Source organism: Selenomonadales bacterium 4137-cl (assembly GCA_032334055.1).
GTDB classification, from domain to species: Bacteria; Bacillota; Negativicutes; order Sporomusales; family UBA7701; genus Anaeroselena; species Anaeroselena agilis.
The window spans coordinates 2,326,902-2,440,533 of the sequence record JAUOZS010000001.1; the positions used below are offsets into that span (position 1 = coordinate 2,326,902).

The 113,632-nt window shown below is 61.6% G+C and carries 105 protein-coding genes, 1 other RNA gene and 1 riboswitch (1 of these 107 running past the window's edge); of the genes, 35 read left to right on the forward strand and 71 right to left on the reverse strand.

Annotated features, from left to right (window positions below):
* Together Q4T40_12315 and Q4T40_12320 are read right to left on the reverse strand one after the other, a co-directional pair.
* Nucleotides 1-713, reverse strand: the 5' portion of a protein-coding gene (locus tag Q4T40_12315; protein ID MDT8902031.1) for a methyl-accepting chemotaxis protein. Its footprint begins 1,012 nt before the window's first position; only the first 713 of its 1,725 coding nucleotides appear in the window; its start codon is at nucleotides 711-713; the stop codon falls past the left edge of the window.
* Nucleotides 714-1,160: 447 nt separating this feature from the next.
* Nucleotides 1,161-2,075 (reverse strand): LysR family transcriptional regulator, encoded by a 915-nt coding sequence (locus tag Q4T40_12320; GenBank protein MDT8902032.1) that lies wholly within the window; start codon nucleotides 2,073-2,075, stop codon nucleotides 1,161-1,163.
* A 198-nt stretch (nucleotides 2,076-2,273) separates the two neighbouring features.
* Here Q4T40_12320 and megL point away from each other — a divergent pair, with 198 nt between their 5' ends.
* Complete coding sequence (megL, locus tag Q4T40_12325; protein MDT8902033.1) at nucleotides 2,274-3,467, forward strand: methionine gamma-lyase; 1,194 nt, start codon at nucleotides 2,274-2,276, stop codon at nucleotides 3,465-3,467.
* Between the two features lie 496 nt (nucleotides 3,468-3,963).
* Here megL and Q4T40_12330 read toward each other — a convergent pair whose 3' ends face one another.
* A complete protein-coding gene (locus Q4T40_12330; protein MDT8902034.1) occupies nucleotides 3,964-4,263 on the reverse strand; it encodes a zinc-ribbon domain containing protein in 300 nt (99 codons plus the stop codon).
* A gap of 314 nt (nucleotides 4,264-4,577) precedes the next feature.
* Between Q4T40_12330 and Q4T40_12335 the strand changes: the two genes are divergently transcribed.
* The 5 genes from Q4T40_12335 (at nucleotide 4,578) to Q4T40_12355 (ending at nucleotide 7,793) form a co-directional block, all read left to right on the forward strand.
* The gene (locus Q4T40_12335; GenBank protein MDT8902035.1) at nucleotides 4,578-4,742 is read left to right on the forward strand and encodes a hypothetical protein; all 165 of its coding nucleotides are present in this window, start codon (nucleotides 4,578-4,580) and stop codon (nucleotides 4,740-4,742) included.
* Between the two features lie 408 nt (nucleotides 4,743-5,150).
* Nucleotides 5,151-5,357, forward strand: a complete 207-nt coding sequence (rpoZ, locus tag Q4T40_12340) for a DNA-directed RNA polymerase subunit omega (GenBank protein MDT8902036.1) — start codon at nucleotides 5,151-5,153, stop codon at nucleotides 5,355-5,357.
* 95 nt (nucleotides 5,358-5,452) lie between these two features.
* Complete coding sequence (locus tag Q4T40_12345; GenBank protein ID MDT8902037.1) at nucleotides 5,453-5,620, forward strand: hypothetical protein; 168 nt, start codon at nucleotides 5,453-5,455, stop codon at nucleotides 5,618-5,620.
* 288 nt (nucleotides 5,621-5,908) lie between these two features.
* Nucleotides 5,909-7,084: an FIST N-terminal domain-containing protein gene (locus Q4T40_12350; GenBank protein MDT8902038.1), complete on the forward strand. Its 1,176-nt coding sequence runs from the start codon at nucleotides 5,909-5,911 to the stop codon at nucleotides 7,082-7,084.
* A 97-nt stretch (nucleotides 7,085-7,181) separates the two neighbouring features.
* Nucleotides 7,182-7,793, forward strand: a complete 612-nt coding sequence (locus Q4T40_12355) for a GGDEF domain-containing protein (GenBank protein MDT8902039.1) — start codon at nucleotides 7,182-7,184, stop codon at nucleotides 7,791-7,793.
* 118 nt (nucleotides 7,794-7,911) lie between these two features.
* Here the strand turns inward: Q4T40_12355 and Q4T40_12360 are convergent, their stop codons facing one another.
* From Q4T40_12360 to Q4T40_12375, 4 genes are all read right to left on the reverse strand, one after another.
* Complete coding sequence (locus tag Q4T40_12360) at nucleotides 7,912-8,088, reverse strand: hypothetical protein (protein ID MDT8902040.1); 177 nt, start codon at nucleotides 8,086-8,088, stop codon at nucleotides 7,912-7,914.
* 163 nt (nucleotides 8,089-8,251) lie between these two features.
* Entirely contained in the window at nucleotides 8,252-9,469 is a 1,218-nt protein-coding gene (locus tag Q4T40_12365) for a PatB family C-S lyase (protein MDT8902041.1), read from the reverse strand.
* 35 nt (nucleotides 9,470-9,504) lie between these two features.
* Nucleotides 9,505-10,677, reverse strand: coding sequence for a benzoate/H(+) symporter BenE family transporter (locus tag Q4T40_12370; GenBank protein ID MDT8902042.1), 1,173 nt, complete (start codon nucleotides 10,675-10,677; stop codon nucleotides 9,505-9,507).
* A 210-nt stretch (nucleotides 10,678-10,887) separates the two neighbouring features.
* A complete protein-coding gene (locus tag Q4T40_12375; GenBank protein ID MDT8902043.1) occupies nucleotides 10,888-11,304 on the reverse strand; it encodes a hypothetical protein in 417 nt (138 codons plus the stop codon).
* A 152-nt stretch (nucleotides 11,305-11,456) separates the two neighbouring features.
* Between Q4T40_12375 and Q4T40_12380 the strand changes: the two genes are divergently transcribed.
* A complete protein-coding gene (locus Q4T40_12380; GenBank protein ID MDT8902044.1) occupies nucleotides 11,457-12,359 on the forward strand; it encodes a LysR family transcriptional regulator in 903 nt (300 codons plus the stop codon).
* 96 nt (nucleotides 12,360-12,455) lie between these two features.
* Here the strand turns inward: Q4T40_12380 and Q4T40_12385 are convergent, their stop codons facing one another.
* The 8 genes from Q4T40_12385 to Q4T40_12420 all read right to left on the reverse strand — a co-directional run bounded on the left by Q4T40_12385 (nucleotide 12,456) and on the right by Q4T40_12420 (nucleotide 21,518).
* The gene (locus tag Q4T40_12385) at nucleotides 12,456-13,601 is read right to left on the reverse strand and encodes a trypsin-like peptidase domain-containing protein (GenBank protein MDT8902045.1); all 1,146 of its coding nucleotides are present in this window, start codon (nucleotides 13,599-13,601) and stop codon (nucleotides 12,456-12,458) included.
* A gap of 187 nt (nucleotides 13,602-13,788) precedes the next feature.
* A complete protein-coding gene (locus tag Q4T40_12390; protein MDT8902046.1) occupies nucleotides 13,789-13,953 on the reverse strand; it encodes a hypothetical protein in 165 nt (54 codons plus the stop codon).
* 9 nt (nucleotides 13,954-13,962) lie between these two features.
* The gene (locus tag Q4T40_12395) at nucleotides 13,963-15,228 is read right to left on the reverse strand and encodes a Ger(x)C family spore germination protein (GenBank protein MDT8902047.1); all 1,266 of its coding nucleotides are present in this window, start codon (nucleotides 15,226-15,228) and stop codon (nucleotides 13,963-13,965) included.
* The gene (locus Q4T40_12400; GenBank protein MDT8902048.1) at nucleotides 15,218-16,318 is read right to left on the reverse strand and encodes a GerAB/ArcD/ProY family transporter; all 1,101 of its coding nucleotides are present in this window, start codon (nucleotides 16,316-16,318) and stop codon (nucleotides 15,218-15,220) included. The genes Q4T40_12395 and Q4T40_12400 overlap by 11 nt, the downstream gene beginning before the upstream one ends.
* Nucleotides 16,305-18,137, reverse strand: coding sequence for a spore germination protein (locus Q4T40_12405; GenBank protein MDT8902049.1), 1,833 nt, complete (start codon nucleotides 18,135-18,137; stop codon nucleotides 16,305-16,307). The genes Q4T40_12400 and Q4T40_12405 overlap by 14 nt, the downstream gene beginning before the upstream one ends.
* Before the next feature lie 174 nt (nucleotides 18,138-18,311).
* Nucleotides 18,312-20,291: a methyl-accepting chemotaxis protein gene (locus Q4T40_12410; GenBank protein MDT8902050.1), complete on the reverse strand. Its 1,980-nt coding sequence runs from the start codon at nucleotides 20,289-20,291 to the stop codon at nucleotides 18,312-18,314.
* A 202-nt stretch (nucleotides 20,292-20,493) separates the two neighbouring features.
* Entirely contained in the window at nucleotides 20,494-20,946 is a 453-nt protein-coding gene (locus tag Q4T40_12415) for an STAS domain-containing protein (protein ID MDT8902051.1), read from the reverse strand.
* Nucleotides 20,937-21,518 carry a hypothetical protein gene (locus Q4T40_12420; GenBank protein ID MDT8902052.1) on the reverse strand — a complete coding sequence of 194 codons (582 nt, stop codon included), beginning with the start codon at nucleotides 21,516-21,518 and terminating at the stop codon, nucleotides 20,937-20,939. Before Q4T40_12420 ends, Q4T40_12415 begins: the two co-directional genes overlap by 10 nt.
* Before the next feature lie 228 nt (nucleotides 21,519-21,746).
* Between Q4T40_12420 and Q4T40_12425 the strand changes: the two genes are divergently transcribed.
* The gene (locus Q4T40_12425; GenBank protein MDT8902053.1) at nucleotides 21,747-22,754 is read left to right on the forward strand and encodes a DUF3231 family protein; all 1,008 of its coding nucleotides are present in this window, start codon (nucleotides 21,747-21,749) and stop codon (nucleotides 22,752-22,754) included.
* Nucleotides 22,755-22,837: 83 nt separating this feature from the next.
* Here the strand turns inward: Q4T40_12425 and Q4T40_12430 are convergent, their stop codons facing one another.
* Nucleotides 22,838-23,047, reverse strand: a complete 210-nt coding sequence (locus Q4T40_12430) for a hypothetical protein (protein MDT8902054.1) — start codon at nucleotides 23,045-23,047, stop codon at nucleotides 22,838-22,840.
* Between the two features lie 177 nt (nucleotides 23,048-23,224).
* On the opposite strand from Q4T40_12430, the gene Q4T40_12435 reads away from it, so the two are divergent.
* The 3 genes from Q4T40_12435 (at nucleotide 23,225) to Q4T40_12445 (ending at nucleotide 26,509) form a co-directional block, all read left to right on the forward strand.
* Entirely contained in the window at nucleotides 23,225-24,520 is a 1,296-nt protein-coding gene (locus Q4T40_12435) for an ATP-binding protein (GenBank protein MDT8902055.1), read from the forward strand.
* A 159-nt stretch (nucleotides 24,521-24,679) separates the two neighbouring features.
* Nucleotides 24,680-25,120 carry a hypothetical protein gene (locus tag Q4T40_12440; GenBank protein ID MDT8902056.1) on the forward strand — a complete coding sequence of 147 codons (441 nt, stop codon included), beginning with the start codon at nucleotides 24,680-24,682 and terminating at the stop codon, nucleotides 25,118-25,120.
* Between the two features lie 198 nt (nucleotides 25,121-25,318).
* Nucleotides 25,319-26,509: a hypothetical protein gene (locus tag Q4T40_12445; GenBank protein MDT8902057.1), complete on the forward strand. Its 1,191-nt coding sequence runs from the start codon at nucleotides 25,319-25,321 to the stop codon at nucleotides 26,507-26,509.
* Between the two features lie 60 nt (nucleotides 26,510-26,569).
* Here the strand turns inward: Q4T40_12445 and ssrS are convergent.
* The 13 genes from ssrS to Q4T40_12510 form a co-directional block, all read right to left on the reverse strand.
* Nucleotides 26,570-26,741, reverse strand: a non-coding RNA gene (ssrS, locus tag Q4T40_12450) — 6S RNA.
* Between the two features lie 116 nt (nucleotides 26,742-26,857).
* Complete coding sequence (locus tag Q4T40_12455; GenBank protein MDT8902058.1) at nucleotides 26,858-27,580, reverse strand: class I SAM-dependent methyltransferase; 723 nt, start codon at nucleotides 27,578-27,580, stop codon at nucleotides 26,858-26,860.
* An 80-nt stretch (nucleotides 27,581-27,660) separates the two neighbouring features.
* Nucleotides 27,661-28,920 carry a TRAP transporter large permease gene (locus Q4T40_12460; GenBank protein ID MDT8902059.1) on the reverse strand — a complete coding sequence of 420 codons (1,260 nt, stop codon included), beginning with the start codon at nucleotides 28,918-28,920 and terminating at the stop codon, nucleotides 27,661-27,663.
* On the reverse strand, nucleotides 28,917-29,420 hold the full coding sequence (locus Q4T40_12465; GenBank protein MDT8902060.1) for a TRAP transporter small permease: 504 nt from the start codon (nucleotides 29,418-29,420) through the stop codon (nucleotides 28,917-28,919). Before Q4T40_12465 ends, Q4T40_12460 begins: the two co-directional genes overlap by 4 nt.
* A gap of 9 nt (nucleotides 29,421-29,429) precedes the next feature.
* A complete protein-coding gene (locus Q4T40_12470; GenBank protein MDT8902061.1) occupies nucleotides 29,430-30,437 on the reverse strand; it encodes a TRAP transporter substrate-binding protein in 1,008 nt (335 codons plus the stop codon).
* Nucleotides 30,438-30,459: 22 nt separating this feature from the next.
* Nucleotides 30,460-32,124 carry a dihydroxy-acid dehydratase gene (gene ilvD, locus Q4T40_12475; protein ID MDT8902062.1) on the reverse strand — a complete coding sequence of 555 codons (1,665 nt, stop codon included), beginning with the start codon at nucleotides 32,122-32,124 and terminating at the stop codon, nucleotides 30,460-30,462.
* A gap of 146 nt (nucleotides 32,125-32,270) precedes the next feature.
* A complete protein-coding gene (locus Q4T40_12480; GenBank protein MDT8902063.1) occupies nucleotides 32,271-32,996 on the reverse strand; it encodes a response regulator in 726 nt (241 codons plus the stop codon).
* Between the two features lies 1 nt (nucleotide 32,997).
* A complete protein-coding gene (locus Q4T40_12485; GenBank protein MDT8902064.1) occupies nucleotides 32,998-34,569 on the reverse strand; it encodes a histidine kinase in 1,572 nt (523 codons plus the stop codon).
* A gap of 130 nt (nucleotides 34,570-34,699) precedes the next feature.
* Nucleotides 34,700-36,001 (reverse strand): TRAP transporter large permease subunit, encoded by a 1,302-nt coding sequence (locus tag Q4T40_12490; protein ID MDT8902065.1) that lies wholly within the window; start codon nucleotides 35,999-36,001, stop codon nucleotides 34,700-34,702.
* Nucleotides 36,002-36,044: 43 nt separating this feature from the next.
* Nucleotides 36,045-36,572 carry a TRAP transporter small permease gene (locus Q4T40_12495; protein ID MDT8902066.1) on the reverse strand — a complete coding sequence of 176 codons (528 nt, stop codon included), beginning with the start codon at nucleotides 36,570-36,572 and terminating at the stop codon, nucleotides 36,045-36,047.
* A gap of 64 nt (nucleotides 36,573-36,636) precedes the next feature.
* On the reverse strand, nucleotides 36,637-37,680 hold the full coding sequence (locus tag Q4T40_12500; GenBank protein ID MDT8902067.1) for a TRAP transporter substrate-binding protein: 1,044 nt from the start codon (nucleotides 37,678-37,680) through the stop codon (nucleotides 36,637-36,639).
* A gap of 245 nt (nucleotides 37,681-37,925) precedes the next feature.
* The gene (locus Q4T40_12505; GenBank protein MDT8902068.1) at nucleotides 37,926-38,663 is read right to left on the reverse strand and encodes an MBL fold metallo-hydrolase; all 738 of its coding nucleotides are present in this window, start codon (nucleotides 38,661-38,663) and stop codon (nucleotides 37,926-37,928) included.
* Between the two features lie 89 nt (nucleotides 38,664-38,752).
* Complete coding sequence (locus Q4T40_12510; GenBank protein ID MDT8902069.1) at nucleotides 38,753-39,613, reverse strand: DUF1848 family protein; 861 nt, start codon at nucleotides 39,611-39,613, stop codon at nucleotides 38,753-38,755.
* Nucleotides 39,614-39,795: 182 nt separating this feature from the next.
* Between Q4T40_12510 and Q4T40_12515 the strand changes: the two genes are divergently transcribed.
* The 3 genes from Q4T40_12515 to Q4T40_12525 all read left to right on the forward strand — a co-directional run bounded on the left by Q4T40_12515 (nucleotide 39,796) and on the right by Q4T40_12525 (nucleotide 43,330).
* A complete protein-coding gene (locus Q4T40_12515) occupies nucleotides 39,796-40,452 on the forward strand; it encodes a response regulator transcription factor (GenBank protein ID MDT8902070.1) in 657 nt (218 codons plus the stop codon).
* A 162-nt stretch (nucleotides 40,453-40,614) separates the two neighbouring features.
* The gene (locus Q4T40_12520; GenBank protein MDT8902071.1) at nucleotides 40,615-42,000 is read left to right on the forward strand and encodes an FAD-linked oxidase C-terminal domain-containing protein; all 1,386 of its coding nucleotides are present in this window, start codon (nucleotides 40,615-40,617) and stop codon (nucleotides 41,998-42,000) included.
* A gap of 1 nt (nucleotide 42,001) precedes the next feature.
* Entirely contained in the window at nucleotides 42,002-43,330 is a 1,329-nt protein-coding gene (locus Q4T40_12525; GenBank protein ID MDT8902072.1) for a (Fe-S)-binding protein, read from the forward strand.
* 307 nt (nucleotides 43,331-43,637) lie between these two features.
* Here the strand turns inward: Q4T40_12525 and Q4T40_12530 are convergent, their stop codons facing one another.
* Complete coding sequence (locus Q4T40_12530; GenBank protein ID MDT8902073.1) at nucleotides 43,638-44,726, reverse strand: sugar diacid recognition domain-containing protein; 1,089 nt, start codon at nucleotides 44,724-44,726, stop codon at nucleotides 43,638-43,640.
* Between the two features lie 122 nt (nucleotides 44,727-44,848).
* Nucleotides 44,849-44,980 (reverse strand): hypothetical protein, encoded by a 132-nt coding sequence (locus Q4T40_12535; GenBank protein ID MDT8902074.1) that lies wholly within the window; start codon nucleotides 44,978-44,980, stop codon nucleotides 44,849-44,851.
* Between the two features lie 92 nt (nucleotides 44,981-45,072).
* Between Q4T40_12535 and Q4T40_12540 the strand changes: the two genes are divergently transcribed.
* The gene (locus Q4T40_12540) at nucleotides 45,073-46,011 is read left to right on the forward strand and encodes a metal-dependent hydrolase (GenBank protein MDT8902075.1); all 939 of its coding nucleotides are present in this window, start codon (nucleotides 45,073-45,075) and stop codon (nucleotides 46,009-46,011) included.
* 128 nt (nucleotides 46,012-46,139) lie between these two features.
* Nucleotides 46,140-46,802, forward strand: a complete 663-nt coding sequence (locus tag Q4T40_12545; GenBank protein ID MDT8902076.1) for a 4Fe-4S binding protein — start codon at nucleotides 46,140-46,142, stop codon at nucleotides 46,800-46,802.
* A gap of 25 nt (nucleotides 46,803-46,827) precedes the next feature.
* Here Q4T40_12545 and cooS read toward each other — a convergent pair whose 3' ends face one another.
* Nucleotides 46,828-48,966 (reverse strand): anaerobic carbon-monoxide dehydrogenase catalytic subunit, encoded by a 2,139-nt coding sequence (gene cooS / locus Q4T40_12550; GenBank protein ID MDT8902077.1) that lies wholly within the window; start codon nucleotides 48,964-48,966, stop codon nucleotides 46,828-46,830.
* 150 nt (nucleotides 48,967-49,116) lie between these two features.
* Here cooS and Q4T40_12555 point away from each other — a divergent pair, with 150 nt between their 5' ends.
* The gene (locus Q4T40_12555; protein MDT8902078.1) at nucleotides 49,117-49,983 is read left to right on the forward strand and encodes a hypothetical protein; all 867 of its coding nucleotides are present in this window, start codon (nucleotides 49,117-49,119) and stop codon (nucleotides 49,981-49,983) included.
* A gap of 73 nt (nucleotides 49,984-50,056) precedes the next feature.
* On the opposite strand, the gene Q4T40_12560 is transcribed toward Q4T40_12555, so the two are convergent.
* A complete protein-coding gene (locus tag Q4T40_12560; GenBank protein ID MDT8902079.1) occupies nucleotides 50,057-50,728 on the reverse strand; it encodes a TerC family protein in 672 nt (223 codons plus the stop codon).
* Between the two features lie 255 nt (nucleotides 50,729-50,983).
* Here Q4T40_12560 and wrbA point away from each other — a divergent pair, with 255 nt between their 5' ends.
* On the forward strand, nucleotides 50,984-51,595 hold the full coding sequence (gene wrbA / locus Q4T40_12565; protein MDT8902080.1) for an NAD(P)H:quinone oxidoreductase: 612 nt from the start codon (nucleotides 50,984-50,986) through the stop codon (nucleotides 51,593-51,595).
* A 43-nt stretch (nucleotides 51,596-51,638) separates the two neighbouring features.
* Here wrbA and Q4T40_12570 read toward each other — a convergent pair whose 3' ends face one another.
* Together Q4T40_12570 and Q4T40_12575 are read right to left on the reverse strand one after the other, a co-directional pair.
* Nucleotides 51,639-54,035 (reverse strand): heavy metal translocating P-type ATPase, encoded by a 2,397-nt coding sequence (locus tag Q4T40_12570; GenBank protein MDT8902081.1) that lies wholly within the window; start codon nucleotides 54,033-54,035, stop codon nucleotides 51,639-51,641.
* A 5-nt stretch (nucleotides 54,036-54,040) separates the two neighbouring features.
* Nucleotides 54,041-54,310, reverse strand: coding sequence for a metal-sensitive transcriptional regulator (locus Q4T40_12575; protein ID MDT8902082.1), 270 nt, complete (start codon nucleotides 54,308-54,310; stop codon nucleotides 54,041-54,043).
* A 213-nt stretch (nucleotides 54,311-54,523) separates the two neighbouring features.
* On the opposite strand from Q4T40_12575, the gene Q4T40_12580 reads away from it, so the two are divergent.
* Nucleotides 54,524-56,527 carry a PAS domain S-box protein gene (locus Q4T40_12580; GenBank protein ID MDT8902083.1) on the forward strand — a complete coding sequence of 668 codons (2,004 nt, stop codon included), beginning with the start codon at nucleotides 54,524-54,526 and terminating at the stop codon, nucleotides 56,525-56,527.
* Nucleotides 56,528-56,562: 35 nt separating this feature from the next.
* Here Q4T40_12580 and Q4T40_12585 read toward each other — a convergent pair whose 3' ends face one another.
* From Q4T40_12585 to Q4T40_12605, 5 genes are all read right to left on the reverse strand, one after another.
* Entirely contained in the window at nucleotides 56,563-56,706 is a 144-nt protein-coding gene (locus Q4T40_12585) for a hypothetical protein (protein ID MDT8902084.1), read from the reverse strand.
* Between the two features lie 66 nt (nucleotides 56,707-56,772).
* The gene (locus Q4T40_12590) at nucleotides 56,773-58,251 is read right to left on the reverse strand and encodes a sigma-54 dependent transcriptional regulator (protein MDT8902085.1); all 1,479 of its coding nucleotides are present in this window, start codon (nucleotides 58,249-58,251) and stop codon (nucleotides 56,773-56,775) included.
* Complete coding sequence (locus tag Q4T40_12595; protein MDT8902086.1) at nucleotides 58,248-61,277, reverse strand: PAS domain S-box protein; 3,030 nt, start codon at nucleotides 61,275-61,277, stop codon at nucleotides 58,248-58,250. Before Q4T40_12595 ends, Q4T40_12590 begins: the two co-directional genes overlap by 4 nt.
* Nucleotides 61,278-61,405: 128 nt before the next feature.
* Nucleotides 61,406-62,398 carry an MBL fold metallo-hydrolase gene (locus Q4T40_12600; GenBank protein ID MDT8902087.1) on the reverse strand — a complete coding sequence of 331 codons (993 nt, stop codon included), beginning with the start codon at nucleotides 62,396-62,398 and terminating at the stop codon, nucleotides 61,406-61,408.
* Nucleotides 62,399-62,480: 82 nt separating this feature from the next.
* Nucleotides 62,481-62,915: a hypothetical protein gene (locus tag Q4T40_12605; GenBank protein ID MDT8902088.1), complete on the reverse strand. Its 435-nt coding sequence runs from the start codon at nucleotides 62,913-62,915 to the stop codon at nucleotides 62,481-62,483.
* A gap of 478 nt (nucleotides 62,916-63,393) precedes the next feature.
* Between Q4T40_12605 and Q4T40_12610 the strand changes: the two genes are divergently transcribed.
* The gene (locus Q4T40_12610; GenBank protein MDT8902089.1) at nucleotides 63,394-63,633 is read left to right on the forward strand and encodes a hypothetical protein; all 240 of its coding nucleotides are present in this window, start codon (nucleotides 63,394-63,396) and stop codon (nucleotides 63,631-63,633) included.
* A 37-nt stretch (nucleotides 63,634-63,670) separates the two neighbouring features.
* On the opposite strand, the gene Q4T40_12615 is transcribed toward Q4T40_12610, so the two are convergent.
* On the reverse strand, nucleotides 63,671-64,438 hold the full coding sequence (locus tag Q4T40_12615; protein MDT8902090.1) for an epoxyqueuosine reductase: 768 nt from the start codon (nucleotides 64,436-64,438) through the stop codon (nucleotides 63,671-63,673).
* 225 nt (nucleotides 64,439-64,663) lie between these two features.
* On the opposite strand from Q4T40_12615, the gene Q4T40_12620 reads away from it, so the two are divergent.
* The 5 genes from Q4T40_12620 to Q4T40_12640 all read left to right on the forward strand — a co-directional run bounded on the left by Q4T40_12620 (nucleotide 64,664) and on the right by Q4T40_12640 (nucleotide 67,625).
* Nucleotides 64,664-65,566, forward strand: coding sequence for a tetratricopeptide repeat protein (locus tag Q4T40_12620; protein MDT8902091.1), 903 nt, complete (start codon nucleotides 64,664-64,666; stop codon nucleotides 65,564-65,566).
* 61 nt (nucleotides 65,567-65,627) lie between these two features.
* A complete protein-coding gene (locus Q4T40_12625) occupies nucleotides 65,628-66,170 on the forward strand; it encodes a hypothetical protein (protein ID MDT8902092.1) in 543 nt (180 codons plus the stop codon).
* Nucleotides 66,171-66,217: 47 nt separating this feature from the next.
* Complete coding sequence (locus tag Q4T40_12630) at nucleotides 66,218-66,652, forward strand: hypothetical protein (protein ID MDT8902093.1); 435 nt, start codon at nucleotides 66,218-66,220, stop codon at nucleotides 66,650-66,652.
* A 174-nt stretch (nucleotides 66,653-66,826) separates the two neighbouring features.
* A complete protein-coding gene (locus Q4T40_12635; GenBank protein MDT8902094.1) occupies nucleotides 66,827-67,012 on the forward strand; it encodes a hypothetical protein in 186 nt (61 codons plus the stop codon).
* A gap of 160 nt (nucleotides 67,013-67,172) precedes the next feature.
* The gene (locus Q4T40_12640; protein ID MDT8902095.1) at nucleotides 67,173-67,625 is read left to right on the forward strand and encodes a hypothetical protein; all 453 of its coding nucleotides are present in this window, start codon (nucleotides 67,173-67,175) and stop codon (nucleotides 67,623-67,625) included.
* Between the two features lie 67 nt (nucleotides 67,626-67,692).
* On the opposite strand, the gene Q4T40_12645 is transcribed toward Q4T40_12640, so the two are convergent.
* The 15 genes from Q4T40_12645 to Q4T40_12715 all read right to left on the reverse strand — a co-directional run bounded on the left by Q4T40_12645 (nucleotide 67,693) and on the right by Q4T40_12715 (nucleotide 85,931).
* Nucleotides 67,693-68,274 (reverse strand): hypothetical protein, encoded by a 582-nt coding sequence (locus Q4T40_12645; GenBank protein ID MDT8902096.1) that lies wholly within the window; start codon nucleotides 68,272-68,274, stop codon nucleotides 67,693-67,695.
* A gap of 24 nt (nucleotides 68,275-68,298) precedes the next feature.
* Entirely contained in the window at nucleotides 68,299-70,860 is a 2,562-nt protein-coding gene (locus Q4T40_12650; protein ID MDT8902097.1) for a diguanylate cyclase, read from the reverse strand.
* A gap of 189 nt (nucleotides 70,861-71,049) precedes the next feature.
* Nucleotides 71,050-71,217: a hypothetical protein gene (locus Q4T40_12655; protein ID MDT8902098.1), complete on the reverse strand. Its 168-nt coding sequence runs from the start codon at nucleotides 71,215-71,217 to the stop codon at nucleotides 71,050-71,052.
* Nucleotides 71,218-71,343: 126 nt separating this feature from the next.
* Nucleotides 71,344-72,729, reverse strand: a complete 1,386-nt coding sequence (locus Q4T40_12660; GenBank protein MDT8902099.1) for an MATE family efflux transporter — start codon at nucleotides 72,727-72,729, stop codon at nucleotides 71,344-71,346.
* Between the two features lie 141 nt (nucleotides 72,730-72,870).
* The gene (gene thiW / locus Q4T40_12665; protein ID MDT8902100.1) at nucleotides 72,871-73,371 is read right to left on the reverse strand and encodes an energy coupling factor transporter S component ThiW; all 501 of its coding nucleotides are present in this window, start codon (nucleotides 73,369-73,371) and stop codon (nucleotides 72,871-72,873) included.
* A gap of 2 nt (nucleotides 73,372-73,373) precedes the next feature.
* Nucleotides 73,374-74,195, reverse strand: a complete 822-nt coding sequence (gene thiM / locus Q4T40_12670) for a hydroxyethylthiazole kinase (GenBank protein MDT8902101.1) — start codon at nucleotides 74,193-74,195, stop codon at nucleotides 73,374-73,376.
* 95 nt (nucleotides 74,196-74,290) lie between these two features.
* Nucleotides 74,291-74,400, reverse strand: a riboswitch (TPP riboswitch).
* Between the two features lie 117 nt (nucleotides 74,401-74,517).
* Nucleotides 74,518-75,210 carry an amino acid racemase gene (locus Q4T40_12675; GenBank protein MDT8902102.1) on the reverse strand — a complete coding sequence of 231 codons (693 nt, stop codon included), beginning with the start codon at nucleotides 75,208-75,210 and terminating at the stop codon, nucleotides 74,518-74,520.
* Between the two features lie 121 nt (nucleotides 75,211-75,331).
* Nucleotides 75,332-75,988 (reverse strand): hypothetical protein, encoded by a 657-nt coding sequence (locus tag Q4T40_12680; protein ID MDT8902103.1) that lies wholly within the window; start codon nucleotides 75,986-75,988, stop codon nucleotides 75,332-75,334.
* Nucleotides 75,985-76,941 (reverse strand): DUF1858 domain-containing protein, encoded by a 957-nt coding sequence (locus Q4T40_12685; GenBank protein MDT8902104.1) that lies wholly within the window; start codon nucleotides 76,939-76,941, stop codon nucleotides 75,985-75,987. Before Q4T40_12685 ends, Q4T40_12680 begins: the two co-directional genes overlap by 4 nt.
* Nucleotides 76,942-77,142: 201 nt before the next feature.
* Nucleotides 77,143-77,997 (reverse strand): IS3 family transposase, encoded by an 855-nt coding sequence (locus tag Q4T40_12690; GenBank protein ID MDT8902105.1) that lies wholly within the window; start codon nucleotides 77,995-77,997, stop codon nucleotides 77,143-77,145.
* A 399-nt stretch (nucleotides 77,998-78,396) separates the two neighbouring features.
* On the reverse strand, nucleotides 78,397-79,056 hold the full coding sequence (locus tag Q4T40_12695; protein ID MDT8902106.1) for a molecular chaperone TorD family protein: 660 nt from the start codon (nucleotides 79,054-79,056) through the stop codon (nucleotides 78,397-78,399).
* Nucleotides 79,057-79,062: 6 nt separating this feature from the next.
* Nucleotides 79,063-80,274 carry a polysulfide reductase NrfD gene (gene nrfD, locus Q4T40_12700; GenBank protein ID MDT8902107.1) on the reverse strand — a complete coding sequence of 404 codons (1,212 nt, stop codon included), beginning with the start codon at nucleotides 80,272-80,274 and terminating at the stop codon, nucleotides 79,063-79,065.
* 14 nt (nucleotides 80,275-80,288) lie between these two features.
* Entirely contained in the window at nucleotides 80,289-80,900 is a 612-nt protein-coding gene (locus Q4T40_12705) for a 4Fe-4S dicluster domain-containing protein (protein MDT8902108.1), read from the reverse strand.
* Between the two features lie 3 nt (nucleotides 80,901-80,903).
* Nucleotides 80,904-83,252 (reverse strand): molybdopterin-dependent oxidoreductase, encoded by a 2,349-nt coding sequence (locus Q4T40_12710; GenBank protein ID MDT8902109.1) that lies wholly within the window; start codon nucleotides 83,250-83,252, stop codon nucleotides 80,904-80,906.
* A 192-nt stretch (nucleotides 83,253-83,444) separates the two neighbouring features.
* The gene (locus Q4T40_12715) at nucleotides 83,445-85,931 is read right to left on the reverse strand and encodes a LuxR C-terminal-related transcriptional regulator (GenBank protein ID MDT8902110.1); all 2,487 of its coding nucleotides are present in this window, start codon (nucleotides 85,929-85,931) and stop codon (nucleotides 83,445-83,447) included.
* 437 nt (nucleotides 85,932-86,368) lie between these two features.
* Here Q4T40_12715 and Q4T40_12720 point away from each other — a divergent pair, with 437 nt between their 5' ends.
* From Q4T40_12720 to Q4T40_12750, 7 genes are all read left to right on the forward strand, one after another.
* The gene (locus Q4T40_12720) at nucleotides 86,369-86,806 is read left to right on the forward strand and encodes a flagellar hook capping FlgD N-terminal domain-containing protein (GenBank protein ID MDT8902111.1); all 438 of its coding nucleotides are present in this window, start codon (nucleotides 86,369-86,371) and stop codon (nucleotides 86,804-86,806) included.
* A 94-nt stretch (nucleotides 86,807-86,900) separates the two neighbouring features.
* Nucleotides 86,901-88,493 carry a flagellar hook-basal body complex protein gene (locus Q4T40_12725; GenBank protein MDT8902112.1) on the forward strand — a complete coding sequence of 531 codons (1,593 nt, stop codon included), beginning with the start codon at nucleotides 86,901-86,903 and terminating at the stop codon, nucleotides 88,491-88,493.
* Nucleotides 88,494-88,539: 46 nt separating this feature from the next.
* Entirely contained in the window at nucleotides 88,540-89,994 is a 1,455-nt protein-coding gene (gene flgK / locus Q4T40_12730; protein ID MDT8902113.1) for a flagellar hook-associated protein FlgK, read from the forward strand.
* Between the two features lie 11 nt (nucleotides 89,995-90,005).
* Nucleotides 90,006-91,556, forward strand: a complete 1,551-nt coding sequence (flgK, locus tag Q4T40_12735; protein MDT8902114.1) for a flagellar hook-associated protein FlgK — start codon at nucleotides 90,006-90,008, stop codon at nucleotides 91,554-91,556.
* Nucleotides 91,557-91,573: 17 nt separating this feature from the next.
* Nucleotides 91,574-92,887 carry a flagellar hook-associated protein FlgL gene (gene flgL / locus Q4T40_12740; GenBank protein MDT8902115.1) on the forward strand — a complete coding sequence of 438 codons (1,314 nt, stop codon included), beginning with the start codon at nucleotides 91,574-91,576 and terminating at the stop codon, nucleotides 92,885-92,887.
* Between the two features lie 32 nt (nucleotides 92,888-92,919).
* Complete coding sequence (fliD, locus tag Q4T40_12745) at nucleotides 92,920-94,842, forward strand: flagellar filament capping protein FliD (GenBank protein MDT8902116.1); 1,923 nt, start codon at nucleotides 92,920-92,922, stop codon at nucleotides 94,840-94,842.
* A gap of 5 nt (nucleotides 94,843-94,847) precedes the next feature.
* A complete protein-coding gene (locus Q4T40_12750; GenBank protein ID MDT8902117.1) occupies nucleotides 94,848-95,258 on the forward strand; it encodes a hypothetical protein in 411 nt (136 codons plus the stop codon).
* A 55-nt stretch (nucleotides 95,259-95,313) separates the two neighbouring features.
* On the opposite strand, the gene Q4T40_12755 is transcribed toward Q4T40_12750, so the two are convergent.
* The 5 genes from Q4T40_12755 to pstC form a co-directional block, all read right to left on the reverse strand.
* Entirely contained in the window at nucleotides 95,314-96,543 is a 1,230-nt protein-coding gene (locus tag Q4T40_12755) for a flagellin (GenBank protein ID MDT8902118.1), read from the reverse strand.
* A 224-nt stretch (nucleotides 96,544-96,767) separates the two neighbouring features.
* Complete coding sequence (locus Q4T40_12760; GenBank protein ID MDT8902119.1) at nucleotides 96,768-97,454, reverse strand: response regulator transcription factor; 687 nt, start codon at nucleotides 97,452-97,454, stop codon at nucleotides 96,768-96,770.
* 407 nt (nucleotides 97,455-97,861) lie between these two features.
* Nucleotides 97,862-99,124: an Nramp family divalent metal transporter gene (locus Q4T40_12765; protein MDT8902120.1), complete on the reverse strand. Its 1,263-nt coding sequence runs from the start codon at nucleotides 99,122-99,124 to the stop codon at nucleotides 97,862-97,864.
* A gap of 176 nt (nucleotides 99,125-99,300) precedes the next feature.
* Nucleotides 99,301-100,161, reverse strand: coding sequence for a phosphate ABC transporter permease PstA (pstA, locus tag Q4T40_12770; GenBank protein MDT8902121.1), 861 nt, complete (start codon nucleotides 100,159-100,161; stop codon nucleotides 99,301-99,303).
* A gap of 55 nt (nucleotides 100,162-100,216) precedes the next feature.
* Nucleotides 100,217-101,110: a phosphate ABC transporter permease subunit PstC gene (gene pstC, locus Q4T40_12775; GenBank protein MDT8902122.1), complete on the reverse strand. Its 894-nt coding sequence runs from the start codon at nucleotides 101,108-101,110 to the stop codon at nucleotides 100,217-100,219.
* A 250-nt stretch (nucleotides 101,111-101,360) separates the two neighbouring features.
* Here pstC and Q4T40_12780 point away from each other — a divergent pair, with 250 nt between their 5' ends.
* Entirely contained in the window at nucleotides 101,361-101,699 is a 339-nt protein-coding gene (locus tag Q4T40_12780) for a YtrH family sporulation protein (protein MDT8902123.1), read from the forward strand.
* A complete protein-coding gene (locus Q4T40_12785; GenBank protein ID MDT8902124.1) occupies nucleotides 101,687-102,157 on the forward strand; it encodes a hypothetical protein in 471 nt (156 codons plus the stop codon). The genes Q4T40_12780 and Q4T40_12785 overlap by 13 nt, the downstream gene beginning before the upstream one ends.
* Nucleotides 102,158-102,287: 130 nt before the next feature.
* On the opposite strand, the gene Q4T40_12790 is transcribed toward Q4T40_12785, so the two are convergent.
* Nucleotides 102,288-103,145: a phosphate ABC transporter substrate-binding protein gene (locus tag Q4T40_12790; protein MDT8902125.1), complete on the reverse strand. Its 858-nt coding sequence runs from the start codon at nucleotides 103,143-103,145 to the stop codon at nucleotides 102,288-102,290.
* 185 nt (nucleotides 103,146-103,330) lie between these two features.
* On the opposite strand from Q4T40_12790, the gene Q4T40_12795 reads away from it, so the two are divergent.
* Nucleotides 103,331-105,112 (forward strand): ATP-binding protein, encoded by a 1,782-nt coding sequence (locus Q4T40_12795; GenBank protein ID MDT8902126.1) that lies wholly within the window; start codon nucleotides 103,331-103,333, stop codon nucleotides 105,110-105,112.
* 91 nt (nucleotides 105,113-105,203) lie between these two features.
* Here Q4T40_12795 and Q4T40_12800 read toward each other — a convergent pair whose 3' ends face one another.
* From Q4T40_12800 to Q4T40_12840, 9 genes are all read right to left on the reverse strand, one after another.
* Nucleotides 105,204-106,058 (reverse strand): IS3 family transposase, encoded by an 855-nt coding sequence (locus Q4T40_12800; protein MDT8902127.1) that lies wholly within the window; start codon nucleotides 106,056-106,058, stop codon nucleotides 105,204-105,206.
* A 398-nt stretch (nucleotides 106,059-106,456) separates the two neighbouring features.
* Complete coding sequence (gene phoU, locus Q4T40_12805) at nucleotides 106,457-107,107, reverse strand: phosphate signaling complex protein PhoU (GenBank protein MDT8902128.1); 651 nt, start codon at nucleotides 107,105-107,107, stop codon at nucleotides 106,457-106,459.
* Nucleotides 107,108-107,123: 16 nt separating this feature from the next.
* Nucleotides 107,124-107,879 (reverse strand): phosphate ABC transporter ATP-binding protein PstB, encoded by a 756-nt coding sequence (gene pstB, locus Q4T40_12810; protein ID MDT8902129.1) that lies wholly within the window; start codon nucleotides 107,877-107,879, stop codon nucleotides 107,124-107,126.
* A gap of 184 nt (nucleotides 107,880-108,063) precedes the next feature.
* Complete coding sequence (locus Q4T40_12815) at nucleotides 108,064-108,900, reverse strand: Mrp/NBP35 family ATP-binding protein (protein ID MDT8902130.1); 837 nt, start codon at nucleotides 108,898-108,900, stop codon at nucleotides 108,064-108,066.
* Between the two features lie 191 nt (nucleotides 108,901-109,091).
* Nucleotides 109,092-109,523, reverse strand: a complete 432-nt coding sequence (locus Q4T40_12820; GenBank protein ID MDT8902131.1) for a DUF134 domain-containing protein — start codon at nucleotides 109,521-109,523, stop codon at nucleotides 109,092-109,094.
* Nucleotides 109,524-109,701: 178 nt separating this feature from the next.
* A complete protein-coding gene (locus tag Q4T40_12825) occupies nucleotides 109,702-110,994 on the reverse strand; it encodes an L-serine ammonia-lyase, iron-sulfur-dependent, subunit alpha (protein MDT8902132.1) in 1,293 nt (430 codons plus the stop codon).
* A gap of 215 nt (nucleotides 110,995-111,209) precedes the next feature.
* Nucleotides 111,210-111,656, reverse strand: coding sequence for a CGGC domain-containing protein (locus tag Q4T40_12830; protein ID MDT8902133.1), 447 nt, complete (start codon nucleotides 111,654-111,656; stop codon nucleotides 111,210-111,212).
* Between the two features lie 185 nt (nucleotides 111,657-111,841).
* The gene (gene nifV / locus Q4T40_12835; protein ID MDT8902134.1) at nucleotides 111,842-112,978 is read right to left on the reverse strand and encodes a homocitrate synthase; all 1,137 of its coding nucleotides are present in this window, start codon (nucleotides 112,976-112,978) and stop codon (nucleotides 111,842-111,844) included.
* Entirely contained in the window at nucleotides 112,938-113,615 is a 678-nt protein-coding gene (locus Q4T40_12840) for a Fe-only nitrogenase accessory AnfO family protein (GenBank protein MDT8902135.1), read from the reverse strand. The genes nifV and Q4T40_12840 overlap by 41 nt, the downstream gene beginning before the upstream one ends.
* Between the last annotated feature and the right edge of the window lie 17 nt (nucleotides 113,616-113,632).

The window sequence follows — 113,632 nt, forward strand, 5'->3', positions numbered from 1 at the left end:
AGATCGCCCTCGGCATAATATCCGGCTGCTACGCTGATCGATACCAACGATTTTTTTATGTAGCGCGGGATTGTCCCGGTCATTACCCCGGCAACGAGCAAAGAAAGGATGCCGATGATCAGGGAAATCATCAGAACATGCTGGACTTTTTGCTGGATGGTCGCCAAGCGGTTTTGGACGATGTTCGTGTTTTCCTCGACCAGGCTGTGACAGCCTTTCATGATTCCCTGGGCGAAGGGCACGTACTTTTTGCCAATTGCCACCGACTGGGCCTGCAGGGCTTTGGCCCGCTCCAGGTTGCCCGCCTTTTGCTCTCGCATCTGTTCGCGCACAAGCGGGACAAACTCGGCCGACGTACCTTTTATGTATTCGCTTGTGTCACTGATTAATTTCTCCACTACGGAGCGTTCATTCGCGTTTGTCAGCTCCAGGATCTGTTTTTCCATTTCCAGGGCGGATTGAAGTTTTTTGCTGAAGTTTTCGAGCATCTGCTCGTTGCCGTAAGCAACAAACCCCCGCGCCTCACCGATCGCGCCGGTATATTCGTTTTCGATCTTCAGACAGAGGGTCAGTCTTGTCGTTGCTTTCTGGAGGTCGCCGACCTGATCTTTTATGCCGCCGGCTGAGTAGTAGAAAAAGGCGCCCAGAATAACAACCATCAACATCATTGCAACAAAACCCAGAGTGATTTTTGTTCCCACTTTTAGCTGCATTATTTTCCTCCTATGCGCTTCCGCTATTTTGTCGCTGCAAGTTGTCGCGTCGAGATAACATTAGGCGCAGGCGACTTGCAAAAATTGTTGCTATTAGATAAATTCTGTCGATTTATGTATAAACCTCTTAATTTATAAGAAATAACGGTCACGAGTCGGACAATGAGACCCTCTTTGTATCATGCCCGCTTACCTAGTCCGCGGATTTTCGGCTATTTCGAATTTGCAGGGTAGAGACGAACCAAAAACCGAACCCCTTTCCGTTTGGCCTTTAGTTAACCAGCGCCGCCGGCGGTTGGGGTGCGCCACGTGAAGCGAGGCGGCGGCCGCTACTTGGCGAAGGAGCCGGTAACGACGGCCGGCGCGAGCCATGGACGGCGAGCGAGCCGCAGAAAGACAGCGAGGCTGCCAGGATGTTTCCTGGCAGCCTTTTCGCGACGAGAAATTTTAATCGGGTATATTTCTCCTGACGCTGTCGATGAACTCGTGGAGATCATCGTTCAAAACCGTTGACGCATGGGTTATATATCCCAGTTTGACATAGCCCTCGTAATGGGCGATCGGGCGGCTTATGATTTCCTGGTCTTGATACCCGTGGGGAAGAATGCCGCTGCCGATGGAAAACGCGTCGGTGTGAGTCAGCAGGTTGATGATTGTGGCGCGGTCCTCGATGTAAATGCTTTTCTGGGTCGGGGCGAAGCCGCGAAGGATCACTTCCTCCGAATAGTCCAAGGCCGCAAACGCCTCGCGCTCGAAGGAAATGAACGGGTATTCCTGCATTTCGCGGATTTCGATCTGTTCTTTGTTCGCCATGGGGTGGTTTTTGTTAAAAAAGACGCATGGGGTGATGCGGGCGATTTCATGGAATTCCAGCTTTTTGCTGGACAAGACTTTCTTGATAAACCTTTCTGTCATGTCGGAAATGTAGATAATACCGATATCGCTTTTTTTATCGAACACGTCGCTGATGACGCGGTACATCCCCACTTCGCGGACGTGAAGCTCGTATTTTTCGGGCTTTTTACTGTAAAAAAACTCCACGAAGGATTTGATCACAAATGGGAAATGCTGCAGGGAAACGCTGAAGTGGAACGTCGGGCTGAACTTCTGGCTGGAGTACATCTCCAGTATCTTTTCTCTTTGCTCCAGCAGCGGCTTTACGTAGCCGATAAATTCCTTGCCGGCGTCGGTGAGCTCGACGCCCTTGCTGTTGCGGATAAATATCGTTATGCCTATTTCCGCCTCCAGTTCTTTCAGCAAATTGCTAAGATAAGGCTGGGCGACGAATAAATTTTTCGTGGCTTTGCTGATCGAACCACACCGCGCGATCTCCAGGACGTACTTGATCTGCTGGAACGTCATGCTCAATCCCCCCGATGCCAGGCATTCACTTTGATAATAGTCGATGGATGTCGGTTAGCCGCGAAAAAGGCTGTTTTTCGTATTTTTAATATATACGTATTTGTTATGGCCGGCAATAGCTTATTCGTATTTATTGATTATCGGCCGGCTGTGCTATATTTGGGGTGAATAGCCATTTTAAACGGGGGGATTCGATTTATGAAAGAAGCAAACCAGGGTTTTGGCACTATCGCGATTCACGCCGGGAACGCCAAGGACAAATCCTACGGGGCGCTTACCGCCCCAATTTGCCAATCGTCAACTTTCGTCTTCGACGACTGCGCCCAGGGGGGCCGGCGCTTTGCCGGCGCCGAGGGCGGCTTTATATACACCCGGCTGGGGAATCCCACGACAGCTATGCTGGAAACCAAGCTCGCCGCCCTAGAGGGCGCGGAGGCGGCCGCCGTGACTTCCTCGGGAATGGGCGCGATCTCCGCCGTTTTTTGGACAGTGTGCAGGGCGGGCGTGCACGTCATCGCGGATTCGACGCTCTATGGCTGCACGTACGCCCTGTTGTCGCACGGGCTGACGCGGTTCGGCGTGGAGGTCAGCTTCGTCGACACCGCCGATATTGCCCAGGTCAAAGCCGCCCTTCGGGATAACACCGTGGCGATCTATTTGGAAACGCCGGCCAATCCCACCCTCAAGATTACCGATATCCGCCAGGTTTGCGATGTCGCCCATAACTTCAACAAAAATATCCGGGTCATTTGCGACAACACTTTCGCGACGCCGTATCTGCAAACGCCTTTGGCCCTTGGCTGCGACATCGTCGTACACTCGGCGACCAAGTATATCAACGGGCACGGGGACGTCGTCGCCGGCGCCGCCCTGGGCGCGAACGATTTTATCAGCGAGCTTAAATTGTTTGGCATAAAGGATATGACCGGCTCTGTTATCAGTCCGCATGACGCGTATCTGGTTTTAAGAGGGCTTAAAACCTTGGAGATCCGCATGGACCGGCATTGCGCCAACGCAAAAATCATCGCCAGGTATCTGAGCGAGAACCCCAAAGTCACAAAGGTGTACTTCCCCGGTCTCGAAACCCATCCGGGCCACGCAATCGCCCAACGGCAAATGAAGGATTTCGGCGGGATGATTTCCTTTGAGGTGAAGGGGGGAAAAGAGGCGGGGATCAACCTGCTGGACAATTTGGACCTCTGCACGCTGGCGGTCAGCCTTGGCGACGCGGAAACCCTGATCGAGCACCCGGCGTCGATGACGCATTCGACATACACCGCCGCCGAGTTGAAAAAGGCCGGCGTGCCGGAGGGGCTGGTACGGATTTCCGTGGGGCTGGAAAATCCGCAGGACATTATCGCCGATCTGGAACGCGGATTTTCGAGGATATAAAAGCGTCATGATGGCTTACTTACAATAACAGCGCAGAAAGACAGCGAGGCTGCCAGGGTGATCCTGGCAGCCTTTTGTTAAACGGTATTTGCCTTTTTTCCGGTACCAAAGAGGGCGGTGAAACATAGTATACGGTGGGTTTTAGTGGTTATGTTTCTGGAAGGAGGGATTTCCAATGGGCCGAGGGTTAGGCAGTTTCGGCGGTTGCGGCAACAGCGGGGTTGTGGTCGTTATCATCATCATCATCCTGCTGTTGCTTTTCACGGGTGAAGGCGAAAACGGTCTGTTCTGAGTTTTGTCAGCTACCGACCGCATGTCAGCAAGAAGGTTGGTTTTCCGATGTCCAGTTTCCTGCGGAAGGGGTCTCAGTCGTCTGGCTGGGGCCCCTTGCCTCGTTACTGGGATCGATCAGCCTGCCGGCAAGGTGACCGCGGGGCGGCAGGAGTCAGGCGCGAAAAAAAACTCCCTCGCCCACTGGCAAGGGAGTTTTGCTCTCCTAGTATCGTCTGTTGTTTTGACTGTAGCAGTCGCGGCAGTAAACGGGACGGTCCTGGCTCGGGCGAAAGGGGACTTGGGTTTTTACGCCGCAGGTGGCGCAGGTGGCGTCGAACATTTCCCGCTGCTGGTAGTTGCCGCCACGGCCGCCGCTGTTCTGCTGTTTGCGGGCCGCCCGACACTCGGGGCAACGTCCCGGTTCGTTGGTGAACCCTTTCTCGGCGAAGAAGTCTTGCTCGGCTGCGGTGAAGACGAATTCGGCGCCGCAATCGCGGCAGGACAGTGTTTTGTCTTGGTTCATATGGATATGGCCTCCTCAATTGTTTTACCCAAATAGTTGATGGAGAATGCTCATTGGGCTTCCCTCTTGAGAAGGTCTAATGAAAATTCAACGGGCCTACTGTATGGGCTCTTATACTATATCCTTCATCGGGCAGGATGTCAAGGAAATTTTTAATATTATTAAGTTAATGGGTTGGGTATATTAATATGAAAAGATCGTTTGCCGGGATTGTTTTAATAGTGTAAAATATATATGAGGAATTTCCGAAAAAAATCAGGTTTTAACGACGGATTTGAATGCCTTACGGCTCATCCGCCGGGGAGGTGGTATCTATGAGTACAACGGGGAGCAGAGTGACGATATTTCTGATGTCCTGCGAGGATCTCGAAAGAATGTTGACAGCCAAATACGGCAAAAAGCTGATGGCTGTGAATCAGGCCCGCCTGGCCAGGCAGAATGAGCGACGGACGAAATGGCTGGGTAATGCTAAATATTGAAGTATGGCCTTCCGAAGACCGATCTATCGATGGCGAAAGGGTCGCCCAAGCCAGGCTGGAGACGGAAAGGGGTGCGGATTAGTCGGTGAAGACTCACGCGGAGATTGTTGCTGTGTTGCGGGCAAGGGAAGGTGCTTTAAAAGCCGAGTTTGGGATTACCGATATGGGTCTCGTTTCAACACAGGCTCACTATAATCCGGTTTCCAGTGTCTGCTTATTTGTGAGCGGGTTGGAGCCCGAGGGTTTTGGGCGGTTAGAATCCTACCTTACCACGGAGTTGGGCTTGGCCGTCAAGGTGATAGAGAAGGCTAAAGCCAACGGGAGCTTCCGGTATGTGTTTACCCGCCCTGACCGCAGGCGGTAAAATCCGGGATAACAAAAGCTGATTGTCGGCTTTAAGGAGGACATATGGTCAACCCGCCGCTGAATGCGTTACTGAAGAAGGTCGATTGCAAATATACCCTGGCGGTTTTTGCCGCTAAGCGGGCCCGCGAGATTACGGACGGAGACAGGGCACTTGTCGATAGCCATTCGAATAAGCCGGTTACAGTCGCGCTGGAGGAAGTAGCCCAGGACAAGGTTACGTATCAGCGGATCAAAACCGGTATTAAGTAGTCGATGCTTGTTGGGGCGCAGCCAGGGTAAAACTAAGAAAATGCGGGAAAGCTAGTATTACTTTGGCCGCGTATATTTGAGCTGGGAGGGGTATTATGAAAGATGCGAGTGAGACTATGAGAGATGTTGCCGGGAAAGACCCGGGGGCTGTGGGCGAACCCGGGGGCGCCAAAAAAAAGAAAACTATCGATGAGATGATCGCGGAATTTAACAGAGACAACCCGGCAAAGAATCCAAAAAGGGTATACCGGGGTGTTTTTTAATTTTCGGCAAGCGGCGCCGCGTAAAGACGCGAATGACGCATATTGATAAAGGAGCCGCGGTAAGACAAAAGGCTGCCAGGTTATTGCCTGGCAGCCTTTGCGCGCGGCGAACGGGGGGACGGTTTTCGGCAAGCGGGAGATGTCATATCATGAAATATGCTATCGTAATTTGAAGGAATTTTCGCACTTTTAGACAATATCTTAGTAGAAACATTGTTTTGTTCGAGTCTGTTGCAAACCCCCAGGGGAAACCGGCCTAAGACAAGTTTTTTGATAGGAGAGAAGAATATGCTAAAGGTTTTTGTCGGCCATAGTGAAGATGCTTTGGCAACTTATGCGGTCAATGAGGTTGTTGAACAAGTCAAATCTTCTCTCGCCGGGGCTCAGCCACGAGCCGGCATAGTTTTTTGCTCGGTTGATTTCGACCATGCCGAGATATTGTCCGTCATCAGGGAGAACTTCCCTGCCATGGCTTTGGCGGGGTGCACTACGGACGGAGAGCTTTCTTCCGGGATAGGATTCGCGGAAGATTCGCTTATCCTGATGGTTTTCGTTTCGGACAAGCTGGAAATATGCGCCGGCGTCGGACGCGATGCGGCCCGTCGTGGCGGGGCGGCGGGGCGGGAGGCGGCGGCGACGGCGAGGGCAGGCCTTTCCCGCTATGTGAAGGAGGAGCGGTTCGCCATAATTCTGACTGATCCGCTTAACGCCGGGGTATCGGACATAGATAAGGGCATTCAGGAAGTTTTCGGACGGACGTTTCCGATCATAGGGGGCGCGTCGGCTGCGCACTCCAAGAAAAGGAAGACCTTCCAGTTTTATAACGGCGAGGTTTTGACCGACAGCGTGGTTATGCTCCTATTTGCCGGGCCGGTCGCTTTTTCCTGCGGGATAATGGGCGGCCATTCGCCCATGGGGCCCAAGGAGCCGGTGACGAAGGCCGAAGATAACGTGTTGTACCGTATTGGCGACCAGCCGGCTGTTGATTACTTTCACAAGTATATCGGCAACTACGATCTTTTCATGAATTACTGTTTGGCAGTGTATGAGCAAGATCGCGACAGCTTTTACGTGCGGAGCGCTCCGTTTTCCGATGTTGACAGAGGCACTGTGACTCTCAACGGCCGGGTGTCCAAGGGTGCCATGGTCCAGATCGGTACGGCGGATAAAAATAGCGTGATCCGGTCCTGCAACGAGTCGATCCGCCGGGCGCTTGAAGCGTATCCCGGCGCTCGACCTGCCGCCGCTTTGTTCTTTTCCTGCGCCGGTCGCAAAATGATAATGGGTACGCAGATAGTCCAAGAGTTGCAGACGGTGCAACGGCATTTGCCTGATATCCCTTTCGCGGGGTTTTATTGTTACGGCGAATTCGGCCCTTTGGAAAAGGGCAGTCCATACTTGTTCCACGGTACTACTTTTGTTACTCTGCTCCTGGGGGCGGCCGAGGAAGATGACGAGGGATAATTCGCCGAACTGTCCGCCAACGGAAGAGAATATCGATTATTTACGGCGGGAAAACCGCATTCTCAAGAAAAAGCTCGCCCGGAGCGAGGCTAATCGGGTGCTGTTGGAGGAAGCACTGGTAAGCCATATAGAGGTTCTGAAAATCCGCAATGCCGAAATTGAGGAGTCCAGGGAGAGAATCCGCCAGTCGGAGGCTAAGTACAAGAACTTGGCTCTTTATGATTCGATAACCGGGTTGCCCAGCCGGATATTGTTTCAAGAGCGGCTAGCCCGCGCCCTCTTGCATGCAAAAAAGACCGAGGCTTCCGTTGCTCTACTGTTTATCGATATCGACCATTTCAAAGCGGTTAACGATCGGGGGGGCCATGAGTCCGGCGACGCGGTGTTGCGGGAGACCGGGAAACGTATTGTCGCTTGCCTTCGCGAGGAGGATACCGCGGCCCGCTTTGGCGGTGATGAATTTGTGGTGTTGCTGGAGGATTTGCACGATAGGCAGTCGGCAATGAAGACGGGCGAAAGAGTAATGGCCGCCATGGCGGTGCCTTTCGAGGTCAACGGCGAGGCTTTTGCGGTGAGTATCAGCATCGGCATTAGCCTGTATCCTTGCGACGGCGAGGATATTGATTCTCTTTTGAAAAGTGCGGATGCGGCGATGTATGGGGTCAAACGGAAGGGCCGTAACGGCTTGCAGTTTTATCAGGGCGGCTAGTCTAGGCCCGCCTGACGGCGGACCTTTTCTGCGTTCGGATACAACGAGCCACCGCAAGACAAAAGGCTGCCAGGTTATTGCCTGGCAGCCTTTTCGCGCGGCGAACGGGGGCGGGAGTTTACTTGTGCCCGGCAAAGCCCAGCAGGATGAGCTTGGTGCCGACTCCGCCGGTGACTACGTCGATGCGGGCGCTGGCGGCGCCGCGGACGGCATGATGTACGTAAACGGACGCGCCGTCGATGTTTTGTTGTTCGTATTCGCCGAGCTCGGACGGTTCGGGTATGCCCCATCGCACGGATGGGATGTCTCGCGACTGAGCCCCGCCTCAACTGTAGCAGATCTGGCTGTCCAGGCCGACGGTGACGTTGTTGCCGCGTTCGGCGATGATCTTCTGCGCTTTCGGCGTCAATCTCAGTTTCATGTTTCCCCTCCTCCCTCTCGCTAAGCGGTTTTGCAGGTCAGCAGGCCCCACCGGTGTGCTTGCGGATGGCCTCGCTCATCCGCCGCAGGCCTTTTTCGACGATGGCCCTGGGCATGGCCAGGTTGAGGCGCACGAAGCCTTGCGCGTTGCCGACGAACAGGCCGTCGCCCCCTTCCAGCAGAACCCCGGCCTGATTGGCGAAAAACATCGGCAGGTCGTCGACCGCCGGCAGGGAACGGTTTAGATCGACCCAGGCCAGGTAGGTGGCCTCCGGTATCCGGCTGACGGCGCCCGGTACGGTGGCGAAGTGGTCGGCGACCAGGCGGAAGTTGCCGTCGAGGTAGGCTTTCATCTGTTCCAGCCAGTCGCCGCCATGCTCGTAGGCGGCCTGGGTGGCCGCGAGCGAGAGCGGGTTGACGCAGCCGATGAGTTTGTCGTGGGCCGCCATTTGCCGGCGCACTTCGGGATCGCGGACGATGACGTTGGAGAACATCAGCCCGGCCATGTTGAAGGTTTTGCTGGCCGCCATGCAGGTGATGAGCCGGGGGTAATCGGGCATGACTTTGGCGGTGGGGATGTGTTTTTTGCCCTGGCGGATGACGTCGCAATGGATCTCGTCGGAGATGAGCCACAGGCCGTATTTCTCGGCGATGGCGCCGACCCGCTTTGTCTCCTCCTCCGTCCACATGCGGCCGGTGGGGTTGTGGGGGTTGCACCACAGCAGGAGCTTAACGCCGGGGTCCGCCGCTTTGCGCTCCAGATCGTCAAAATCGATGGTGAACCAGCCGTTGTCGTTTTTGAGCGGCGAGCAGACCAGTTCGCGGTTGTTGAAGGTGGCGGCGTGCTTGAAGTAGCCGTAGGCCGGGGTGGTGATGAGGAGCTTTTCGTCCGGGGCCACCAGATCGCCGACCAGCTCGTAGAGCGCCGGGATGATGCCGGGCGTGAACACCAGTTGTTCTTGGGGGAAGCTCCAGTCGTACAGCCGGCGGCACCAGCCGGAAAGCGCCCCGTAGTAGGCGGTTTCGAACACCCGGCTGTAGCCGAAGATGCGCCGGTCGACCCGGTCTTTGATGGCCTGGCAGACCTCGGGCGGGGTGGCGAACTCCATGTCGGCAACCCACATGCGCACGAAGTCGTCGTCTTCATAGGGAAACTTCATGTCCGGGCCGGCGCGGAAGATATACTCCCGGAACCCGTCGGTGTTCATGGCGTTGGTGTGGCGGCGGTCGATGATTTCGTCGAAGTCGTATTTCATCCTGCTTCTCCCCTATCCGGCCCGATTTTGGGCATTCAGGCTTTTTCGATATAGCGGGCGATCAGCGTGCCGGCAAGCAGCGACCATACCGGGGCGCTGATATTTAAGACGGTGATATTGGCCAGGGCGATGATGAAGGCAAAGGTGGCGCTGAGTTTCTGCGACGGCCGGGAAAAGCTGATCTGCAGGCTGTTTACAAAGACGCCGAGCAGCGCGAACCCGCCCAGGATGGCGATAAAGGGGCGGGGCAGGGCCTGAATCCAGGGGACAAGCCGCCACGCGAACAGCCCGAAAATGAGGATGACGGCACCGGAAATGACGGCCGCCATGTAGCGTTTTTCCCTGGGGCCCGCTTCTTCACCGGCGCAGACGGCGGTCATCATGCCGCCGATGTTGGCGGACTGGCCGCCGAAAAGGCCGGTGACGGCCGAAAAGAGACCGCTCAGGGCGACAATCCGGTCGACCGGCGGACGGTAGGCGTTTTGCTCCAAAGCGCCGAGCCCGACCGCGCAGTCGTTGCTGAGAATCAGCAGGGCCAGGGGGACGGCGACCGAGAGGAAGCCGGTCAGGCTGAACTGAGGGGCCTGAGGCTGCGGCCAGGCGAAGGCGGCCGCCGTTCCCGCGCTGCCGATCCCATGGGATACGAGCAGGAGGGCGCACCCGGCTACGATCGCCGCCAGCATGGGGGGAACGCGCCTGTGGTTTTTGCTGACATAGAAGAAGACCAGCAGGGCGCCGCCGCCGACCAGCGGGAGCTGGCTGGCGGAGACGATGAAGTTCAGCATGTAGTTGGTGATCATGCCGGCCAGCATGGCGGAGATGATTTCTTTGGGCACGTAAGCCAACAGTTTGGCGAAGGCGCCCAAAGCCCCAACCGCCAGTATTAATAAGCCCGATAAAAGGTAGGCGCCGATGAGCTCCGGGTAGGTGAACTGGCCGGTGACCGTGGCCAGAAAGGCGACGCCGGTGATCGAATGGGCCCCCACGATGGGGATGCGATAGCGCAGCGGCAGAATTATGCCGAGAATGCCGCCGCCGACGTAGATGGCAAAAAACCAGAGGACCGTTTGATATGTGGAGAAGTTCCCTTTCGCCGCCGCCTCTAAAATAATGGCCGGCGGGCCGGTGATCGCCAACAGCGAGGTGACTATTCCTGCGGCAATGTTTCGTTGATTAAGGTCGCGTAAAGGGTTGGCGGAAAGGCTCAGTTGTAATCCTCCTCTATGGCAAAAGCGCGTGCTGTCTTGCGCAGGAAGCTATACCGTAATTATATAAGGCATGTCGTTTTAGCACAAGCAACTATGAAATTTATGGGTTACGCAGGAATTTGCTATTTTCGGCGTGGCCTAACAATAAACAGCCATACTGCTAAAGCAGTATGGCTGTTTATTTTACTTGGGAAATAACGGGGAAGGCGCTCAGTCCTTGAGCGCCCCGAAAGCCTTTTCGCATTCGTCTTTTCCCAGGTAGAAGACGACTCCGTAGCTGTCTTTGATGTTGGCCATGCCGCTCGATTCGTAAACGTCGATGCCTGCCTGGGAGAGCTTTTCGTAGATTCCGGCCAGCGCCCCCGACTCGTCGTCGTCGCCTTTGACCAGCAGGGCGAAGCGCGGACCGTCGATAGCCAGTCCCGCTTCGTCCGCGCCGATTTTCATTTTCCGGCTGTCGTCGGGAAAAAGCGAGAACCGGGTGCGCCCGGCTTCGGCGGGGACCGCTTTGAAGGCTAGCAGGTTGACGCCCGCGCCGGCGAACGCGGCCAGCAGCTTGGTCCCTTCCCCGGCGCTGCCGTCGACCGTTATGTCGTAGTATTCGACTTTTTTAATATCCAGGGTCATTTTGGATTACGCCTCCCATTTTGTGCGCGTGCAGCCGGCGGTCGCAGAAAATACTTGCCTGGCTGCCGATTACATCCTATCATGGTGGTATAAGCTTTGTTAAGTCGATTGTTTGGATGGTAACGATCGGCTTAACCGATAGGTGCGGTGAAATGTATATCAAGAATCTGCAAACTTTTCTCGCGGTCGCCCGCCTGCTGAATTTCGGCGGCGCCGCCCAGACGCTCAATTATTCGCAGTCGACGGTGTCGGAGCATATTCACGTGCTTGAAGAGGAGCTCGGCGCACGGTTGTTCGAGCGGCTGGGCAAGAAGGTTTTTCTCACCGCCGAGGGGAGGAAGCTCCTGCCGCTTGCCGAGCGCACGGTGCGGGACGCGGAGGAGATAAGGGGGCTGTTCAGGGAGGACGGCGGAGTTTCCGGCTGTCTGAATATCGGCGCGGCCGAGTCGCTCTGCGTTTTTTGGCTGCCGCCGCTGTTGAAGGAATACCGGCTGCGCCATCCGCAGGTGCAGGTCAATATCAAGCTTGGCGGCTGCACGGAGCTGCCCCTGTGGCTGCAGCAGAATGTCGTCGATGTGGCGTTCGGCCTCAATGACGATGCCGGGCAGCAGCCTCTTCTGCGGCAGGTCGACCTGTTTCGCGGCGAGACGGCGTTCGTGGCGTCGCCGGAGCACGAGCTGGCAGCAAGAGGGGCGCTGTCCGCCGGGGATTTCGCCGGCCATACGCTGCTCCTGCCGGAAGGGGCCAGCGGGTATCCTACAGCCCTGAAAACGCTGCTGGCGGAAGCGGGGGTCAAGGCGGGCGCGGTGATGGAGTTCGGCAGCCTGGAGGCGATAAAGCTGTGCGTGAAAAGCGGGCTGGGGGTGTCGCTGCTTCCGGGAATAGCCGTCGCCGGGGATATCGGCCGCGGCGAGCTGGTGCAGCTGGCCTGGACGGGGGCCCCGATCGCTTTTCAGGCGCGGATGGTATTTCACCGCGAGAAGTGGCTGTCGCCCGCGCTGGCCGCGTTGGAAAAGGTGGTTTTGTCGTCTTTGTCCGCCGGGGGACTGTCCTGACCGCCGGAGGATGTCTGCCACGGGTCGCGGGTAAGAAAAGCAAGGCTGCCAAGATTTTTCTTGGCAGCCTTTTGGCGCTGCGGGGCGGTGATTATGTCATCTTTGGCCGATGGTGACAGGGAGAAAAACGGTTTTGCCGTCGCGGTAGACCAGCAGGACGACTTGTTCGCCGCTTGCCGATTTCATTACTTCCTGCTTTAATGCGTCAGGGTCGTTGACTTTTTGCTTGCCGTATTCGAGGATGATGTCGCCGCGCCGGAGCCCCGCCTTGTGGGCGGGCGAGTCTTCGACGACCGAGCTGACGAGGACTCCTGCGGGTTTTTCAAGCCCGAAGTAGCCGGCGAGTTCTTTGGTTACGGGCTGCATGTAGACTCCCAGCCACGGCCTGGACACTTTTTTCCCCTGGATAAGCTGGTCCAGCACCTGGGTGACGGTGGAGCTGGGGATCGCGAAACCGATGCCCTGGGCCTGGGCGTTGATGGCGGTGTTGATGCCGATCACTTCGCCCTGGAGGTTGATCAGCGGGCCGCCGCTGTTGCCGGGGTTGATCGAGGCGTCGGTTTGCAGGAGGTCGGTGAACTGGTTGCCGTTGATGTTGATCGGTCTGCCCTTGGCGCTGATGACGCCGACCGTGACGGTGTGGTCGAGTCCGTAGGGGTTGCCGATGGCTATGACCCAGCTGCCGGCCTCCAGTTTGTTGGAATCGCCGAATTTCAGGGTCGGGAGATTGTCGCCGGCGTCGATTTTAATCACCGCCAGGTCCAACTGTTCGTCGGAGCCGATCAGTTCGGCGGGATAGGGCTCTTTTCTGCTGGTGAGGTAGACGTCGATTTTGGTGGCGCCGCTGACGACGTGGTTGTTGGTGACGATGTAGCCGTCTGGGGAAACGATGAAGCCCGAGCCCAGGGCCTGGGCTATTTCCGGCCGGGCTTTAAACTGGTCGCCGAAGAATTCCCGGAAGAAGGGGTCGTTGAAAAACGGGTCGTCCTGCCGGCGCGTTTTGACCTCGGTTTCTATTTTTATAACAGCCGGTCCTGTCTGTTTGACGATGTTCTGGATGGTGCCGGGCCCGAGAAACGGATTCGGCGAGCCGGCCGGCGAGACCTGCGCGGCGGCGACGGGCGAGGATTTGGCGATGGAGACGGATAGATGGTATTTGTCGCCCAGAGCAAGGCCGGCAGTCAGGGCTATTGTTACGAATACCAAAGCAGCGCCCAGCAATGTTTTTCTTGTGAACTTCATAACATTTTACCTCCTGCCATAATTATTAGTTGATACTTTTTATTTTAGCAAAATTGCCACAGGCCCGCAAAATGACGAAGCGGGCCTGCTGCCGGAGTTAAGCCGCCGTAATCGCCGGGCCCGGCCTTATACGGGAAATAAGCGCACGAGAGAAGAATCGCCCGGGAGAGCCGGGGCGCGCCGCCGGTCAGGGAGCGGCGAACAGCCGATAGGCCGGCAGGGCTACGCACCCGAGGCTCAGGCCGAAAACGAACAGCGCCCCCGGTCTGTTGCCCTGCCTCAGCAGCCACAGCCCGTACGACAGGGCATGAACGCCCGTGCAGAGCGCCGCAAGCAGATAAAGATAATTCATTGACCCTCCTCAGTCCGCGCCTGCGCCCGGCTTGACGGGCGAGGTGCGCCACATCAGGCCGAACCTGCGCAGGCGGGTTTCCACCCGGACCTCGACGCTGGCCGTTTTGTACAGTTTCTCAAGGTTAAGGCCCTTCAGCTCCTGATAGTATCGCAGATGTCCGCGGACGTAGCGGCCGAAGCCGAAGACGTCGCTGCCCATGGCCTGCGTCCGGCGGATAAAATCCCAGATTTCCTCGGTGACCAGGGCGGAGACCTGCTTTTCGAGCAGTTCGCGGTATTCGTCCTGCTCGTAGTTGATCCCGCTGGGGTTGACGATGATTTCGCCTTCGAGGAAGAGGCTGATCTTGATCGCCTCCCGCCCGCCGGCCAGGGCGACGTCGATGCCGGGCGCGGCGCCGTTGCGGAGGGAGACCCGGATTATCTTCTCCGGCCGCAAGGGGTCGGCGAGGGAATAGATGTTGTTCCTGGCCTTGTTCTGCAGGGTGGCGAGGGTGCGGACCTCCCTGGTGCCGAGGACGCCCACCATCCGGTCGCCGGAGAAAACGGCGATGCCGGCGAATTCGGCCGGGTTAGCCCGGCCGGTCCTGGGTATGTCCCCCGCGAGGTAGGTGTCTGTTCTGCCTACGGAAGGCCGCTCGCCGACGGGCCTGTCCCGGCCGGTGAGGGGGTTGATGGCGACGTAGGTGGCGAAGGCGGACCGCCCGGGGTTCTTGAGGCCGAGATAGACGTCGTGGGCGTCGGTGCGCAGAAAATAGTTGTTGTCCTGGGCGCTCAGGGCGAAAGTCTCGAAGTATTTGGACAGCAGGTAGTCGATCCGAGGCGAACTGGCGGCGAGAAAGTCCGCCGCCCTTCCCTTGGCGACGTATATCTGGACGGTGCCGCGAAGCTCCCGGTAGCGGACAACGGGGTCGAGCACCGCGGCGATGCCTTTGCGGGCGAGCTCTTCGCTGACGACGATGGCTTTCAGGTGGGAGATGTTGGTGTAGCGGGAGATGCTGGAGGCGAGGAGGTTGCGGCTCTCGCCGGCGTTGGTCGCGATGTTGCCGTACAGCGCCCACGGGCCGGACGGCGCCGGCTGGCCGCCGCCCTGCGCCGACCCGACGGCGCGGGATACGGCGACGACATAGGTGAACCCGAGTTTGTCGCCGTCCGCCTGGTCGACGCCCATGGCGGTGATAAAGGCGATGTCCTCGGTCTCGCGGGCGCCGTAGCAGCCGGCGAGGAGCGGGCAAAGGAGCAATAGGGCGGCGAAGACCAGCGCTTTACGCCTCATTTCCGCCCCCCCTCCCGCCGCGCAGACGCCAGGCGGCCAGCAAGATCAAGGGCAAGCCGAAGGCGACGTAGGTCTGGATTGTGCCCTCCAGCATGAGGGTGAGATGGTTGGTGGTGGCGGCGTCGGGGATCAGCATGGCCAGCTCGACGGCGATGATGGCCAGCGGGAAGACGAGCGGCCGGACGGAGGGCAGGCCGAACAGCCGCGCGGACAGGTAGACGGCCAGAAAGAGGAAGAAGGCGATGATGGTCATGCCGTAAAAGGCCCAGATGAGGATAAAGAAGCTCTCGATCCGCTGGACGAAGCGGTTGAGGTACACGAGGCGCGTAAGCTCGAAGAACGGCAGGAGCTTCTCCGTCCCCACGGCCACGCTGAAAACCCCGGTGTAGACGAACAGGGTGACGGTGCGCACCGTGGTGCCGAGCGCGACGCCGATGACAGCCGCCTGTTTGAGCGTCCTGGTGTTTTGAAAGGACGGCGCGAGGATGGCGAGGATGAAGGTGCCGAGGAAGACGCCCGTGGTGCCGAAGCCGATTTTCACCACCGGCAGGCCGCTGCCCAGCCATGGCATGACGTTGTGGATGTCGAACCGCTCGTAAAGAGCGAGAAGGATGAGCGCGAAGCCGGCCATGCCGAACGTGAGGACGATTTTCGCCGCCCGCGCCAACGATTCGATGCCGATGCAAACGGCGATGGCGGCCATCAAGGCGAACCAGCCCATCGCGACGGCGATGTCGAGGTAGGGCAGGGCCGTGAGGAGGGTGTTTTCGGAGTACTGGCGCAGTTGGAGCACGCAGTTGCCGAAGAAGACGAGGATGAGCAACGCGGTCAGGAGATTGCCGGCGGCTTTGCCGAGGAGCCTGACCGCTACGTCGTACAGGTCACCGGGGACGCGGTCGAGGATGTAGATCAGGACGAATACCATCGCTAACGCGCTGGGGCCGGTGATCAGAGGCGTGAGCCAGCCGCCCGTCGCCGAGCGTTCGATGACGATCGACCAGATCGACAGGAAGAGCGGCGTGATGCCGGATATGAATACGAGCACGACTCCTTCGGCCACCCCCATCCGGCCCGGCCTATAGCCTGTCATCGGCATCGCCTCCTTCGGTCCATTCGCGACTTACGGGCGGCTGACGCCGCCGGTCGGCGACATTCAGCTTGTCGGGACGCCGCTCTTGGGCGAAGGGTGGCCCAAGAACGATGGTATCGCCGCCGGCCGCGGTTCGGGGAGCGACCGGCGCGAGCAGCGGCACGCCGAACGATTTGAGCGAGCATACCAGGACCAGGCCGGTGAAGACGAGCCCCGCGACCCCCAGCAGCCCCAGCACCGCCGCGGCCAGCAGGAAGGCGAAGCGCGCCAGCCGGATGACCATGCCGAGACGGTAGTCGGGGATGCCGAAGGAGGCGAGGGCGGTGATGGCGACGATGACGACGGTGACCGGGCTGATGAGGCCGGCGAACACGACCGCCTGGCCGAGGATGATGCCGCCGACGACGCCGATGGTCTCGCCGAGCAGCCCCGGTTTGCGGATGCTCGCTTCACGCGTGAATTCGAAGGAGATTTCCATTATCACCACTTCGACGATCGACGGAAAGGGTATTTTTTCGCGCGCCCCGGCGACGGTGAGGAGGAGTTCGGTGGGCATCGCCTCGGGGTGATAGTAAACGAGGGCGATATAGAGGGCGGGAAAGAGCACCCCGATGCCGACGGCAGCCAGGCGGAGCAGGCGCATGAGCGTGCCGGCCGGGGGTTTGAGGGCGAAGTCCTCCGGCGAGTGGATGAGGGTGAAAAGGCTGATCGGTACGATGAGTGCGAACGGGTCGCCGTCGACGAGGATGGCGACCCGGCCTTCGGCCAGGTGGGAGGAGACGCGGTCGGGCCTCTCGGTGGAAAGGGTCTGCGGCACGGGGATGCGGGGCTGGTCCTCGATGAACTGCTCGAGCGTGCCGGCGGTGATATAGTCGGTGCTTATGCCGCCTACCCGCCGCTTTACTTCGGCGACAAGGCGGGGGTTGGCCACCGACTGGAGGTACATCACCGCGCATTCGGTCTGGCTGCGGGTTCCGAGGACGAAGGTTTCGGTGACCAGGTCGCGGGACCGGAGCAGCAGTCTGACGAGGGCGACATTCATCTGCAGGGTGTCGGTGAAGGCGGACTGGTTGCCGCGGACGGTCTGCTCGATCTGGGGGCGGTTGACGGTCCGGTGTTCGAAGCCTTTGGTAAACAGGAGCGCGGCCCCGGCGGCCCCGTCGACGAACAGGGCGGTGTAGCCGCCGCTGACCCCCTTGACGACCGCCCGGAAGTCGGTGACCCGCAGGGCCTGATCGTTGGGCAGGTGACTGGTGAGCAATTGCGTGAAGACGTCGCCGCCCAGCTCCTTCACCTGGAAAAGCGGGGCCATGACTGTCGCGGTGATGTCCTTGGGGTCGACAAGCCCCCTGGTGAAGACCAGCATCGCCTGGCGAGGCGGATTGGCGGGCAGGGCGAATTCCCGGAGGATGATGTCTTCGTTGTCGGGGAGGCGGAAGAGCTCGCGGACGATGAGGGCGTTTTCCCCGAGGCTGGCGCTGACGGACCGCTCAAGCAGGTCGCCGCCGCTGTCGTAGGCGAGCAGGACGGGCGCAAGCTCCGCCTTCCTGGCTTCGAGGATTTTCACCTCTTCTTTCAACGCCCTGATCCCGGCGGGGTCCGGTTCCCGGCTCAAGGCCGCCTGCGCTTCGCGCATCCTGGTTTCGAGCTCGCGGGCGTAGCGGAGAAGGGCGGCGAGTTCGCCGGCGGATTCGGACAGGGCGGACGGCGCGGGCTTCCGGGGGGCGCTTTCGTCGAGGACAAAACGGTCCGGAGGCGACGGCCGGTACAGCAGCGCATTTTTCAGGGCAGAGATTAAGATCGTCAGAAGGTTTTTCACCCAGGTCACACCTTATGCCAGTATGTGGGTAGTATTCCTGTTTTATTCCCATCCATGCGGCGCGGGCCGCGACAGCCGCGCGCCGTGGCCGGAAAAGGGTCTTGCGGACGATCAAGGAGGCTCCGCCAGCAACGGCGAAGCCTCCTTAACTGCCCTACCCTATTCTGTTGCTTGCTATATTTTGAACTCGCCTACCGCCTGCGTCAGTTCCGCGGCCATTTTCGCCAGGGCCTGGCTTGAGGCGGCGATCTCCTCCATGGTTGCCGATTGCTCTTCGGTGGCGGCCGATACGTTTTGAGCCTGGTCGGCGGTAGCCTTGCTGATGACGTCGATCTCCCGCACCGAGGAAACGACCTGCCGGCTGCCGCCGGCCATCTGCTGGATGGCGGCCGATATTTCCCGCATCTGGGTCGACGCTTCGTCGACCGATTTGTAGATTACCTGGAAGGCACGGCCGGCGTCGTTGACGACTTCGGCCCCGATCCGCACTTCCCTGGTGCCTTCATCCATGGCGACAACGGCGCTGTCGGTGTCGCTCTGAATTTCGGCGATTAGTTCGGCAATCTGCTTGGCCGCTTCCTGGGACTGCTCGGCGAGTTTGCGGACTTCTTCGGCGACAACGGCGAAGCCGCGTCCCTGTTCGCCGGCCCTGGCGGCCTCGATCGCGGCGTTGAGGGCCAGCAGGTTGGTCTGGCCGGCGATGCCGGCAATGGTGTCGACGATCTGGCCGATTTCTTTCGACCGCTCGCCCAGTTTCGCGACAACCTGGGCCGACCGGGTTACTTTTTGCTCGATATTTTCCATCTGGGCGATGGCTCTTTCCACGGCCTGACTGCCGTCCTGGGCGGCGCCGGCCGATTGGGCCGAGGTGCCCGCGACCGCGTTGGCGTTGGACGCGATCTGCTGGATCCCGGCGGACATCTGCCCGACGACCGAGGCGGTATCGTCGACGGCCCGCATTTGCTTTTCCGCGCCGGCTGCAACGTCGGTGATGATTTGGGCCACCTGGTTGGCCGCCAGGGCCGACTGCTCGGCGCTGGCGGTGAGCTCCTGGCTGGAGGCGGCGACATGTTCGGTGCTGCTATGAATGCGCACAATCAGGTCGCGGAGGTTGTGCACCATTGCGTTGAAGCCGGTGGCAAGCTCGGCGATCTCGTCGCGGCCGTCGGCTTGCGCCTGGACGGTAAGGTCCCCGTTGGCGAGGAGGTTAACCTGATTGGCAAGGCTTTCGATCGGTTTTGTTATCCGTTTGACGACGATGAAGGTGACGACGATGACGATGACGACGGAGATGACCGCCACCAGGATGAGCAGCCACCGCAGGTGGGCAAGGGGCGAAAAGACGACGTCTTCCGGGACGGTGATCGCCAGTATCCAGCCTGTGGGCGGCACTTTCTGGAATACGGTCAGCATGGCCGCGCCGTTTTGGTTGTGGCGGACAAAGCCCTGGCCTTTGTCGATCATTTCCCGGTAATAGGCCGAGGCGTTCTTGAGGCTGTCGTCCTTGAAGATGTTTTTGTTCACCAGCGCAGCGTCGGGATGGGCCAGCATCAGCCCTTTGGCGTCGAACAGAAAGGCGTAGCCCGCGCCGTGCATGTTGATGGTCTTTATATTGTCGACGAGTGTCTGCAGCAGTATGTCGGCGGCGATTATGCCCCGCATCTGCCCGGTCGCGCTCTTGAACGGCATGCCGACGGAAACCGCCATTTTGTTGGTGACCTGGTCGAGGTAAGGGTCGGAAAATACCAGTTTGCCTTGAGAGGCGGCGGATTTATACCAGCTACGGGTGCGGGCGTCATACCCCGCCGGCGGTTTCCAGCCGCTCCCGTCCACCAGCTTCCCGTCGGTCGAGCCGAAATATACGTCGGACAGTTCTTTGTCGACTGTTTTGTAGCCGGCGAGCATGGGCTCGGTGATCCCGTTGTCGCCGAGTGAGCTTTGCAGCGTTCCTGCGGTCATTTCCAGCATCTTGGCCTTGCTTATGAGCCAGCCTTCAAGTTTGTTGGCATGGGAATTTACCGTTGCCAGCATTTCGGCGTTGATATCCGCGGTTATCTGGTCCTTGGCGAATATGAAACCGGCAACAGACGAAAGGAGAAGAATGAGTACCGCCATTGTTGAAAAAGTGATTGTCAGTTTTGCCTTCAAGCTCAAAATAATCGCCCCTTTGCTGAAGTGCTTCCCGGTGTTGCCACGGGTGGCCGCATACTACTCACTTTACCATAATATAAAGAATTAGACAAAGAAACTTCTACCAAAAGACATAAAACGCCATTCGCAGAGATTTTTCCGGCGAATAGAAAACCCCTTCCGGCCTTGTTCGGCTAGGAGGGGCTGTCGCCGGTCCGAGGGGGGGCTAGGCTTTCTCGTCCATGCGGACGGGGGCGGGCCGGGCGGCGTAGGCGCGGGTCACTTCGTCGGGCTGCCGGTCGATGAGGAGCTCTTGTTCGCTTTTGGGCCCGGCGCTATCCGGCGGGAGGGCGCGGAAAAAGCCGCGCGCCGCTTCGGCGGAGGGGAAGATGGCGAACAGGCCGGTGAAGCCGGTCATGTCGAAGATTTCGAGGATGCCGGGCTTGAGGGAGCATAGGACGAGGCTGCCGCCGGCTTTGGCCGTCCGCTTGAGGGCGGAGAGGAAGACCCGGAGGCCGAGGCTGGATATGTATTCGGTGGCGGCGAAGTCGCAGATTATGCCGGTGCGGCCGTCGTCGAGCAGGCCGTTGAGCAGGTTTTCCAGCGCCGGGGCGGTAGAGACGTCGATGCGGCTCGCCAGTTCGACGACGGGGATGCCGTCCAGGTCGGTTATCCGCATGCCGTTTCCCCTCCTTGGGCCGCGACCGGCGCGCCGGTGGCGGGGATGATGAGGACTTCGCTGTCGGCGAGCTTAGCTTCGAGGCCGGCTTTGATCCTTTCGATGCTTCGCTGGACCTGGCTCATTTTCAGTTCGCCGTCGAATTCGAGGAAGAGCTGAACCGATGTTTTGTCCGCGTCCCGCCGGAGACGGACGGCGTGGCAGTCGGCGTATTCGTCGAAGTGGGCCGACAGTTCGCGGAGGACCTCGACCCGCAGGGCTTCGTCGTGGTCGTAGTAGCGGTAGAGGCCGGTGAGCCCGACCGCGTCGAAGGCTGCGCGCACTTCCGGCCGCATGAGGCAGAAGGCCATCTGCCCCTGGGCGCGGTGGAGGTCCCTGAGGACCGCCAGGAGCATGTCCAGGGCGGCCTGGGGGACGGCCGCGGTTTGGGAAAAGTTGCAGAGGATGTTGCGTGTTCCCGCGGCGATGAGTCCGCGCAGGGCGGTTTCGAGGGCGGCGACGGCGACGCCGTCGAGGTTGGCCGGCACCATGACGACTCTGGTGGCGCCGAGCGCGTGTATCCCGATATCCAATACACCAGCCTCCCGGATGTGGATTTGCGGCGGCCGGAGCTTCGGCGAAGGGCCGGCCGCGACGGTATAAGATACCAATTCGACGCGACGCGGCGTTGTCCTGTCGGGCGGCGGACGCCGGCTTTGTTTGCCGCGGATGGCGGCCGCGCGGGCGGGCCGGCGGGAAAAAAGGATGCAAGCGAAGGCCGCCGGCGGGGAATGCTAAGGAAAAAGTACCGGGAGGGGCTTATGGAACGCGATGTGACGCCAAGGCTTACGTGCGCGGAGGTCGGCTTTTTGTGGGACCATTATATGGGCAATTCGCTCAACATCGGGATGCTGAAGGTTTTTCTCGCCAAGGTGGAGGACAGGGAGGCCGAGATGGTGCTCCGCTACGGTTATGAGGCGGCGCTGAAGATCGACGCGGCGATATTGGCCATCCTGACGAAGGCGGGTTATCCCCGCCCGCAGGGGTTCACGGACGCGGATGTGGACACGGCCGCGCCGCGCCTGTTCGAGGATACGGGCTGCCTGTACTACGTGAAGCGGATGGTAAAGCTGGCCTTGCCGGGGGCCGCCGAGGCGCTGGTGAACTCACAACGCCAGGATGTGAGGGCTTTTTTCTCGATGTCGGCGCGACTGGGCGAGGAGCTGGACAACCGGGCGACGCACGTGCTGCTGACGAAGGGGCTGTTGGTCCGCCCGCCGTATCTGCCTGTCCAAAAGGAGACGAAGACGGCGAGAGAGGAGTTCATGGGGAGCGTGCTGGGCGGAAACCGGCCGCTGCTGGCGATCGAGGCGGCCCACGTTTTCGGAAATATGATGAACAACCTGTTCGGCAACCACGTGGTGGCGGCCTTCAGCCAGGTGGCGCGGGCCAAGGAGCTGCGGGAGTATTTTTACCGCGGGATGGAGATCGCGAACAAACATATCAAGGTGTTTACCGATACGCTCCACGATTCGGGGCTGAAGGCGCCGTCGACGTGGGACGCGATGCCGACGCTGTCGAAGACGCCGCCGTTCTCGGACCGCCTGATGCTGACGCTGGTGACGGGCGTGACGGCGATGGGGCTGGGCCACTACGGGCTGGGGCTGGCGGCGAGCATGCGGCAGGACCTGGCGGCGATGTACGCGCGGCTGATGACGGAGGCGGGGATGTACCTGACGGACGGGACGGCGCTGCTGATCAAAAGCGGCTGGCTGGAGGAGCCGCCGGGGGCGCCGGACCAGGCGGCGCTGGCGCTGGCGGAGCGGTAGGGATAGGCGAAGCGGCCGGGGAAACCCGGCCGTTTTTTGTGTGGGGGATGTTAAGGTAAGCGGGGCGATGGCCTGCCCTATTTTCAGTCCACCCTGATGTCGTCGACTTTTTCGAAGAATTTGTCGACTTTGCCGGGCGGGCCGGAGATTTCGAAGTCGTTGAGCCATTTGCCCTTGCCGGCGAAGCGCGTTTCGACATGGGAGAGGCTGACGCCGGCCGCGTCGGCCAGCCGCCGGACTTTGTCGACCGGCATGCCGGTGGTCAGCGCCTTGGTGGTCGTGAGTTTGCGCATGAGGCACCCCCTGGGGATGAAATACCGTTCTTATTTTATCATACCGCGGCGGGACGAGTATACGCGGATGGTGCTGAAGCGGACGGATGCACCAGGCGAATTTTTTGGAATATTCTGGAGGAAATGGTGAATTTATGACGAAGGTTATAGATTATTATCGTGTTGGGAGATGTAGCCATGGATTGGAGCCGGCTGGTCGGCGACGAGGCGAGCTACCCGCTCGAACACAGGATACTAAACACGGTCCTGCTGATCGGCATCCTTATCTCGCTGGTCACCGTCGGGTCGAATTATCTGCTGGGGTTCAGGCTGCCGATGCTGCTGAGCGTGGTGGGCTGCGTCGTCCTGGGGGCGTCGTATTACCTGTCGGTGGCTAAACGGGCGTACCGGGCGGCGCTGTTGCCGGGGGTGGGCTTCGCCTTCGCCACTTTTCCCGCCCTGTGGATCGCCAACGACGGAATTTTCGGCTCGGTGCCGTTCTATATCATAGTCTTCGCGGCGATGATTTCGGTAAGCGTGCGAAACGTGCGGTGGATTTTCGCCCTGGTCGGCGGCATGGCGGCGGTAACGGTGGGCCTGATGGCGACGGAATACTATTTTCCGCAGGTTATCGCTACAAATCCGAACCGGGGCGAATTGTTCATGGATAATTTCATCGGCCTGATGGCGGCGGTCGTCGTCGTCACCACGCTGTATGTGGTCATCCTTAACTACTACCGCCGGGAGCACCGGCGGGCAACGGACTATCTGGTGAGGCTGGAAAGGCAGGAGATCGCGCTGGAGCTGGCCCGCCTGGACCGGCTGAACCTGATCGGAGAGATGGCGGCGAGCATCGGCCACGAGGTCCGCAACCCGCTGACGACGATCAAGGGTTATCTGCAGTTTTTCCGCAATAAGCAGGAGTATTCCCGCTACTGCGAGCATTTCGATCTGATGATCGGCGAGCTGAACCGGGCGAACGCGATCATCACGGAGTTTCTGAGCCTGGCGAAGAACAAGCGGGCGGCGCTGGCGCCCTGCAACCTCAATCAGGTTCTGGAGCGGATATTCCCCCTGATCCAGGCGGGCGCGCTGGCGGACGGCAAGGAGCTCGCGCTGAAGCTCGGAAAGTCGCAGCCGGTGGAGGCGGACGAGGGCGAGGTGAGGCAGCTGGTGCTGAACCTGGCCGGGAACGCCCTCGACGCGGTGGAGCGCGGCGGGAGGGTGACGGTCGGCACGTACCGGGACGGCCGGCAGACGGTGCTGTTCGTGAGCGACACCGGCGGGGGAATCCCCCCGGAGATTTACGCCAAGCTGGGGACGCCGTTCGTGACGAGCAAGGAGAAGGGCACGGGGCTGGGGATACCGATCTGTTTCCGGATCGCGGAGCGCCACGGGGCGATGATCGAGGTGGACACCGGCGCGACGGGGACGACGTTCCGGGTGAGGTTCCCGGCGACAGGGCCGCGGGAGACGGAACAGGCCGGGGCGTAGGGGCCGCAGGGAAAGACGATTCGGGTGCCGCCACACGCTTCGGGTTGGGAAAAAGAAAATTTTGCGGGACAAGGATATAATTGACTGGTCAGTCATTTTTTTGTCACACTTCCAGATTATACTGAGGCTAGGGTCAGATAATCGCGGGAGGGATGAAGGATGAACGGGCTGGTCAAAAAGGTGATAGTGTATTCGCTGGTGGGCTGCCTGCAGCTCGGGACGGGCGCGGCGGCGGTGGAGGCGGCGACGCGGCACGACGACGACCGCCAGCGGCATGAGCAGCGGGACGACAGGCGGTACCAGGAGCAGCGCGAGAAGGAGCGCCGCCACCAGGAGGAGCTGCGGCGGCAGCAGGAACAGCGCGAGCGGGAGCGGCGCCATCAGGAGGAGCTGCGGCGGCAGCAGGAGCAGCGCGAGAAGGAGCGCCGCCACCGTGAGGAGATGGCGCGGCACGAGCGGGAGATGCAGCGCCGGCAGCACGAGAACGAGCGCGAGTGGCGCGAGCGGCAGGCGCGGGAGAATGAGCGGCACGAGCAGGAAATGCGCAATATCGGGATAGCGGTGGTGCTGCTGGTGATCCTGGCGTCGCAGGGAGATTAGCGGACAGCCGCAGGCGAAAGGACTTCCCACGGAAGTCCTTTTTTGCGTTCTTCAAAGGTATGACGACCGGCGCGGATAGAGAGGCGCGGGCGGCGGGAAATATAGATGGTGAGGTTATAGAAATCCGGCAAGCCAGGGCAGAGGACGATGAAACCTTATCAGGCGCAGAAAATGAATCCCCGCAGGCCAAAAGGAGTCATGAATTCGCTGGCCACGAATTATTTCCACCTGCGCAACCCGTGGACGATAGCGTGGTGGTCGGCGTCGTATCCGGGCTTCGGGCATATCAGCATGGGCAATTACGTGAGCGGCTTTCTGCTGTTTTTCTGGGAGATGACGGTCAACACCAAGGCGAGGGTGAATCTGGCCATCCTGTACAGTTTCACGGGACGGTTCGAGCTGGCGAAGGAGGTCGTCGACAACCGCTGGCTGCTGATGTATGTGCTGGTGTTCATCTTCGCGGTGTGGGACAGCTACCGGCTGGCCATCCAGTTTAACCAGCTGTCGCTCCTGGCGGACAGGCACGGGCAGACGCTGCCGCCGGTGAGCATGTCGTTCATGGAGATAAATACCCTGGACCGGCGCGCGCCGTGGGTGGCGGTGGCGTGGACGGTCGTGGCGCCGGGACTGGGGCATATCTATACCCACCGGATACCGACAGGGTTTTTCCTGGTGATCTGGTGGATGGCGATCGCTTATCATTCGCACCTTTTCGAAGGGGTCCAGTATTCGGCGCTGGGGCTGTGGGAGCAGGCCAAGGCGGCGGTCAATCCGCAGTGGCTGATGTACCTGCCGTCGATCTACGGGTTCGCGGCCTATGACGCGTACGTGAACACGGTGGAGTACAACCGGCTGTTCGAAAAGGAGCAGGACTCGTTTTTCAAGGAGAAGTATCAGGACCCCGATTTCAGGATGCCGACGGAGGAGGCGGCGGATATGTATGTAACGGCGTCGTTCGAGCACTCGTTAGAGCTGGAGCTGGCGATCAGCGAACTGGAGCAGATGGGGATCGCGCCGGCCAGTATCTGCGCGGTCCCGATGAACGCGCCGCAAGGGAACGTGAGGATGTTCGACACCATCCACCGGGCGGACGGGCTGAGCATGTTCGATCTGCCAACGGTGCTGGGGACGATTTTGATGCTGTTCGGGACGATGTGGGGGTTCATGTGGACGTGGGGGCCGATCGTGTGGAGCCTGATCGGGCTGTTCGCGGGCGGGGCGCTGGGGTTCGCGGCGAAGTATCTGCTTTACAGGGTGTACGCCCGGAAGCCGCCGCCCGGCAAGCTTACGGAGGTGGTGCTGATCGTGGGCTGCCGGCGGGCGGAGGCGGAGACGGTGGAGCGGGTGCTGGCCGGCCATTGCGCGCTGAGCATCGGCCGTAAGGAGTAAACGGTGAAAGATAAAAAAAGAGACTCGCCGGTAATCGGCAAGTCTCTTTTTGGTTATTATTCAGCGCCCGCGATACCGTTCCCGGTATGTCCATACCCGCTTCTCGCAGGTGGGTGTCCTGGCCGTGTTTTTGCCATCCGCTCAGAGGCGGCCCGACAGCCGCACGGGCACCGGACTCCCTTTTATTCAATGTAGGTTGGACATATTCGGGTGGCGCGTATCCCAGGCATTTTCGCCAGGTGACGACATGAGTAATCTTAGCATAGCGGCCGCCGGGAGGCAAGGGCGGCTATCGGCCGCGGGACGCATCCGCCCCTCTCCCTCCCTGCCGCGTGCGGCCGGACGCTTTTATGCGCCGGGATGCGCGTGTTTTTCGCACAGGTAGGTGACGATGAAGGGCGGGGTGCGGTCGGCGCGGAGGAGGGCGAAGCCGGCTTTTTCGAGGAGGCCCTGCATTATCCAGTCGAGGGTGGGGTGCTCGTCGCGGAGGGTGGTCGCGGTGTCGCGGGCGACTTTTTCGCCGCCGGCGGCGGCGATGGCGTCGACGACGCCGGCGAAGTAGCGGTCGAAGTCGCCGGTGTCGGACGGAAGGACGGCGTCCTGGAGGAGGAGGCGGCCGCCGGGCCTGAGGAGGCGGTGGACCCTCGTAAGGGCGATGTGCTTCCAGAAGTCGGGCAGGTGGTGGAGGGCGAGCTGGGAGAGGACGGCGTCGAAGGAGGCGGCGGGGTAATCGCAGGTGAGGAAGCCGGCCTGGGCGAAGGCGATGTTGGCGATGCCGCGCTGCCGGGCTTTGGCGGCGGCGCAGGTCAGCATTTCGCCGGAGACGTCGACGGCGTGGACGGCGGCGCAGCGGGCGGCGAGGCCGAGGGCGGTTTCGCCGGTGCCGCAGCCGAGGTCGAGGAGGGTGTCGGCGGGGCCGAGGCCGAGGCTGTCGCCGATTTTGGCGACTTCGCCGGCAAAGTCGCGCATTTTCCGCATGTAGGCGTCGTAGGCTTCGACTTCGCCGGCGGAGGAGAAGTCGACGCCGGAGTGGCGCTGTTCGTCGTAGCGCCAGCGCGGGTCGGGAAGCATGGCGTTCACCTCTTTCCGGGTTATGAAGGGAAGGCTCCTGACGGTCTGAGCCGACAGGAGCCTCGGGAGGGGGTAATATGCTAGAGGATGATTTTGAAGAACAGCGGCAGGTAGACGACGGCCGCGTAGACGAGCAGCAGGGCGGTGAGGAAGGGGATGACCGAGCGGCTGATCTTTTCGATCGAGACGCCGGAAACGGTGCTGGCGACGTAGAGGTTGATGGCCACCGGCGGGGTGACCATGCCGATCGCCAGACCGAGGACGATCATGAGGCCGAAGTGGATGAGGTCGACGCCGAGCTGTGTTATGAGGGGCAGGAAGACCGGCGTGAGGAGGATGAGCGCCGAGGCGGTCTCCATGAAGAAGCCGGTGACGAAGATGACGCAGTTGACGAGGAGCAAAAGGACGAGTTTGTTGTCCGACAGGGCGAGGATGCTTTCGGCGATGAGCTTGGGGATCTGCCAGTTGGCGAAGATCCAGCTCAGGGCCGAGGATACGGCGATGATGAACATGATTACGGACATGGTGATCGCCGAGCGGGCGAAGATGCGGAAGATGTCCTTCCAGCCCATGTCGCGGTAGACGAAGACGGCGACGATGAGCGCCCAGTCGACGGCGATGACGGCGGCTTCGGAGGGGGTGAAGTAGCCGGAGAAGATGCCGCCGAGGATGATGATCGGCGTGAGCAGGCCCCAGATGGCGTCGGCGAAGGTTTTGCCGACGTTTTTGAGCGAGAAGGGGGAGCCTTTGGCGTAGTTCTTTTTGTAGGCTATGTAGAGGCCGACGGCGATAAGCGCGAGCCCCATGAGCACCCCGGGGACGAAGCCGTTGAGGAACAGCTTGGCGACCGACTGGTCGGCGATGACGCAGTAGAGGATCATCGGGACCGAGGGTGGGATGACGACGCCGATGCAGCCGCCGGCGGCGATGAGGGCCGCCGAGGAGGGGACGTCGTAGAGTTTTTTGCGCAGTTCGGGGATGAGCGGGGTGCCGACGGCGGCGGTGGTCGCCGCGCCCGAGCCGGAGATGGCGGCGAAGAACATCGACGCGAGGACGGCGACGACCCATAGCCCGCCTTTGAGGAAGCCGAGGATGGAGTCGGCGAACTGGACGAGTTTTTCCGATATCTTGCCCTGGGCGAGGAGGTCGCCGGCGAGGATGAAGAAGGGCACGGCGACGAGGGGGAAGGAGTCGGCGCCGGCGAACATCCGCTGCGGCAGGACGAGCATGGATACGTCCTGGGTGACGAGGATGACGACGGCGGTGAGGCCGATGGCGACGGCGATCGGCAGGCCGAGGAAGAGGAGCACGAAGAAGGTGCCGAACAGGATGCTTATCATGCCTCTCCCTCCCCGGTCGCGACCCGCCGCACCTGGCCGGCGATGCCGGCCAGGGCGTGGATCATCATGATCACCATGCTTATCGGGATGCTGTAGTAGATGTATTTCATCGGGATGCCCATGGCGGGGGATATCTGGAAGACCTGCAGGCTGATCATTTCGATGCCGTAGTTGGCGGCGGCCGCGAAAAAGACGAGCGACAGCAGGTAGGACAGGGTCACGAACAAGGCGCGGATTCTTTTGGGAAAGGCGTCGATCACGAAGGTGATGGCGATGTGGTTGCCGCGCTTGTAGGCCAGGGTGGCGGCGAAGAAGGTGCCCCACACCAGGAGGTAGCGGGACAGTTCCTCGCTCCAGGTCAGGGCGGCGAAGAACACCCGGCAGATGACCTGCAGCGTGGTGACGACGACCATGGCGCACATGATGAAGACGACGAGTCCCAGGGCGGCCCTGTCGGTGTATTCGCTGACGGCGTTTAGCAATGTTTCAAGTTTCGCCATCGCGGTCCCTTATTTCTTCGCTTTCTCGATGTCTTGCAGCAGGGAGCCGAATTTCTGGCCGTATTTGTCGTAGACGGGTTTGACGGCCGACTGGAAGGCCTTGCTGTCGGGCTCGATTATTTCCATGCCTTTTTCTTTGAGGGCTTTCAGCTGACCGGCCATCTGCTCGGCGTTCCATTTGCGCTCATGCTGGGCGGCTTCCTGGGCGGCTTTGACGATGATGGCCTGGGTGTCTTTGTCGAAGCCGGCGAAGATTTTCTTGCTCATGAGGAAGAGGGCCGGGGCGTAGGTGTGCTTGGTCATGGAGAGGTATTTCTGGGTTTCGTTGAGTTTGAAGGCGTAGATGACGTTGACGGGGTTTTCCTGGCCGTCGATGGTGCCCTGCTGCAGCGCGGTGAGGGCTTCGGTCCAGGCCATGGGAACGGCGTTGGCGCCGAGGGTTTTGAAGGTGTCGATGTAGACGGGGTTTTCCATGACCCTGATCTTGAGGCCCGCCATGTCGGCCGGCGATTTGACGGCTTTTTTGGAGTTGGTGAGGTTGCGGAAGCCGCGTTCGGCGTAGGCGAGGCCTTTGAGGTTGATGGCGTCAAGTTTGGCGAGGACTTTCTGGCCGACTGCGCCGTCGAGCACTTTGTAGGCTTCTTCAGGCGAGGCGAAGAGGAAGGGCATTTCGAAGACGGCGAGCTCGGGCAGGAAGTTGGCGACGGGGCCGTTGGTGATTACGCCCATGTGGACGGTGCCGAGCTGCATGCCTTCGATGAGGGTGCGCTCGTCGCCGAGGGAGGCGTTGGGATGGATTTCGACTTTGACCATGCCTTTGGTGCGCTGTTCGACGAGTTCTTTGAATTTGAGGGCGGCGATGTGGAAGCCGTCTTTTTCGTTTACGACGTGGGCGAGTTTGATGGTTTTCGGTTCGTTTTTGGCGGGGGCGGGCTTGGTGCCGCCGCCGCAGGCGGTTACCAGGAAGGTGACGGTGAGGAGCAGGGCGACGACGAGGATGAGTTTGTTTTTCGACATGGGGGGTTCCTCCTTTAAATTGTTATTGCTGGGGCGCCTTCAAGACGGCGCCGGTGCTGGCGGATGTGACCATGGCGGCGTATCTGGCCAGGTAGCCGCCGGTGACTTTGGGGGCGGGCTTTTTCCAGGCGGCTTTGCGTTTGGCGAGTTCGGCGTCGCTGATTTCGACGTTGAGGCTGCGGCCGGGGATGTCGAGTTTGATGACGTCGCCGTCGCGCACGAGGCCGATGGGGCCGCCGCTCATGGCTTCGGGGGAGATGTGGCCGACGCAGGCGCCGCGGGTGGCGCCGCTGAAGCGGCCGTCGGTGAGGAGGGCGACTTTGAGGCCCATGCCGGCGATGACGGCGGTGGGGTTGAGCATTTCTTTCATGCCTGGGCCGCCCTGGGGCCCTTCGTAGCGGATGACGACGACGTCGCCGTCTTTGATTTTTTTGCCGAGGATGGCGGCGATGGCGTCGTCTTCGGAGTCGAAGACGCGGGCAATGCCTTTGAAGACGAGCATGTCGTCGGCGACGGCGCTTTCTTTGACGACGGCGCCTTCGGGGGCGAGGTTGCCTTTGAGGATGGCGATGCCGCCGGTCTTGCGGTAGGGGTCGGCGACGGTGCGGATGACTTCGGGCCGGGCGATGGCGGCGTGTTTGATCCGGGTGGCGACGGTGCCGGCGACGGTGACGGCGTCGGTGTGGATGAGGCCGGTTTTGGCGAGTTCTTTCATGACGGCGTTGATGCCGCCGGCTTCGTTGAGGTCCTGGAGGTGGTGGCTGCCGCCGGGGCTGAGTTTGGTGATGTAGGGGGTTTTGGCGCTGATGGCGTCAAAGAGGCTGAGGGGCAGCTCGATGCCGGCGTCGTGGGCGATGGCGGGCAGGTGGAGGACGGTGTTGGAGGAGCCGCCGATGCCCATGTCTACGGCGATGGCGTTTTCGAAGGCTTTCTGGGTCAAGATGTCGCGGGGTTTGATGTCTTTGGCGATGAGGGTCATGACGGCTTCGCCGGCTTTTTTGGCAAGGGCGCGGCGGGCGCCGAAGTGGGCGGCGGGGATGGTGCCGTTGCCGGGCAGGCCCATGCCGAGGGCTTCGGTGAGGCAGTTCATGGTGTTGGCGGTGAAGAGGCCGGCGCAGGAGCCGCAGCCGGGGCAGGCGGCCCGTTCGAGGCTGTCGAGCTCGGCGGCGGTGATTTTGCCGGCTTCGAAGAGGCCGGCGGCTTCGAATGCCTGGCTGACGCTGATGTCTTTGCCCTGGTGGCGGCCGGCGAGCATGGGGCCGCCGCTGACGACGACGGCGGGGATGTTGACGCGGGCCGCGGCCATGAGCATGCCGGGGACGATTTTGTCGCAGTTGGTGATGAGGACGAGGCCGTCGAAGCTGTGGGCGACGGCCATGGCTTCGATGGAGTCGGCGATGAGTTCGCGGCTGGGGAGGGGGTATTTCATGCCGTCATGGCCCATGGCGATGCCGTCGCAGATGCCGATGGCGGGAAATTCGACGGGGGTGCCGCCGCCGGAGGCTACGCCGAGTTTGACGGCGTCGGCGATGTCGCGGAGGTGGAAGTGGCCGGGGATGATTTCGTTGAAGGCGTTGACGACGCCGACGAGGGGTTTTTTGAGGTCTTCGGGGGTGTATCCCATGGCGTTAAAGAGGGCGCGGTGGGCTGCGCGGGTTGAGCCTTTTTTGACGATGTCGCTGCGCATTTGATCCTCTCCCTTGTTTTGGTTTTGGTTCCATATTACCGGATATTGTCCGATAATTATTTCAATTATTTGTGGAAATTTTGAAAAATCGTGCGTTAATGGACAGGGATGCGGACCGGCGAAACTGTGTTTTTTTGCGCGGGGGTTTAGCGGCGGCCTGAATTTTTTCGGTACTGGAGCGGGGTCACGCCGTTTCTGTTTTTGAAGCAGGTGGTGAAGTAGGCGGCGTCTTTGAAGCCGACGCGGCCGGCGATTTCGGTGACGGACAGGTCGGTGGCGGCGAGCATTTCGCCGGCTTTGGCGAGGCGCTGGTCCTGAAGGTATTCGACGACGGAGCGCCCGGTGAGTTGTTTGAAGGTGCGGCTGAGGTGGAACTGGCTGAGGTAGACGGCTTGGGCGATGTCCCGGAGTTTGATGGGGGCGTCGAGGTTGGCGCGGATGTATTGTTCGACTTTGGCGACGAGGGGCGGCTTGCGGCCGGCGTCGTCGGGGGCGGCCGCGGCGGCCGCGGTTTTGACGATGAGGGCGGCGACTTCGGCGGGGCGGACGGGTTTGAGGAGGTAGTCGGCGACGCCGGCTCTGAGGGCGGTGCGGGCGTAGTCGAATTCGTTGTAGGCGGAGACGATGACGACGTTGGCGCGGGGGTTGTCGGCGAGGATGGCGGCGGCGGCTTTGAGGCCGTCGCAGCCGGGCATGCGGATGTCGAGGAAGACGAGGTCGGGGCGGTGCTCGCCGGCGAGGCGGACGGCTTCGAGGCCGTTGTCGGTTTCGAGGCAGGCGGCCACGGGGAGGCGTTCTTTGGCGACGACCATTTTAATGAAGGTGCGGACGGTGATTTCGTCGTCGGCGACGAGGATTGTGATGGCGCGCATTTCAGTTACCGCCTATCGCCGGGAAGGTGAGTTCGACGGTGGTGCCCCGGCTCTTTTCGCTGTGGATGGCGAACCGGTACTGGTCTTTGAAGTAGTACTGCAGCCGGTTTTTGACGCTGGCGAGGCCGATGCCGCCGCCTTTGCCGGCGGGGTCGGCCTGGGGATCGAAGCCGAGCCCGTTGTCGCGGACGCGGCAGTGGAGGCTGCGGCCGCGGCGGCGGACGGTGATGGTTATGGCGCCTTCGCCGTCGCTGAGTTCGAAGCCGTGGACGATGGCGTTTTCGACGAGGGGCTGGAGGAGCATGCAGGGGATGAGGGTTTCGTCGAGGCCGGGCTGGATGTCGAAGGCGACGCTGAGCCGGCTGCCGAAACGGGATTGCTGGATGTGGAGGTAGTTGTCGAGCATTTTGAGTTCTTCGCGCAGGGGGATGAGTTCTTCGGTTTTTCTGAGGGTGAAGCGGAGGAGGTCGGAGAGGCTCCAGACGAGGTTGGCGACTTTTTCGGCGCCGTCGATGTAGGCCATCTGGGCGATGGTGTTGAGGGTGTTGAAGAGGAAGTGGGGGTTTATCTGCGACTGGAGGAGTTTGAAGTCGGCTTCGCGCAGGGCTTGTTCGAGTTTGGCGGAGGCTATCTGTTCTTTGACAAGCGATAGGCGGCTGTTGTCGAGTTCTTTTTGCCGGAGGGCGGCGGCGGACATTTCGGTGATTAGGCTGGCGACGGCAAAGGTGGCTTCGGCGGCGGCGTAGAGGCGGCTTTTGGGCTCGATGCGGATGGCGGTGGAGCCTGCGAGGAGGTCGCAGGCGGGGATGGCGTAGCGGGCGGCTAAGGCGTCGATGGTGCGCTGGAGTTCGTCCTGGTCGGGTTTGTTGAGGTAGACCTGGCCGCAGCGGATGTAGCCGATGACGGTGGCGCCGTCGAAGATGGGGATGAGGATGCTGGCGACGTTGTTGCAGCATTGGAAGAAGTGCGGGCCGTGGGTGCGGCCGATGGCGCCGATGACCCGTTCGACGTAGGGGCGGCAGTGGCGCCCGCCGCTGGCTCCGTCGAGGAGGGCGCAGAAGCGGGGGTAGTTGTCGGCTTTGACGACGGTTTCGCCGGCGGTGTCGATGATGGTGAGGCTGAGGCCGATGGCTTCGGAGAGTTTGTTGAGGAGGCCGCGGATGACGTCGAGGTCGAGGAGGGCGCGGATGTCGGCTTCGCCGCCCGTCGGGCTGGCGGACGGGGGCTGGGCGAGGAGACGCTGGAATTTGGAGGGGGTGTAGACGATGATGAGTTTGAGTTCGTCGTCGGTGTCGTTGATGACTTTGTGGCGGGTGTAGGGGTGGATGTGCTTGATGTCGCCGGGCTGGAGGCGGTAGGTCTGGTCGTCGATTATCTGGGCGCCGGCGCCGGAGACGACGTAGATGACTTGTTCGTCGCCGGAGTGGAGGTGTTCGTCCTGGGTGGTGCGGGGGTAGAAGGTGATGAGGCCGACGCTCATTCTTTCGATGTCGAGGTTGCCGGGTTCGACGAACCAGAGGATGCTGCCCCATTCGAAGTATTGGCTTTTGCCGAGTTGGCTGATTTCGGGCATCGGGCTTGCCTCCCTCCTTCCGGCCCGGCGGGCCTGTCTGGCGCTTCGGGGCCGCGGCGATAAGCCGCCGGCCTAACGAAAAAGACCGGATGCGCGATCCGGTCTTGGCGTGGTTTGCGGATTGCGTCGGTTATTTTATCATGAGTTTCGGCATGTAGAGGACGATTTCGGGATAGATGGTGATGAGGGCGGTCATGGCGAGCATGATGAGGAAGGACGGCATGGCGTAGCGGGCGATCCGGAAGAGGCTGTCGCCGACGAGGCCGTTGATGACGAAGAGGTTGAAGCCTACGGGGGGGGTGATCTGGGAGAGTTCGATCATGATCACGAGGTAGATGCCGAACCAGACGGGGTCGAAGCCGGCGGCCTTGATAAGCGGGGCGGCGATGGGCAGGCTCATGACGATCATGGAGAAGCCGTCGAGGAGGCAGCCCATGATGAGGTACATGACGGATAGGATGGATATGAGGGTGTAGGGGGATACGCCGAGGGTGGCGATGTACTGGGTGATGGCGGCGGGAATGCCGAGGTAGCCGACGGCGACGGACAGGAAGGAGGCGCCGGCGACGATGAGCATGATCATGCAGCAGGTTTTGACCGAGCCCATGAGGGCGGAGGTGAAGATTTCCCGGTCCAGGCTGCGGGTGATGAAGGCGAAGAAGAGGGAGCCGAGGACACCTACGGCGGCGGCTTCGGTGGGGGTGGCCCAGCCAAGGTAGATGCTGCCGAGGACGAGGACGATGAGGAGGACGACGGGCAGCAGCAGGGGGATGGATTTGAGGCGGTCGTCCCAGGTGTAGGCGTTGTCGCCGCGGGGGGCGAGTTCGGGGTTGAGGAGGCAGCGGACGACGATGTAGCCGCTGAAGGCGGCGGCGAGGATTATGCCGGGAATGATGCCGGCGATGAAGAGTTTGCCGATGCTGACGTCGGCGACGATGCCGTAGACGAGCATGACCATGCTGGGGGGAATGAGAAAGCCGAGGGTGCCCGCGCCGGCAAGGGAGCCGAGGCAGAGCCCGCGGTCGTAGTTGCGTTTTTCAAGTTCGGGGAGGGTGATTCTGCCGACGGTGGCGGTGGTGGCGGCGGAGGAGCCGCTGACGGCGGCGAAGAGGGTGCAGGCGCAGATGTTTACGTGCAGCAGGCGCCCTGGCAGGAAGTCCATCCAGGGGGAAAGGCCTTTGAAGAGGTTTTCGGAGATTTTGCTTTTGAAGAGGAGTTCTCCCATGAAGATGAACAGCGGCAGGGCGATCATGGTGGAGCCGCTGGTGCCGTTCCAGACGATGTTGGCCATGACGGCCATGGGGTCGACGCTGGTGAAGAAGAAGAAGCCGATGGCGCCGATGATGAAGAGGGATATGCCGATCCAGACGGTGGTGCCGAGGAAAAAGGCCAGACAGACAAGTAGTATGAAGGATATTGTCAAAACGTCCATATGGGTTCGCCTCCCCTATTGTTAGATAAACGGCGCATCCGGGTCACCGGCCCAGGGTGCTGGACTCGGCTTCGCCGGTTTCGCCGGTGCGCAGTCTGATGAGCGACCGGCAGATTTCGGCGGCGAACTGCAGGGTGAGGATGGCGGAGCCCAGGGGCATGAAGAAGTGAGGATACGCCAGAGGGGTGGCGGATATCTGCATCGAGCGGGTGCCCGTTCTTATCGAGTCGAAAAAGAATTCGTAACAGTTGTAGGTGAGGATGGCGCAGAAGATGAAGCCGACGATGAAGGCGTAGAGGTCGACGAGGTTGCGCGCCCGGCCTTTGACGATTTCGTGGAGGAAGACCATGCGGATGTGGCTTTTGTCCCTGAGGGTGTAGGCGAGAGCGAGGAAGGTGAGGGCGGCCATGAGGTAGCCGGTGTATTCTTCGGTGATGTAGAGCGTTTTGGCGAACAGGGTGCGGATGACCATCTCGGCGCAGACGAGGAGGAGGGCGACGATGGTGAGGATGCCGGCGAGTACGCCGCCGTAGAGGGAGAGACGGTCACAGAAGCGGATGAATGACTCCATGGCGAACTCCTTTCCTTCAGGGGAAAGAACCGGCGGCCCGTAGCCGCCGGTTCTTCGCTGCCTTTTACTGACGACCGACTTTTTTGTTGAACTCTTCGACTATTTTCTTGGCTTCGGGGGGAGCGGTCTTTAGCCAGTCTTCGCGGATATTCTTGGTGACTTTGGACAGGTCGTTGAGGAATTCTTTGCTGGGTTTGACGGTGGTTATGCCGTTCTTGTTGGAGACGGCTTCTTTTTCTTTGTCGAGTTTGGCGACTTTGTCCCACATCTCTTTTTCCATGTCTTTGCCGAGTTTGATGAGGGCGTCCTGGGTGGCTTTGTCAAGTTTGTTGAATTCTTTGAGGTTGACGGTGACGAGGTCGGTGGCCATGGTCACGTTCTGGGGGGAGTAGTATTTGAGGACTTCCCAGAATTTGGCGTCGACGGCGGTGGGGGTAGAGGTGAGGACGGAGTCGATTACGCCGGTGGCCAGGGAGGAGTAGACTTCGCTGAAGGGCAGCGGGTAGGGCGTGCCGCCGACGGCCTGGACGACGAGACCGCCGTTTTTGTCGTAGGTGCGGGTTTTGAGACCTTTCATGTCGTCAACGGATTTTACTTCTTTCTTGGACCAGATGCCGGCAGCCGGCCAGGGGGATATGTAGAGGATCTTCTGGCCCCATTTCTTTTCGGCTACCTGGTCAAAGTAGGGACGGGCGATGTCGTTGAGGATTTTGCCTTCTTCGAAGTTCTGGATGAGGAACGGCAGGGTGACGACGTTGAACAGCGGTTCGTCGCCGGCAACGCCGCTGGTCAGCATGTCGGACATGGGCACGAGCCCGTCGCGGACGATCTTGAGGAGTTCGGGGCCTTTGTAGCCGAGGGCGCCGCCGGCCTGGACGGTGATGTCGACCTTGCCTTTGGTGGCTTCTTTGGCCTTTTTGGCGAACTCCTGGAGACCCTGGGTCTGATGGTTGTTCGGCGGCCAGACGGAGTTGGCGACCCATTTTACGGGTCCGGCGGCTTTGGGCTCGGCCTTTTTGTCGCCGCCACAGCCGGCCAGCGCCAGGGAAAGGATGACGACGGCGGCCAGGGCCAGGGTGAGGAAACCGGTTTTGCGGAACGAAAGCATGTGTTAACCCCCTTCTAATATGGTGGTGCCTGTCGCGCGCCTTTGCCCTGCGGTGGAGGCGGCCCGGGGCGCGTCCATTTTTGCCTCCCGGATACCAGATGCTGGAAATCGAAAACGCATTGCTATACACTATTTTAGGCTATCCGCGGCGGTCTGTCCACAGGACTGTAATAAAAAAATCGCCGCACACGCATAAAATACACAGTAGTGCGTCACGGACGAACCTGCGCGGCGGGACGCATCCTTTACTCCCCTTCCCCGGGCAGGCTTTGCACGGCGCCGTCGCGGCGCCGCCAGTCGATGTAATGGGTGATCGACACCCGCGGGGCGCTGCGGCCCGTTATTTCGCCGTCCTCAAGGCTGAATGCGCTGTCGTGCCCCGGCAGGATGCGCCTGGCGAGGCCGGCGATGCGTTCGAGGCTGGCGAGGGCGTTGTCGCGGGAGTCGAAGCATAGCGCCGGGTCGCGGTGGTGGTATTCGCGGGGGTTTTTGAGGGCGTCGCCGGCGATGAGTGTGCCGTCGGCTTCGCGGAGGAGGCCGAGGCAGCCGGGGGTGTGGCCGGGCAGTTCCAGCACCCGGAGGCCGGGAGCGAGGGTGTCGCCTTCGCCGACGAAGTTAAGGCGCCTGCCGGCCAGGTAGCCGAGGTAGGGCTTGGGCACGAAGGTGTCGCCGCGCTCTTCAGGTAGGGATGAGTTGGCGTAGGCCCATTCTTTGCGGCCGAGAATTAGCGCGGCGTTGGCGAACAGGTCGGCGTTAAGGCAGTGGTCGAAGTGCAGGTGGGTGAGGAAAACCTTTTTGACCGCCAGCGGGTCGATGCCGCGGGCGGCCATTGCCTGGAGCAGTACGGCCCGGTCGCCGTGGCTGCCGGTGTCGACGATCAGCCAGCCGTCACCGGTTTTGAGGGCGACGACGTTGCACCAGCCGAAAAAGCCTCGGTCGGCTTTGGCGGGAAACCCCGGCAGGAGTATCTCGATGCCGGTCATGACGCACCTCCTGGTTGTTGCGGTGAAAGTGTTCGCCTTATTCTTCGCCGAAAGGATAATTTTTCCTGCCGGAATTGCCTGCGGCGGCTTTAGTGCCGGGCGTAGCAGTATAGGCAGTTGAAGCCGCAGGTCTGGGCGTAGCCCCCGATGTCGACGCTTTTGGTGCAGCCGCAGGCGGCACGCTGGCCGCCGTCGCGGGCGCGGGAGGCTTTCTCGCCGGCAAGGGCGGCGAGGAGGTCGCCGTCGACGCACCGTCCGGGGACGAGCCCGGGGACGGCGGCGAGGAGGGGCGAGGCGCAGGAGCGGAGGGTGAGGCCGTGGGCGGCGGCGATTTCGGCGAGGCGGGTGAAGAAGAGGGTGAGAAGGTTGTCTTCGAGGGGTACGAAGCCGAGGTCTGCCGCGGCCGCGAGGCGCTTTTTTACGTGGGGGTAGAGGGCGATGTGGGAGGTGGCGAGGCGGCAGGACCGCATGCCGAGGGCGGCGAGGTCGCGGCAGAGGCGCTCGAAGGCGGCGAGGCGTGCCCGGCCGGGCTTGGCGGGGTCGGGCCGGAGTTCGCCGCCGGTGGAGATGATGACGGGGTCGAAGCGGATGGTGAACTGCTCGGGGCGGTGGCGGGCGAGGAGGCCTTCGAGGGTCCTGAGGGTGGCGGCGTAGGGCGGCACGCCCGGCTCGAGGAGAGGCGAGTAGTTGTTGACGGTGTAGTGGAAGTAGAGGTTGTAGTCGGCGAGGCGGCCGGGGTCGGCGAGGATGTTGGCGAAGTCTTTGCTCCAGAGGACGACGGTGTGGACGCTTTCCGGGCGGAGGTCGACGCGGTAGCTGGCCGCGGGGAAGCGGGGGTTGACGACGACGGCTTCGCCGGCGCGCAGAGCGTCCTGCAGCCAGCGGTAATGGAAGCGCGGCAGGTCGGTGCGGCGGGAGGCGGATATGACGGTTTTGAGCTTGGCGGCCATGCTGTTCCCTCCCTGTGGTGCGGATGGCGCGGCGCGTGCCGGGAGGCGGACGGTGCCGGCGTCGACTGCGCGGGCGCTGATTTGATTTTATACTTGCGGGCGGGTGTATGCAAGCCGTTTACTATCCGGGAGAGTTGTGGTACATTGGAAGGGAAATCGTTGTCCGTCCATAAGGAGGAGCTATGGAAAAAATTCGCATCGTCATCGCCGACGACCACGCGGTGCTGCGCTCCGGGCTGAAGGCGATGCTGAATTATTCGCCCCAGTTCGAGGTTGTCGGCGAGGCGGCCAACGGCCTGGAGGCGCTGCGCCTGTTGGAGGAGCTGCGCCCGGATGTGCTGATCCTCGATTTGTCGATGCCGGGGATGAGCGGCGCGGAGTGCGTCAAGGAGATCCGCTACCGCGGCCTGCCCTGCCGGGTGCTGGTGCTGACGATGTACGACGACGAGGCGTATGTCAAGGAGGTTATGCGCGCCGGCGCGGACGGCTATATGCTGAAGAAGTCGGCCGATACCGAGCTGATGGAAGGGATCGTGAAGGTTCACGCCGGGAAGAAGTATTTGAACGAGTCGCTGTCGGAGAAGCTGCTGGACAGCTTGCTGCGCGCGCCTGCGGAGGGGCCGGACCGCCGCGACCCGTATGTGCTGCTGTCGGCCCGCGAGCGCGAGGTGCTGCGCTTCCTGGCCCAGGGATACACGAACAGCGAGATCGGCGCGGCGCTGTCGCTAAGCACCAAGACGATCGATACTTACCGCTCGCGGATTATGCATAAGTTGAACGTGCACCGGAAGTCGGAGCTGGTTAATTACGCGGTCCAGTATAAGCTGATAAATATGTGATTAGTTTCTCAAGGTGTAGGGTTTTCTCTTATGACGGCCTGCAGGTTATCCCTACGGAATTTTACTGGATATGCCTGATTTACTTCTGGTCTGACAACCAGGACAATTAATATGAAAAGGTGTCTTATTTTTCATAAATTTGCGTAAAGGAGCAGGGAGAATATGCAGAGTGGGTTGATCGATTCTTTAAAGGGGATCGTCGGGGCGGAGCATGTCCTGACAAGCCAGGAAGATCTGTTGTGCTATTCGTATGACGCCACGCCGGGGTTCTCGCATATGCCGGAGGCGGTGGTCATGCCGGGAACGGCCGACGAGGTGGCTAAGGTGCTGGCCGCGGCCAACGAAGCCAAAATCCCGGTCTATCCCCGCGGCTCCGGAACGAATCTTAGCGCGGGAACCGTCCCCCTGAAGGGCGGGATCGTGCTGCTGATGACCCGTATGAACAAGATCGTGGAGATCGATACCGCCAACCTGATCGCGGTGGCCGAGCCCGGCGTGGTGGTGGGCGACCTGAACAAGGCGGTGGAGGAGTTCGGCCTTATTTATCCTCCCGATCCCGGCACGGTGGCGACGGCGACGCTGGGCGGCACGGTGTCGGAGAACGCCGGCGGCCTGCGCGGCCTGAAGTACGGAGTTTCGAAGCATTATGTGATGGGCCTGGAGGTGGTGCTGGCCGACGGACGGATCCTGAACACCGGCGGCAAGACGGTGAAGGATGTGGCCGGCTACGACCTGACGAAGCTGTTCACCGGCTCGGAGGGGACGCTGGGGGTCATTACGAAGATAACGGTCAAGCTGATGCCGGCGCCCGAGGCGCGCAGGAGCATGCTGGCGACGTTCGCCAAGCTGGACGACGCCGGGCAGGCGATCGCGGCCATCATTGCGGCGAAGATCATCCCGGCGACGCTGGAGATTATGGATAACGCCACCGTCCGGACGGTGGAGGATTACGCGAAGGTCGGCCTGCCGACGGATGTGGAGGCTGTGCTGCTGATCGAGGTGGACGGGATCGCCGAGGTGGTGGAAAAGGACAGCGCCAAGGTGGTCGAGGTGCTGAAGGCCAATAACGCCGCCGAGATCCGCGTGGCCCAGGACGCGGCCGAGCGCGACAAGATCTGGGCAGCCCGCCGCGCGGCGCTGCCGGCGCTGGCGAAGCTGCGGCCGACGACGTTCGTGGAGGACGCGACGGTGCCCCGCAGCAAGGTGCCCGATATGATCCGCGCGGTTAACGAGATCGCGGCCCGCCACGCGGTGACGATCGGCACGTTCGGCCATGCCGGCGACGGCAACCTCCATCCGACGATTGTGTGCGATATCCGCGACGACGCCGAGATGGACCGGGTGTATAAGGCGATGGACGAGATTTTTGCGGTTTCCCTTCAGTTGGGCGGCACGCTTTCCGGCGAGCACGGCATCGGCGTGGGCAAGCTGCGATATATGGAAAGCCAGTTCGGCCCTGCCGGGATGGCGGCGATGCGGGCGATCAAGAAGGCTCTCGACCCCAACTGTATCCTGAATCCGGGAAAACTTGTCGGGGAGTGTTTGTAATATGAGCGACGACAATAAAAAGCTGCTGGCCGAGCTTGAGGACGCGCTCGCCAATTGCATGAAGTGCGGCAACTGTATGGAGGTCTGCCCGATCTATAAGGAGTTCAAGACCGAGTCGACGGTGGCCCGCGGCAAGATCGCGCTGATGGAGGCGGTGCTGAGCGGCCAGAGCGAAATCACCGCCGGCTTCGACCAGCGGATGGCGATGTGCGTGAGCTGCAAGGCGTGCACCGCGAAGTGCCCGTGCGGTGTGAAGGCCGACGAGTTGATCATCAAGGGCCGGGAGGCGATCGTAAAGACGCGCGGCCTGCACCCGATCAAGAAGGCGGCGTTCGCGCTGCTGAAGGCCCGGCCGCTGTTCGATTTCGGCCTGCGGATGGCCGGCGTATTCGGACCGCTGGCGTTCAAGAAGCTGCCCGGCCGCCTGGCGACGGTGGCCCGTTTCCCGATGCCGGGGCTGGACCGCAAGCGGATCATGGCGCCGATAGCCTCCACCCCGCTCCGCAGCCAGGTCCCCGAGGTGGTGAAGGTCGATAATCCGAAGCTGCGGGTGGCGTTCTTCACCGGCTGCACGATCAATTATATATATACCGATGTGGGCCAGGCGGTGCTGAACGTCCTGAAGGAGAACGACGTGGAGGTGACGCTGCCGGCGCTGCAGCACTGCTGTGCGGTGCCGGTGCATATCTCGGGCGACATCGAGCTGGCGAAGGTGTTCGCCAAGCACAATATCGAGACGTTCGAGCGCTACAACCCGGATTATATCGTGGCCGCGTGCGGCTCGTGCACAATGGCGTGGAAGAAGGATTACCCCGAGATGTTCGCCGACGACCCGGAGATGAAGGCGCGGGCGGAGAAGCTGGCGGCCAGGACGTACGAGATCAGCCAGTTCCTGGTGGATGTGGTGAAGTTCCGCCGCGACAACCTCGGCGAGGTGAAGGCGAAGGTTACGATGCACGACCCGTGCCATATGGCGCGCGGCATCGCGGTGACGGCCCAACCGCGCGAGGTGCTGAAGGCCATCCCGGGGCTGGAGTTCGTGGAGATGAAGGAGCCGGCCCGCTGCTGCGGGGCCGGGGGGTCGTTCAGCCTGGCGCACTATGACGTGGCCCGGACGATCAATGACCGCAAGCTGGCCGATATCGCGTCGACGGGCGCGGATACGGTGGCGACCGGCTGCGGCATGTGCCGGATGCATATCACCGACGGCCTGGTGCAGAGCGGCCGCAACGAGCAGGTCTTCCACACGGTGCAGCTCCTGGACCGCGCGTACAAAGCGGGCAAGAAGGACGAGCCGAAGAAGGCGAAGGACGAGTTCCACTTCCATTAAGATGCCGCAAGCCCCCGGACCGAGGTCCGGGGGCTTTTTGTATGAAATTTGCACTGGGTCAACGCAGCGGCGTATTGACTTAGGCCGTTCAGATGCCCTCAGATGCAAGGCGCACCGGAGGATGACGCCACCGTTTCCTCCGCGACAATGTTTATATAGGTGGTTTGCGCAGGATTGGTTTAACAGTATCGCGCGTACACGTAAGTACGCTGAGGATGTCAGCCGAGGAGCAAGTGCGCCCCTCTTAGCGCTTCAGCGGTTAGAGGGGCGGCCTGCCCCTTGCGGGTACGCCGCAGATGGGGGCATATCAACGGCCGTGGTTCTTTTCTTTGAGGGGGACTTCGGCGGTAATGGCCGTCCCCGCCCCGGGGGCGGTCTGGATGGCGAAGGCGCCGTCGAGGAGGGCTACCCGCTCGCGCATGCCGTGAATGCCCAGGCAGGCGCCGGCGGCCGCCGTCTGCAGGGAGGCGATTTCGAAGCCTACGCCGTCGTCGGCGACGGTGAGGCGGAGCCGGCCGCGGCTTTTTTTGAGGGCGACGCGCACCTGGCCGGCCCGGGCGTGTTTGACGATGTTGGTGAGCGCTTCCTGGAGGATGCGGTAGAGGGCGATTTCGACCTCGGGCCTAAAGCGCTCCCGCGAGAGGCCGGCGAAGTCGATATCGACGGGCAGGCTATACTGGTTGGCATAGCTTTCGATGTATTTGTGGGCCGCGGCTACGAGGCCGAGGTCGTCCAGAAGGACGGGCCGGAGCTCGACGGCGAGGCGGTGGACGTCTTCAAGGGTTTTGGCGGCGAGGTCGCGCATGGCGAGGACCCGCGCCCGCTCCTCCCCCCCTCCCATCTGCTCGGAGAGGACGCGCAGGCCGACGATGATGGAGGTAAGGGCCTGGCTGGTTTCGTCGTGGAGTTCGCGGGAGATCTTGCGGCGTTCTTCTTCCTGGACGGCGATGATTTTGTTGAGGAAGATGGTCTGCAGTTCTTCTTTTTCCTGGAGGGCGCGAACGAGTTTTTCCTGGCGGGCGCTCGACTCGAGGGCGGCCTGGACGAAGCGGGCCGCCAGGCGCGCATAGGGGGCGGCGGCTTCGGGCTCGCCGGTGACGCCGATAACGCCGGCGCAGCGGCCCTCGAAGATGATGGGGACGTTGAAGCCTTTGCGGACGCCTTTGTAGCGGGCGACGTCGTCCTCGGTGACGGAGAATTCGTGTATGTGGCCGGAGGCGAGCATGTTCGCCGCGCATTCGTGGACCTGGGAGATTCTTTCCTTGCTGAAGGAGGCGATTATTACCCCTTTGTGGTCGCAGATGTTGACGTTTTTGTTGAGTTCGGCGGCGACGATGTCGACGAGTGTTTGGGAGAAATGGGGGTCGAGGCTGCGGTACAGTTCTTTCGCGGGTATGGTTCTCCCCTCCTGTCTGGTCCTTTATCGCGGCGAAAAGGCGAAGACCTTACGGTATGTAAGGTCTTCTACTTATTTCTAATCATATTACAACCGTTCGCGACCGTCAACCCGGCCGGCGGTCAGGGTCCGCCCGACAGGCGCATGAGGGTTTCGTCGATGTCGGGGTCGACGCCGCCGAGGGTATCGTTCACGCCGCCGACGTGCCTGATTGCGTCCTTGTCGATGTGCCTGTGCCGCTGTTCTTCCGCCATTGCTCTCACCTCCTTTCCAGCAATCTGCCATAGACCCGGGGGGAGAGGCGTGTTATAATTCTTAGCTGTGATACTAGGAGGAGGTGCCGCAAATGGACTCATTGTCGCACGCGCTCGTCGGCGTGGCGGTAGCCGGCTTGTCCGGACACCAGCCGTCGTTCGGCGACCCGATATACATCGCTACCGTACTCGGCGCCCAGGCCCCCGATTTCGATATCGTGTCCCAGGTGAGGGGCAATATGGCCTACCTGAGACAGCACCGGGCGTTTTCCCACTCTGTTCCGGGCGTCGCCCTGTGGGCGGCGGCCATCGCCGTGGTCGTCAAGCTCCTTATGCCGCAGGCCGAGGTCGGGCAGCTTCTGTTGTGGGCGTTCGCCGGCGGCCTGTCGCATACTGTCTTAGATTATTTTAACTCCCACGGGACGGCGATATTATGGCCTTTTCGCCGGGAGCGGAAAAGCTATCCCCTGCTCAATGTTTTCGACCCTATTCTGATGGCGCTGCTGCTGTCGATGTACGCCACCCGTCTGCCGATCGAGGAGGTTTCGTATCTCAGCCTGGCGACGCTGGCGCTGTATATCTTCGCGCGTTATTGCCTGCGCAAGCGGGCTTACGCGTGGCTGAAGAACAGATTCGCCGGCGAGCTGCTGACCCGCATCTGGGTGATGCCGTGTCTCAGCCGCCTCTTTTACTGGGATTTCGTGGTGGAAACCGACCGCCGCCACATCAACGGCCGCCTGGGGGCGCTTTTCCCGCTGCTCGACATCAAGGCCGACCTGCCCCGCCAGGAGCTGTCGCCGCTGGCCGAACAGGCTAGTAAGACGTCGCTGGGCGAGTTTTTCACGACCTTCACGCCCTTCATTTACTTCGACGAGTCGGACGAGGACGAAGGCAAGGTGAATATCTACGATTTGCGCTACTACAAGGGCGGCGAGTTCGTGCACAGCGCCACGATCACTTTCACTCCCGAGAAGACGCTGCGCGACGCGTATATTCATTCGCTCGGCCAGACGATCAGAGTAACGGAATAGCGACCTTTATACCACAAAGGCGCAGGGCATTTCACACCCGGTATTTTTGCTGTTGCAAAACCGGCCGGGTGTGTTATAATGTTTGTAGTACCCCCTCCCCCAGGGGACGGGTTAGGAGGTTATGATAGATGCGTAATAAATTGCAGCCTTATCTTTTCTGGATTTTGCTCGCCTATCTGGCGATAGGTTTCGTATACCCGGCGATCGGTGTAATCGCGCTGGTGTGCATGCTGGCTCCGGTGGTAATCGCCCCCTTCAAGGGCCGCTTTTGGTGCGGCAACTGGTGTCCGCGCGGCAGCTTTTACGACAACGCGCTGGCCCGTTTTTCGCCCAAGCGGCCCATCCCCTCCTTCTTTCGCAGCAAGGGTCTGCGCATTTTCATGCTGATTTTCATCATGTCGGTGTTTTCGGCGCAGATGTATTTCGCCTGGGGCGACCTGGCGGCGATGGGGATGGTGTTCATCAATATAATTTTCGTGACGACGGTGGTTGGCGTGGTCCTCGGCATGATCTACCACCAGCGGACGTGGTGCTCGTTCTGCCCGATGGGGACGCTGGCGTCGTGGCTGAGCCGCGGGAAGATGCCGCTGAAGGTGGCGCCGAGCTGTGTGAGCTGCGGACTGTGCACCAAGGCCTGCCCGCTGCAGCTTCAGCCGCAGAGCGGCAAGGAGGCCGGAGCGTTCACGGACGGCGACTGCCTGAAGTGCGACCGCTGCACGGCGGTGTGCCCGAAGAAGGCGCTCGCGTTCGCGACAAGCGAGGAACCGGCGACGATGAAGAAGCCCGCGTGATCGACACGCGGGCTTCTTCTTTGTTTTAGTGGACGGGGCCGGAGGAGAGGCCGAGTTCTTTGCGCTTTTTCTCGATGTGGTCGACGTAGATGGCGACGGTTTTGTCGGCGGAGAGTTCGACCATGAGTTTGCCGAGGCCGAGGGTTTCGGTGGTTTCGGTGAGGGTTTTGACGACGACGTCGCTGCCGGTGACGGACGGCACGGGGGCGACGTGGACGAGCCAGCCGAGGGCGATGGCGGTGCAGGCGTCGGCGACGGCTTTCTGCTCGAGGTATTCGGGGGCGCCGATGACGAGCGGCAGTTTGTCGGTATCGACGCCGAGGGCGTCGGCGAGTTCCATGGCGGTATGGGTCATTTTGCCGATGTCGACGCAGGCGCCGTAGGAGAGGACGGGCGGGATGCCGAGGGCCTGGCAGACGGCTTTGAGGCCGGGGCCGCATTCCTCGGCCGCCTGGGGCCTGGTGAGGCCGGTGTATTCCATGACCGCGGAGGTGCAGCCGCCGGACAGGACGAGGATGTCTTTTTCGATCAGGCCCTTGGTGATGCGGAAGATGTTGCTGCCGCCCTGGCCATAGCGGGCGGTGGTGCAGCCGACGATGGTGGCGATGCCGCGGATGCTGCCGTTCGCGATGGCGTCGAGGAGGGGCTGCCAGGTGCCGCCGAGGGCGGCTTTGACGGGCTCGGTGCTGAAGCCGACGGTGCATTCGGTGGTGTATTGCGGGACATAGGTTTCGCGGTTTTCGGCCTGGCGGCGCTTGAAGGCTTCGATGGACATGTCGAGGATTTTGCTCGCCTGTTCGGCCATCCGCTCGGGGATGAATTCGACGGTTTCGGCGCCGGGGAGTTTGATGACTTCATGGGTGCTGACGAGGGTGGTGCCGAAGCGTTTGGCGTAAAGCGGCAGGGTGGGCACGGTGCAGTTGTAGTCGAACATGAATACGTCGACACAGCCGGTGGCGAGGAGGTATTCTTCGGATAGCCATTCGCCTTCCTGGCCGCCGTAGGCGGGCATGTCCTGGGTGCCGGCGTAGTTGATGAGCTGCTGGCCTTCGCAGACATGGCCGAGGATCTGGATGGCCGAGGCGCCGGCTGCCTTGGCCTTTTCCTGCCACTCGCGCCGCGAGGCGAGGTCGATGACGGTCTGGGCGACGAGCGGCATGTGGCCGTTGGTGATGATGTTGATTTTGGCCGGGTCGAGGAGACCCATGTTCTGCCGGGTGGTGTGAATTTTCTGGGTGCCCATGAGGATTTCCTGGAGGATGTCGAGGGCGAAGAGGCCCTGGTATTCGTTGATGATGCCGAGCCGGACGGAGGTGAGGAGGAAGTCGACCGGGTCGGCGTTGAGGTTGGTCATGCATTTGGTCTGGGCGAAGGATACCTCGCTGTTGCCGCCGCCGGGGAAGAGTTTGAGTTTGCGCCACAGTTCCTTGCGCTTGGCGGGGGCGAAGGCCTGGACCATGGCTGCTTCCTCGTAGTAGGGCCGTCCCATGTCGGTGAGTATCCAGTCGGCAAAGGTGCGGGCGACTTTGTTCACGTCCTGTTTGCTGTTGAGGCCGGCCATTTCGGCGTATTTGAGGAGTTTGTCGGGGTCGCGGAGGACAAGGCCGCTGTCGGGCGCTTCGGCGGCGGCTTTGAGGGTGCGGGCGGCCTGCTGGGCGTGAAAGATGTTGGCGGCGGTGCCGATGGTGACGTGGCGGTAGACGAAGTTGCGGGCGACCATGACGTGGGCGTCGACGCCGCAGGCGCCGCGCGGCACTTTGGCGTTGATGCGGCAGGGCCCCTGGGCGCAGAGCTGGCAGCTGAGCCCCGAGGTGCAGAAGCCGCAACGGATGGTTTCCTGCTGCTGCCAGCGGTCGAAGACGTTGGTCAGCCCCTGGGCGTGGACATGCTGGTACATTTCGCGCATGGCGGGGTCGATGATGATGTTGAGGGGATAGCCGTCCTTGCCCTGGTCGTGGGTGCGGATGTGTTCGCGCTGCCAGGCGAATACGCCTTCGGGCGGCGGCGATTTGGTTATGTCGTAGTATTTGCGCGCGTTGGCGTGGACGTCGAAGTGGGCGTCGGGATCGTTGCTGGCGCTGGCGTCGCCTCGCCCGAGTACTGATTCCACGTCTCCCCTGCTGACGTCGTCGGTACTGGTGATAAGCTGCTGACGGTCGGACACGTCGATTCCCCCTCACATCGTAATGGTGTTAGTCTGCGACAGGCGGCTTTTTTTATGCCTTGCTTGACATAAATTACCGGCCGGCCGGCGACAGGGTTGCGGCTGTTAACGGCGAATATGTCAATAAATTATGTAAGGTGGGGAATTGTATTGGCAAAGTCGCTGCGGACGTGGATGTTGGCTTCGGTATTGATCGTTTGGTTGACAGGCACGGCGGCGGCGGGCGATTTGTCGCTCGGCGTGTGGCCGGCGACCGGTTCGCAGGTGTGGCGCATTTCTTTTCCGGCCGACGGGGCGTCCGAGCTTTATTATCCCCACGCCAGCACTTATTTTACCGCGAGTTATGAAAACAAGCCGTCGCACCTCAGCCGGCTGCGGGTGGAGGGCGGCCTGGCGAACGGGATGAAGGCGACGGCCGGCAGCGATTCGGACTGGGATTATACGCGGAGTTCGAGCTTGTGGTATTACGGCGAGTTCAATACGACGGGCAGGAGCGCCTTTGTTAATGTGGACTGGGTGAAGCCGGCCGGCGCGGACCGCGAGTATTTCGTCGGCTACGGCTACCGGCAGAATGCTTTTCGGATGACGGACGGCGTGTACTATGTGGAGAATTATGCTTCCCAAAGCCCGCCGCACGCGCTGGACGGCCTGTCTTCCACCTATACGGCCACTTATCAGGGACCGCATATCGGGGTTAAGGGCAAGTCGGCCTTGTCGCCGCAGGTGAGCGTCGTCGGGTCGGTGGCCTACTCCCCGCTCGCTCTCGCTCAGGGCCACGGCTGGTGGAATCTCCGCGGCCTGGAGTTCGATCATACGGGCACGGCGCAGATGGTGGACGCGTACATAGGCGTTCGCTACGCCTTAGGCGGCACGCAGGCGGCGGCGGTGACCGCCGGCTACCGTTACCAGTATATGAGCCTTTACCACGGGACGGAGAATACGAGCGCCGAGATTTCCTGGGATAAGGCGACTAGTGTGCAGAAGGGATTTTATTTCTCCAGCGAGTTCCGGTTTTAGGAAGCATTACATAGCGGCCCAGCGGCTGACAAAAAAGAACGCCTGACGGCGTTCTTTTTTTGGGGGAACACTGTTAAGTTTGCCCCTCTCCCCTGCCCTTCGGGCGGTCTTTGAGAAATTCGAACGCCACAACTGCGGCGGCGAAGACGCCGGGGACCGCCCAGTGGAGGAACGGGTAAGCTGCGGCGAGGGGTTGGGCGGCCGGGTCGGCGACGAGCATGTCGCCGGCCGTCCAGCCGAGGAAGGCGGCGCCGATTACGACGATGACCGGCCAGCGCTGCATGAGCTTGGTGATGAGGGTGCTGCCCCAGATGATGATGGGGATGCTGAGGGCGAGGCCGATGACGAGGAGGCTGATGTTGCCGCGGGAGACGCCGGCGATGGCAATGACGTTGTCGAGGCTCATGACGAGGTCGGCGATGAGGATGGTTTTGACGGCGTCCCAGAGGTTGCCGGCCGCTTCCACCTCTTCCCCGGCGCTGTGGTCGTCGGCGACGAGTTTGACGGCGACCCATTGGAGAAGGAGGCCGCCGGCGATCTGCAGGTAGGGGACCTTGAGGAGCAGTACGGCGGCGAGGGTGAGGATGATGCGCATGCCGATGGCGCCGGCGCCGCCCCACAGGACGGCCTGCCGCTGTTGCGCGGGGGGCAGTCTGCGGCTGGCGAGGGCGATGACGAGGGCGTTGTCGCCGCTGAGGAGGAGGTTGATCATCATGATGCTGAATAGGGCTGTCAGGTAATCCATGCCACCACCTGCCTTGGTATGGCCGAACGGCCTAGGTTTAAGTCATCACGACGCGACAATGGTTCTGTTGGTCCGTTATTATTTTACCCGGTAAAGAGGCGGGCATGAACGGGATTTTGTGCCTTATCGGGACAAGTCTGCGTGTGCGCGCATTTTCCCCCGCCCGGGAATGAAACCGGCAGGAAGCGGCGTTAAGCGGCGCGAAGGAATAAATATGGCTTATTATATTAATCTATGTGTTAAGGAGGCGATGTTGTGAAGGTTTTGATCGTTTATTACTCGCTTTACGGTCATATCCACCGGCTGGCTGAGGCGGTTGCCGCAGGGGTGCGGGAAGTGCCCGGCGCCGAAGCTGTCCTGCGTCGCGTGCCGGAAACGCTGCCCGCCGAGGTTGTGGCGAAAATGGGGGCGACCGAGGCGCAGAAAGCGCTGGCCCATATCCCGGTTTGCACGGTGGATGAGCTGGCGGCGGCCGACGCCATCGTCTTCGGCTCCCCCACCCGGTTCGGCAACATGTGCGGTCAGATGCGCCAGTTCCTTGACGCCACCGGTGGCCTCTGGGCTCAGGGCAAACTGGTGGGTAAAGCCGGCAGCGTGTTCACCAGCAGCGGTACGCAGCACGGCGGCCAGGAGTCGACGATTTTGAGTTTCCACACTACGCTGCTGCACCACGGAATGGTGATCGTTGGCCTGCCTTACAGTTTTCAGGGTCAGACGACGGTCGCGGAGGTAGCGGGGTGTTCGCCTTACGGGGCGTCGACGATCGCCGGCGGTGACGGCAGCCGTATGCCGAGCGAGGTCGAACTGGCCGGGGCCCGCTTTCAGGGCAGGCACGTGGCGACGATCGCGGCGAAACTGACACGGTAAGAATAATCACCGGCCCGCTGGCTTTGCCAGCGGGCCGGTGATTTTACAAGCCGCCGGCCGCAAGTTTTACTCTTCGCAAGCGGAGCGCGTTGGTCACGACCGAGACGGAGCTGAAGGCCATGGCGGCGCCGGCGAGGACCGGCGAGAGGAAGCCGGCGGCGGCGATGGGGATGCCGACGATGTTGTAGGCGAGGGCCCAGAAGAGGTTCTGCTTGATGTTGGTCATGGTGGCCCGGCTGAGGCGGATGGCGGCGGCGATGCCGCGCAGGTCGCCGCGCATGAGGGTGACGTCGCCGGCTTCTATGGCCACGTCGGCGCCGGTGCCCATGGCGATGCCGACGTCGGCGGCGGCGAGGGCGGGGGCGTCGTTGATGCCGTCGCCGACCATGGCGACGATTTTGCCCTGGGAGCGCAGGCGTTCGACCTGTTCAGCCTTGTTGGCCGGCAGGACTTCGGCCATGATATGCTCGATGCCGACCTGGCGGGCGATGGCTTCGGCGGTGCGGCGGTTGTCGCCGGTGATCATCCACACTTCGAGGCCCATGGCGGTTAAGTCGGCGATGGCTTCACGCGAGGATTCCTTGACGGTGTCGGCGACGGCGACGAGGGCGGCGAGCCGGTCGTCGACGGCGGCGAACATGACGGTTTTGCCTTCGCTTTCGAGTTGTTCTACTTTGTCGAGGCTGGTGGCGATGGCGACGCCTTTTTCGTCCATGAGCCGGCGGGTGCCGACGGCGAGGTTTTTGCCGGCGACGGTGGCGGTGACGCCCGCGCCCACAACGGCGGCGAAGGCGGTAGGCTCGGCGGCCGGCGGAACGCCCCTGTCGGCGGCGCCGCGGACGATGGCGGCGGCCAGGGGATGCTCGGAGGCTTTTTCGGCGGCGGTGATGAGGGCGAGCAGTTCGTCGGCCTGGCCGTCGAGGGCGATGAGGTCGGTGAGTTCGGGCTGGCCTTTGGTGACGGTGCCGGTTTTGTCGAGGATGACGGCGGTGAGTTTGTAGGTTTTCTCCAGGTGTTCGCCGCCTTTGAAGAGGATGCCGGTCTCCGCGCCGCGGCCGGTGCCGACCATGATGGAGGTGGGGGTGGCGAGGCCAAGGGCGCAGGGGCAGGCGATGACGAGGACGGCGGTGGCGTTGAGGAGGGCGCGGGCGATGTCGCCGGGGGCGAAGAAGAAGTACCAGGCGGCGAAGGTGAGGACGGCGATGGCGATGACGGCGGGGACGAAGTAGCCGGAGATGACGTCGGCGATGCGCTGGATGGGAGCCTTGGAGCCCTGGGCTTCTTCGACGACTTTGATGATTTGGGCGAGGGCGGTGTCTTTGCCTACTTTGTGGGCTTCAAAGCGAAAGGTGCCGTATTTGTTGATGGTGGCGCCGTAAACTTTGTCGCCGGGTTTTTTGTCGACCGGGAGGCTTTCGCCGGTGAGCATCGCTTCGTCGACGGCCGAGTCGCCGGCGGTGACGATGCCGTCGACGGGGATTTTTTCGCCGGGACGGACGACGATGATGTCGCCGACCCGCACCTCTTCGATGGGAATGTCCTCCTCCGCCCCGCCCCGGACGACGCGGGCGGTTTTGGCGGCGAGACCCATGAGTTTGCGGATGGCTTCGGAGGTCCGGCCCCTGGCCCTGGCTTCGAGCAGGCGGCCGAGGATGATGAGGGTGATGAGGATGGCGGAGGTTTCGTAGTAGACGGCTTTGACGCCGACGACGGTGTTGTAGAGGCTGAGGAGGAAGGCGGCGCTGGTGCCGAGGGCGACGAGGACGGACATGTTGGCGCTGCCGTGGCGCAGGGCGCTGACGGAGTCGCGGTAGAACTGCCAGCCGGCCCCGAACTGGACGGGGGCGGCGAGGACGAGCTGGAAATAGGGGCTGGCGAGCAGGGCGCTGTGGAGCCCGACGATGTCGAGGACCATGTGGAGGGCAAGGGGCAGCGACAGGAGGGCGGAGACGATAAACAGGCGCTTCTGGCGGCCGATGTCGGCTTCGCGGGCGGCCCGTTCCCGGTCCTGCCCGCCCTGGTCGCCGGCTGCCGCGGCGGCTTCGTAGCCGGCGTCTTTTACCGCGGCGGCGATCACGGCGGCGCTTGCCCCGGGACCGGCCTCGACGGTGAGCTTGCCGAGGGCGAAGTTGACGTTGGCGCTGACGACGCCGGGAAGCTTAAGGACGGCTTTCTCGACGCGCGCGGCGCACGCGGCGCAGCTCATGCCGCCGACGGTGAAGTCGAGCCGTTCGGTGGCGACGTCGTAGCCGAGGTCGCGGATTTTGGCGACGATGTTTTCCGGCGTTACCGCGGCCTGGTCGTATTCGACGGTGAGACGGCCGACGGCGAAGTTGACGTTGGCGGCGGCCACGCCCGGCATTGCCGCGACTCCTTTTTCGATGCGGGCGGCGCAGGCTGAGCAGGTCATGCCCGTGATGCTGAAAGTGTCGCGAGTCAAGTCGATCACCTCACAAATTTTTTTACGGCGTCGACAAGTTCGTCGATCACCTTTTCTTCGCCCCGTTGCACGGCATCGACGACGCAGCCCTTGGCGTGGTCCTCGAGGATGAGCAGGCCCACCCGGGTAAGGGCGGCGCGGGCCGCCTGCACCTGGATGAGGACGTCGATGCAGTAGCGGTCGGCGGCGATCATTTTGCCGATTCCCCGCACCTGGCCTTCGATGCGGCTGATCTGGGCGATGAGCTTATCCTGTTCGCTTTGTGTTCTCCTCACGGCCCCTCCTTATACCATACCCCGGTAGGGTATTATATTATTATCATAACCTTTTCGCCGGCTGGCGTCAACACCGCAATATCTTGTGGAAAAACCAACGCGGAGGTCAAAAATAATACAAATTAAGGCAAATTTTGGTACTAAACTGGAAGGTATTTGTCGCCGTCTGTCAAATATAGATTACCGGAGAATTGCCACTAACCGGAGGTAAGCATGGAGAAAGCCAAGAAGCACGCTTCAGCCGAGCTGGCGATGCCAAGACCTTTTTTTACGCCCTCGGATTTTGTCGTTTTCAACCAGGCCCACGAGGCTATCCTGCTCCATAATGTCACCAGCGGCGCGATCGTTACCATGAACGACAAGGCGCGCGACATGTTCGGCTTATCCCCCGATGATGCACGCAATCCCGGCATCGGCACTCTGCCGCCGGGTGAATATCCCTTCACGGCCGAGGAGGCGCAGCGCCGTTTCCGGGAGGCGGCGGCGGGAAACTCACAGTTGTTCGAGTGGAAGGCCAGGCATAAGTCGGGACGGGATTTCTGGGTCGAAGGGTTCTTAAAAAGGGTCAACATCGGCGAGCACGAGTTCGTGATGGCAATTTTCCGCGATATAACCCGCCGCAAGCTGTCGGAACAGCGCCTGCTTCTCGAACACGGCAACCTTACGCTGCTGAAGGATTCTTTCCTGGATGTGCTGGACAAGCGGGACGAGAGCGATCTGCTCGTCGCGCTCGCCCACCGCGCCTGCGCCCTCGTCGACGCCCCCTACGGGTTTATTTATATTTATGACGAGGCGTCGGGGGCGCTCGAGCTGAAGGTCCCGGAGGTCGGCGGCCCTTTGAGCCCGGCGGTGGCTCCCGGCGAAGGCCTGGTCGGCAGGGTGTGGCAGACGGGCGAGCCGGCGGTCGAACAGCACCGGCGGCTGCCGTCAGACCCTGAGGAAGGCCGGGAGGCGGAGCCGGCGACGGTGGCCGTGCCGCTGAGGCGGGGTTCGCAGATGATGGGCGTGCTGGGCCTTTATTCGCCTGACGAGGATTACCATTTCCGCGAGGATGAGGTTTCGCTGCTGACGAGGTTCGCCGACTTGGCGGCGGTGGCGTTCGCCAACGCTACGGAGCACGGTTCGCTGCGCAGGGGGCTGGCGGCGAGCAAGGCTGCGGAGGACGCGCTGCGCGAGAGTGAGGAACGGTACCGGATGCTGTTCAACAGCATCAATGACATTATTGTTGTCGCCGAGATCACTCCTGACGGGCTGCCGGGTCTGATCATCGACGCCAACGATACGGCCTGCCGGCGTCTGGGCTACCGCCGGGAGGAGCTTTTGCAGCGGACGCCTGTGGATATCGTTCCCCTGGAATTTCGCGGCGATACCCGCGAGAAGATCGAGCTGCTTTACGCCCAGCGGCACACGCTGAACGAAAGCGCCTACCTGACCAGCGACGACCAGACGATTCCGGTGGAGGTCAATTCCCATCTCATCCACCTTGATGAACGCCCTTGCGTGGTGAGTATTGCCCATGATATCAGCGAGCGCAAACGGGTGGAGAAGGAGATCGCCCGCCTCGACCGCCTCAACCTCATCGGGGCCATGGCGGCCGGTATCGGCCACGAAATCCGCAACCCGCTGACGACTGTTCGCGGTTTCCTGCAGATGCTGAGCAACAAGCAGGATCTGGCCCGCCACAGCGGTCATTTCGAGCTGATGATCCAGGAGCTTGACCGGGCCAACGCGATCATCACGGAGTTTCTTTCGCTGGCCAAGAATAAGGCGGTGGACCTCAAGGAGGGCAACCTGAACGATGTTATCGCGATGCTGCTGCCCCTTCTCGAGGCAGGCGCCATCCTGTATAACAAGACGGTGAAAACCGATCTTGCGGAGATCCCCAGTCTCCCTTTGGATGAAAAGGAGATCCGCCAGCTGATCATCAACCTGGCGCGCAACGGCCTGGACGCGATGCCGCCCGGCGGCACGCTGACTATCAGGACATTTTGCGAGGAGGATCAAATCATTTTGTCGGTACAGGACCAGGGGCGGGGCATACCGCCCGATCTCGCCGACAAGATCGGTACGCCGTTCTTCACTACGAAGGAGTACGGGGTGGGGCTGGGACTGGCGGTTTGCTACAGCATCGCCGCCCGCCACAACGCCGCCGTTTCGTTCGACAGCGGAGCGGGCGGGACGACGTTCACGGTGACTTTCCCGGTGGTGCAGATGTAGGAAAAAAAGAGCGCAGTTCGCGCTCTTTTTTTATGTCACAAATCGTCCGCGCCGACCGTTTCGGTGCCTTCGACGCACCGGAAGGCACAGGCGCCGCAGTCGGGTTCGTTGCCGACCTCCAGGTATTCCTGCCGGCCGCCGAGGTTTTTGCCGTTCCAGAAGGTGTAGATATTTGCCATGATGCCACCTCCGCTGTTTTTCTGTTGCTATTTTCGGCGGCGGCGGCGGTTATTATTCCGGCGGCGTCAGTCGGCTCCGGGCTGCGGGCCGTTTTTTATTCTTTCCAGCCGGCAGTAGAGAGAACGGCGCGATATGCCGAGGTAGCGGGCGGCGGCGGTTTTGTTGCCGCGGCAGAGGGTTAACGCCTGTTGGACGATGCGGTCGACGTAGTCTTCAAGGTTGAAGCCGCCGGCAGGGAGGGTGAATTCGGCGGGGTTGAGCGCGGGTCCCGGCGCGGCGCCGCCGCGGCTCAGCGGGGGAAGGCCCTTGGTAAGGCTGCCGAGGTGGGCGGCTTGTACGGCGACGTCGTCGAACATGAAGGCGACCCATTCGATGGTGTTGCGCAGTTCGCGGACGTTCCCCGGCCAGTCGTAGGCGAGAAGTAGGTCGGCGGCGTCCGGGTCGATCGTTTTGAAGCGGCGCCCTTTGAGGGCGGCGAATTCGCGCAGGAAGAGCTCGGCGAGGGGCAGGATCTCTTCGCGGCGCTGCCTGAGGGGCGGGATGACGATATGGCCGACTTTGAGGCGGTAGAACAGGTCTTTGCGGAAGGTGCCCCGCTCGACCCGCTGGCCGAGGTCGGCGTTGGTGGCGCAGATTATGCGCACGTCGGCGGCGACTTTTCTGAGGCCGCCTACGCGGTAGAATTGTTTTTCCTGGATGACGCGGAGGAGTTTGCCCTGCAGGTCGACGGGAAGTTCGCCCACTTCGTCGAGCAGGACCGTGCCGCCCTGCGCCAGGTCGAGTTTACCCTTCTGGCCTTTGGCGAGTCCGCCGGTGAAGGCGCCGGGCTCGTAGCCGAAGAATTCGCTTTCGAAGAGGCTGGCGGTGAGGGCGGCGCAGTTGACGTCGATGAGCGGGGCCGGGTCTTTGCAGTCGCCGTAGTGGATGATGCGGGCGATGATTTCTTTGCCGGTGCCGGTTTCGCCTTCGATGAGCACCGGTATCGACCGGTCCTGGTGGTATCGGGCGGCCTGGGCGGCGATGCGCCGCATCTCGGGGGCGAAGAAGGCGATGTTGCCGAGGCCGGCCGCCTGGCTGGCGAGTTTTTTCAGCCGCGACATTTCCCGCCGCGTTTCTTCGGTGGCGGCCCGGACTTCGTCGCTGAAACGACTGGTAAGCGCCCGGTTTTCGCGGAGGAGGGACTGGTGCTCGGCGATGCGTTCGGTGATGGCGGCGAGTTCGGCGACGCTGATGGGTTTGAGGAGGTAGTCGTAGGCGCCGGCCCGGAGGGCTTCGATGGCGGTGACCATGTCGCCGTGGCCGGTGAAGAGGACGATGTCGCACGGTTTTTCGCCGCCGAGGGCCCGGATGCGTTTGAGCAGTTCGATCCCCGACATGCGCGGCATTTTTATGTCGGACAGTACCATGGGGAAGTCGCCGGCGGCGAACAGGGCGAGGGCTTGCTCGCCGTCGCCGCATTCGGCGACCTGGTGACCCAGTTCGCGCAGGAATTCGGCCACCCCTGCCCGGCTGTCGCCGTCGTCTTCGACAAGGAGGATGTTCATGCCTGTTCTTCTCCCTTCCCCTCCCCCGCTCCGGCCGGGAAGGTGATGCGGAAAACGGCGCCCCGATTTCGGCGCGCGCCTTTGATGGTTATCTGCCCGCCATAGGAGGCGACGATGGAGTGGACGATCGAGAGGCCGAGTCCCATGCCTTCGCCGGCGGGTTTGGTGGTGAAGAAGGGTTCGAAGACTTTGCCTTTGATGTTGTTGCCGATCCCCGGGCCGTTGTCGCCGATTTCCAGGAAAACCTCGTCCTTCCGCCAGCCGGTGACGATGGTGATGAGCTTGTCCGGCTTGTCGACGGTGTCGAGGGATTGCATGGCGTTGACGAGGAGGTTGATGATGACTTCTTCGAGCTGGGTGTTGTTGGCGGCGACGGTGGGCAGGTCGGCGGCCAGGCGTGTTCTGACGGCGATGGCATGGGCGGCGAGCTGGGAGCCGATCAGGGAGAGCGCTTCCTCGACGGCGGTGTTGATGTCGCAGGCCTCGGGTTCGCCGCGCTGGCTGCTGCGCACGAAGAAGCGCATGTGTTTGATGATGTTGTCGATGCGGTCGGCCTGTTTGGATATTTTGCCGATGTTTTCCATGATTTTGGCGAGGGCGGGGGTTTTGCCCTGGTTGTGCCAGTAGAGCATGCCGTCGGCGGTGACTTTGAGCGAGTTGAGGGGCTGGTTGATTTCGTGGGCGATGCCGGCCGCCATGATGCCCAGCGAGCTTAGACGCTCGGCCCTGACGACGGCTTCCCTGGCTTCGAGCATTTCCTGTTCGGCCTGGCGGCGGCGGGTGACGTCGTGGAGGATGGTGAGGAAGTTGGCGAGTTCGCCGCTCTCGTCCCGCACCGGCGTTACCGACATTTCGGCGGTGTAGCTTGCGCCGTCTTTGCTGCGGCTGGTTATTTCCCCCTGCCAGGCCCGCCCGGCGAGGATGTGCTGCCACAGGTCGAGGTAGAAGGTCTTGGCGTCGGGGACGGCGAAGATGCCGCGGACGTTCTTCCCCTGAACGTCCGCGGCGGCGAGGCCGGTGAGACCGAGGAAGGCCGGGTTGACCCACTGGATGGAGCCGGTCCGGTCGGTTATGATGACGGCGTTGACCGCCGATTCGAGCCCGGTGGTGAGCAGTTTAAGGCGCTGGCGGCTGGTGGTGGCGTGAATGGCGAGGGCGATCTGCTCGGCAAAGTTGGTCAGATGGACGATGGTCCGTTTGGTCCAGAAGCCCTGGTCGGCGGTGAATAGGGTGAGTGCGCCGAGGATGAGGCCGCTTACCTTGAGGGGGAAGGAGGCGCCGGAGACGGCGCCGTGTTTGGCGAGTCTGGCCCGCCATTGTCGGACGCGGGGGTCGTCGATGCCCGCGAGCTGGAATTTGCCGGTGCGGATGGCTGTGCCGGTGGGTCCGTGGCCGGCGGGGCTGTCGTCCCAGCGCACGCCTCCGTCCCGGATGCATTCCGTGGCCTCTTCGCCGGCGGCGAACAGCCTGACCGAGCCGCCGGGTTCCTTGCGGCCAACCCACAGCAGACTGACGTCGAAGATGGCTTTTATTTGTTCGCAGGCAAAGGTGAGGATGTCTTCGAGCGGCCGTTCCTCGAGTACCATCACGGCGATGTCGAGGAGCAGGAGGTCGCAGGCTTCCGAACGACGCCGTTCGGTGATGTCGCGGACGATGACGAGAACGTCGCGCGCGCCGGCTTTAGTGACGCGGGCTTCGTAGTAGGCGGTGGCGTTGTCTGTTTTGAGGTAGTATTCGAATCTTTGCACCCTGCCGACGGCGAGGACCTGGCCGATGGCGTCCATAGCGGGCTTGGCGAGGTGGGCCGGCAGTAGCCGGCCGATGCTGCTGCCGACCGGCGCCGGCGCGGGCAGGCCGGCCTGGCGGCCGGACGGCTTGATGTCGAGGATGGTGCCGTCGTCGCGGACATGGTAGAGGATGTCGGGGACGGAGGCGAGGATGGCTTTGTTTTCGGCTTCGCTGACCGCCAGGGCTGTCTGGGCCTGGCAGCGGAGGATGGCTCCGAGGATGACTTCTCCGACCAGTTTGGGGAGCATGATGTCTTCTTCCCGCCAGGCTTTTGCCTGGCTGACGGAGTGGAGGCCGAGGATGCCGAGCATGCGGTCGCCGCTGGCAAGCGGCACGGCGACGAGTGATCTGACGCCTGCGGCTGCCAGCATTTCCCGCTCTTCTCCCGCCGGCACGGCGTCGAGGTTGGGAATATTGAGCCGGCCCGTGGCTTTCATTTCGCGGATGAGCCACGATTCGCCTATGAGGGCGATTGCGGGCTTTTCGCCGTTCAGGGGCCGGAGGTTTTCGATGTTCCAGTAGTATGCGAGGCGGGCCTCGCGGCCGTCTTCGGTGCTCAGGTAGATGTATGCGCGGTCGGCGCCGGTGAAACGGCCGATTTCTCCGAGCGCCGACCGAACGGCGTCGTCAAGGGCGGACGGGCTGACGCTGACGAATTTTGCCGAGATGGCGGCGAGCATCTTTTCGTATTCGACCTGGCGGCGGAGGGCCTGCTCGAGCTGGCGATGGGCGGTGATGTCGGCGAAGGAGCCGATGTAGCCGACGAAGTTCTCACCGTGCCAACGGGGCATGAATACGGCCATCATCCAGCGGTAGCCGCCGCTGACGTGGCGCAGCCGGAATTCGTGCCGGAAAAGCCTGCGTCGCGCGGTCGCCGCCTTTTGCCGGCCCTCGCAGGCCGGGAGGTCGTCGGGATGAACGAGTTCCAGCCACCCCCTGCCGCTTAGAGAGGCGAGCGGCCGGCCGGTGAATTCGGCCCAGGTCTGGTTGAAGAAGACCGGGGCGCCGAGGCTGTCCGTGACTATGAGAAGTACGGGGGCGCGGTCGGCGAGGTTGCGGAACCGCTGTTCGTCTTCCTCGATCCGCGTGGCTTGCCCCTGAGCGAGGATGGCGTCGATTTTCCGGCGGAGGGTCCGCCCGCAGCGGCTGGCGCGGAGGAGGGCGAACAGCACGCCGGCGGTAAGGACGCCGCCGAGGAACGATATTGCCGCCGTAAGGAGAGGATGGTCCCAATTCACGCTTTAACCCACCGTGTTCTTAAGGATAATTACTTTATTTCGACAATTTTCGGTGCATAACCTTCCATTTTTTGCTACGTTGCCGCAAAAATAGAAGGAAGGAACTCCGCGAGTTCCTTCCGTGGCGGTTACCTGTAGACGATCAGTCCGCCGCGCTCTTGGCGGTGGATTGCTCCCCGTCCTTCGAGGTAGCGGAGATGGGCGATGGCTTCTCCGACCGCGAACCATTTCTGCGGTGGCGGAAAGTCGCCCCAGCTGCGGTAGGTCATGTCCCATTTCATGCCGGCGGCGACCTGGTAGGCCGTGAGAGGCCCTGCGGCGAGGAGACCGGCGACTTCGTCGGCCCGGCGGCGGTGGTGGGCGATGAGTTCTTCCGCCCTGGTCCGGCAGTCGGTGAACAGCCGCCGGTGTCCGGGAAGCACCAGGCCGACCTCGAGGGCGGCGATGCGGGCCAGGGATTCGAGGTAGCGGGCGAGCGGATCGCCGTCCGCGCGCCAGTGGGAGATGTTGGGGGTTATGTCGCGCAGGAGGTGGTCGCCGGCGAAGAGGATTTTCTCGCGCGGCTCGTACAGGCACATATGGCCGGCGGTGTGGCCGGGGGTGGCCAGGCAGGCGAGCTGGTAGCGGCCGATGCTCAGCCGGTCGCCTTCAGTGACGGCGGTGAAGGCGATCTGTTTTTCGGGGGCGAGTTTATAGCCCGGGTGACGGCTGACAGCCTGCCGCGCTTCTTCCGGGGGAAAGCCGTTTCGGCTGGCAAAGGCGCGCATGTCCTCCCACCGCGGGTCGTCGGGGGCGAGGGCGACGATGCGGTTTATGTCGCGGGCGTCGACGGCGCTGCACCAGACGCGCGATGTTGCCGTCGCCAGGGTGGCGGCCAGCCCGGAGTGGTCGGCGTGCAGGTGGGTGATGAAGAGGTCGGTGCGGGCCGGGTCGACGGCCAGTTCGGCAAGCCCGGAGCGCATCGCCGCCAGGCATTCCGGGCGGTTGAAGCCGGTGTCGATGACCAGCGCCCTGTCCTGGCCGATGATGACGTAGGAGTTAAGCGCCTTGAGGGGATTGTCGGGCAGCGGGATTTCCAGCCTGAACAGCCCGGGGAGAATTTCTTCCGGCAGAATAATCACTCCTTGGCCTTTTGTGCTGGCGGGTAAACGCCATACAGGTGATTATTCGCGCCCCTGACCGCCGGTTCCTGTGCCAGCCGGTTTATCCTTCCCGGTAATAGGGCTTGAGCTGGAAGAGGAGGTAGGCGAAGATGAAGTCCCAGACGAGGCCGGCCGGGTTTAACCAGACGAGGTTCATGAAGATGCCGAGCAGCAGGGCGTAGAAGGCGAGCTCCCAGCCCAGGCGGCGCCGCTTGAGCATGAAGTAGCCGCCGGCGATGGCCAGCGCCTGGAGGATGGGGACGAAGACGTGGAAGACGACGGCGGCGAAAGCCGGGAAGGCGCGGCTGAGCCCTACGGTTTTTAGGGCGGCGGCGCCAAGCAGGCCGATGACGCTTAGCCAGGCGAGGATGCCGAGAACGCCGAGGACGATGATTACCCACGGGAGAATTCTTGCCGCCCACTCCCTCGCCCCGGCGGGCATACCCGGCAGCCAGTCGGCGAAGATGCGGCCGAATAATCTTTCCAGGCTGTTCATTTCCAATCTCCTCCCAGTTTTCTTTCCTAATAATGATATGTCCGCGCGGCGGAAAAAAGTACGCCGACCGGGTTGTAATCGGCGGGCGGGTGTGCTATACTTTAATCAAGCACCATCCTTACAGAGACTCAGGGTTCGTAATTTGCAAGCGCGTTGAAAGTCAGTCTTTCCGAGCCTAGCAAGTAGCAACCGGTCCAAAAGGGTAGTGTTTTTCGTTTCCCCTGCAAGATTTCGACTCACAGATTCGTGTACCAGTCAGCCCAAGCGAAGATGCAAACGAGTGTAATGGAGGTTTCCAGTCTGTCAGTATCGGTTATACTGTAAGGATGGTGCTTAACGGGGGGAGGCGCAAGCCTCCCCCTCGGTTTTGTTTTCGGCCGCCGATAAGTCCTCATCTGCGCCGTTGTGGTGGGCTTATCGGCGGCCTCTTTTGCTATTAACATCGTTTGTGGGCATGCTAACTGCGGAGGTGATGTCCGTGAAAAACCGCGGTTTCGATATGCAGCCCGAGTTTGACGTCCATACGTCGGAGGCGCCGCCGGTGAATTATTTCCCGCCCCGCACGGGCGGACAGATCCAGGACGAGTTGCGGGCGGGCGGCGACGGTCGGCCGAGCGCCAGGCAGACCGCGGGCGACCCGGAGGATTTCAGCAACGCGGCCAGCGACGCCACGGCGAACACGCCGGTCAAGCCCCGCTCCGAGCCGCGCTTGTCGTGAGGCGCACAAAAATCCCCGCCGCTGGCGGGGATTTTTATTATCGGCCGGGGATACGGTCCTCGCAGGGCACGGCGGTCTGGCATTTCCCGCAGCCGTACCGCGGCTGAAAGCGAATTTTCACGGCGTCGAGGTAATCCGAGCAGGGCTGGTGGCGCTTGCCGTTCCCGTCGATGGCGGCCGGCGGGCAGCGGCCGATGCAGGCGCCGCAGTTGGTGCAGTATTCGTGGGTGCCGGTGTAGGGGCGCGGGGTGGGCTCAAGCGCCAGGCTGGTGACGAGGCTGCCGAGCCGGCCGGCGGCACCGCGGGTGGTGATGAGGGAGCAGTTGAGGCTGAAGGTTCCCAGGCCGGCGATGTGGGCGACATGCCGCTCCGACCAGTTGCTGCGCCGCTCTACGACGGCGAAGCGCGGTTCAAGGACGGGCACGAGGGCCTGGTGGCCGGCCTGAGCGAGGAGGTCGGCCAGGTGGCGGCGCAGCGCGTCGTTGAACATTTCCCCTTCGAACCGGCCGTAGAGCCATTCGGCGGCGGGCAGGCCGGGCTGGCGATTGGCGTGGCGCACGGCGGCGGTGAAGGGCAGAAAGTAGGATACCACGGCGCCCGCGGCGGGCAGCCATTCATGGGGCGAAAGGTGGTGGGGCCCGATGGCTGCCGGTTCTTTCAGGCGGGCGAAGAGCGGGTCGTCGGGCGCGGCGACGCCCATGAGCGGCGGGTCGAAAATTTGCAGGCCGCCGAGCGACGGCACCCGGTTCAGCGGGCTTTCGGCCGCGAAGTTCGCCGCCGCCGCCGCTAATTGTTCAAGCCGCATGTTATCATCTCCTTTACTGGATAAGGGAATAGTTGGCGACCGTGCGGCCGGATTCCTTCTGCGGGCAGACGCGAAAAAGCGCGACCGGCGTCTTACAAATTGACGCCCGGTTATTACTTAATCCGCGAATGCGGCGTAAAATGCCCTTAGTTTGTATTTGTTTTCTTGAAAGCGGCCTGCAATGATAGTAAAATATTGGTGATGATCAAAGGCGGGAGAGCGATTATGGCGACAACGAACGAGAAGGCTACGGTGAGCGCCCGGGTGAATGTGACGGCGGTGAAGGCTCTGAAGAATCTCAAGGTTCCCCTGTCGGATGTTATCGAGGCCGGCGTTTTCCATTTCCTGCTGCTGGACGATTTCGCCAAGGTGAAGTTTCTCATCCAGAATAATGAGGATGTCGTCAATCTGAAGAATCTGGCGGCGGCATACGGCGAGGAAAACGGCAACTCGTGGCCGGAGATCCTCCGCGCCGTCCTCGATCCCGGTCCGGACGGCGATGTGAAGAGCGCGGTGCGGGAGCTGAAGGCGGTGGCCAAGAATGTTGACGACCGCGGCGATGAGGTTTTTTTCCGCAAACGGATCGCCGGTCTGGATACGACCGCGCTTCTGCAGGAGGCTCATCTGCACATGCTGAGGAGCTCTTTCGCGGCGGCGCTGGTGCTGTATGAGAGCGCGGTCAGACATTTCGAGGCCGAGGGCAACGAGCAGGAAACGGGCAAGACGCTTGCTTTGATCGGCCGCTGCCAGCAGAGCCTCGGCCGTTACGCGGACGCGCTCGACGCTTACGAGCGGGCGAGGCGCGTGCTGGAGCAGCAGGACCTGCCCCACGAGCTGGCCCGCATCTTCTATGACCGGGGTACGTGCTACCAGTTGACCGGCCGCTACGATGAGGCCTGCGCCTCGTTCGAGGAAGCCCGCGTCATTTTCGAGGGCCTCGGCAATTACGAGGAGGTGCGCCGGTCGTTTGCGGGCATCGGCGCTTGCCTGAACTTCATGGGCGATAAGAAACGGGTGCTGGAGTTTTTCGATCTTTTTATCGCCAGGATCCTCCGCCAGAAAGAGCTCGTTCTCGCCGGCATGGCCGCGGAAAGCCGGCGATCGCCGCCTAACGAGGAAGGAAATTGACCGTCCGGGCCGAATGATATTAAGAATGCCAAATAAGCCAAATAATAACGAGGTGTATGACATGTTCAAAGCCGCCAGGATCCTGCCCGTTATCCTTCTCCTGCTCGTCCTGCTGACGCTGCCGGCGTTCGCCGCCGAGGAAGAGGACAGGTATTTCCCCCTGAGCAACGCGACCAAGGATACTTTCAGTACTTATTACCTGGATCTGAAGACTCTCCAGCATGTGCCGGCCGACTCCGCCTTCGACTTCGCCAAGCATCCGGAGCAGCTGTACAAGGACAAGGGTTATCTCCAGGCCTGGGTGAAGGTCGAGTACGAAAAGAACGGCGCCAAGGAAGTGGTCGAATCCCTTAAGATGCAGGAGCGGAATGTCGCCGGTTATGAAAAGCTGGCTTTCTCTCTCCAGCTACTGCGGGTGAAGCCCGCGTCCAAGGAGGTGGCGCTGCTCGAACAGGCCGACTATGACAAGAACGGCAAACTCCTCGGCCGTATCGTTCATCCCACCGATCGGTGGGTACCTTACGAGGTCGAACCGCGAATCAAGGAAATCTGCGAAAAGCTGACGGTGGCCCAGAGGGCGTTTTACGCCAACGGGGGCCGCTGATATACCTGACGGCGATTTTGCCGACAACGATGATGGGAGTGGTGGGTGTGAGTAAGACGAGACTGGTGATCGGCCTTATGCTGCTGGGGGTGCTGCTGGCTTTTTCCGCGCCGGCGGCGGCGTCGCCCTTCGACCCTTCGGTCGTGAAGGTGTCGGTGGACGATTCCCTGTGGAATAGCTATCATATAGCTCCGGAACCGCAGAGCGGCGACACCATCACCCTCCACCGCATTATTAAAGCGGAGGTGACCATCCTCACCACCGGCAACCGGGAGTTCGCCACCCATGTTTTCACCCCCAAGGATGATAAGCCGCACCGGTTCACCATCCCCCACGGGGTAACGAACCTTAAGGTTCGCCTGAAGACCTGGACCGCCGACGATGTCGTGTGGACGACCCTGGTCGATCTCAAGGATATCGGCGACAATCTGGTCGTGAAGGCGGTACGGTCCTATCAGGCGGTCTATACTCCGGGCTTCTAACGACCAACCAACCGGACAAAAACCAAGGCAAAAAAGCCTTGGTTTTTTTGTGCCTGTGCGACTTTGAGAAAAATTTCACTTTTTTTTGCTCCAGCATATGGACTTTTTTCACAAAACAGGTTATAATCAAGTTGTGTGAATGTTATAACTTTCACTTATGGGAGGTCAAGCATCATGCTCCCCAAAGCCGTGATCGTTATCCTCGGTTTACCGTTCGCGCTGTTCTGTTGTCTGCTCGTGCCAGTGGCTTTCCTGACGGTCTTTGCCTGTTCGCCGCTCGTCTACGCCTACCGGTGCGTCACCGAGCCTATTCAGGCCGGCTGCGCCGCTTCGCGGATCGCCCATCCACCATCTGCTTAACTGCCCCTTCCGTATAAACACCCCGCCTTGTCTTGTTTTGTTTGTTTCGGTTTCGCTTTGGAGCGAAGCCTATTTTTTTCGCCGCCGGCCGGTTGGAACTTTTCTCCGGCCGGAAATATGGTACAATAGTGGTAAAGTTCTTTGAGGGGGTAACCACTGTATGATCAACCGGAAAACGGTCTCTATCCTTGTGCTGGCGCTTTTTGCGGCGATGCTGCTCGCGGCGCCGGTGTGCTCCGCGGCGTCCCAGGATTTGGACAAGCCGACCAGGATGCTGTTGAAGGTCGATGTCGTCGACACGAATATGTTCTGGTCTTATCCCTATATTAGCCGTGACGGCAAGGCGAGGGTGCCGGCCGCGATCCAGGTGGTGTGGAGCACCACGAGCGGTCTGGATTCAAAGACGGAGACCATGGCGGTCGCGAAGAGCGACCGCGGCCAGGTGGCGATAACGACCGAAAAGGATGCGTTCGTGGATATCGAGGTGCAGGTGGTGGACGCCAAAAAAACGATTTTGGGCAAGGCCAGCCTGCAGGTCCGCAACACCGGCAAGGATGTGGCGTTTGTCGTCAATGTTCCGGATATCACTTCCCCGGTCATCGAGCTCCAGTAAGCTGATTTACCGGTGGGATAAAAGGGTCTGCAGCCGATGCTGCAGACCCTTTTATCCCACCGGGAGGCTACCGCGGCCAGAATTCCCGGCCGCCGGCCGCTTTTACGAGCAGCCGCTCGGTAAGGACCGCGGCGAGGTTTTCGGCTTCGCCGTCGGCCGCCCAGTCGTCGAAGTAGTCTTCCCGGCCTTTGATGTCGATGATTTTTCCGCTGTCCGCCTTGAAGCCGATGAGGCGCATTTCCAGGTCTGTCCTGAGCTTGAGGTCGCCTTCGAGGTTCCTTAGTTGGTATTCGCCCAGGTCGGTTATGATGAACCCGAGGATGAGGTCGGCGTCGAGCTTGGCCGCCAGTTGCCCAAGGCCGGCCAGGTCGGGCCGCCGGGGATCGAGGGCGCCGTTCGGCGGCAGGGCCGCAGTTATTTCGGCGGCCGGGATTATTTCGTATTTTTTGACGAACGAGGGAAGCGGCGTATGGAACCACGCGGCTATGGTCGCGGTTATCCTGGCCTTGACCGCGGGCAGTTCGCGGGCTTTTGCGGTGGCGGCGACAGGCAGGAGGGCAATCCGCCGCGCGTCGCCGGCGGCGCAGACCGGCGAGCCTAGCGGCGTCAGCAGGGCGAATGCCAGTAACAGGATAAGGACTTTTTTCATGTCGTCACCACCCGTACTATTTTCTCAGCGTCTGCGGCCGGATACGCCGCAGCGTCCGAGCTGGCTGAGGAATACGCGCACTATTGCGGGGTCGAACTGGGTGCCGGCGCAACGCCCGATTTCCGCCACGGCTTCGTCGTGGGTCATGGCTTTGCGGTAGGGACGGTCGCTGGTCATGGCGTCGTAAGCCTCGACTACGGCGAGGATGCGGCATTCGCGGGGGATCTGGTCGCCGCTGAGCCCGACGGGGTATCCGCCGCCGTTCCACCACTCGTGGTGCTTCAGTATCCATTCGGCGACAGGCAGAAGCTCGCTCGATGACTGGGCGATCCGGTAGCCTATCTCGCAGTGTCGCCGCACTTCCGCCCGTTCCTCGGCGGTGAGCGGTCCGGGCTTGCGGAGGATGTGGTCGGGAACGCCGACTTTGCCGATGTCGTGGTATTTTGCCAACAGCCGCATGGCGGCGACGGATGCTTCCGGCAAGCCCAGGCCGCGGGCCAGCCGTAAGGCCAACCGGCCTATCTTGTCAGCGTGTTCGTCGGCGAAAAAGTCCCGCTCTTCGAGGAGCTTTATGGCTGTCTGCACTATGGCGCTACGGGTGCCGTGCGATTGGCTGAGTTTTTCGCGGTACATGTTGTTGTCGGCTTCGCGGAGCAGGGCACGGATGCTTTCGCCGCACCGCCGCCCGACCGCGTGGCCGAGGGACAGGCTTAGGTACACGCCTGTTTGCGTGTCGTTGTATGCCTCGATGGCATCCCGCACCCTGCGGCAGGCGGCCTCGACCGCGCGGTCGGTGGCGTCGGGCATGAGGACGGCGTATTCGTCGCCGCCTATGCGGGCGACGATGTCTTCCCGGCGGAAAGCATCTTTGAGTATTTTCGCCGCAGCTACCAGCATGATGTCGCCGACGGCGTGCCCCATGGCGTCGTTGATGAGCTTCAGGCCGTTGATGTCGCAGACGATTATGCCGACAGGCCCGTCGCCCGCGTTCTCGCGCCGGTCGAGTTCGGCCTCGAAGTAGGCGCGGTTGTAAAGAGAGGTCAGGCCGTCGCGGGTGCTGATAAACAGTAGTTTGTCCTGTACGCTTTTCTGGGCGGTAATGTCCATGATGACGCCTTCGACGTACAGGGGCGGCCCGTCGGCGCCGCTCACCGGCCGGGCCCGTTCGATGACGGTGCGCGCGCCGCCGTCTTTGCGGGTGATGCCGTATTCGACCTCGAACGGCCGGTTGTCGTCGATCGCGCCCTGGCAGGCCGCCTCCACCCTTTCCCTGTCGGCCGCCGCCACGATTCCCCCCAGCGGGCACAGCCCGCCGCCGGTCAGTTCTTCCGGGCGGTAGCCGGTGATGGCCTGGAGCATGGCGTTGAAAAAGCGGACCCGGCCGTTTTCGCGGAGAAAGACACGGTAGACGATGCCGGGGAGGTTTTCGGCCAGCGTGCGGTATGAAGCTTCGCTTTCCCGCAGCGCCGCTTCCGCGCGGGTCCGTTCCGCCAGTTCTCCTTCAAGGGCCTCGTATAGCCTGGCGTTGCTGAGGGCAAGGGAGGCGAGTTCGGCGAACTGCTTGAGGATGACGGTCTCTTCGGCGCTGAAGGTCCGGTCGGTGGCGATACGGGCGAGGCAGAATACGCCAAGGACTTCCTCCCCCCTCTTGAGCGGTATGCCGATCCAGGCGCGCACGGCATCGTGGCCGGGGTCGGGGTTGCGGCCGGGTTCCGTGCTGTAGTCGTCGGTAACGAAGCTTTGGCCGCTCTGCCATATCCGTCCCGACATTTCTTCGCCAGGCTTGAGCTGTTTGCCGATAACCCCGCGATAGAAACCCCGGGCGACTTTGACTTCCATGCGGCTGGCGCCTGGTGCGGCCAGGTAAAAGTAGCCGTGTGGGGTTTCCACCAGTTCGCAGGCGCCGTCGAGGATGTTGGCCAGCAGTTCCTGCGCTTCGAAGCGGGTCATCAGGCGGACCGACAGCATATGGAGCAGTTCCAGGTGGCGGTTCTGCCGGCGAAGAAGTTCTTCGACGCGGGCGCGTTCGGCGAGTTCGTTCTGCAGCTTGGCGTATAGCCGCGCGTTGCCGACGGCGATGGAGGACAGCTCCGCGAACCGCTGGAGCAGGGCTTTTTCTTCCTCGCCGGGAAGATAGTTTTCCGCCATGATGTTGAAACCGAGGACGCCGATAACTTGCCGGTCGCTCCATAAAGGCACGCCGACGATCGTTCCCGCGACGCCCGTCGCCCCTTCCCCGCCGGGGCCTGTTTGCCACACCCTCTGTTCGGCGGCAATAGCGCCCTCCTGCCAGACCTTGCCGACAAAACCTTCCCCGGGGCGGCGGCGCGCGCCGAGCTGCGACCGGTGGTGGCCGACGCCGACCTTCATTTCCATCGTTTCGCCGTCGTCGGCAAGAATGTAGAGAAAGGCGTTCGGGGTATGAAGAAGGCCGGCCGCTCGGACGGTTATCTCTTCGAGCAGCGAGTCAAGGTCCCGGCGGCGCATGAGGCCCAGAGCTATGCGGTGCAGCGCTTCCAGGTATTCGCTTTGCAATTGGAACGCGGACAGTTTTTGCTGGCGGAACGCGGCGCCGTCGGTTTCCATTGACTCCCCCACCCTGTGCTGGTAACGTGTGGTTTTTGGTTACTCATTCGACAGGCCATGTATTTTCCCTGCCATTGTCTGCCTGCTGCGGACTGACTTCTTTTCGTAGGTTGCCCAAGCCGTGCGCCCGGCCTGGTAAATAACCGTTAAAGGGGAACTCCCGACTTTAGCCGGAGCTCCCCTTTGCGTTTACCGCCGGAAGGTTCTTTCGTTATTGAGCTGCTGGCTGCGGTGTTTTTTCGCCAGTTCCTCATGGTTGACCGGGTTGACTTTTTCGCCGAATTCCTTGGCCAGCAGGGCTTCGATCTCCTCGGGGCGGAGCGTCTGAGTCTTTACCTCGTTCCATTTTTCCATCATTAATCACCCCTTGACAAAAGGCAGGCCGCCGCCCATGGCATGCCCGGGAACCTGCCTTGCGTATTAGCGCCCGGTAGATTCCGCCGGCACTCTGTGGTTATTATGAGCCGCCGGCGGGAAAAGATGCTACCCGCGCGGCGAAAATTCCTCTTCGGCTGCGGCCAGCCGCCTGACCTGGGCGACGACGAGGGCAGCGGTGACGAGCGCGGCGCCGAAGTCGGCGATCGGCCCGGCGAGCCATACACCCTGCAGGCCGATGAAGCGCGGCAGGATCAGTAGCGCCGGGATGAGGATGAGAAGCTGCCGGGACATGCTGAGCAGCAGGGAGTGCATGGGTTTGCCGATCGCCTGGAAGAAGCCCGCCCCCATGACCTGGAAGCCGATGACGGGCAGCATGGCCATGAATATTTTAAGCCCGGTCGCGCCCAGGGCGATGAGGTCGGCTTCGGAGCTGAACATGCGGATGATATAGGCGTCGAACAGTTCGACGATGACGAAGCCGGTGACGGCGACGGCGGTGGCGGCGATGCTGCCCTTGATCACCGCTTCCCTGACCCGCCTGAAGTTTTTCGCTCCGTAGTTGTAGCCGATGACCGGCTGGGTACCCTGGCTGATGCCGAAGATGGGCATGAGGACGAGCAGCGAGACGCGGTTGATGATGCCCATCGCGGCCACGGCCGTCTGCCCGCCGTGGATGATGAGGATGTTGTTGAACAGGCCGGCGACGAAGCTGGCGGCAATCTGCATGAAGAAGGCCGACGAGCCCATGACGACGATTTTTGCGATAAGCCGCCGGTCGGGCGCCATGTTGGCGCCGCGCAGCCGAAGCAGGCTCCGCCGGCTGCGGAAATGGGCGATCACCCATGCGGCGGATACGGCCTGCGAGATGACGGTGGCGAGCGCCGAGCCTTTGATGCCGAGGCCGAGGACGAAGATGAACAGGGGGTTGAGGAGGGTGTTGAGGAAGGCGGACAGGATCATCGTCATCATGGCGATGCGGGGGTGGCCTTCGGCGCGGATGATGTTGTTGAGCCCAAACCCGGTGAACATGAAGACGCTGCCGGCGAGGATGACGGAGGTGAAGTCGCGGGCGTATGGCAGTACGGTCTCTTCCGCTCCAAGGAGGGCGAGGACGGGGTCGAGGAAGGAAAGCAGGACGGCCGACATGCTCACGGCAACCGTCAGTCCGAGGACGAAGGCGTTGCCGAGGATTTTTTCGGCTTCGGCGATGTTCTGCTGGCCGATGCGGATGGATACGAGGGTGGTAGCGCCGACGCCGACGAGCATGCCGAAACCCATGAAGGCGATCATTATCGGGAAGGCGATGGTGACCGCCGCCAGGCCGACAGCGCCCACGCCGTGGCCGACGAAGATGCTGTCGACGATGTTGTAGAGGGCGTTGACGAGCATGCCGGTGATGGCGGGCACGGAGAAATCCCAGATGAGGGTACCGATGTTTTTTCGTCCCAGGCTGCTGCGGTCGTCCGTTGCTTGGCGCGCGTTTGCCGGCAATATGTCCCCCTCCTTTCGTTCTAATTTAGTATTGGCTTATTGTTTTTCCGGTTCTCATGGGAATAAGCAGCAAACAAGGCCTCCGGGCTTTCCCGGAAGCCTTGCGCGAAGAGCGCTAGAGAAATTTGGGGCAGCCTGGGGTTAGCGGGGCCGGGCGCCGAGCCACTCGCGGACGACGCCGACGACCGGGGTGTAGTAGAGCAGGCATGCGATCACCGCGCCGCCGGCGGAGCTGACGGCGAAGGGGATGACGAAGAACAGGGCGCCAGCCTTGGAGCCGATGAGGTATTTGGCGACCGGGAAGGCGACCAGCGCGCCGATGAGGCCGGTGCCGACGAGTTCGCCGACCGCCGCCCAGAGGATGCTGTTGGTCCGGCGGTAGAGGATGCCGGCGAGCGCGGCGCCGATCATGCTGCCGGGGAAGGCGAGCAGCGAGCCCGTGCCGAGGAAGTTGCGCAGGAGCGAGGTGGCGAAGGCGGCGTTGACCGAGTATCTGGTGCCGAGAAGCACGGCCAGCAGGATGTTGATGGCGTGCTGGACGGGGAAGCATTTGGAGACGCCCACGGGGATGTAGACAAGTTGGGCGGTGAGTACGCCGAGGGCGACGAACAGGGCGGTGAAGGTCAGTTTTCTGATGTCCACGGTCAATCCTCCCGTGTTTCAGAGATTTTCGCGTGACTGACGAGGAGCTCGGGCGTCAGATTGAAGACGGCGTCGAAGAGTTTGACGCGGAAGGTGCCGATGCCGTCCTCCGGGCCAAGCGACCGGTGGGCGAGTTCGCCGGCGACGCCCATGACCACGAGGCCGGTAACGGCGGCGGCGTAGGGCGAGGCGCCCGCTCCCAGGCAGCAGCCGATCAGCGAGGTGGCCATGCAGCCCGTGCCGGTGACGCGCGCCAGCCAGGGGTGGCCGTTGGCGATGCGGCAGACGCGACCGGCGCCGGCGACGATGTCGGTCCGGCCGGTGAGGGCTACGACGCAGCCGAGGCGACGGGCAAGGCCGGCGGCAACGGCTTCGCCGCCGGGTTCGTCGGCGGCCGAGTCAACGCCGCGAATGGCGGCGCTGAGGCCGGCGACGGTTTTGATTTCCGCGGCGTTGCCTCTGATTACCGCCGGGCTGGTTTCGCGAACGATGCGGCCGGCGGCGTCGGTGCGGGCCGGGGTGGCGCCGGCGCCCACCGGGTCGAGGATTATGGGGACGCCGAGGTCGCCGGCCCGCCGGCCGGTGGCGATCATGGTGTCGACGGCGGCGGCGTTGAGGGTGCCGATGTTGAGGACCAGGGCACCGGCTTTGGCGACCATGTCGGTGGCTTCGCCGGGGTCGGCGGCCATGACGGGGGAGGCGCCGCAGGCGAGGGTGATGTTGGCGCTGTCGTTGGCGGTGACGTAGTTGGTCAGGTGATGGACGAGGGGGGTGTTCGCCTTTATGGCGGCAAAGGTGGCGGCGATTTCCTGCAAAAGCTCCATTGATCGATCTACCTCCCTGGAAGCGGGTATGGGAAACGGGCGGTTAAGCGGCGCAAACCGTAAAAGGCGCCTCCCCGTAAGGATGCGCCCCGAAAGCGAACAATGAGCAGCTATCCCTCCGCTGGCATTACCCAGATCAGGTTAAGGGTCATAGGCGGTCGGGCCTATTTCTCAGCCGGCTCCTCCGGCTCCCCCAGCCGATATCCAGTTGTTTCGTCGTGCCTTCTGCTTAATTATAACCATATCCGGCCGATTTTTCCATACTTTAACGGCAACTTTCGCCGGCCGTGCCAAAAATTCTCACTTGGACGTGCGCCCGAGCCTAGGCCAGGAGGCGATTTACGATCGCCTCGATGTGTATCCGGGTGGTGTCGAGGATGATGGCGTCCAGGTCGCCGTCCTTGATTATCAGCGGCAACTCGGTGCAGCCGAGGATGAGGGCGTCGGCGTTTTCGGCGGCGAGCATCCTCCTGGCGATCCGCAGCACTGTGTTTTTGTCCTCGGGGAGGACGATGCCTGCCTGGAGGTTCGGGAAGATGACGTTGTGGATGGCCTGCTGCTCTTCCACGGTGGGAACGAAGGCGTCGATGCCGTATCTGGCGAACGCGTCCGCGTATAGCCCGCTGCTCATCGTGAAGGCGGTGCCGAAGATGATTACGCGGCGGCAGCCGCCGTCCCGCGCCTTCTTGCATGTTTCCTCGACGATGCTGACGAGGGGCAGCGGGGAGCGGGCGCTGACCGCGTCGAAGACGATGTGGGCGGTGTTGGCCGCCATGGCCGCGAATTCGGCGCCGCCGGCGGCCAGGGTTTCGACCGAGGCGACAAGGCGGTCGGTGAATTCGGGCCAGGTTTTGTTCGCCGCCAGGGCATACATTTCGTCGAGGTTGAGGCTGTCGATGACCATGAGGGGGTAGCTGACGCCGCCGGTTTTGTCCCGGTAGGCGTCGATTATCCCCTTGTAGTAGTCGAGCGTGGACGCGGGGCCGATCCCGCCCACCAGTCCGAATTTTTTCATCACCAGCACCTCCGCCACCGGGATAACTTACTAATACTTCGATTATATCACAGCAGGCGATGAAAAAGACAAACCCAGGTTGCCGAGAAGCCCCGGACTTCGCCGGGGCTTCTCGTGCGGTCTATTTTCTGTAGATTTCGCTCCTGACGCCCTCCCCCGCCCCGTCCTGCCGGAAGGCGAACGCCGGGTTGGCGCCGGCGACGAAGCCGGCCAGCCAGGCCCGGTAGAGCCGCGCCATCGCCTGTTCGTTGGCGCCGGCCCGCCGCCAGTTCGGCTGTTGGAGGCAGACGCGCGTCTCCCAGGTTATGCTGTCATCCGCCGAGGCGATGACAGTGTCAGCCTGGTCGCAGGGCATGCCGTTCAGGTAGTGGTCGCCCAGGGCCCGGTAGATGCCCGGGGCGATAGTCAGGTCGTGCTTGCCCTGGGCTTTGGCGCTCTCGCCGGTGAGGCGGCCGTGGTCGGCGAAGGCCTGCTCAAGGAGGTCGGCCGCCCCGTCGCCGCAGGTGTCGAGCAGTTCGCTGACAAAGGCGGCTTCGCGGGTTTCGGCGATTTTAATCTGGCGCTGCAGCCAGCCGTGGATGTTGTCGTGGTCGATGAGTTCGCCCAGGTCGGTGTCGGGCAGCGGCCAGCCGTAGGTCTGCCTGACTTGTTCCTGAAGCTCCTCGGCGACGGAGCCGCACAGCGCGGCCGCCCGTTCGCGGAGGTAGTCCTCCCGCCGGCCGACGAGGCGGATCTTGCCGTAGAGCCAGTAGTGGATGGGGCCGATGAAGGCGCTCATTGTTTTTCCTCCTTAAGCGCGACTTTGTTCAGGGCGACGGTCAGGTCGCTTACTTCGAGCCCGTGGATGCCGGCCGCTTTTTCCAGCGCTTCGCCGGCGGCCGAGGGGCAGCCGAGGCAGCCCATGCCGAAGCCGCGAAGAACGGGGATGGTCTCGGGGTATACCCGGATGATGTCGGCGATGATGCTGTCGGCGGCGATGGAGTCGCCGGCTTTTAGCCTGGGTTCGTCGCCAGTACGGGCGGGAACGGGGGCGTCATGGGCGGCGGCGGGCGCAGCGGCGGACGGGGCGGCGGCAAATTCGGCGAGTACGTCGACGCGGAATTTTTCGAGTCCGATGCGGTCGATAAACTGGCCCAGCCGCTCGATGTCGGCGTGCCGCTTGTAGTAGCCGACGATGATGTCGACGAGCCTGAGGGTGGCGTCGTAGTCGAGGCCGGCGGCGAGCTTGTCGGCCAGCCGGGGATGCGCGCCGGCGCTGCCGCCGACGTAAACGTCCCAGCCCTCGTCGGTGCCGATGACGCCGATGTCTTTGATGATCGCTTCCGCGCAGGAGTTGGGGCAGCCGGAGACGCCGATCTTCAGCCGTGACGGCATTTCTTTTTTGATGTAGCGCCGGTCGAGCTCAAGACCGAGCTTTACGCTGTCCTGCTTGCCGCGTTTGCAGAAGGCGATCCCGGGGCAGATTTTGACGCTGCGGACGCAGTTGGCGAAGCCCATGGCGGGCTGCATGCCGAGTTCGGCCCAGACGTTGTCGATATCTTCGGCTTTCAGCCCGGTTATCATGATGCGCTGCGCCGAGGTCAGTTTGAGCGTGCCGCCGTATTCCCTGGCGACGCGGGCGTAGGTTTCGAGTGTTTCCGGTTTGACGAATCCTCCCGGTAGGTGGGGCGTTACCGCGTAGGTTCTGACGCCGTTGCGGATTTTCTGCAGGTTGGCTCCTTTGGGCAGCATGGCGTTTTTCCTCCTAACGTGTTACGGTGTCTGTCATGGTTTAATGATACCCCGCCGGCGGCGGCCGCGCTTTGATGTAAATCACATTCCGGGCGTGATTTGCGTCACGCGTCCGCGGAAAAGGAAGCAGCCCCGGACATATTGCACTGAACCCCGGCCAATGGACACAGATAAAAAGCCCTATCGTAGGATTAGATGAGATTACGCAAACTGGCGTCGTTTTTCGAGCGGCGTCAGTTTTGTTTTGAGTTGAATACGCTCGTGGTTGTAGAAAAAAATGTAGTTATCAATAAGCTGACGCGCCTGATCGACCGTCTTTGGCTTATGCCGCCGGATACACTCGGTCTTAAGGATGCTGAAGAAGTTTTCTGCCGGCGCGTTGTCATAGCAGTTTCCCCGCCTTGACATGGACGGAGTAATGCCGTAATTTTGAGTTAGGGTGAAATATGCCTGGGAAGTGTATTGAAACCCCTGGTCACTGTGGAGGTGCAACTCTGCAGTGACCGCTTCTTTTGCCTTGGCTTGCCGAACGGTTCGCAGAACCAGGTTGACCGACTGCTCGGTTCCAGTCTGGTAGGCGACAATACTGTTGTCAAACAGGTCGCGAATCATGGATAGATACAAGGTTCCCTGCGGCGTCTGGATATAGGAAACATCCGTTACCCATTTCTGATTAGGTTTGATGGCTGTGAAATCGCGGCCGAGGATATTCGGATACCGGTGCAGTTGACCGCTCATCTGCCGGTACTTTTTTCTGCGCCGGATTTGCGCCAGCAACCCGTACTTGTTCATGATGCGCAGCACCGCCTTATGGTTTTTCTTAATGCCTCGCCTCTCAAGCCATATCCCCACACGCCTATAACCGTAAGTTCCATTAGTCTGCCGCTGGCATTTTTGAATCAAGGCGGCCAACTTCTCCTCGGCGGATGACCGGTCTTTCCGTTTGAGATACGCGTAGTAGCCGCTTCTTGATACCTCAAAGAAATTACACATGACCGCAACCGGATGCTTGCCGGCATTTTGCGCTATGGCTATGTACTTAACCTGTGCTCTCACATCCTTCCAGCAGCGTGAAGAAAAGACCGGTATAGTTCCACTTCTCTTTCAAGTTCCCGTATCCGCAGCTCCATCGCGTGGTGTGCAGTTATCGGGCTTTTTCTGGGGCGGCCTTTCTTCTTGGGGGATGCCGGAAGGGTGGTCTGTCTCCGATTGTACCGGTTAATCCAGTTCTTGATTTGTACTTTTTCAAGACCCAAGGCATCTGCTATCTCCCGCCTGGTTCTTCCATCTTGTCGCATTTGCAGGATAATCCGCTCAGCCGATTGCATATCTGTCCATTTCCGTGACATACAAAACCTCCTATCGTAGTTATCCTACAACAGGAGGCTTTTTTGCTCAATGTCCGTTTTTTCGGGTTCAGTTCATATCCGGGGCTGCTTGTAGCGTATTGTATGGTTACGCGGAAAGGTATTCTTCGAGGAGTTCGCTGTCCCACTGCAGCACGCCGCGGGTCAGCCCGAGGAGGGCGGCATAGAAGCCGACCGCGCCGTGGGCGGCGGCGTCTTTCTCCAGGTCGCCGATCCAGCCGAGGGGATGGGCGGCGATGAACTCCGCCTGGAGCCGGGCCGAATCGCGCCAGCCGGCTTCTTCCCGCAGGCTGGCCGCTTCGCTGGCGGCCGCCAGCAGCATGAGCTCAAGCCCCAGATGGTCCTCCGGCTGCCGGTATTTGGCGGCCGCCGCCACGCCGAAGCGGGCCATGGCTTCCCTCACCTGGAAGGCGGGTGGGCCGAACAGCAGCCGTTCGGGGGTGCGGTAGAGCGATTCCCACGGGGGCGCTTTGGGTTCATCGGCGCCAAGAAACAGGTCGGTGTACTCGGTCTGCACCCGCTCAAGCGCCGCCTCCCCGGGCATAGACCGCAGGTTTGACGTTATGTTGACCAATCTGTCGAGGGCGTCGCCCATGACGTCGTTGGCCGGCGCCAGGGGGAAGTCCCGCCAGAATTCGGGCTGCAGCAGGGGGACGCGGTCGGCCTGAAAGGGTTCGAGCAGGCAGTGGCCGAGGAACCGATAGATGCCGGCTCGGAAGAGAGCGACTTCTTGCCAGGATGCGACCATCGCCTGTTACTTGGCCGCCGTCGGCGCGGCGCTGACGGCGCGGACGGTTTCCTCCCCGCTCCAGAGCAGCCGGCGGGACGCGACGATGAAGACGATGGCCCCGAAGGAGATGATGCCGAGGAAGATGGCCCATTCGACCAAGGTGGGCGTATACGATCCGGTCATCGCCCACATGTCGATCTTGGCCGTGGCGGAGGCGGGTGCCTGGCCGAGGGTTACGCCGGGCGCGCCGGCCACCGGCGGGATGAGGAAAGACGAGAACAGCAGCCAGACGCGTTTGCAGAACACGCCGAGGATGATGAGCGCGGCGGCGGCCATGATCCGGCTTTTGCTCTGGCGACCGGCGGGGCTGGCGAGGAGGACGAAGGGAACGAGCAGGCCGAGGATGACCTGCACCCAGAAGAACGGGGCCAGCGGGCCGCTCGTCAGCAGGCCTAGGGCGGCCATCATGCTTTCTTCGCCGGGATAGGCGGCTGTCAGCATTTCGCTGAGGACGAAGAAGGCGTCCACGGCGACGAAGACGGCGAGCAGGCCGGCGAGGCGGGCGTACAACCGGGGCTCGACCTTGTAGTCGGAGACTTGCTCCAGCCCGGCGAGCACGAGGATGAGAAGCGCGAGGCCGGAGTCGAGGGCCGAGGCGACGAACAGCGGCGCCATCAGGGCGCTGTGCCAGCTGACGCGGGCGATCTGCAGGCCGAAGATCCAGGCCGTGACGGAGTGGACGAGCACGGCGGCCGGCAGGGCGACGGCCGACAGGGTGGCCAGCTTGCCCTGGTCGGGCGCGGGCCGGGTCATCTGCCTGAGATAGAGCAGCGAGACGATCAGGTAGACGGCGATGACGACGACGTCCCAGATGAGCGGCGACTGGAACTGGGGATGGATGAGAAGGTAGAATATCCGCTCGGGGCTGCCGAGGTCGACGATGATGAACATCCCGGCGAGGATGATGCAGACCGTCGAGAGGATGACGGCCGGCTTGGCCACCGCCTTGAAGGCGGGGATGTCGAACACGGTGGCCGAGGACGAGACGATCAGGCCGCCGGCCGAGAGGCCGACGAAGAACATGAAGGATGTGATGTACAGGCCCCATGACACGACGTTGCGCATGCCGGTGACGATAAGGCCGTTACTGAGCTGGTATAGCCAGGCGATCAGCCCGAGCAGCGTGAAGAGGCCCAGGATGCCCAGGGACATTTTCAGGTTTCCTCTGTTTTCCACAATATCGCCTCCTTTCAGCGCAAATAGTAGATTTGCGGTTTGGTGCCCTTTTCGGCGAGCAGCTGCTCGCCGCCGCGCTCGCGAACGGCCTTGGAAACCTCGCTGTTCGGGTCGTCGAGGTCGCCGAACTTGCGGGCCTTGGCGGGGCAGACCTCTACGCAGCGCGGCTCCTGCCCCTTGGAGGTGCGCTCGACGCACAGCGTGCATTTTTCCATGACGCCTTTGGGGCGGGGGGCGGCGTCGCCGTAAGAGTGGCCGGGTTCGCGGACAGGCTTCTGCCAGTTGAAAACGCGGACGTTGTAAGGGCACGAGGCCATGCAGTAGCGGCAGCCGATGCAGCGGGCATAATCGATCAGCACGCGGCCGTCCTTGTCCCTGAAGGTGGCTCCGACCGGGCAGACTTTGACGCAGGGGGCGTTCTCGCAGTGCAGGCAGGCGAGCGGCAGCCAGCTTTTGTGGAGGTTGGGGAATTCGCCGCGCGCGGTGTCGACGTCCTCGCCGCCGTCGGTGAGGATGCGGTTCCACAGCATGCCCATCGGTACGTTGTTCTGCATTTTGCAGCCGAGCTCGCAGGTATGGCAGCCCATGCACCGCTTGAGGTCAATGGTCATGCCTAGTTTTGCCATCAGTTAGCCCCCCCCCGCCTTTTTGACTTCGACCAGGGTGTCGTTGAAGGGGATGACCGGCCCGTGGCTGAGCGGATAGCCGCGGGGGTTGTTGGCGCTGTTGGTGACGTTCTGCAGGTTGCCGGCCGCGAAGTATTTCGACCACCAGCCTTCGCTCACCCTGATGGACCCGGGGCGCATTTCCGGCGTGGCCTGATAACGGGCCTGGAATTTGCCGCGGTCGTTGAAGACTTCGACGAGGTCGCCGTTTTTCAGGCCGCGCTTTTGCGCGTCTTTCGGGTTCATCTCCACCTTCGGTTCTTTGATGATCTGGAGAATCCAGCGGGCGTTGGAGAAGGAGGAGTGGGCCCGGTAGCGGGTGTGGGCCTGGCTGAACTGCAGCGGGTACTTTTTGAACAGCGGGTTTTGCGGCGAGGCTTCCTGCGGTTCCTCGTAGGCGGGGAAGCCGGCGCCGAAGGGCAGCAGCACCTCGGAGTAGAGCTGGATCTTTTTGGTCGGGGTGTTGTACACCTGGTTCATGTTGCCGCGGTAGGGCTCCATCGGGGCGTTGAGGCGCTGAATACAGCGGTTGGCTTTGAGCGTTTCGAGGGTGATGCCCTTGAGGGGCGGCGCCGGGTCTTTGAGTCTGGCGCTGATGAGGTCGCCGGGGGTCTTTGGCAGGTATTGGGCCAGCCCCAGCTTCGCGGCCAGCTCTTTTTCGATCTGAAAGTCGGTTTTGCTCTCGAACAGCGGGTCGATTACTTTCTGCATCGTCATGATGTGGTTGCGGCGGATCTGGAGGTTGTAATAGTCGTATTCCATCTCGAAGTTGGTGCAGGTGGGCAGGACGAGGTCGGCGTACTTGACGGTGTCGTTGTGGAAGATATCGACGACGACGACGAGGTCGAGCTTCTTCAGCCAGGCGGCCGTCTGGTTGGCGTTGGCCAGCCACTGGTTGAGGGTGTTGCCCTGGATTATGACCGCCCGCACGGAGTTGGGCTTCTGGGGGAAGTCGGTGGCCGGCATTTCGGGTTTGGCGGGCCGGAACTCTTTCGGCAGCGGCCAGCCCTTGAAGGGCGCAAAATAGCCGGGCAGGTGGTGGTTGGCGGCGCCGACGCCGCCGCCCACGCGGCCGATGTTGCCGGTGAGCGCGGCGAGGATGCCGCCCGCCCGGCCGAGGCTGTCGGCGTGGTACCACTTGTCGGGGCCGCCCCAGCCCCAGGCGAGGACGGCTGGTCCCGCGGTGGCGTACTGCTTGGCCAGGTCCTTGATGACCTGTTCGGATACTTCGGTGATTTTGGCGGCCCACGCCGGCGTGCAGTCCTTGGCGTGCTCGCGCAGGGCGGCGAAAACGGTCTGCAGTTTGACGCCGTCGGCGGAAAAATCGCCGTCGAGTTCCGCGTGGATGCCGGGAGCGTCGTAAGGCTGGAACGAGCCGGAGTTTTTGTCCCACACCTGGTATTTGTCGCCGGCTTTGAACAGTTTCTTGTCATCCGCCCGGATGAGGAAGGGGGCGGTGCTGTTTTTGCGGAGATAGTCCTCGTGGTACCACTTGTTGGCGAAAACCTGATTGATAAGTGCCATAATAAGGGCGGTATCGGTGCCGGGGCGCAGGCTGATCCACTGGTCGCAGCGGGTGACGGTGGTCGAGTAGGCCGGGTCGATGGCGATTATTTTGGCGCCCGCTTCCTTGGCGTCATAAAAAAACTGGGCGTCGGTCATGGAGGTTTCGAGGAAATTGTTGCCGAGGAGGAGGATGGTCTTGGCGTTGACCCAGTCGGTGACTTCGTTGTTCATCGGGCCAAAGAGGCCCGCGCCGGTGACCTGGTGCAGCCCGCCGGACAGGCCGATGTCGATGCCGGCGTGGTTGGTGAACTGGGCGCCGAGCATCGTCGCCAGCGAGAACATGGGGTGCTCCACGCCGGACGAGGCTTTAAGGTAGATGGATTTGCCGCCGTGTTTGTCTTTGAGCTCCTTGAGCTTGTTGGCGACGGTGGTCAGCGCCTCGTCCCAGGAGATGGGGACGAATTTGCCCTCGCCGCGCTCGCCGACGCGCTTCAGGGGCGTCTTGATGCGGTCGGGGCTGTAGACGCGTTCGAGCTCGGACAGGCCGCGCAGGCAGATGAGGGAGTGGCGTTTGTCCGGCCATTCGTTGGGCTCGATCTTGACCAGTTTGCCGTCCTTCACGGTGCATTTGAATGAGCAGCGTCCGCCGCAGTTGGGGGGATGATAGGTGTAGGCCACTTTTTCCTGGGGGTCGGCGGCGGCGTCCGTCTGGCGCAGCCACTTGCTCACAGGCGGCAGCGCGCCGCAGGCGCCCAAGGCCGCCCCGGCCAGACCCGTTTTGATGAAGGTCCGCCTAGATAGTCCCATAGTCACATTCCCTTCCTTTCCTTATTTGATTTCTGATTTGGGGTATATCTTGCGGTTAAAGCGAAAATGCATGCCCTTCCGGGCGGCAAAGTGTATTTCGGACAAGAACAAATGTTTTAGACAAAAAAAACCCATTAACTATAATGATATAGTTAATGGGTTTTTTAATATATTATCCGAAAGTATAGTTTTTTACGTTCGACCCGTTTTCCGTTCCAGCATCAGCCGCGCGAGCACCGTCCTGCTGCCGATGCCCAGCTTGGTGAAAATATTTTGCAGCGTCTTTTTGACGGTGGCTTCTTCGATGACGAGCTTTTTGGCGATGACGCGGTTGGGCAGACCGGCGGCGACCAGGCCGGCGATTTCCCGCTCGCGGGCGGTGAGGTTCGCCAGGTCGTTGTCTGTTTCCGCCGCCCGCATGGCAGGCAATTTGAGGGCGAAGGCGGCGTAGGTTTTCTCGACCCTGGCGACAAAGCCGGCATAGCGGTCGTCTTTGCCCAGTTGGCCAAGAATGGCGCCGATATGTTCGCCGTTTTCCACGAAGGGCATGATGAGCCCGTCGGCGGCGGCGATGTCGACGGCCCGCACAAGGGCCGCCTGCGCCTCATGGCGGCGCTGCAGCCGGTGGTGGGCCGCCGCGACGTAGATACAGATGTATATCTGGCCAAGCAGGTTGGGGAAGACGCCGGCGACGCCGAGGAAATGCCCGGCAAGGCCGAGGAGCTTAAGGTATTGCCCGGTTATCAGCAGCGTTTTGCCGTAAACGATGTTGAACGCGGCGTAAGCGGGAAAGTAGAGCGAGCTGTCTTTTACGTCGCCTTTCGCGATCCAGGCGGGGATTCTGTCCGCCTGACCCAGGCAGGCGTAAGCAGAGCCTTCGCACAGTTCGAGCATGTGGATGTTACGGTACAGTTTCTGGCGCTTGATTTCTTCCCGCGCCTGCTGCAGGGCGGTTTTGACCGCCGCCAGGCTGCCTTTCGCGATATCCAGCTTCACCTGGAGAAACAGGGCGCACATCGCGATCGTCGTCTGGCCGTGGGCCTGCGCGACGTACATGGCGTTATTCGCCAGGATTTCCGCGTTTTCAAAGTCGCCGATGTAGTAATGGCGCTCCGCCCGGAAAACGAGGTCGGCGCCCGCGCCGTGACCGCCGGTGAGGTGGCAGTAAAGAGGCATCGACGCGGCGAATTCGGCCACCTCTTGCTCCAGTCGCCCGCTTTCACGGTAAAACATGTAAAGCACGGACGGCGAACCGAACGTCCACAAAGCCTTTCTGTCGAGGAACCGCGAAGGTCCCCGCAGCAACCGGGCGGCTCTCTGGAGATGCTCGGTCATCCCCGCGATGCTGTTGTATCTGGAGAAGCTGCACAGCAGTTCGAGTTCTCCCGCCAGCTGCGCCCTGGTGTTTTCGTCGCTCCCGGACTGTCCGATATAGCCGCGGATTTCGGCGCACTGCTCCGCGAAAAGCTCCTTTTCGTTGAAGACGAAGAGATAAACCGTATATACCAGCCACGCCCAGGGGTGCATTTTCTTTATCTTCGCCGGACACTCCCGGAAGTAGCGGATCAGCTTTTCTTTGTGCTCGGTGTTGAGGCTGTGCCCTTTGGCCAGTTCGAGCGCCGCCAGCAGGCCGTGGAAGTCGCCGGCCTGGTGGTAGGCGTCCATGGCGCGGATATGGTCGCCACTGCCCGCATACCAGCTGCCGGCCGCCCGCAGGACGGCCCGCCGGCGCTCCCTCCCCTGCCGCGCGAACATTTCCCGCAGGTAGTCGGTGAAAATGTTGTGCATCCGGTAGGTTTTGCTGTATTTGTCGTATTTGATGAAAGCGTTGTGGCTGACAAGATAACTCAGCAGCGCTTCGGCGTTTTCGTCGGGTCGCATCGCCTGCGCCTGCGCCAGGGTGAAGCTGTCGAACACGCAGACGGCCAGCAGGAATTCTTTCACTTCCGCCGGACATTGCCGGTAGACGGCCTTGTCGATCAGTTCGGACAGGCTCGCCTGCCGCTCGACCAGTCCTTCGCGCGCGAAGTTGAGCATGCTGAGGTAGAGGGCGCTGATCCAGCCTTCGGTGTAGGCGTGCAGTTCGGCGGCTTCGTGAGGCCGCAGCCGCACCCCGCACAGTTTATAGTAGGCGATGATTTCGCCCTGGTTGAGCTCAAAGTCGCTTTTATCGACGACATGGCAGAACCCCTTGAGGGCGAGTTCGGTGGTGTTTTCGCCGAATTTCGCCCTGGTGGCGACGATGATGCGCAGGCTGGGGATGGTCATCTTGACCAGCAGTTCGAGGAACTGCTCGACGGTCTTCGACGAAAGCAGGTGGAAGTCATCGAAGACGAGGACCGTCCTCGCCGGGAATGGGGCGTTCCCGATGAGTTCCAGGGCCGCATCCATGAAAATGCTGTTGTCGGGAACGCCGAGTTCGGCCAGCCGCTCCGCACAGCCGGCGTCTATCTTTTTGAGCATCCGGCAGAAGCCGCGCCAAAACCCGCTTGCCGAGCCGTCGATCACCGTCTGCCATAATACCCTGGCATCGCTGTCTTTCAAGCACTCTTTGACGGCGGTGGTTTTGCCATAACCCATCGGCGCTTCGACCACCGTCAGGGGGAAATCCCAGATTCTGCCCATGGCTTGTCTGAGAGGCTGACGCACATACAGGGCGGTCGGGTTAAAGCGAGGCACTGAAACCCCTCCTGGCAAAAAACTTTTCTCCCGGCGGTGAGGTGCTACCCGCGCTGATTATCGCCGTTTGTAGCCGGACGAACCATTTGTTAACAGTATTTTAACATAATTTAGCACAATATTATATATTCTGGCAAAGAGACCGGTTGACGCAAAACGCCAAAAAAGCCCACGCCTGACGTGGGTTTCGATTTTCCGGTATGGCAAGCTCCCTGCGGGCCTTTAAAGGCGCGAGGTGTCCCGCAGACTTGCGCGGGGCAGGTTGTCGCGCCGTATTCCTTGGTCAATGTGTGGTTTATGTTTTATAAGCCCTTGCGATGGGCTTTCTTTTTTTCGCCCTTTCCCGGTCTGCCGTCATTTTATAAACACAAACTAAACATTCGGCCCCGAAAGCACAGATGACGCAAAGTCACTTTGAGCAACAAGGGAGGAAAAAAATGAGCACCACGGCGATTTCCAGCCTGACGGCAAGCACTTCTTCCACTACCAGTACGACGAGTGCGACGACGTCCAACAGCGACCTCAGTTTCGAGGACTGGATCAACCTGCTGGCGACCGAGCTTCAGTACCAGGACCCGACGGACCCGATCAGCAGCAGCGAGTACGTGTCCCAGATGGCGTCGCTTAGCTCGCTGAGCCAGATCGAAAACATCTATTCGGCGGTCAGCAACGTCGAGGCGTACAATCTGATCGGCAAAAGCGTGACCTATCAAACGACCGATTCCTCGGGGAATACCGTCGAGGCCACCGGGACGGTGAGTTCGGTTATCCTCAGCGGCAGCAGCACGTATCTGTCTATCGACGGCAATGCGGTGTCGCTGGATGCGGTGGTGAGCGTCGCCGACGCTGCGACAACCGACACGGCGAGCGCCTAGAAAGGGAGCAAATAAATCAGCCGGACCCCGCGCGGGGAGGCTGAGCACTATTTCCGAACGACTGAAGGAATAGTATCAGGAGGGATTTGCGCCTATGATGAGCGCGTTTTTTTCGGCGGTGTCGGGACTGAAGTCGCAGACCACCGGCCTCAACGTCATCGCCAACAATATTTCTAACGTCAATACGACCGGTTACAAGAGCTCAAGGGTGAGTTTCAGCGACCTGCTCAGCCAGACCCTAAGTTCCGCCTCGGGGTCGACCGCGACAACCGGCGGCACCAACCCGATTCAGATCGGCCTCGGGGTAAGCGTCGCCAGCACCGATACCAACATGACCACCGGCAGCACCCAGGCGACCGGGGTGGCCACCGACGTGGCCATCAGCGGCGAAGGGTTCTTCGTGGTCGAGAACGGCGCTGACGGGAGTTACCTGTACACCCGTCAGGGCGACATGACGGTGGACGAGGACGGCAACCTGACGGTCAACGGCTACAAGGTCTGCGGCTGGGCGACCGTGAACGCCAACGGCGAGATCATAACGACCGGCGACATCGACACGATTAACGTGTACGAAAACAACAAGAAGTCGATGCCTGCTTCCATGACAACCGCAGCCGCCTTCAGCGGCACGCTCGACTCGACGAGCACGGCCCACGGCACCGGGTTGACGACGATCGGCACCGTGCCCGACACGGCCGACGGGACGTCGAGCATGACGGTGTATGACGCGCAGGGCAACGCCTACAGTTTGACGGCCAACTGGTACAAGTGCTATGTCGATTCGTCCGACGCCGACAATCCAATTACCAGCTGGTATTACGAAGTGTCCTCCAGCGACGCGACAATCACGCCGTCCAGCGGCTACATCGCTTTCGACGCCAACGGCGACATCGTCGACACCGCGACCGCCACGACCGTCAGCAGCGCCGGGACCACCGGCTACGCCAGCGCCAGCGCCAGCTATAACGCGGCCGCCGGCAATTACACCGTGACGGTGACGGAGCCGACGACCGGCAACTATGTGATCACGCTGCAGGACGCCGCCGGCAACAGCTATGCCTATAACACGACTTCGACCACCAACGACGCGATCACATTCGACCTGACAGGCGGCGGCGCCTTCACGCTGCCCGCGACGACCGCCCTGGCGACCGGCACGACCGTTTTCGCCGTTGCCGCCGATACCGCCTCTTTCACTACGACGCCGACCCTTACCGTCACCCCGGACGGCACGGTGGGCACGGCGGCGTTCACCGTCGCCTGCGACCTGGGCGATATAACGACAGGCAACAGCACGGCGGGGGTCACCGCGACGCCGGACGGTTATGCCGCCGGGACGCTGTCCGGCATCGCGATTGAGGCGGACGGGACGATCGTCGGCACGTATAGCAACGGGCAGACCCAGGACCTGGCGGTAATCTCCCTGGCGGTGTTCACCAACGACGAAGGCCTGGAAAAAACGGGCAGCAACATGTATGCCGCGACGAGCAACTCGGGGACGGTGTCGTATTACGTCGCCGGCCAGGGCGGCACCTCGGCGCTGAGCACCGGCTGCCTGGAGATGTCCAACGTCGATCTGGCGCAGGAATTCAGCAATATGATGATCGCCCAACGCGCCTACCAGGCCAACAGCAAGGTCATATCGACCGCCGACGAGATGCTGCAGTCCCTTATAAGCATGCGCTGACGCCTGACTGGCGGTTAGCGTTATCACGGCGGAGGAGGATGCGGCCATGGCATCGACTTTTGGTACCTACAATGTTTCCTATTCGGGCATGTATGTCAGCCAGGCCGGCCTGACGGCCACGACGAACAATCTGGCCAATGTCGGGACTACCGGGGCCTCGCGCGTGCGTGTATCGGTCACCGATACGTCGACAACGCTGGCCGACGGGACAACGACGACGAGCGGCGCCAGCGTGGCGTCGATCACCCGGGCCCGCGACAGGCTGCTGGACGCGACCTACCGCACGCAAAACGCCGACGCCGGCTATTGGGCGGTGAAAAGCGGCGATCTCGAATACATGCAGGAGCTGCTGAACGAATACGCGGCCGACGACGGGACCTCGAGCGACGGCCTGCAGCAGCTCATCAACGAGTTTTTCTCCGGCTGGGACGCCCTGGCGACGGATACGACCAGCACCAGCGCCCGCCAGCAGGTCGTCGACAGCGCTAATTCGCTGATAGCGGGTCTGACTGAGATTTACGGTCAGCTGGAGCAGCTCAGGGCCGACGCGGTGAGCGGGACCGTCGACGGGGTGGATAGCCTGAACAGGCTGGCCGAGCAGGTGGCGGAGCTCAACCGGCAGATCGCCGACGCCGAAGTGACCGGCGGGGAGGCCAGCTACCTGCGTGACCAGCGCGACGTCCTCGTCGACCAGATGTCCGCTTTGGCCAACATCACCGTCTACGAGTGCAGCAGCGGTTACCAGGTGACGATCAACGGCGCGGCGCTGGTATCCGGCTACACCGCCAACAAGCTGGCGGCGTCGGGAAGCGGGACGGCGGACGATCCGCTCACGATAACCTGGGAGAACTCGGGCAAGGGGGTAAGCATCACCGGCGGCAGCATAGCGGCTTATATGGAGGATGCCGACCAGACCGGCTACGCGGCCATCGACACCGGCAGCCTGCCGTACGCCTTCACCACCGATGCCGCGGCGAGTTCGGTCACGACGATGATGCAGGCGCTGGACGACCTGCTTACGACGGTCGCCGCGAAAATCAACGCACTGCAAAGCGCCGGCGGCGGGGTGGCGTTTTTCACCGCCGCCGACACCAGCCAGCCGCTCAGCATCGCCAATATCCAGGTTAACGCCAGCGTGGCCGGGGACACGATCCTGATCGTGACCGGCGCGGAGGACGGGGACAATGCCATCGCCGCCGCGATCTACGACCTTTGCGACGAGGATATTTTCTCGATCGCCGGGCTGGCGATGGATGTGAGCGAGTTTTACGAAGCGGTGATCTCCTGGGTTGGGACGGCCGGCGACAACGCCGCCGGCAGTTACGAAACCCAGTCGGCCCTGGTGAGCCAGGTGGACAGCCAGCGGCAGTCGATTTTCAGCATCTCGCTCGACGAGGAAATGTCCAACCTGATCATCTACCAGGAAGCCTATACCGCCAACGCGCGGGTGCTGAGCACCATCGACGGCCTGATCGGCGATTTGATCGAAGATTTGGGATAGGAGGAAGGAAGATGGCCTCAACCTTCGGGGGCGTAAGGATCGCCGACCGCGGCCTGTCTGCGAGCCAGATAGCCCTGGCGACGACCACCAACAATATCAGCAACGTCAATACCACCGGCTATTCGCGGCAGACCGTCAACCAGATAGCGGTCGGCCCGGCCGCGGTTTACAGCCGCAGCACCGTCGGCAACGGGACGGAGGTCACTTCGGTGACCAGGGTCAATAGTTTCCGCCTCGATCAGAAATACTGGACGGAAAACAGTTCACTGGGCTATTACGGGACTACGGCCGATTACCTGGGTCAGATCGAGGTCTACCTGGACACCTCGGCCACCGATACGTCCTTCAGCGATATGCTGAGCAATTTTTACTCCGCGCTGGAGGCGCTGGCGACCGACAACAGCGCGGCGGCCCGGACCACCGTCCTGGAGTACGGCCAGGAGATCTGCGCCTACTTCAACGAAGCGGCCGAAGCGCTGACCGAGCTGCGCAGCGAGGTGAATCTCGAGGTCAAGACGGCGGTGGAGCAGGTCAATTCCTACGCCGGCCAGATCGCCGAGCTGAACCAGCGGATCACGGTGGCGGCCACTTCCGGCGCCGCCACCAACGAGCTGGAGGACAGGCGGGATCTGCTTATCGACGAACTCTCCAAGCTGACCGACATCAGCGTAACCGCCTCGACGGTGTACACCGCCGGCGACGGCACGACCACCTCCACATACACCGTAACGCTCAAGGGCTCGACGCTGGTCAGCGGCACCACCGCCCGCAAGCTGGAGTGCTATACCATCACCGACGGCAGCGCGCAGGACGGCATGTACGGCCTTCGCTGGACCGACAGCGGCACGGAGCTTTCCGCCGGAGACAGCGGCACGCTCGCGGCGTATCTCGATATCCGCGACGGGACGGGCGAAAACGGCGATTATAAAGGTATTCTGTACTATATGGACCAGTTGAACGATTTCGCGCGGACGTTCGCCGAAGCTTTCAACGAAGGCGTGTACGCCGACGGGACCCGGTATTACGCCGGCCACGCCGGCGGCTACGGCCTCGACGGCACCACCGGCACCCGCTTCTTCACGTACGGCTCCGCGACGTCGGCGGATATCGAGAGCGCGCTCGCGTCCGGCCTGACTTTGGATGATATATACGCCAACGTCTCGGCCGCCAATATTTCGCTGACGACGGACGTCACGGAGGATGTGAACAAAATTGCCGCCTCCTCTAGCGCGACCGACGCCGACGGCAACAACGAGAACGCCAACGACCTGATCGAAATCTGCCAGGATACGCGGATGTTCGGCCCCGGCTCGCCGGTGGACTGCTATGATTCGATCATCGCCACCCTCGGCACGGAAAACGCTTACGCGTCGCGGCAGAGCAGCCGGCAGAGCAGCCTGGTGGCGTACATCGACGATTGCCGTTCCTCGGTGTCCGGGGTATCGACCAACGAGGAGACGGCCTATCTGACGAAGTACCAGGAGGCTTACGCCGCCTCGGCCCAGGCGCTGACCACCTGGAGCGAGGTTCTGGCGACCACCGTCAACATGGTGTCAGATTGAGGAAGGGGTGAGATTGGATGCGCATAACCAACAACATGATGGTGACGAGCACCATCAGGAACATCAACGCCGCGGCCAGCCGCCTGAACGAGGCCTCGGAGCGGGTCTCGACCGAGCTGAAGATCTCGCTGCCGTCCGACGATCCGGTGGTGGCCACCAAGACGATCAAGTACCGCGATTATGTGGCCAAGATCGAGCAATATCAGAGCAACGCCAGTGCGGCCGATTCCTGGATGAGCACGACGGACGACGCGCTGAGCGAGCTCTACGATTACGTCGCCGCCGTCAAGGACGACATCTCCAAGGCGTGCACCGCCGAGGCGACCACGAGCGACTGGGCCGATATCAAGGAGGAGGTCATGGCTTACCTGGAGGGGATCGTCCAGGTTGTGAACGCCGATTACGGCGGCCGCTACATCTTCGGCGGCTTCAGCGTCAGCGAGGCGCCGTACGAGTTGGTGGAGCGGATGGCGACGAATATCAGCTCCGCCGCCTACGATACCGGGGACTTCAGCCTGGCGGGCGATCTCGCCGCAGGCAGCTACACGATGACGGTAACCGAGTCCGGCGGCACTTACACGGTTACGATGACCGACGGCACGAACACGTACACAGGGACGACCGATTCGAGCACCGGAACGGTCGAGCTGAAAACCGCCGACGGCCAGGTGATGGCTACGCTGACCGCGCCGGCGGGCGGCCTTGCGTCCGCCAGTTTCACCTTTGACGCGACCGAGTGCGTGGCGGTGAAGTACAAGGGCCAATACCTGAGCACGGTACTGGCGGACACGGTCGATGCCGCGACGATGCAGGCGATGTACTCCGGCAATACTTATGTCGACAGCGGCAGCGACCAGTCGATCAAATACAACCTCGGCTACGGCGCCGACGTGACCGTCAACACCGAAGGCCAGGATGTCGTCGGCGACAGCGCCGCCAACCTGTTCAACACCCTGACCAAGCTGCTGCTGGCGCTGAGCGCGGACGGCACCACCGGCGGCGCCACCTATCAGAGCTACGACACCGGGACCGATACGGTCACGACGGGCACGATCGGCACTACCGACGAGCTGCTCGACGACATAAACGCGGATATCGAACGGCTGACGACCGCGCAGGCCAGCCTGGGCGCGCGGGAAACGTACGTGGCCAACGTCAGCGACCGATTGGCGAACGATTATACCAATTACACTACCCTGCTAAGCGACACCATCGATGTCGACGTGAGCGAGGCGCTGATCGAGCAGACCACCGCGGAGACGGTTTACGAGGCGGCGCTGTCGGTGGGGGCGAAGGCCATCAGCAAGACGCTGGTGGATTACACGGCCTAGGAAAGTCCGGTTAACGCAAGGAGGCGAAGGAAATGTCCAGCAGCATCACCACGACGACCATCAACGGTACGACGCGGATCACCGGCTTGGCTTCCGGCATCGACGTGGACTCGATCGTCGAGCAGTTGATGGCGGCCGAGAAGGAGAAGAAGCTTAATAAGCTCCAGCAGAAGGAGCAGCTGGCGACCTGGCGGCAGGAGGCCTACCGGGAGATAATCAGCGACCTCCAGACTTTCACCAACAAGTATTTCAGCCTTACGTCGTCAAGCAGCCTGCTGAGCAGCAAGAACTTCAACCAGTTCACCGTCAGCTCGTCGAGCAGCGCCGTGACGGCAAGCTACACCAGCGCGGCCAGCGCGGGCAGCCACACCGTCACGGTCAGCCAGTTGGCAACAAAGGCCACCCTGGCGAGCGGCGCCAGCCTATCCGCCGACGTGCAGGGCAGCGCGGCCGCCGATTATTCCGACCTCAGCGGCAAAAGCGTCGTTTTAACGGTGGACGGCACCGAGTACACCGTCAGCCTGGACGACGTGACCGACCTCGCTTCGCTGCAGAGCGCCGTGGACGACGCCGTCGGCGAGGGCAAGGTGACGGTCGCGACCACCACTAACGACAGCGGCGCGAGCGTGCTGACGATCACCGCCGCCGACAGCGGCGTGCAGGAAATCGCCGTAAGTTCCCCCGATGCGGGCGACAGCGGGCTGTCCGCCCTCGGATTCGTCGCTGCCGACGGCGCCGTGCTCGCCAACCGCCTGACAACGTCGACGGCGACGCTGGAGGATGTCGCCGCTTACCTGGGGATTACCTTCAACAGCACCGACGGCATCGAGCTGACTGTCAACGGCACCAGCTTCAGCTTCGACAAGAGCACTACCGTCGATGAGCTGATCGACGAGATCAACGCCGCCGACTGCGGGGCGACGATCGAGTACGACCAGACTTCCGGCAAGCTGGTCATGACCGCCGCTACTACCGGCGCCGGCAATAAGCTGACGGTGGCCGAGGGGACGGGCAGCGATTTTCTGGCGAAGGCGCTGAGCGTGGCGACCGCCGGCAAGGACGCCAAGCTGACGGTCGACGGGCAGGCGATGACCCGCAGCACCAACACCGTCACCGCCGACGGCGTGACCTACACCCTGAACGCCACCACCGACGAGGACGCGACTGTCAGCCTGATCCAGGACACGGACGCCGTCTACGACCTCGTCAGCAGCTTTGTGGAGGACTACAACGCGCTGATCGCGACGATCACCGCCGAAATCACCGCGGACTACGACGCCGATTATCCGCCGCTTACCGACGACCAGAAGGCGGAGATGACCGACGAGGAGATCGAAAATTGGGAAGCCCAGGCCAAGACCGGGCTGCTCGAGGACGATTCGCTGCTGCGCTCGATGCTGAGCGAGCTGCGCTCGGCGGTGACCGACTCCATCTCGGGCGTGTCGACTTCCATTTTCGCCATCGGCATCGACACCGGCAGCTATGACGAGAACGGCAAGCTCTACATCGACGAAGACGCCCTCAAGGAGGCGCTGCAGAGCGACCCGGACGAGATCGTGAAGCTGTTTACCCAGCAGTCGTCCAGCTACTCGGGAACGGCCACGGTGCGCAAGCTGACGTCGGCCCAACTGTCGACCCGCTATAAGGAGGAAGGAGTCGCATACCGTTTTTACGACGTGCTGGCCAAGTACACTTCGACCGTCCGCGACAGCAGCGGCAGCAAGGGGCTGCTGCTCGAAAAGGCCGGCGTGGAAAATGACTCGTCCGACACCGCCAACTCGCTGAGCGAGCTGATCGAGGACTACCAGACCGCGCTCGCCGACGAGGAGGACCGGCTGGACGACTACGAGGAGCGGCTGTATTCGAAGTACACCACGCTGGAAACGTACATCAGCAATATGAACGCCCAGTTGACGGCGCTTCAATCATACCTTTCATCTTCGACGGGGAGTTGATAACGATGGGCAGGGACGAAACGCTCGACTGCCTGGCAAAAAAGACGGCCCTTCTGGAAAAGATCGCCGCTAACACCGAGAAGCAGCGCCTGCTGGTCGCCAAGCGGGAGATGCGCGGCCTGCGCCGCCTGCTGCGCGAGCGGGGCGCGCTGATCGACGAGCTGGCCGCCGTCAACGGGCTGCTCGACGCCGGCGCCGCCTGGCGGCAGCCGTTCGCCGACGAATTCCGGGCCGTCGAGAGTAAGCAGCGGGAGCTGCTGGGCGCCTGCGACCGGGTGCTGCAGGAGGCGCTGGCCGAGCGGGCGCGGATCGCGGCCGAGATCAACAACAGCCGGCTGATGCGGCAGGTGAAGAACCGCTACATCCACCGCTGGCAGATCATGGCTTGGGGCAATTGCCTGAACGTGAAAGGATAACGGATGCATGATAAAAGGGCCCTTGCGATTGCAAGGGCCCTTTTGCGCCTAGACGTTACTGGAGGAGCGTCAGTACCTGCTGGGGCTGCTGATTGGCCTGGGCCAGCATGGCGGTGGCCGCCTGGGTGATAACGCTCAGCTTGGTGTAGTTGGCCATCTCGGACGCCATGTCGACGTCGCGAATGCGCGATTCGGCGGCGGTCAGGTTTTCGCTGGTGGTGGTCAGGTTGTTGATGGTGTGCTCCAGCCTGTTCTGGATGGCGCCGAGCTTGGAACGGGCTGAGGTTACCGTCGCGGTGGCGGTGTCGATAACCTTGAGGGCGACGTTGGCGGCCCCGTAGCTGTCGACCTTGAGGCCCTCGACACCCAGCGAGCTGGCGTCCATGGTTTCGATGTTGATGCTGATGCTCTGGCCGGTGTTGGCGCCGATGAGCACGGACGCCGAGCCGTCGCTGCAGACATCCTTGGCGGCGGTCGTCTGGGTGAAGGACGACAGCGCGTTGGTGGCGGCGGTTTTGGTTTCGCCGTCGGAGTTGGCGACGGTGACCGTCAGGCCGTAGACGGCTCCGGTGGTGCCGGCGGCCGCGGCGGTGGCGATCAGCTGGTTGTCGGCGTTCATGCTGAAGGTGAAGTTGGTGTCGTCGATGTCCTCAAGGGCTACGCCTGCCGCGACCGTGGTCGTGGCGGTGACGAGCGAGCCGTTCATCATGTAGCTGACGGTGACGGTGTCGCCGGCGACGATGCCGAGCGAGTTGCCGTCGGCGTCGGTGAGGGTGGTGAGATCGGCGGCTACGGTCGTAGTAGTTGCGAGTTCCTCGTTGGTCGAGACGTTGGCGACGGCGGTGGCGTTGGCTTCGGCCATCGAGCCGTCGAGCAACTTCTTGGTGTTGAACTCGGTGGTGTCGGCGATGCGGTTGATCTCCTCCACCAGGGCGTCGATCTCGCTCTGGATGCTTTCCCGGTCGGCGTCGGTGTTGGTGTCGCTGGCCGACTGGGCGGCGAGTTCGCGCATACGTTGGAGGATTTCGGTGGTTTCCTCGAGGGCGCCTTCCGCCGTCTGCACGAGCGAGATGGCGTTCTGGGCGTTGGAGCTGGCCTGGTCGAGGCCGCGAATCTGGCCGCGCATCTTTTCGGAGATCGCCAGTCCGGCGGCGTCGTCGGCGGCGCTGTTGATGGCGTAGCCGGACGAGAGTTTCTGCAGCGACTTGTTCATCGCCGTGCTGTTGAGGTTGAGCTGGTTGTAGGTGTTCAGCGCCGAGAGATTGTGATTGATGACCATACCCATTTGTTATTCCTCCTTGAAAATATGCTCGGGCATCCTTGCCCGGCCGGTTATGGGGATACCCGAGGCCCTCCGGGGAATCGGGCCTCCGTACGGAAACGTCCTCCTTTCGCCGTCTTCTGTCCGTATGTTCGCGCGCCAATGTTTAGCATTTGTTTAGTAATCCAACGGCGGAGAAAAATTTTAAAACCCCGGCGAAAATGCCGGGGTTGTGGAGATATGCCGGTTTAGTTGGCGACACGGGCGGCTTCGCCGCTTTTCTGCAGGTAGTAGCCCACGCCGCGCACCGTCTTGAGGTGGGAGGTGCCGAGCTTTTTGCGCAAGTTATGCACATAGAGGTTGACGGTGGTGAAATCCGTTTCGGCGTTATAGCCCCAGACCTGCTGGACGATCCTTTCCTTGGTGACGACCCGCCCATGGTTGCGGATGAGCAGTTCGAGCAGACGCGCTTCCTTGAAGGTGAGATGGATCACCTGGCCGTTTTTGACCACTTGGCCGCGCTGCGGGTCGAAGACCAGGTCGCCGGCGGTCAGCACGTGTTCCTGCAGTTCTTTATTCCGCCGGCGGCCGAGCGCGCGTATCCTTGCCAGCAGTTCGACGTTGAAAAACGGTTTCACGACATAGTCGTCGGCGCCGGCGTTGAGGCCTTCGGCCCGGTCCTCGGGGGAGTCCTTGGCGGTCAGGAACAGGACCGGAGTCTCGTAGCCAAGGCTGCGAAACTCCCGGAGCAGGGACAACCCATCCTTGCTCGGCAGCATCCGGTCGAGGATGATGATGTCGTACGCTTCGGTACAGGCCATTTCGATGCCTGTTTCGCCGTCCTGGGCGGTGTCCACCACGAAGCCGTTCTTCTTGAACAGGTGGCACAACGCGTCGGCCAGTCTGCTTTCGTCTTCCACGAGCAGCAGTTTCATCTACATCGTCCTTAAAGCCACAACCGTGTGTTGTATTATCCCTCCATGGAATCAATTATTTTTTCGGCGGCCAATGTTAAGGAAATGTTTAGTTTTCCGACGGTCTTGCGGGGAACTTAAAAGAATGAAATAATCGCCGCTAACGGGCAATTGCCCGGCAGGCCCTATTTTACCAGCCTTTTCTTGGATATCGCTTGTTTTTGTCGTATTTTGGCCATTTTTTTGCGGGTCGCGGCCGCACACTGTATAAAAAAAAGCCCGTCCACGGCACTGGACGGGGAGGTCGTATAAAAACAACCCAACATCGCATCAATATGTTCGGCCGCCAATGTTAAGAGTTTGTTTAATAAACGGCCGCGCCGGAAATATTTTTCCGGCGCGGCGGCGAGTATCCCGACGGCAGCGGCTTACGACAGGGTATCGATGAGCAGCATGATGTTGAGCGCCGTGACGATGACGCCGATGAGCACGAGTACAGCCCGTTGGAAACGGGAATTGGCGTATTTACCCATGACGGCGGCGGAGGACGTGAGGTAGACCTGCAGGAATATCGTCCAGGGCAGCTGGATGCTAAGCGCGACCTGCGAATAGATGAGCGCCCGGAAGGCGTCGTCGATGAACAGCAGGACGGCGAGCGCCAGGCCGTAGGTCAGCGCGACCCCCGTCCAGGAATGCCGGTCTTTGATGTCGTATGGTTCCCGGAACATGCCGGCGAAGATGCTGCCGCCGGCCATGCCGGCGGTGGTCGTCGAGGCGATGCCGGCGAACAGCAGCGCGACCGCGAACACCACCGCCGCCCCCTTCCCCATCAGCGGCTGGAGCATGTACTGGGCCTGCTGTAGTTCTTCGACCGGCACCCGGTGGGCGAAAAAGACGGCGGCGGCGACGAGGATCATGGCGCTGTTGATCGCCCAGCCGATTCCCATCGACAGCAGGGTGTCGAGAAATTCGTATTTCAGTTGTTTTTTGATCGTCGCTTCATCCTCCAGGTTCCACTGGCGACTCTGGATGACCTCGGAATGCAGGAACAGGTTGTGAGGCATGACCACCGCTCCCAGTACGCCCATCACTACCGCGAGCGAGCCAGTCGGGATGGCCGGCGCTACCCAGCCCGCGGCCGCCTGCGGCCAGTCGAGCCGGACCAGACTGAGTTCGTACAGGAAGGATACGCCGATTATGGAGACGAAGCCGATGATCATTTTTTCGAGCCTTTGGTATGAGTTGGACCACAGCAGCCAGGCGCACAGCAGCGCCGTCATCACCGCCGCGAGCTTTACGGGGATGCCGAACAGCATGTTGAGCGCGATGGCCCCGCCAAGGATTTCCGCCATGGCGGTGGCGACGGCGGCGGCCACGGCCGACAGCAGGACGGAGCGGGACACCCAGGGCCGCAGGTGGACGCTGGCGGCCTCGGACAGGCAGAGACCGGTGACGATCCCGAGGTGGGCGGCGTTGTGCTGCAGGATGATGAGCATGATCGTGGAGAGGGTGACCATCCACAGCAGCACGTACCCGTAACCCGCGCCGGCGGCCATGTTGGTCGCCCAGTTGCCGGGGTCGATGAAGCCGACGGTGACGAGTATGCCCGGGCCGATGTAACGCAGGATGCGCCGGGCCTGCAGGCTGATTTCGTGCCGGTTGTTGAAGTAAGCTGCCAGCGTTTTGCGCAAGTCCTTTTCCTCGCTTATTAAGGTGTTTAATTTATAAATATTCTCCGCTAAATCCTTTTATCCCTCTATTCCAGAGCTTGCGGCCAAAGGAGTGACCGCCGCGGCAGATGCAAGCGAACCGGAGGAAAAAATACGGCGCGCCGGCCCCAAAAGGCGGCGCGCCGTGCGAAGCGCGGTTAACTGTTGGTCCCGCTCAGTCTGCGCTGCAGCAGCCGGCCGAGGATGGTGAACACCATGTTGAATATGAGGATGGTGATGACGAGGAGGGCGCCGATGCCGTTGGCGATCTCGATCCGGTCGGGCACCAGGCCGACGGCCATGACGTACCACATGTGGACGGCGAGCGTCTCGCCAGCGGCGAGAAGGTTGGGGTCGGGCAGCACGCGCGACACCGTCGTGCCGGCGGTGAAGATGAGGATGGCCGATTCGCCCAGCGCCCGGCCGGCGGTCAGCGTGAGGCCGGTGATCATTCCCGGCAGGGCGGTGGGCAGCACCACCCGCCAGATGGTCTGCCATTTGGTGGCCCCCAGGGCGAGGCTGGCTTCGCGGTACTGGGCGGGAACGGTCCTGATGGCTTCCTCGGTGACCCTTACGATCACGGGGATGTTGAGCAGCGACAGGGTGAGCGCTCCGCCGATGATGCTGAAGCCCAGACCAAGGGTGTTGACGAAGATGATCATGCCGAACAGGCCGAGGACGATCGAGGGAACGGTGGCCAGGCTTTCGGTGCTGAGGCGGATGAGGTCGGTCAGCTTGCTGTGGCCGGCGTACTCGGCCAGGTAGATGCCGGCGCCGACGGCCACGGGGATGGAGAAGAGCATCGACAGGAAGAGGATGTAGAAGGAATTGAACAGCTGCGGGCCTACGCCGCCGCCGGCCCGGACGTCGGTCGACATGCCGGTGACGAAATCCCAGGACAGCACCGGCAGCCCTTTATAGAGAATATAGGAGAGAAAGGCGGCCAGGATGCCGAGAATCACCAGGCCGGCCAGCCACAGGACTATGTCGGCGGCTTGGTCGATCAGTTTGGGGCTGATGAACCGCTTGTCTTTCATCAGCACCGGTTGACGGTCAATCGCTTCAGCGTTCATTTCAGGCCACCCTCCCACCGGCCACCCTGCGGATGACCAGAATCATCGCCAGCGACAGCAGCAGCAGCGCCAGAGCCATGAGGAACAGCGAGTTGCCCCAGGCCGAGCCGAAGGGGGTGTTGCCCATTTCGACGACGATCTCGCTGGTGAGCGTCGAGGTGGGCATGAAGAGGGATTTGGCTATCTGGGGGGTGTTGCCGATGACCATCTGGACGGCCATCGTTTCGCCGACCGCCCTCGCCATGGCAAGGATTATCGAGGTGAGGATGCCGGGCAGGGCGGCCGGCAGAATGACGCCGGTGATCGTCTGCCAGCGGGTGGCCCCGAGGGCGAGCGACCCTTCTTCGAGGGCGCGGGGCACTGAGCGGATGGCGTCTTCGGAGATGCTGATGATCGTCGGCAGGATCATGACCGCCAGGATGGCCGCCGCCGCCATCAGGCCGAAGCCGGTGTTGACGCCGAAGTATACTCTGATGTGGGGAACGAGGATGGTAAGGCCGATGAAGCCGTAGACGACCGAGGGAATGGCGACGTACAGGTCAGTGGCGGGGCGCATTACGGCCCGCAGGCGCGGCGGGGCGATCTTGGCCATGAATATGGCCCCCGCCAGCCCGAGGGGCGCGCCGAGCAGCACGGCGAGGGCTGTTACATAGATCGAGCCGAGGATAAAGCTGAGAGCGCCGAACTGTCCTGCGGGCGGGTCCCATTTACCGGTGAGAAAGAATTCGGCCGGGCCGACCTCCTTGAAGGTCATGAGGCCCTGTTGGCCGACGAAGATGATGATGGCGGCGATGATGACCGTCAGCAGCAGGGCGCTGGCGATGAACAGGTAGCGCATGTAGCGGTCGTAGGCCAGTTTGAGGTTGTGGTTGCCGGCGTGTGCCGTTGTTGCCATTGTCCGTTCTCCCCCAAAGTCGTTGATGTTGTTCATTTTAATTATAAGGATTATCGCGCAGGCGATTGTTAAGGCCGTGTTAATTTTTCGTTAAGTTTGCGCCGGCCGCGATGTTTTGCGGCTTTCAGCCGCGGCCCGGGCAGGCGGCGGGCTAAAAAGGCGGCCGAATTCGCATTAAGAAGACCTTCGGCGTCATATAAATGAAATAGTGCTTTTCCCTGCGCGATTTTCTATCCGGGGCTGGTGGATTATGACGGGGTTCTGGAACACTTTGTTGCTGAATTTTTTCATTTCGTTCGGCATTATAGTGGGAGCTAGCATATTTGCCAGCGTGGCGGCGATCGTCAATAATCATCCGCCGATGAAAACCATGGTTACCGTGGCCGATTCGATGAAGATCTGGGCTGTCGCGGCGGCGCTGGGCGGTACGTTCCAGTCGATCGAGGCGCTGGAGCAGGGGCTTTTCCGCGGGGAGATCAGGTCGATCGTCAAGGAGCTGGTTTATATTGTCGCCGCTCTCGCCGGGGCGAATTCGGGCTTCAGTTTCATCATGCTCCTCAGAAGATGCCACCAATTATGGACAGACTGAGCAGCCGGCGTTACGCCCTGCCGGTCTGCCTGCTCGCCGGCCTGTTCAGCGGGTTTCTGCTCGGCGCGATCCTTGTCGCGGCTCTTCTGGGTTACCGGCTGGACGAATCGCTGCAGCGGATAAGCTCCCTGCAGGCGGCGGTGAATGAAAAGGACGCTCGGCTGGCGAAGCTAGAAGAATCGGTCAACAAGCGGAAATATATCCTCCGCCGGGTCGAGGTGGTTCTTAGTTTCAGCGGCGACGAAATGGAAAAAACGGCGCTGGATAAATATATAAAAAGCCGCTACAGCGGCCTGGTGGGCAAGGAGGTAGGCTCGATCGACGCCGAGTTGGCGGCGGAGGTGGTCGACAACCGGGTGGTGCGGATCAATAACCGCGATTACAGGCTTACCGTCGGTAAGATCGTCGTCGCGGATGTATTGAAGATCTGGGTCGCCGTCGCCCTCGTGCCCGCTTGACCGGGCCTGCTCCGGCGACCGGCATGCCAGGCCGGGACAGGCGGTCGAAACGCGGCCGATTATTGCTTGGAAAAAAACCGCAAAGGCGGCGGCGCCAGAGGCGCCGCCGCCTTTATTTATTACTTCTACATTACTTGGCCATTTTGGTGACCGGGACGAAGCCTTTATTTTCGGCGTACTTCTCCTGGAACTCCTTGCTGGTGGCGTATTCGATGAAGGCTTTCACGGCGCCGGTCGGCTGACCTTTGGTGAACATGCGGCCGAAGGTGTAGACGGGATATTTGCCGCTGGTGACGTTGTCGATCGAGAATTTGACGCCGTTAAACGCCAGCCCTTTTACCGTCTTGTCGACATAGGCGGCGTCGACGTAGCCGATGGCGCCGGGGGTCGAGGCGATGGCGGCCCGCACCGCGCCGTTGGAGTCCTGGATGACGGCGTTGTCGGTGAAGGACGCGCTCTTCATGACGACTTGCTGAATGGTGGCGCGGGAGCCGGACGACTTGGCGCGGTGGATGATGGTGATAGCCTGGTCTTTGCCGCCGACTTCCTTCCAGTTGGTGATCTTGCCGCTGAAGATGCCTACGTATTGGTCGGGGGTGAGGCTGTCGACGGTGACGCCGGGGTTGACGATGAAGACGAAGGGAATGCCGACAAGCTTGTGCTCTACGAGGCCGGCGCTCTTGAGGCTGTCCTGCAGGCCGACGTCGGAGTTGCCGATGTTGACCGATCCAGCGGCCACCTGGTTCTGGCCGGTGAACGAGCCGCCGCCGGCGATATTTACGGTGACTTTGGCGTTAGCCTTCTGGAACTCTTCCTGAGCCAGCTTGAGCAGGGGCAGCAGCGCCGTGGAGCCCGAGGCGGTGACGGTACCCTGGATTTCGGCCGCCTTCTTGGGCTGCTCGGATTTGCTCTGGCCGCAGCCGGCCAGCAAGGCGAGGCTGAGGCTAAGTACTAGAATGGCGGCCAGAAGTTTGGAAACTTTTTTCATGATTACCCTCCTAGATTTTTGATAGGTATGTCTTCTCCTAAATTATAACGCGCCTCATACGGGGCTTGTGTTAAGGCTGTGTTAACATTGTGTTAAAGTTCGACAGGCTATTTTTTTCGCCGCCCCGGGCTGTTATGATGGTATTATAAGCAGTGAGCAAGCTTTCTTATTTGGGAGGTAACCAGATGTTTTCGTCAGGCATCCGCAACCGCCTTATCGCTTCCTTCCTGCTGCTGGTCGGCGTCACGCTTCTGGCTCTCGGCAGCTATGTCCTGTGGTTTTTTCACGATTATAACACCGAGCGGCTGAAAGGCAATCTGCTCATCGAGGCGAAGATCAGCGAGCAGCTTCTCCTGCCTTATATGAAGGGCCCGCGGGAGAAGGCTTCCATAGAAGAGCTTATCCGGGAGCTTGTCACTAAGGTGGATCACCGCATCACGGTCATCGACAACAACGGCGTGGTGCTGGCCGATTCGTGGGAGAACCCGGCGGTGATGGAGAATCACCGGCAGCGCCCCGAGGTGATCGATGCTATCGCCGAAGGCCAGGGAGACGTTATCCGCTACAGTTCGACGATCGGCGAAAACTTTCTCTATGTGGCCATCCCGATGCGCGACGGCGCGGAAACCGTCGGCGTTGTCCGCGTAGCGGCCACGCTGGCGCACGTTGAAGCCGCCTTTGGCCGCATCAGGACGGTGCTGCTGCTGGCCTTCTTCGTGACGTCGCTGTTCGCCGTGCTGGTCAGTTTCCGCCTGGCCCGCAAGTACACCGCTCCTCTGGAAACGATAACCAAGGTAGCCCGCCATATGGGTCAGGGGCATCTGAACCGGCGCGTCCATATCCGCACCGGCGACGAGATCGAGGTCCTCGCCCACACCCTCAACAATCTGGCTGCCAGCCTCGACGACAAGATCAACGAGATCGTAGCCGAAAAACGCAAGCTAGAATTGATTCTGGAGAATATGGACAACGCCGTCGTGCTTCTCGACCGTTACGGGCAGGTGACGGACGTCAACCGGCAGGCTGCCGTCATTTTCGGGATAACGCCGGCGATGCTCGGCCAGCACAATATCCAGGTCATCGGCCACAGCGCCCTGGAGCAGGCTGTACGGCAGACGGTCGACGAGGGGCGGAGCCGCCACATCGACCTTAAGACCAATTTCGCCGATGTGAAGCGCGTTTTCCAGGTTTTTCTCGCCCCCATCCTTAATACCGACAATGAGCCCGCCGGCGTGCTGTGCGTTTTCCACGACATCACCGCCCTGAAGGAAATCGAGGAGCGGCAGGCCGACTTTGTCGCCAACGCCTCCCATGAGCTGGGAACGCCGCTCACCGCCATCAAGGGTTTCGCCGAGACGCTGCTGGATGGGGCGCTGTCCGATCCCAAGCTGAGCGTGAAGTTCATCACCATCATCCAGGAGGAGGCCGACCGGATGCACCGCCTGGTGAAGGAGCTGATGCAGCTCGCCCGTCTTAATTCGGCCGAGTACCGGCAGCAGGTGAGGCTTGAGCCGACCGACGTCGCGGCGGTGGCCGAGACGGTCATCGGCCAGCTATACCCCCAGTGGCGCGCCAAGGGACTCAACGTCGCGCTGGCGCCGGGCGACGGGCCGGTGCGGGCAATGGCCAATCCCGACTGGCTGACCCAGGTGCTGGTCAATCTGCTCGATAACAGCATTAAGTTCACCCCGTCCGGTGGCCGGGTGACAGTTGCCTGCGCCCAGGACGCCGGGAGCGCCGTCATCACGGTCGAGGATACAGGCGTCGGCATCCCGGCGGCCGATCTGCCGCTTATTTTCGACCGCTTCTACCGGGTGGATAAGGCCCGGGTCCGCGAGGGCGGCGGCAGCGGTCTCGGCCTGTCGATCGTCAAGTTCATCGTGGACACGCTGGGCGGGACGATCGCCGTGAAAAGCAAGGCCGGCGAGGGAACGACGTTCACCATCACCCTGCCGCTGGCCGAATAACGGCCGGATGCGGAAAAGCCCTTACGCGCGCATGCACTGAACCCCGGCCAATGGACACAGATAAAAAGCCCTATCGTAGGATTAGATGAGATTACGCAAACTGGCGTCGTTTTTCGAGCGGCGTCAGTTTTGTTTTGAGTTGAATACGCTCGTGGTTGTAGAAAAAAATGTAGTTATCAATAAGCTGACGCGCCTGATCGACCGTCTTTGGCTTATGCCGCCGGATACACTCGGTCTTAAGGATGCTGAAGAAGTTTTCTGCCGGCGCGTTGTCATAGCAGTTTCCCCGCCTTGACATGGACGGAGTAATGCCGTAATTTTGAGTTAGGGTGAAATATGCCTGGGAAGTGTATTGAAACCCCTGGTCACTGTGGAGGTGCAACTCTGCAGTGACCGCTTCTTTTGCCTTGGCTTGCCGAACGGTTCGCAGAACCAGGTTGACCGACTGCTCGGTTCCAGTCTGGTAGGCGACAATACTGTTGTCAAACAGGTCGCGAATCATGGATAGATACAAGGTTCCCTGCGGCGTCTGGATATAGGAAACATCCGTTACCCATTTCTGATTAGGTTTGATGGCTGTGAAATCGCGGCCGAGGATATTCGGATACCGGTGCAGTTGACCGCTCATCTGCCGGTACTTTTTTCTGCGCCGGATTTGCGCCAGCAACCCGTACTTGTTCATGATGCGCAGCACCGCCTTATGGTTTTTCTTAATGCCTCGCCTCTCAAGCCATATCCCCACACGCCTATAACCGTAAGTTCCATTAGTCTGCCGCTGGCATTTTTGAATCAAGGCGGCCAACTTCTCCTCGGCGGATGACCGGTCTTTCCGTTTGAGATACGCGTAGTAGCCGCTTCTTGATACCTCAAAGAAATTACACATGACCGCAACCGGATGCTTGCCGGCATTTTGCGCTATGGCTATGTACTTAACCTGTGCTCTCACATCCTTCCAGCAGCGTGAAGAAAAGACCGGTATAGTTCCACTTCTCTTTCAAGTTCCCGTATCCGCAGCTCCATCGCGTGGTGTGCAGTTATCGGGCTTTTTCTGGGGCGGCCTTTCTTCTTGGGGGATGCCGGAAGGGTGGTCTGTCTCCGATTGTACCGGTTAATCCAGTTCTTGATTTGTACTTTTTCAAGACCCAAGGCATCTGCTATCTCCCGCCTGGTTCTTCCATCTTGTCGCATTTGCAGGATAATCCGCTCAGCCGATTGCATATCTGTCCATTTCCGTGACATACAAAACCTCCTATCGTAGTTATCCTACAACAGGAGGCTTTTTTGCTCAATGTCCGTTTTTTCGGGTTCAGTTCAGCAAGGCGTAAGGGCTTTTATCGTCACTGGCTATTTCTTTCTGAGGCGCTGGCCGGTCACCAGGTATATAACCCATTCGGAGATATTCGTGGCGTGGTCGGCGATCCTCTCCAGGTAGCGGCCGACGAAGATAAGCTGAGTCGCCTGGCCGATCGTCCGCGGGTCCTCCATCATGTAGGTGAGAAGCTCGCGGAATACCTGCTGGTAGAGGTCGTCGACGTCGTTGTCGGCGAGGCAGACTTTTTCAGCGAGGGCGATGTCCATTTTGGTATAGGCTTCGAGCGAGTCGGCAAGCATCTTTTGGGCCATGCGGGCCATGCGGGGGATGTCGACGAGCGGCTTGATCAGCGGCTGGTTGGCCAGCCTTACGGTGACTTTGGCGATATCGAAGGCATGGTCGCCCATCCGTTCGAGGTCGGTGGTTATTTTCAGCCCGGTGCCGACGATCCTGAGGTCGCGGGCCATCGGCTGCTGCCTGGCGATCAGCACCATGCACCGGTCTTCGATGTCCGCCTCCATCTGGTCGATGACGTCGTCGCCAGCGATGACTTTTTTGGCTAGTTCGACATCCTGCCTGGCCAGCGACTGGACGGCGTCCTCGATCGCCTGGCCGACGATTTCGCCCATCCGCAGGATCTCCTGGCGCAGTGATTCCAGCTCTTTTTCGTAAGTCTGGCGCATATCTCTTCCTCCTTTCCTAGCCGAAGCGGCCGGTGATATAGTCCTCGGTGCGTTTGTCCTGCGGGCGCGTGAAGATGGTGTCGGTGTCGCCGCATTCCACCAGTTCGCCGTTCAGGAAAAAGGCCGTTTCGCCGGAAACCCTCGCCGCCTGCTGCATGTTGTGGGTGACAAGGACGATGGTGTATTTCTCTTTGAGGTCGGCGATCAGTTCTTCGATCTTCATCGTCGAGATGGGGTCGAGGGCCGAGCACGGTTCGTCCATGAGCAGCACCTCGGGGTCGACGGCAAGCAGGCGGGCGATGCAGAGGCGCTGCTGCTGGCCGCCCGACAGGCCCATGGCCGACTGTTTCAGACGGTCTTTTACCTCGTCCCACAGGGCGGCGCCGGTGAGGCTTTTCTCGACGATGCCGTCAAGCACGGACCTGCTTTTGATGCCGTGGACCCGCGGCCCGTAGGCGATGTTGTCGTATATCGACATCGGAAAAGGGTTGGGGCGCTGGAAAACCATCCCCACCCTTTTGCGCAGCATGACCACGTCGGTGTCGGGATGATAGACGGCCGCCCCGTCGATCAGTACTTCGCCTTCGATCCTGACGCCCTCGATCAGGTCGTTCATTCTGTTGATGGTCCGCAGGCAGGTGGATTTCCCGCAGCCGGAAGGGCCGATCAGGGCCATGACGCTGTTCTTCCGGACCGCGAAGGACACTTTTTTGAGCGCCTGCGAGTCGCCGTAGTATAGGCTCAGCTTGTTGATGCGGATTTTATCGCTCATCGGCAGTCCTCCCGGTGGATTCTCTCCCCTGACTATACCATTAATCGGCGGAACATTTGTTAACGTTTTGTTAACAGTTTGTAAATTGTTAAGATGCCGCCAGCCTGGGCCGCACGGATTCCCGCCGGCGGTCAGGCGACGGAAAAGCCCGGCGCATTTGCCGGGCTTTGGGTGAGCAAGATGATTATTTGTTTTCCGTAGCACTGTCGAGGTTTTCCTGGATGCGCCGGACGATTTCCTCGAGGCAGCTCTTGGCCGGTCCGTCGGTCTTGATTATGCCGCTGCCGAGGTCGCCCGCTTCGACGACGCCGGGGTCGATCGGGATTTTGCCCAGGAAGGCGATGCCCCACTGTTCGGCGGTTTTCTCGCCGCCGCCGGTCTTGAAGATGTCGTGCCGCACGCCGCACGAGGGGCAGACGAAGCCGGACATGTTCTCGATGATGCCCAGTATCTTGAGGTTGGTCTGCTTGCAGAAGTTGAGCGATTTCCTCACATCGGCGAGGGCGATTTCCTGCGGGGTGGTGATGACGACGGCGCGGCATTCGGGAACCCGCTGGGCGACGGTAAGCGGCTCGTCGCCCGTTCCCGGCGGGCTGTCGATGATGAGGAAATCAAGTTCACCCCAGTCGACGTCGGCCAGTAGCTGCAGGATGACCCCCATCTTGACCGGGCCGCGCCAGATTATCGGTTGGTCGGGGTTGTCGAGGAAGCCCTGGAAGGTGACGACACGGAGGTTGTCGTTTACCTGGAAGGGCTGGATTTTTTCGTTGACGATGTTGATCGGCATGCCTTTGAGGCCGAGCAGGCCGGCGACGCTCGGTCCGTGGATGTCGATGTCCAACAGGCCGACCTTGTGCCCCTTTTCGCTCAGAAGCAAGGCGACGTTCACGGCCGTGGTGCTCTTGCCGACGCCGCCCTTGCCGCTCATGAACATGAGGGTGTGGTTGACGCCGCTGAGAAAACGGCTGATTTTCTCATCCTGGGCTTTGTCCTTGGGGTCCTGGTTCGCACATGCTACCATTTTTCTCACTCTCCCTAAAAAGTTAATAGGCGATGCAGCCAGAGCCAGCCGCGCCGCCTCGTTCTTGGCTTTTTCCCGTTCTCCCGGACGGCGGTGAAGAGCCTGTCCGTGTACTGCAAGCATTTTCGTTGTTTGTGCCGGTCATTCTCCTTTCCATGATTAAGAAATATGTTTCATAATACAGACATTTTTTACTCTTCCCGCTGAACCTGACATGCCTGGCAGCTTGGGCAGGCCATGTCGCGTCCCCGCTGGCCGGTGCCGTAGGGAACAGACCACTGGTGTCCGCAGGCGAGGCACGCAAAGCGCCGCAGCCGATCGTGGTTGGGGTGCTCGAGGCGGAAAGAGCCGCCTTCGATCCTGAGCGCTTTTCCCTGCCACAGGGCGGTGGCGGTTTTTTGCCTGGCTTTGTTGACGATGCGGTGCAGAGTCGGGCGGGAGACGGCCATGCTTTCCGCCGCTTCGCCCATGTCCAGCTGTTCGCAGTCCACCAGCCGGAGGGCTTCCATCTCTTCGAAGGTAAGCACAATTTCGTCGAGCTCCCGCAAGGGTACGCCGACGGGCTTGTAGTGGTCAACAGGCGGTAACTGCCGGATCCTGCGCTCCTTGTGCGGTCTGGCCATGCTTCACCTTTAATGAAATATATTCCGAATAAATCTTACCCCTCCCGCCCGGTTTTGTCAACCCGGCGGATGCCCGCTACCCCCGTTCCTGGCGGCTGGGCGGCTGTTTGCGGGCGAACAGCCCGGGAGCCACGGGGGAAACTTCGGGAACGAGGGTGACCAGCCGGAGGAACGAGGCCTATTCCGGCTTGTCCTGTTTGTTGAGCATGATGTCGAGGATGATTTTGTCCATCTCGAGCGTTCCCTGGTTGCCGATCCGGCAGAGGTTGTCGATGGAATGCACGGGGCTTACCTCGATGATGCCGTCGGTCGGCTTGATCCCCAGGCCCCTTATCGCCAGCAGCGCCGACTGCGCCGCCGCGTTGGTGCAGGTGGCGACTTTCAGGGCGCAGCCCGGTTTGGCGCCGTCGCACAGCATCCCGGTGACGTTGCCCAGCATGTTCTGGATGGCCATTTTGACCGCTACGACGTCGCCGCCTAACAGAAAGGCGATGCCACAGGCCGCGCCGGTGCCCGATACGATAGCGCCGCACAGCGCCGACAGCCGCCCGAATTTCGATTTGATGAAGATCGCGATTAGGTGACTGAGCGTGACGGCCCGCAGGATGGCTTCTTCCGAGGCCTCCTGCCTGGTGCCGAACGCCAGAACGGGGACGGTGGCCGATATTCCCTGATTGCCGCTCCCCGAGTTGCTGACCGCCGGCAGCGGGCAGCCGGCCATCCTGGCGTCGGCGGCCGCGGCGGTCAGCGAGGTGGCGTAGTTGACGATATCGTCGCCTAGAATCTTTTGGGCGACATTATCCTGAATCATCCTCCCCACCTGCAGCCCGTAAGGGTTGCGCAGGCCTTCGGCGGCGATGGCCCCGTTGAGCTCGATGCTGCGCCGGACGACCCCCAGGTCGTCGGCGGGCGCGTTCTGGACGAAATCCCAGATCGAGTCGATGCTGAGGAACGACAGGTCCGCCGCGTTTGCGCCCGGCTGCGGGTCGCCGCCCTCCGCCCGGTTTATCACCTGGCCGTCCACTTCGATGCGTTCCACTTTCGTGTGTTCGTCGGCGATTACCGCCTTGGCGCACGAATCGGCGGTGCGGACGTTGACCTCGATATAGAGCTTTCGGTCGGAGTCCGCGACCTTGACGGTGACGATCCCCCGCTTTACTAGGTCTTCGGCGGCCAGGATGTCCTGCTCGCCGATTCCGGACAGCACTTCGAGAATCTTGGCCGCATCCCCCGCCACGACGCCCAGCGCGGCGGCCATGTCGACCCCGCAGAGCCCGGTGCCGGGAATGGTCACCGACATGGCGTTTTTCACCACGTTGCCGCTGACGTAGACGTCGACGGCCGTCAGCCCGGCGCCGCGGGCATGCGCCCGCGCGAGCGCGGCCGCGTAAGCGACTGCTACCGGTTCGGTGCAGCCGAGCGCGATCTCAAGTTCGTGTTCGAGCAGTTCGATAAATTTCGCGTAGCTCATGACAGCCCCCATTATTCCGCTTTCCGATTATCGACGCGCGCCGCGAGGCGCTGCCGATTCCAGAATATAGTGTAGCAGGTCTGCGGACGGCTTGCCAGTAAATTTTCTGGTAACCCGCGGAACCAGGAACGACAAGGGTTTCGGTCGCCGATTGCGAACCGGGGCTGTGGTACGCCAACAGCGCCGGGGAGTCGCAGGCGGGAGAAAGACCGGGTTCAGTCGTACGCGCGGCGGGTCTGCTCGTCGGCCATGGCAGGCCGGATGTGGTCCTGCCATTCGGGCGTGTTCCAGGTGCCCAGCGCCTGGTGTACGCTGTTGTATTTCTCGGGGATGGGATGGGTGCCGACGACGACTTCAAGCCCGTATCTGCCGGTGATGAAGTCGCGGAAGTAGCTGATATGGGGACAGGGCGGATAGCCGACCACCAGTCCGGTGGCGAGATGGACGACCTGGGCGCCGTTCTTTTTCATTTCCTCGGGCGCGTATTCGATATTGCCGCCAGGGCAGCCGCCGCAGCTGGTGAAGCCGACGATTTCGACCTCTTTGCCTTTGTACCGCGAGAAGGCGCCTTCGCGGTTCTGCAGCGCGCGGAAGCATTTGCCGCCGGCGCAGGATTTGTAGCGGTCGCAAATGACGATAGCGATTTTAACGGGTTCGTTCATTTTTATCTCTCCTTTGCCTCCATGGGCTTGCTTGGTCTTTATTACGAAATATATTTCGTATCAACCACACGGATTCCTGCCTGCGTACTTTGTATACACTGGCGACGCAGGGCAGTAAAAAAGGCTTCGCGTTTTCGCGAAGCCTTTTTCTCTATGATGGGAAAACGGGTGGAGCGCCGGAGTCGTCAACAGGCGAGATGCTCGCGGATGATTGCCGCCAGTTCGCCGTCGGCGACCGGCTCCTTCCGCTGGACCGCCCGCTGCTTGACCGCCGCGGCCACCGGGGCCAGCGCCGCCTCGCTCAGGGGCAGGCCGAGTTCCCGGCTTTTGTGAAGCAGCGCGGCCTTGCCGGAATGCTTGCCGACGACGATCCGCCTCTCCAGCCCGACTTCGGCCGGGTCGAAAGGCTCATACAGGGCGGGGTTTTTGAGGACGCCGTCGGCGTGGATGCCCGATTCGTGATGGAAGATGGCCTGGCCCACCACCGGCTTCGCGGCGGGGATGCCCCTTCCGGACGCGCCGGCCACGTATTGGCAGAGTTGCCGCAGCCCGGCCAGGTTATAGCCGGCGGCAGCGCCGCTGTGGCGCAGGAACATCAGCACCTCCTCCAGCGCGGCGTTGCCGGCCCGTTCCCCCAGGCCGTTGACCGTGACGCTCAGGAAGCGCGCGCCGGCCCGGTGGGCGGCGACGGTGTTGGCGGTGGCCATCCCGAAGTCATTGTGGGCGTGGACTTCGAGCTCGGCTCCCTTGTCGCGGCGCAGACGCTCGATCCGGGCGGCCATCGTCAACGGGTCGAGGATGCCGACCGTGTCGCAGTACCTGACCCGCCGGGCGCCGGCCGCCGTGACCGCGCGAATGTATGTCAGGAGGAAATCCTCGTCGGCGCGCGAGGCGTCCTCCATGCCGACGGAGATATAAAGGCCGTGCTTGCGGGCGAACTCGACCGCCGCGACGGTATTGGCCAGCACCGCCGCCGGCGACGCCCGCAGCTTGTCGCGGATATGGAGGGCGGAAACCGGGCTGGATATCTCGACGGCGTCCACGCCGCAGGCGACGGCGGCGGCGATGTCGGCGGCGGTCGCCCGGCACCAGGCCATGACGCTGGCCTTGAGGCCGGCGGCAGCGATCAGGCCGACCGCCTCGGCCTCCTCGCCGCCCATGGCGGGCGTGCCGGCTTCGATCTGGTCGACCCCGACGTCGTCGAGAAGCCGGGCGATAGCCAGCTTTTCGGCCGGGCCGAAGGCGACTCCCGCCGTCTGCTCGCCATCCCGCAGGGTGGTGTCAACAACATAGACCGCCTTGTCCGGCGAAAGCGTGCCCATCGCCCATCCCTCCCGCTCCGTCTGCCTTGATGATGATTCTGGTCTCCCGCTCGCTGATTTTTTCGCTCGTCCAGGTAAAGGCTCCGGTCGTCAGGTCAAGCTCCAGCCAGGGCGGCAGGTGGTCGCAGACGACCTCCAGGAGGTTGAAGCGCCCCCGGCGGAGGAAGGGCTGCAATACGTGCTTGGTGGTGATGCCGGCGTTCCTGGCCTGGATTTCTTTCAGGGAAATGAAGTAGTGTCCGGGGGCTTTCTCGGTCGGCCCGAGCGGCGCGGCGGCGGGCGCCGGGGCGTTTTTTTCCGCCTTTTCCCGCTCTTCGCCGGCCCATACCTCTTCCAGATAGGCAAGCGGCTCGCCGGACTGCTCCCAGACGTTGAAGCCGGCTTTCTCCAGCTCGTAGTAGGGCATGCCGGTCAGGGAGCGGGCGACGAAGGTGCGGCACTCGCCGAGGAAGGCCAGCAGCGCGGCCATCTGGCGGCGGAGCCCCTTGAGCCCCCCCTCGGCGGTCAGCGTGAAGTCCGTTTCCCGCGCCACCGTCCATGCCTTCTGGCGCCGGCGGTAGACGCGCACCCGTCCCGGTTCGCCGAACGTTCCCGTCAGGCCGTTGTTATCAATGAATACCGCTACCTCGCGCGCCATATCGTCCCCTTCTTTCC

Bases quoted from the DNA above. Each gene is read 5' to 3' on its own strand.
- Q4T40_12525 (MDT8902072.1), top strand. From the start codon at position 42,002: ATGAGCGACGACAATAAAAAGCTGCTGGCCGAGCTTGAGGACGCGCTC.
- Q4T40_12755 (MDT8902118.1), bottom strand. From the start codon at position 96,543: ATGGGTATGGTCATCAATCACAATCTCTCGGCGCTGAACACCTACAAC.
- Q4T40_12320 (MDT8902032.1), bottom strand. From the start codon at position 2,075: ATGACGTTCCAGCAGATCAAGTACGTCCTGGAGATCGCGCGGTGTGGT.
- pstC (MDT8902122.1), bottom strand. From the start codon at position 101,110: ATGGCAACAACGGCACACGCCGGCAACCACAACCTCAAACTGGCCTAC.
- Q4T40_12470 (MDT8902061.1), bottom strand. From the start codon at position 30,437: ATGTCGAAAAACAAACTCATCCTCGTCGTCGCCCTGCTCCTCACCGTC.
- Q4T40_12350 (MDT8902038.1), top strand. From the start codon at position 5,909: ATGCTAAAGGTTTTTGTCGGCCATAGTGAAGATGCTTTGGCAACTTAT.
- Q4T40_12655 (MDT8902098.1), bottom strand. From the start codon at position 71,217: ATGATGGAAAAATGGAACGAGGTAAAGACTCAGACGCTCCGCCCCGAG.
- Q4T40_12520 (MDT8902071.1), top strand. From the start codon at position 40,615: ATGCAGAGTGGGTTGATCGATTCTTTAAAGGGGATCGTCGGGGCGGAG.
- Q4T40_12330 (MDT8902034.1), bottom strand. From the start codon at position 4,263: ATGAACCAAGACAAAACACTGTCCTGCCGCGATTGCGGCGCCGAATTC.
- Q4T40_12675 (MDT8902102.1), bottom strand. From the start codon at position 75,210: ATGAAAAAATTCGGACTGGTGGGCGGGATCGGCCCCGCGTCCACGCTC.
- Q4T40_12645 (MDT8902096.1), bottom strand. From the start codon at position 68,274: ATGAAAAAAGTCCTTATCCTGTTACTGGCATTCGCCCTGCTGACGCCG.
- Q4T40_12725 (MDT8902112.1), top strand. From the start codon at position 86,901: ATGATGAGCGCGTTTTTTTCGGCGGTGTCGGGACTGAAGTCGCAGACC.
- Q4T40_12720 (MDT8902111.1), top strand. From the start codon at position 86,369: ATGAGCACCACGGCGATTTCCAGCCTGACGGCAAGCACTTCTTCCACT.
- Q4T40_12515 (MDT8902070.1), top strand. From the start codon at position 39,796: ATGGAAAAAATTCGCATCGTCATCGCCGACGACCACGCGGTGCTGCGC.
- Q4T40_12460 (MDT8902059.1), bottom strand. From the start codon at position 28,920: ATGATAAGCATCCTGTTCGGCACCTTCTTCGTGCTCCTCTTCCTCGGC.
- Q4T40_12710 (MDT8902109.1), bottom strand. From the start codon at position 83,252: ATGGGACTATCTAGGCGGACCTTCATCAAAACGGGTCTGGCCGGGGCG.
- Q4T40_12425 (MDT8902053.1), top strand. From the start codon at position 21,747: ATGGAACGCGATGTGACGCCAAGGCTTACGTGCGCGGAGGTCGGCTTT.
- Q4T40_12830 (MDT8902133.1), bottom strand. From the start codon at position 111,656: ATGAACGAACCCGTTAAAATCGCTATCGTCATTTGCGACCGCTACAAA.
- Q4T40_12455 (MDT8902058.1), bottom strand. From the start codon at position 27,580: ATGCTTCCCGACCCGCGCTGGCGCTACGACGAACAGCGCCACTCCGGC.
- Q4T40_12385 (MDT8902045.1), bottom strand. From the start codon at position 13,601: ATGAAGTTCACAAGAAAAACATTGCTGGGCGCTGCTTTGGTATTCGTA.
- Q4T40_12790 (MDT8902125.1), bottom strand. From the start codon at position 103,145: ATGAAAAAAGTTTCCAAACTTCTGGCCGCCATTCTAGTACTTAGCCTC.
- Q4T40_12545 (MDT8902076.1), top strand. From the start codon at position 46,140: ATGCGTAATAAATTGCAGCCTTATCTTTTCTGGATTTTGCTCGCCTAT.
- Q4T40_12695 (MDT8902106.1), bottom strand. From the start codon at position 79,056: ATGGTCGCATCCTGGCAAGAAGTCGCTCTCTTCCGAGCCGGCATCTAT.
- Q4T40_12795 (MDT8902126.1), top strand. From the start codon at position 103,331: ATGTTTTCGTCAGGCATCCGCAACCGCCTTATCGCTTCCTTCCTGCTG.
- megL (MDT8902033.1), top strand. From the start codon at position 2,274: ATGAAAGAAGCAAACCAGGGTTTTGGCACTATCGCGATTCACGCCGGG.
- nifV (MDT8902134.1), bottom strand. From the start codon at position 112,978: ATGGGCACGCTTTCGCCGGACAAGGCGGTCTATGTTGTTGACACCACC.
- Q4T40_12590 (MDT8902085.1), bottom strand. From the start codon at position 58,251: ATGAACATCCTCCTTGTCGAAGACGACGGCGACAGCCGGGCAGGGGTG.
- Q4T40_12440 (MDT8902056.1), top strand. From the start codon at position 24,680: ATGAACGGGCTGGTCAAAAAGGTGATAGTGTATTCGCTGGTGGGCTGC.
- Q4T40_12345 (MDT8902037.1), top strand. From the start codon at position 5,453: ATGAAAGATGCGAGTGAGACTATGAGAGATGTTGCCGGGAAAGACCCG.
- Q4T40_12540 (MDT8902075.1), top strand. From the start codon at position 45,073: ATGGACTCATTGTCGCACGCGCTCGTCGGCGTGGCGGTAGCCGGCTTG.
- Q4T40_12380 (MDT8902044.1), top strand. From the start codon at position 11,457: ATGTATATCAAGAATCTGCAAACTTTTCTCGCGGTCGCCCGCCTGCTG.
- ilvD (MDT8902062.1), bottom strand. From the start codon at position 32,124: ATGCGCAGCGACATCGTCAAAAAAGGCTCAACCCGCGCAGCCCACCGC.
- Q4T40_12750 (MDT8902117.1), top strand. From the start codon at position 94,848: ATGGGCAGGGACGAAACGCTCGACTGCCTGGCAAAAAAGACGGCCCTT.
- flgK (MDT8902113.1), top strand. From the start codon at position 88,540: ATGGCATCGACTTTTGGTACCTACAATGTTTCCTATTCGGGCATGTAT.
- Q4T40_12840 (MDT8902135.1), bottom strand. From the start codon at position 113,615: ATGGCGCGCGAGGTAGCGGTATTCATTGATAACAACGGCCTGACGGGA.
- Q4T40_12625 (MDT8902092.1), top strand. From the start codon at position 65,628: ATGTTCAAAGCCGCCAGGATCCTGCCCGTTATCCTTCTCCTGCTCGTC.
- Q4T40_12705 (MDT8902108.1), bottom strand. From the start codon at position 80,900: ATGGCAAAACTAGGCATGACCATTGACCTCAAGCGGTGCATGGGCTGC.
- Q4T40_12680 (MDT8902103.1), bottom strand. From the start codon at position 75,988: ATGAGCGCCTTCATCGGCCCCATCCACTACTGGCTCTACGGCAAGATC.
- Q4T40_12510 (MDT8902069.1), bottom strand. From the start codon at position 39,613: ATGGCCGCCAAGCTCAAAACCGTCATATCCGCCTCCCGCCGCACCGAC.
- Q4T40_12605 (MDT8902088.1), bottom strand. From the start codon at position 62,915: ATGAACAGCCTGGAAAGATTATTCGGCCGCATCTTCGCCGACTGGCTG.
- Q4T40_12490 (MDT8902065.1), bottom strand. From the start codon at position 36,001: ATGGACGTTTTGACAATATCCTTCATACTACTTGTCTGTCTGGCCTTT.
- Q4T40_12785 (MDT8902124.1), top strand. From the start codon at position 101,687: ATGGACAGACTGAGCAGCCGGCGTTACGCCCTGCCGGTCTGCCTGCTC.
- Q4T40_12395 (MDT8902047.1), bottom strand. From the start codon at position 15,228: ATGAGGCGTAAAGCGCTGGTCTTCGCCGCCCTATTGCTCCTTTGCCCG.
- Q4T40_12635 (MDT8902094.1), top strand. From the start codon at position 66,827: ATGCTCCCCAAAGCCGTGATCGTTATCCTCGGTTTACCGTTCGCGCTG.
- Q4T40_12415 (MDT8902051.1), bottom strand. From the start codon at position 20,946: ATGCGGATAACCGACCTGGACGGCATCCCCGTCGTCGAACTGGCGAGC.
- Q4T40_12435 (MDT8902055.1), top strand. From the start codon at position 23,225: ATGGATTGGAGCCGGCTGGTCGGCGACGAGGCGAGCTACCCGCTCGAA.
- Q4T40_12615 (MDT8902090.1), bottom strand. From the start codon at position 64,438: ATGCGGCTTGAACAATTAGCGGCGGCGGCGGCGAACTTCGCGGCCGAA.
- Q4T40_12650 (MDT8902097.1), bottom strand. From the start codon at position 70,860: ATGGAAACCGACGGCGCCGCGTTCCGCCAGCAAAAACTGTCCGCGTTC.
- Q4T40_12585 (MDT8902084.1), bottom strand. From the start codon at position 56,706: ATGGCAAATATCTACACCTTCTGGAACGGCAAAAACCTCGGCGGCCGG.
- Q4T40_12825 (MDT8902132.1), bottom strand. From the start codon at position 110,994: ATGAGCTACGCGAAATTTATCGAACTGCTCGAACACGAACTTGAGATC.
- Q4T40_12390 (MDT8902046.1), bottom strand. From the start codon at position 13,953: ATGAATTATCTTTATCTGCTTGCGGCGCTCTGCACGGGCGTTCATGCC.
- Q4T40_12820 (MDT8902131.1), bottom strand. From the start codon at position 109,523: ATGGCCAGACCGCACAAGGAGCGCAGGATCCGGCAGTTACCGCCTGTT.
- flgK (MDT8902114.1), top strand. From the start codon at position 90,006: ATGGCCTCAACCTTCGGGGGCGTAAGGATCGCCGACCGCGGCCTGTCT.
- Q4T40_12780 (MDT8902123.1), top strand. From the start codon at position 101,361: ATGACGGGGTTCTGGAACACTTTGTTGCTGAATTTTTTCATTTCGTTC.
- Q4T40_12495 (MDT8902066.1), bottom strand. From the start codon at position 36,572: ATGGAGTCATTCATCCGCTTCTGTGACCGTCTCTCCCTCTACGGCGGC.
- Q4T40_12400 (MDT8902048.1), bottom strand. From the start codon at position 16,318: ATGACAGGCTATAGGCCGGGCCGGATGGGGGTGGCCGAAGGAGTCGTG.
- Q4T40_12335 (MDT8902035.1), top strand. From the start codon at position 4,578: ATGAGTACAACGGGGAGCAGAGTGACGATATTTCTGATGTCCTGCGAG.
- Q4T40_12505 (MDT8902068.1), bottom strand. From the start codon at position 38,663: ATGACCGGCATCGAGATACTCCTGCCGGGGTTTCCCGCCAAAGCCGAC.
- fliD (MDT8902116.1), top strand. From the start codon at position 92,920: ATGTCCAGCAGCATCACCACGACGACCATCAACGGTACGACGCGGATC.
- Q4T40_12760 (MDT8902119.1), bottom strand. From the start codon at position 97,454: ATGAAACTGCTGCTCGTGGAAGACGAAAGCAGACTGGCCGACGCGTTG.
- pstB (MDT8902129.1), bottom strand. From the start codon at position 107,879: ATGAGCGATAAAATCCGCATCAACAAGCTGAGCCTATACTACGGCGAC.
- Q4T40_12580 (MDT8902083.1), top strand. From the start codon at position 54,524: ATGGAGAAAGCCAAGAAGCACGCTTCAGCCGAGCTGGCGATGCCAAGA.
- Q4T40_12500 (MDT8902067.1), bottom strand. From the start codon at position 37,680: ATGCTTTCGTTCCGCAAAACCGGTTTCCTCACCCTGGCCCTGGCCGCC.
- flgL (MDT8902115.1), top strand. From the start codon at position 91,574: ATGCGCATAACCAACAACATGATGGTGACGAGCACCATCAGGAACATC.
- Q4T40_12640 (MDT8902095.1), top strand. From the start codon at position 67,173: ATGATCAACCGGAAAACGGTCTCTATCCTTGTGCTGGCGCTTTTTGCG.
- Q4T40_12815 (MDT8902130.1), bottom strand. From the start codon at position 108,900: ATGGTAGCATGTGCGAACCAGGACCCCAAGGACAAAGCCCAGGATGAG.
- Q4T40_12430 (MDT8902054.1), bottom strand. From the start codon at position 23,047: ATGCGCAAACTCACGACCACCAAGGCGCTGACCACCGGCATGCCGGTC.
- rpoZ (MDT8902036.1), top strand. From the start codon at position 5,151: ATGGTCAACCCGCCGCTGAATGCGTTACTGAAGAAGGTCGATTGCAAA.
- Q4T40_12445 (MDT8902057.1), top strand. From the start codon at position 25,319: ATGAATTCGCTGGCCACGAATTATTTCCACCTGCGCAACCCGTGGACG.
- Q4T40_12535 (MDT8902074.1), bottom strand. From the start codon at position 44,980: ATGGCGGAAGAACAGCGGCACAGGCACATCGACAAGGACGCAATCAGG.
- Q4T40_12620 (MDT8902091.1), top strand. From the start codon at position 64,664: ATGGCGACAACGAACGAGAAGGCTACGGTGAGCGCCCGGGTGAATGTG.
- Q4T40_12365 (MDT8902041.1), bottom strand. From the start codon at position 9,469: ATGAAATACGACTTCGACGAAATCATCGACCGCCGCCACACCAACGCC.
- thiM (MDT8902101.1), bottom strand. From the start codon at position 74,195: ATGGAGCTTTTGCAGGAAATCGCCGCCACCTTTGCCGCCATAAAGGCG.
- Q4T40_12560 (MDT8902079.1), bottom strand. From the start codon at position 50,728: ATGGATTACCTGACAGCCCTATTCAGCATCATGATGATCAACCTCCTC.
- Q4T40_12685 (MDT8902104.1), bottom strand. From the start codon at position 76,941: ATGCTGCCCAAAGGAGCCAACCTGCAGAAAATCCGCAACGGCGTCAGA.
- Q4T40_12375 (MDT8902043.1), bottom strand. From the start codon at position 11,304: ATGACCCTGGATATTAAAAAAGTCGAATACTACGACATAACGGTCGAC.
- Q4T40_12480 (MDT8902063.1), bottom strand. From the start codon at position 32,996: ATGCGCGCCATCACAATCCTCGTCGCCGACGACGAAATCACCGTCCGC.
- phoU (MDT8902128.1), bottom strand. From the start codon at position 107,107: ATGCGCCAGACTTACGAAAAAGAGCTGGAATCACTGCGCCAGGAGATC.
- Q4T40_12465 (MDT8902060.1), bottom strand. From the start codon at position 29,420: ATGGCGAAACTTGAAACATTGCTAAACGCCGTCAGCGAATACACCGAC.
- Q4T40_12485 (MDT8902064.1), bottom strand. From the start codon at position 34,569: ATGCCCGAAATCAGCCAACTCGGCAAAAGCCAATACTTCGAATGGGGC.